Raw genomic sequence first — 115343 nt, forward strand, 5'->3', positions numbered from 1 at the left:
ATCGCGCCCATTCCCATTGCCACGCTGACGACCGGGCCGAGCAGCGCGAAGGCGACATAGAGCAGGGATTTACGGCGAATTGCTTCGGCCAGCAGCATGCCCGCCAGGAACATATTTAGCTTTATCAGAATCATGGAAGGCATTTCAAACGCCTCATAATAATCTGCCAGCACATACCGTCCGGCGCAGCAGAGCGCCATAATGCCTATCAGTGAGGCCGCATAACCAAAGCGCAGCGTCACCAGCATAATGAACGGAAACAGCACATAGAACTGCATCTCCAGCCCGATGCTCCAGTCAGGCAGCACGGTATTGAAACCATATTCGGGCAGCAGGCCGAACAGGAAGCTGAAGTGAGTGAGGATGTTTGCCAGCGACTGATCGGTGTAACGCGACGATTCAGTGGCGGTGCCGGAATAAAAATGGGCGATAGTGTCACGCATCTCGCCAAACCACGGGCCATAAATCAGCGCGATGATTAAAAGCAGATAGTAGAGCGGGGCGATACGGAAGAAGCGACGGATCCAGAACTTTTTAATGGTCTCCATGCTCTGCCACGGCTCTTTCTGCTGACGTTCAACATAGTTTTTCGCCATCAGATAACCCGATAACAGAATAAACAGATCGACCCCGATGCCAGGCGATGAAATCAGTGTGATGTGGCAATGTATCAGTAAGCTGATATGGCCAACCAGTACCCAGAGAGAGGCGATGCCGCGTAACCCCTCCAGCTCCGTGGACCAACCTCGTGTTGCAGACATAACTCTTCCTCGTTTTTATCCGACTTTTGGCGCTCACTAAGCCTTAAGACAACAGATATGTAAACGGGTCTTTACAAAAGTGAGAAGATTCCGACGCGGTCGGGAAGGGGAAATCAACTGAAACTGGAGAAGAGAGCACGGAAAGTTAAGGGTGTACGAAGGCACACCCATAACAAAAATAACTGAATCAAAATGCCTGTTATGCCAGCTTTAACAGGATCATGCCGGCCAGCAGCAGGGTCAGGCCAGCCCAGCCTTTACGATTCAGCCGTTGATCGAACAATACCCAGCCGGTCGTGACAGTCGCGATAATTCCAAAACCACCCCAGACCGCATAGGCAATCGACAGATCGATACCTTTTACCGCCTGAGCCAGTGCGCTGAACGCAAGCAGGACACAGCAGAGTGAAAGCAGACCGTGCAGCGGTCTCTTAAACCCGTCAGAATATTTAAGGAATATATTGGCGGCAATCTCCAGCACGATAGCCAGCGCCAGCCAGGCTGCGTGGACGAAATCAGCGATGACCATAATTAACCTCCGCTGATGAGTGCGTGCCGGTTTTGATCAACACAATTCCAGCGACCAGCGTCATCAGTCCGCAGACTTTCATCGCAGACAACACTTCATCAAACAGCTGTACGCTGAATAATGTAATCAGCAGGATGCCAGCGCCTTCCCACAGGGCGTAAGCCACGCCCAGAGCAATACGTTTTATGGCGAAGCTCAGCAGGATATAAGAACAGGCAATCATGCCCAGCATCATCAGGTAGCCTGAGTGGCTGCCATTGAGGCTGGACCATTTCATAAAAAGGGTGCCAATAATTTCAGTGAAAATCGCGAGTGACAATAAAACCCAGGCGCGCATGGGAACTCTCCAGCAACGAAAAATGACGACCTGCCATAACGCACAGTGTGCAGGCAGACTCAAAACAGTATCGATGTGGTGAGGAAACTACAGGGCGTTACGCCAGAGCTGATCGGCGGCACTCCAGCAAGAGGGGAGAGCGGGGAAGAGGCAGGACATGAACATTCTGCTCATAAAATTTACAACGTATCCACATTGTTGCTTCTCATCAGTCGACGGATAGTGCCTCCGGTAAAACAGATGCTGGGTTTACAGCATTCTGCAAATCATCAAATCAACAGCAGATACTGCCTGGTTTGATTGCGGTTAAGGTTCAGGGGTTTACCGGGGCGAGTTTAGAAAATGATGGCGTGTAATAATAAGTGCGATAAATCGGGCAAAAAAAGTGCCGGACAACAGTCTGCCCGGCACCTTATAAGTGACACTGTAACTAACTATTCAGCACGCTGGGGGACTGTACGAACCGGGGCGTCACCAGCAACATAGTATGAAGCGGTGCTGCGTGGCAGTGGGTCGCGTCCACGGATCTTATCGGCAATCTTCTCGCCAATCATGATGGTGGTCGCATTCAGGTTACCGGTGATGATCAACGGCATAATCGACGCATCCACCACGCGTAATCCTTCCAGCCCATGCACGCGACCTTCGCCATCAACGACAGACATTGGATCGTTACCCATCTTACAGGTACCGCACGGGTGATAAGCGGTTTCGCCGTGATTACGGACGAATTCGTCCAGCTGTTCATCCGTCTGGCAATCCAAGCCCGGACTGATTTCACGTCCACGATACTTATCCAGCGCTGGCTGATTGATGATCTGGCGCGTGATGCGGATAGCATCGCGGAACTCATGCCAGTCCTGCTCATGCGACATGTAGTTAAACAGAATGGCCGGATGACGACGCGGATCGCGTGACTTCAGGCGCACATGACCGCGGCTTGGCGAACGCATCGAGCCGACGTGACACTGGAAGCCATGCGCATCAACGGCGTTAGAACCGTTGTAATTAATCGCTACCGGCAGGAAGTGATACTGAATGTTCGGCCAGCTGAACTCTTCGCGGCTACGGATAAAACCACCCGCTTCAAACTGGTTACTGGCGCCGATACCGGTGCCATTAAACATCCACTCTGCACCGATTTTCGGCTGGTTCCACCACTTAAGGGCCGGATAGATTGAAACCGGCTCTTTACACTCATACTGAAGATACATCTCCAGATGGTCCTGCAGGTTTTCACCCACGCCCGGCAGATCGTGAACCAGTGGAATATCGAACTGCTTCAGCAGCTCCGGTGAGCCCACGCCAGAACGCTGCAGGATCTGCGGCGAGGCAATAGCACCGGCACATAGCAGCACTTCACGGCGAGCGGTCACTTTATTAATGGTGTTGCTGTCGCCCTGCAGATATTCCACGCCGACTGCGCGTTTGCCATCGAACACAATGCGATCGGTGGTGGCATGAGTAATGATCTTCAGGTTTGCACGGCCTTTGGCCATGTCGAGATAGCCACGTGCGGTGCTGGAACGGCGACCGTTTGGTGTTACGGTACGATCCATCGGACCAAAACCTTCCTGCTGATAGCCGTTGAGGTCATCAGTGCGCGGATAACCCGCCTGCACGCCTGCCTCAATCATGGCTTCAAACAGCACGTTATTGCCGGCTTTAGGCGTGGCGACGCATACCGGGCCATCTCCACCGTGGAAATCGTTCGGGCCGATATCACGGGTTTCCGCTTTACGGTAATAAGGCAGGCAGTCCAGATAGCTCCAGTTCTCCAGCCCTGGTTCACTGGCCCAGTTATCGAGGTCCATTGCGTTACCACGGATGTAACACATACCGTTAATCAGTGATGAACCGCCCAGGCCTTTTCCGCGACCACATTCCATGCGGCGATTGTTCATGTACGGCTCTGGCTCAGTCTCATACGCCCAGTTATAGCGTTTTCCCTGCAGCGGGAAGGCGAGGGCAGCAGGCATCTGAGTGCGAAAATCAAAACGGTAATCCGGGCCGCCCGCTTCGAGCAACAGAACGCTGACGTTGCTCTCTTCGGTCAGGCGGGTAGCCAGAACGTTTCCTGCGGATCCGGCGCCAATAACAATGTAATCATATTCCATTCGTCGTTCCTCAGGTTAAGTGATTAAAAGACTGACTGAAAACGCGTCAGCTCAACCTGCACGGACTTCACCTGGGTGTAGCTCTGCAGTGTCATCAGGCCATTCTCACGGCCAATGCCGGAGTGCTTATAGCCACCCACTGGCATCTCTGCGGCTGATTCGCCCCAGGTATTAATCCAGCAGATTCCTGCTTCGATCTGATGAATCACGCGGTGCGCTTTATTAAGATCCTGCGTCACCAGTCCGGCGGCCAGACCAAATTCGGTGTCGTTGGCACGGCGAATCACTTCTTCTTCGGTTTCATAGCTCAGGATCGACATGACCGGTCCGAAGATCTCTTCACGGACGATCTTCATCTCATCACGGCAGTCGGTAAACACAGTAGGTGCAACCCAGGCACCCTGGTCGAAATCACCACCGGTCAGACGTTTACCGCCGCACAGCAGGCGTGCGCCTTCAGCAATGCCCGATTCGATGTAGCGCATCACGTTATCGCGATGGCTGAAGCTGACCAGCGGGCCAAAGTTGGTGGCGGGATCACGCAGATCGCCGGCCTGAATACGGGCAACGCGTTCGCTGATTTTGGCTTCGAATGCCGCTTTCAGTTTTGCAGGAATAAAGACGCGGGTGCCGTTGGTGCAGACCTGTCCGGAGCTGTAGAAGTTCGCCATCATGGCGATGTCGGCGGCCAGATCGAGATCGGCATCATCAAAGATAATCAGCGGGGATTTACCGCCCAGTTCCATGGTGACTTCTTTCAGCGTTGAACCCGCTGCATTCGCCATTACTTTTTTGCCGCTGACAACGCCGCCGGTGAAGGAGACTTTGTCGATGCCAGGATGCTCAGTGAGCAACTGGCCGGTGACCGAACCGATGCCCGGCAGTACGTTAAACACGCCATCCGGCACACCTGCTTCGGTGTAGATTTCAGCCAGCTTCAGGGCAGTAAGCGGCGTCACTTCGCTGGGTTTGAAAATCATTGCGTTACCCGCAGCCAGCGCTGGGGCTGATTTCCACAGGGCGATCTGAATCGGGTAGTTCCAGGCACCGATACCGGCGACTACGCCCAGCGGTTCGCGGCGTGTATAGACGAAAGAGGTTTCACGCAGGGGGATCTGCTGACCTTCCAGCGCCGGAACGAGCCCTGCGTAATACTCCAGCACGTCTGCACCGGTGACGATATCGACCGCTGAGGTTTCGCTGTAAGGCTTACCGGTGTCGAGCATTTCCAGCTCAGCCAGCGCATCATTCCGCTCACGCAGAATATCAACAGCGCGACGCAGGATGCGCGAACGCTCCATGGCGGTCATCGCGGCCCAGACTTTCTGGCCTTTTCTGGCGGCAGCAACGGCGCGATTGACATCTTCCTGGCCGGCGGCATGAACCTCTGCCAGCACTTCGCCGTTGACCGGGTTAATCGTCTGGAACGTTTCGCCAGACGCTGCGGCAACATAAGCGCCATCAATGTAGAGTTTCTGCTCGGTAAATCGGGACATGTTTTCTCCTTCCGTTATTCGTGCTCGCCAGCCAGTTGCTGACGGATGAATTGGGTGGTCAGTGTACGGGCGATGACCGGGCTGAAAGGCTTTCCACTCAGCGCGGCGCGGAGCCAGAGACCATCTATCAGGGCGGCCAGACCATGTGCGGCCAGTCGTGCCTTTTCCAGTGGCAGTTCACGCCGGAACTCGACCACCAGCGTAGAGTAGAGTCGCCTGCTGCTGACCCGCTCCAGGCGGTTGAGCTGGGGTTGATGCATGCTGCTCGACCAGAAGTCGAGCCAGGCTTTCATCACTGCCGTATGCACCTGAGTTTCATCAAAATTCCCGTCAACGATGGCACGCAGGCGCTCTTCTGCCGGTGCATCGCGAAGCGGTTGTAACCGCGACAGTACTGCCTCACGGAGCTGGCGCGTGACATCACGCATTGTTGCTTCCAGCAAACCGTTCTTATCTTTGAAATAGTGACTGATGATGCCGGTGGACACACCCGCCCGACGGGCGATCTGGGCGATAGTGGCATCATTAATCCCTACTTCATTAATCGTGCTCAGGGTCGCATCAATCAGTTGCCGACGTCGTATCGGCTGCATCCCTACCTTTGGCATTGCTCCAGCTCCACCCTCAAATCGAGCCCCTATTTAAACTTTTTTTGATTGCACGTTCAATATAAAAAGAAACTTTGTTAGGATGCTGTTCTCAAAATGTAGCAAAAGCGAAACGGCAATGAGTGCTAAAATAGGCTGGCTTGCCTGAGCGATTAACAGGAAATGACAGAAAGAAACAGGGCCGCACGGCCGAAAACCGTGGACGGCAAGACTTATCCATTGCGTATTTTCAGGACATTAACCAGAGGTAATCGATGAATAATCCACCTGCCGGTGAAAAAGACAGACTCAATCCCGTTGTATTTTATACCTCTGCCGGATTGATTCTGACGTTTTCACTCGTGACGATTCTCTACAGTGAACTGGCCGCGAGCTGGATCCTCAAGACGGTAAACTGGGTTTCCGCCACCTTTGGCTGGTACTACATGTTGGCTGCCACCCTTTATATCGTCTTTGTGCTTTACATGGCATGCTCACGCTTTGGTTCAATCAAGCTGGGACCCGAGCACTCCAAACCCGAGTTCAGCGTGCTCAGCTGGTCTGCCATGCTGTTTGCTGCCGGGATCGGAATCGACCTGATGTTCTTCTCGGTCGCTGAACCGGTGACGCAGTACATGCAGCCACCGGAGGGCGCAGGGCAGACCCTTGAAGCGGCCCGTCAGGCGATGGTCTGGACGCTGTTCCACTACGGACTGACCGGCTGGTCGATGTATGCACTGATGGGCATCGCACTGGGCTACTTCAGCTATCGTTATAATCTGCCACTGACTATCCGTTCGGCGCTCTATCCTATTTTTGGTAAACGCATCTATGGCCCGATTGGTCACACGGTGGATATCGCAGCCGTGGTCGGCACCATTTTTGGTATCGCCACCACATTAGGGATAGGGGTCGTACAGCTGAACTACGGCCTGAAAGTGCTGTTTGATATTCCGGAAGGCCTGACCGCACAGGCTGCGCTGATAGTCCTTTCCGTCGTGATCGCTACAATCTCTGTCACATCAGGCGTCGATAAAGGAATTCGTTTTCTCTCTGAGCTCAACGTGATCATGGCTCTGGGGCTGATTCTGTTTGTGTTGTTCTTTGGCAACACCGAGTTCCTGCTGAATGCGCTGGTACTGAACGTCGGCGATTACATCAACCGCTTTATGGGCATGACGCTTAATACCTTTGCCTTTGATCGCCCGACCCAATGGATGAACAGCTGGACGCTCTTCTTCTGGGCGTGGTGGGTGGCCTGGTCGCCATTTGTCGGCCTGTTCCTGGCACGTATCTCACGCGGTCGTACCATCCGTGAATTCGTACTGGGCACGCTGATTATTCCGTTCACCTTTACGCTGCTGTGGCTCTCTGTGTTCGGTAATGCCGCGCTGTATCAGATCATTCATGGCAATACCGAGTTTGCGCAGGAAGTGATGAATCATGCAGAACGCGGCTTCTATAGCCTGCTGGCGCAATATCCGGCGTTTAAACTCAGCGCATCGATCGCCACCATCACCGGTATGCTGTTCTATGTGACCTCGGCGGATTCCGGTTCGCTGGTACTGGGTAACTTCACCTCACGCCTGAAAGACATCAATAGCGATGCACCGAACTGGCTGCGCATCTTCTGGTCTGTGGCGATTGGGGTACTGACCCTGAGCATGCTGATGACCAACGGTATCACTGCCTTGCAGAACACCACGGTGATCATGGGGCTGCCGTTCAGCTTTGTTATCTTCTTTGTGATGGCCGGGCTGTTTAAATCTCTGAAGATTGAAGACCACCGTCGGGCCAGCGCCACGCGCGACACTGCGCCTTATCTGGCGCATGCCACCGATCGTCTGACCTGGAAGAAACGCCTGTCGCGTCTGATGAACTATCCTGGCTCGCGCTACACCCAGCAGATGATGGAAAAGACCATTTATCCGGCGATGCAGGAGGTGGCGAAGGAGCTGGAGTTGCGTGATGGCCGCGTCACGCTGGAAAGCGTTGAGGCTGATGAGGCTAACCCGATTGGCTATCTGGATCTGCGCGTTCATCTGGGCGAAGAGCAGGACTTTGTCTATCAGGTCTGGCCGCAGCAATATTCGATCCCGGGCTTTACCTATCGCGCCCGGAGCGGTAAGTCGACCTACTACCGCCTGGAAACCTTCCTGATGGAGGGCAGTCAGGGCAACGACTTGATGGATTACAGCAAAGAGCAGGTGATCATCGACATACTGGATCAGTATGAGCGACACCTGAACTTCATCCATCTCAACCGTGAAGCACCGGGCAGCAACATCAGCTTCCCGAGCGTCTGAATCAGGGCCCGTCAGTGAGCAATTGCTGGCGGGCTTTTTTTTCGCTACCGTCGTCCTGAACTAACCGTGTTCACCTGACGAAATCGACTATCTTTAGGGCTTTCTGGCCTGATGCCAGAAAAGCACAGACAGGGAGTCATGATGGGAAAAATATTCAGTACGTTTCTGCCGCTTTACACGACCACGTTGCTGATGCTGCTCGGTTCCGGTTTGCTGACCACCTATGTCTCATTACGGCTGGCCAGCGAGCATGTCAACGGCGCGCTGATTGGCTCAATCATTGCGGCCAACTACATCGGACTGGTGATCGGCGGCAAAGTGGGGCACAACCTGATAGCCCGCGTCGGCCATATACGCGCCTACGTGGCCTGTGCCGGGATCATTACCGCGTCTGTGGTTGGTCACGGGCTCACCGACTTTATTCCGCTGTGGGTCTTTCTGCGTCTGATTATCGGGCTCTGCATGATGTGTCAGTACATGGTGCTGGAGAGCTGGCTTAACGATCAGGCGGAATCATCCCAGCGCGGCATGATTTTCGGCTTATACATGGTCGCCACCTATCTTGGACTCAGTGGCGGACAGGTGATACTGAGCCTGCAAACGGGCTTTGGCGTCAGCACCCTGCTGATTGTGGCACTCTGTTTCGCACTCTGTCTGGTACCAATTGCCCTGACGACCCGCACTCACGTCAGGCCGATGACACCTGCGCCAATGGAACTGGGCTACTTTATACGTGCGATCCCCAAACTTCTCGGCACCACACTGGTGACCGGTATGGCCATTGGCGCGTTCTACGGTCTGGCTCCGGTTTATGGCAGCAGTAAAGGCTTCACTACCAGCCAGACTGGCTATTTTATGAGTCTCACGATTTTTGCCGGGCTGGTGTCGCAGTTTCCGCTAAGCTGGCTTTCTGACCGCTACGATCGCCAGCGGCTGTTATTCATCATCGCCATGCTGTTTGCCGTAGCCTGCGTGCCACTGGTGGTGCTGCCGCATCTGACTTTCCATTGGATGATCGGCATTGCCTTTGCCGCCAGTATGATGCAGTTTGCGCTCTATCCGTTGCAGGTGGCGCTGGCCAACGATCAGGTTGCCGCCGAGCGCCGTGTCTCGTTAACCGCCTGTCTGCTGATGGCGTTTGGTATTGGCGCCAGTATTGGACCGCTGGTGGTGGGCGCGCTGATGGAGCCGCTCGGCAGTAATATGCTCTATCTCTTCTTTATGCTCTGTGCGCTGGTGATCGGCGGACTGAGCTTTGTCCGAGCGCCAGGTCCGCTTCCGACGACCGAAGTGCCGCTGCCGCACGTGGTGATGCCTGACAGTCTGGCGACCTCGCCACTGGGTGCTGCGCTGATCCCAACGCTGGAAGAGGAGGTGATTCATGCGTCAATGGGCGGTCAGGAGCCGGAAGATGAACGCGAAAGTGACGAAGACACGAGGGTCGAAGAAAATTTGACGGATGATATCCCTGAGAATCAGCAACATAAATAGCGCCCGCATGGCATTGCGACGCTCGCCGCTGTCTGTACGGTTTAAGCAGGATGTCCGGATCTGGCGCACACCTGTCCGTTTACTGGCTCGACATCCGGGCCAGTAAACGCGATGCTGACGGATACACTTCTTCAGGAGTCACTCTATGCTGGAACTTCGCCCCAACTGTGAACGCTGCGATGTTGATCTTCCGCCATCCTCTCTGGCGGCTCGCATCTGCTCGTTTGAATGCACATTCTGCGCTGACTGCGATGAGCATCTCGCGCATATTTGTCCCAACTGCAGCGGCGAACTGGTGCGCCGTCCGGTGCGTCCGGCAGAGAAGTTGCAAAAATACCCGGCTAAACTGCGCAGTTGATCTCAAATGACAACGAAAATGTTTCGGACAGAATAGCCTGTCGTCTCTGATGTCGTTATCATAAATTACGTCCCTTACAGAGCTACCACCTTAACTGAGTGCCGGAGATAAGCGCCGGAAGGGACGCACTTCTTGACCACCATTATTTCTCTTCCCCCAATAGCCTTACACTCTCTGCCTGCTTCCTTTGCACTCAGCTTTCCTTTTCCCCATGCCGGTTCAGGTTGAGCTCTGACTATACTTTGGGGATATTTTCAGCAGAGAGGCGGGGGCAGCGATGTGTTACCACGTCCTGAATGGCGCGAAGTGGCGGCGGATCTGGGTCGTTGGCGATCTGCATGGTTGCCGTCGCGAACTGGATCTATTGCTGGAGCAGCATAAGTTTGATCCGCAGCAGGACTTACTGATTTCGGTTGGCGACATTATCGATCGCGGGCCGGACAGTCTGGGTTGTCTGGCGCTGCTGCAGGAACCCTGGTTTCGCTGCGTACGGGGAAATCATGAGGAAATGGCGCTGTCGGCGTTGCAGGGCCAGGAGATGGCGCTCTGGCAGATGAACGGGGGAGACTGGTTTTTTCGTCTGCGTGGCGCGGCGCTGATCGCGGCACGTCACGCGCTGCGCCGCTGCCGCGAGCTGCCGCTGATCCTTCATCTGCAACTCGGCGAGCGCATTATTGTCATTGCTCATGCGGATTATCCTGCTCAGGAATACGCGCTCAATAAGCCACTCGACTGGCAACAGGTGGTCTGGAGCCGTCAGCGGCTGGAGGGTATTGAGTCAGGTGAACAGGCAGGCATCCGTGGCGCGGACGCCTTTTACTTTGGTCACACGCCACTAAAACAATCGCTGACGATTGCCAATCTGCACTATATCGATACCGGTGCAGTGTTTGGCAATCATCTGACCCTGCTGCGACTAAAATGAGTTACCGGAACAGGCGTCCGTCGCGAACCAGTTCACGTGGGTAGCTGTTCTTGATGCGGGTACCGACTTTCTTTGCCAGCCCCAGCGGCTGGTGCTGATACGTCACAATCATCTCGTTGTTTGCGGGTGCGGTTTCCGGATAGATATCCCGGCCGCGATACCACTCTTCCGCCTCTGCCGCCGTTAGCTCAAAGGTCTGCGTCGTATCGGGCTGCGCCAGTGCAATCACCGCTTCATGTTGCCAGCGATAGCCTTTGGCAAACGTTTCTGCCAGCTTCAGGCCAATGCGTGAAAACCGCACTTTGCCAAGCAGCGGGGTGACGGCTTTAGGGAATAGCCAGATCTCTTTATCACGCTGCCACAGCTCCAGTGAGTCATCCCATCTTATAGAGACGGCCGCGGCGGCCTGCGCGATCTCACTTTCCAGTTTGCGGCTAAGGTGAGAGAAGGGCAGCTTACCGACTTTATAACCTGGCACTGGAAGGGGCTCGACCGATGCGGTTTTACGCAGACGGGCCACGAAGAAACCTTCGCTGTCGAACATCTGCGGGAAGACATGCAGATAACCTTCTGGCGTCGCGGCCTTTTCGGCACCGCTAAACAGCCCCTCCAGCGGCACGACCTCAACTGCATCCGGGTAGCGCTGCAACAGCCAGTCAATCACCTGCTGATTCTCAATCTGGTTCAGGGTACAGGTCGAGTAAACCAGCGTGCCGCCCGCTTTGAGTGCGTGAAAGGCGCTGTCGAGCAGATCGCGCTGAGTATCGGCGATCGCTTCTGTGCTGGCCAGCGACCAGTTTTTCAGCGCGTCAGCATCTTTGCGAATCACCCCTTCGCCGGAGCAGGGCGCGTCGAGCAGGATGGCGTCGAACTGTTCCGGCAATGCTGGGCCAAATACCCGCGCGTCAAAGTGCGTTAAGGCACTGTTGCTGACGCCGCAGCGGCTGATGTTGGCGTGCAGCACTTTTACCCGGCTGGAGGAGAATTCGTTTGCCAGGATAACGCCCTGATTGCCCATCCGCGCAGCGATCTGGGTGGTTTTAGAACCCGGCGCCGCCGCCATATCCATCACCGCGCTGACCTCTGGCTGAGTGTCAAACAGGGCGGTTACCGGCAGCATGGAGCTGGCTTCCTGAATGTAGAACAGGCCGCTGAGGTGCTCAGCGACGCTGCCCAGCGGCAGGCTCTCATCTTCCCGGCTGATCCAGAATCCCTCTTCGCACCACGGCACGGGCGTCAGCTGCCAGCCATAACCTGCAGTCTGGCTCAGGAAATCGGCCACGCTTATCTTCAGGGTATTGACGCGAATACTGCGGCGCAGGGGTTGCTGACTGTACGCAATAAATTGCGCGAAGCTCCCCTCATCGGGCAGGCTCTGACGCATTAACGAGAGAAAATCGGCGGGGAAAAACGAAGAAGCTTCGGACACGGGCACATTCCAGTTAAGGCAAAGGCGGCAGTGTATCATGCGGAAAGGAAACGGGTAGCCTTGCTGCCCGTTTGAGGCTGCTGACAAACCCAAATCAGGGTGAATCTGGCCGCAACGGATAAACTCAACGCGCAGGGAACACGGGCAGAAGAGGAAAGCGTCCCGCGCCAGGGACGGCGAGGGCCGGGCATCCCTGGCATGCTCAGCGCGGCCCATCCCTGGGCCGCGATGCTTTGCTACAGGCGTATACTCCCATCGCTTTACGTTTCGAGCCGTCTGAAAGAAGCGGCCCGTTCAGACTCAATTAGCGCGGAGACGGAATCGCCGTTCCCCAGTTACGCCACTCTTTCGGCGCTTCATCCTGCAGCAGGAAGTGTTTATCCGGATTCGCCTGCGGTGCCAGCGGCACCGTCGGCGGCGTCGCAAACTGAATGCCACCCCGAATAAACTGCTGGAAGGTACCGGTTTTCACCACGCCGCCCACCAGGCCGAAGTCGAGGTTGTAACCGGACGCCTGCCAGAACACCGAGTTATTACGCACCAGATGCTGGTACTTCTTACTGATGCGCAGGGCGATCTGCACGCGATCTGCCATCGTACCCAGCGAGGTGCCGGTCACCGTACCCACTTCGACACCGCGGAACAGCACCGGCGTGCCCAGCGACAGCGAGCCTGCCTCCGTGGCATCAACATAAATGTTCAGGCCATTCAGGTAACGTGAATCGGTTATCGTGCTCTCCTGCAGCTCGAAGGTGCGCACCGCACCGCCTTTGCCTGGATCCACGTTAACGTAAGGCTGCAACAGGGTTTCCAGATGATTCACTCCGGTGGCGGAAATCTCTGGTGAAACCACGGAGAAACGGCTGCCGAGACGGGCGAAATCATTCACATACTCCGGATAGAGCACCGCTTTCGCTACGACCTGGTTGTTATCTTTGCTCAGCGACAGTGACTCCACCTGGCCGACATTAATTCCCAGATAACGAATCGGCATACCGGCCGAGAGCTTACTGGCGTCGTAGGTGTGCAGCGTAATCTGACTGCCCACCGCGCGTGCCGCCGTCTCAGACGGATAGAGCACGCGTTTTGCCCCTTTGGCCGACTGCGCACCACTCATATTGTCGAAGCTGATTGCGCCTTTCAGCGCACGGTTAAGCGGCGATGCCTGCACCGTCAGGCCGCTGCCGTTAAGGCTCACACGTGCGCCGCCCTCAGCCCAGAACACGCTCTCGCTGGTCAGTAGCTTGCGATATTCCGGCTGGATATGGACCGCAATATCAAAGGCATCCGCGCGCGGTGTGACTTTGACAATTTCACCCACCTGATACTTGCGATAAAGCACGACAGAACCGGCCTGCACGTCGGGCAGACTGTTGGCGGTCAGCGTCAGCGTTGTAGAAGGGCCATCACCCGTGATGCCTTCTTCCGCTTTTTCAGCATCAGCGAACAGCGGATAGGCACTTTTCGGCTCACCTTTTTTGCCCGGATCCAGCCGGATACCGCCATCCACCCACTCACGGGCGCTGGCGCCTAACACCTGCATGCCATCAAGGCCAAACTTCACATCAAGCCGGCTGTTAACGATAAATTTGCTGTCGCCATGCACCAGATCGCGATTTTCAGGATTAACCGCCACCACGAAATTAACGCCATTTTCATCCAGCGAACGTGATATCACCTGGCCAATCTGCATACCGTGCAGCATCAGCGGCTGGCCCTGGTCGATACCATAACTCTCCGGTGCACTGAGTTTGACCGTCAGCACGTTAGGTTTCTGCAGCAGGGTCTCGCTGGATGGCAGCACGGTGAAGTGCTGTTGCGGCTCGCCTTCGCCAGGCACCAGTTCCAGCGTGTTGCCGGTCAGCAGGGAGCTGAGGCTGGTATCCGTCAGGCTGATTTTCGGGCTGTGCATCTCAATGCGGGTGCCGCTGCGCATCAGACCCACCACGGAAGGATCGATGGTCAGCTCGCCGGTGACTTTGCCGCCATCCAGCAGGTTCAGTTTGGTCAGTGTGCCGACCTCCAGGCCCTGATACATCAGCGGAGTGCTGTCTGCCTTAAGATTTTTTCCGTCAGGCAGGTCCAGTGTGATCTGAACGCCACGCTGACTGTGTGCCAGATCGGGATAGAGCCGGTAATTCTGCTCCGCTTTGGCGGTTTCCGAACCCTGAGGGGAGTCAAACGCAATTGCACCATTCACCAGCGCTGCCAGGCTCTCCAGCTGGACTTTAGCGCCGCTCAGGCTGACGTCAGCATTGACGCCCGACACGTTCCAGAAGCGGCTGTTGGTCTTCACCAGATTGATAAAGCGACGGTCAATCAGTACATCAATTGCCACACCATCAGCCTTATTATCAATGCTGTAGTCATAAACACGGCCAACCGGAATTTTGCGGTAATAGACCAGCGAGCCGGTATTGAGCGAGCCAAGATCCGGCGCATGCAGATGAATCATCAGTTCGCCGGTATTCACGCGATATTTAGGCTGAGTATCCAGCGCGGTAAACGCCTCGCTGGGTTTACCTTTGCCTGGCATCATCCCGATATAGTTACCGCCGACCAGCGCATCCAGCCCCGACACACCTGCCAGTGAGGCTTTAGGCGTCACCAGCCAGAACTGCGTGTCTTCACGCAGCGCGTCGCGCATATCGCTTTTGATGCTGGCTTTAATCTGAATGCGGCGATAATCGTCGCTGAGATTAATGCCCTGCACGGTGCCCACTTCCACACCCTGATACCGGATCGGTGTGCGGCCCGGCACGATACCATCCGCCGTCTGGAAATTGATGGTGATGGTGGTGCCGCGCTCCTGATAGTTAGCCCAGAGCAGCCAGCCTGCGATGAGCATCGCAATGATAGGCAGCAGCCAGAAAGGCGAAATTTTACGCTTATTGCGCAGCGTGGCGTTAGTCGGTGTAGTCGGCGTTTCCTGTTGCATGTGCATCCCAGAGCAGGCGGCTGTCCAGCCACTCAACAGACATAATGGTCAGGATGACGGCCGCGCCAAAAAACAGCGCCGCCGGTCCCATGGTAAAAGCCAGCAGCTGATCACGGTTGACCAGCGACATGGTTAACGAAATGACAAACAGATCGAGCATTGACCAGCGGCCAACCCAGGTGACAAAGCGTAGCAACCGGATGCGGGTTCTCAGCCCCTGTTCACAGCGAAAATGAATACTGAGCAACAGCGTCAGCATCACCAGCACCTTGATAAAGGGCACTAAAATACTGGCGATAAAAACAATTGCTGCCACCGGAATGTTGCCTTCAGCCAGCCCCAGGATGCCGGAAAAGATCGTGTCTTCACGCCGTGAACCATTCAGATAAACCACGGAAATGGGCATCAGGTTCGCAGGAATCAGCAGCACAATCGAGGCGATCAGTGCGGCCCAGGATTTCTGAAGGCTGTGACGGCGCCGGAAGTCGAGCGGCGTATGGCAGCGCGGGCAGCGGCCCCGTTCATCGGCTACGCCCGTGTTGTGACAGTTCAGACAGACCTGCATCTCGTTGCGGGCCATATTGCCGGGACTTTGCGGGTAGAAATGCTCCCACAGCTGCTCAATATTCAGGTGGATCATCGTGAGCACGCTCAGTACCGTCAGGGCAATGTAAGCTGCCAGCCCGTAACCGATCTCCAGCGACGCATAGTCCTGCACTTTAATCGACGCCACGGCGATGCCGATCAGATAGATATCGAGCATGACCCACTCTTTCAGCTTCTCCAGCATCAGCAGCACCGGTCGCAGGTTCATACCAAGCTGATGACCAATGCCGAGATAACAGATGCCAGCCACCAGCGTCACCGGTGCGCCGATGGTGCAGAACGCCACCATTGAGGCGGTCAGTACATCACCCTGCTGGGTCATCTGGATCACGCCTTCCAGCACGCTGGCATTGATGCGCATGCCAAGCAGCCGGATATCCACCAGCGGCAATGAGAATGCAAAGGGCATCAATACCATCATGGTGGCGGCCATCGCCATAAGGCGAGTCATTGACCAGTCCCGACCACTGAGAATCTCGGCGTTACAGCGCGGGCAATAAGCCGACTGATGCGATTTCACATCCGGTAAGGAAAAAAGGGTATCGCATTGCGGGCAACGCTGATAACGTGCGTGAGGCAATGTCTGGCTGATAGCGTGAATTTTCATAGGGTGATGCAATCTTCGCTCTTCAGAAGTAACAGATATCGGTCATTAAGACATTGTCTGTGTGCCTGTCTCGGGCATCACGCTTCGATCCACAGAATGCTAAGGGTATAGCAACTAACGCTATGATTCACCTTGTGGCTCTGGATATTTAAAACTTATTTTTAACGAACGGTCTGTATCTCCTGTACAGATGTCATTGGTAACGGTTGGATAATGAACAAAACTGCCTTTTACGCCGATTTGAATCGCGATATGCGCGCCTTACTGGCGGGAGAAACGGCGTTCCTCGCCGCGATGGGAAACTTCAGCGCGCTGCTGTATGAACGTCTCGATGGCGTGAACTGGGCGGGTTTCTACCTGCTGACGGAAGCCGATACGCTGGTGCTGGGTCCTTTCCAGGGCAAAATTGCCTGTGTGCGGATTCCGGTCGGTAAAGGTGTGTGTGGCACGGCGCTGGCAGAAGAAAAAGTGCAACGCGTTGACGATGTGCATGCCTTCCCGGGCCACATTGCCTGTGACGCTGCCAGCAATGCTGAGATTGTGATTCCTCTGAAAGTGAATGGCACGGTGGTTGGCGTGCTGGACATCGACAGCGTGACATACAATCGCTTTGACAGCGAAGACGAATCGGGGCTGGTCACACTGACTGATGGGCTTTGTGAAGTGCTTGCGAACAGCGACTTAGAAAAATATCTGCAGCTGACGCGCAGCTAATCGACTGGATCACATGGCATTTAGCGATGTTGTCATTATAATGTCGCCTGTTCATGCCTGCGCTGGTCGGCAAACCCGTTGTAATCAGGAAATTTCATGGAAAATCAACCTAAGTTGAATAGCAGTAAAGAAGTCATCACTTTTCTGGCGGAGCGCTTTCCGCACTGCTTTAGCGCTGAAGGTGAAGCGCGTCCGCTCAAAATCGGTATCTTTCAGGATCTGGTCGAGCGTGTTCAGGGCGAAATGGGTCTGAGCAAAACACAGCTGCGTTCCGCGCTGCGTCTTTATACGTCAAGCTGGCGTTATCTGTACGGCATTAAAGCCGGTGCTATCCGTGTCGATCTCGACGGCAACGCCTGTGGCGTGCTGGATGAGCAACACGTAGAGCATGCACGCAAGCAGCTGGAAGAAGCGAAAGCCCGAGTCCAGGCGCAGCGTGACCAGCAGCGCGCTGCACGTCGTGAAGCCGGTGAAAGCGAAGAGGGCGCAGCACCGCGTCGTCCACGCAAGCCCGCGGCTCGTAAGCCTGCAGAAGGTGACGCTGCGCGTAAACCGCGTCCGCAGACCACTGCAGCACCGCGTGCGACTGCTTCACAGCATCGCAAGCCAGCCCCACGTCCGGAGCAGGAAGCCCGACCCATCACTGATACCTCAACTTTGCAACCCGGCCAGAGTATTAAAGTTAAAGCAGGCAAAAGTGCGATGGACGCTACCGTTCTTGAAGTATCAAAAGACGGCGTTCGGGTCCAGCTCGCTTCCGGCATGGCAATGATTGTGCGCGCAGAACACTTGCAGTTCTGAAACGGAGGCTAACCCCGGCATGAACACCCTTTTTAAAGTTGGACTTATTGCGGGCCTGCTATTAGCAGGCCCATCCTTCGGCGCAGAGAACATTACGCGCGCCGACCAGATTCCCCAGCTTCACGAAGACCCGCAGGATCCCACTGTCAGTGAGCGCGTCACGTCGCGCTTTACCCGTTCCCACTATCGCCAGTTCGATCTGGATCAGAACTTTTCAGCGAAAATTTTTGATCGCTATCTGAACATGCTCGACTACAGCCACAATGTGCTGCTGGCATCGGATGTGGCGCAGTTTGCCAGCAAAAAAACCACCGTGGGCGATGAGCTCCGCAGTGGCAAGCTGGATCTTTTTTACGATATTTATAATCTGGCGCAGAAGCGCCGTTTTGAGCGCTATCAGTATGCGCTGACGGTGCTGGCGCGTCCGATGAATTTCAGCGGCAATGACACTATCGACATTGACCGCGCCAAAGCGCCATGGCCGAAAAATGAGGCTGAACTAAACGCGCTCTGGGATGCCAAGGTTAAATATGACCAGCTGAGCCTGAAGCTGGCCGGTAAAGACGACAATGAGATTCGCGACGTTCTGACTAAGCGTTACAACTTCGCGATCCGCCGTCTGGCCCAGAGCAACGGTGAAGATGTTTTCCAGCTGGTGATGAACGCTTTCGCCCGCGAAATCGATCCCCACACCAGCTATCTGTCGCCGCGTAACACCGAGCAGTTCAACACGGAGATGAGCCTCTCTCTGGAAGGCATCGGTGCGGTTCTGCAGATGGATGACGACTACACCGTGATCAACTCAATGGTGGCAGGCGGTCCGGCAGCGAAAAGCAAAGCCATAACCGTTGGCGATCGCATTGTGGGTGTCGGGCAGCCAGGCAAGCCAATGGAAGATGTTATCGGCTGGCGTCTTGATGATGTTGTTGCAAAAATCAAAGGGCCTAAAGGCAGCAAAGTGCGCCTGGAAGTTCTGCCAGCCGGTAAGGGCACGAAAACCCGTACTGTCACGCTGACGCGTGAGAAAATCCGTCTGGAAGACCGTGCGGTGAAGTTGACCATTAAAAATGTCGGCAAGCAGAAAGTCGGCGTGCTCGATATTCCTGGCTTCTATGTCGGTCTGACCGACGACGTGAAGGTCCAGCTGCAGAAATTGCAGAAACAGAACGTCGACAGCGTGGTCATCGACCTGCGTACCAACGGCGGCGGCGCGCTGACCGAAGCGGTATCCCTTTCCGGCCTGTTTATTCCGAGTGGTCCGGTGGTGCAGGTTCGCGACAACAATGGTCGGGTGCGCGAAGACAGCGATAACGACGGCGTTGTTTACTATAAAGGTCCGCTGGTGGTGCTGGTCGATCGCTTCAGCGCCTCAGCCTCTGAGATCTTCGCTGCCGCGATGCAGGATTATGGTCGTGCAGTGATTGTTGGCGAGCCAACCTTTGGTAAAGGCACCGTTCAGCAGTATCGCTCTCTGAACCGCATCTATGATCAGATGCTGCGTCCGGAGTGGCCAGCGTTAGGCTCCGTTTCTTATACCATCCAGAAGTTCTATCGCATTAACGGCGGCAGTACACAGCGCAAAGGCGTCACGCCGGATCTGCTGATGCCAACCGGCGTAGAAGCGGCTGAAACCGGTGAGAAATTTGAGGATAACGCACTGCCGTGGGACAGCATCAAAGCGGCAACCTACACCAAAACCGGTGATGTTAAACCGCTAGTTGCGCAGCTGACGAAGCAGCATGCTGATCGCATCGCACAGGATCGCGAGTTCCAGTACATCATGAAGGACATTGCCCGTTACAATGCCCTGAAAGATAAGCGCAATATCGTGTCACTTAATCTTGCTCAGCGCGAGAAAGAGAACCACGAAGATGATGCCTCACGACTGGAGCGCATCAACGCGCGCTATCAGGCAGAAGGCAAAAAACCGCTGAAAAACCTGGATGAGCTGCCGAAAGATTATAAAGAGCCGGATCCGTATCTCGACGAGACGGTGAAGATCGCAAATGATCTTGCCCAGCTTGAGAAATCCCAGCCAGACGCACCCGCGGCGAAATAAGCCGCTGTTGCCAGAAAAAGCACCGCTAAGCGGTGCTTTTTTTTTGCGTCCGTAAAAGTTTCCATTAACCAATGATTAGCGCGCGAGAAGCCGCCTGCAGGCTGGGTTGCTCATCAGGCGTGTCAGAATGTAAAGTTATGTCTTTTTAGGCACTTAAACGTTAAGGTTGCTTGAAAAGCAGCCCAATGCCCATAGGATATGGATCCGCGTATAGGCGCGTGAACTACTGAGGAAGATTAACAAAAATGATGCGTATTGCTCTTTTCCTGATGACCAACCTGGCTGTGATGTTGGTATTCGGGCTGATTCTCAGCCTGACAGGGATCCAGTCAAGCAGTGTTCAGGGCCTGATGATCATGGCAGGCCTGTTTGGCTTCGGCGGTGCGTTTGTTTCACTGCTGATGTCGAAGTGGATGGCGCTGCGATCGGTTGGCGGTGAAGTGATTGAACAGCCACGCAACGAAACCGAGCACTGGCTGGTGGATACTATTGGCCGTCAGGCCCAGCAGGCGGGCATTGCGATGCCACAGGTCGCAATCTATCACGCACCTGACATCAACGCCTTTGCGACCGGCGCACGACGTAACGCCTCACTGGTTGCTGTCTCAACCGGTCTGCTGCAAAACATGAGCCGTGATGAAGCGGAAGCGGTACTGGCACACGAAGTGTCGCACATCGCTAATGGCGACATGATCACCATGACGCTAATCCAGGGCGTGGTGAACACCTTTGTGATTTTCGTTTCACGCATTCTGGCGCAGATCGCGGCAGGCTTTATGTCCGGCAACCGTGATGGTGAGGAGAGCAGCAACGGCAATCCGCTGGTCTACTTTGCGGTGTCGATGGTGCTGGAACTGGTGTTTGGTATTCTCGCCAGCATCATTACCATGTGGTTCTCCCGTCACCGTGAGTTCCATGCCGATGCCGGTTCAGCGAAGCTGGTTGGTCGTGAGAAGATGATTGCGGCGTTACAGCGTCTGAAAACCAGCTATGAACCGCAGGAGCCGAGCAGCATGATGGCGTTCTGCATCAACGGCAAAGGCAAATCATTCAGTGAGCTGTTTATGTCGCATCCGCCGTTAGATAAGCGTATTGAAGCACTGCGCAGCGGTCAGTATCTGAAGTAGCACTAAGCAGAGCAAATAAGGCGACCCGCGGGTCGCCTTTTCTGTTTTAGAAATCAGCATCAGATTGAATCTGACAGCAATATCTTAGCTCCAGTATCTTAGCTCAAAGAGCAGGGAACCCAGAGAGAGGAGGATAACGTCCCGACGCCTGTACAAAAACGCCGGGAGCGTTTTTAAACAACGCAAAGCGTTGGCCCGTTTATGGGCGCACATCAGGGATGAGGTGCGTAATCGTGCAGGACGACCGTCTTGGATGACAGTCGTCTTTTTGATTTGTCAGGGTTCCCTGTGCAGACCCGGCCTTGCAGCGAATCGGTTCACATGCTGTAAGGCGTTCGCTTTTTCGCTGCCATCAGGCGCGGGTCTGCGTCATGCGCGACACGCTCACCAGCGCCGCCACGGCGGCAAAGCTGCCCGCCAGCAGCAGCGAAACGTGCGTGCCACGCTCATCAAACAGATTAAACATCAGCGCAACCAGCGCAGCACCCATACTCTGACCCAGCAGGCGCGCGGTACCCAGCATGCCGCTGGCAGCGCCGCTGCGGTTACGTGGAGCAGAGGTGACAATTGTGTGGTTGTTAGGTGACTGGAACAGCCCAAAACCGGCACCGCACAGCATCATGCGCCAGATAATATCACCATCGCCAGGGTTTGCTGGCAGCCAGGCGAGCAGGAACAGCCCCAGGGCGAACATCGCCAGCCCGATTCCTCCCAGCAGCCCGGCATGCACCCGCTCAATCAGCCGGCCGGCTATTGGCGCAAACACCATGGTCGCCAGCGGCCAGGGCGTCAGAAGTAAACCGGTTGCCACCTCATCACGCTGCAGGACGTTTTGCAGGAAGAAGGGCAGTGAGACCATCGCCAGCATCTGCGCGCAGAAGGAGCAGACCGACGTGCCCATCGACAGGCTGAAAATGGGGATACGCAACAGATCAACCGGCAGCAGCGGCACCGCCATGTTTAACTGACGACGAATAAAGAACCAGCCTGTCACCAACAGAACAACGACCTCCGACAGCACCAGCAGATGACTCTGACCCTGCGCAAAACCGCTCAATGCGGAGATGATCAGACCAAAGAACAGGGCATTCATGATCGCGCTGGGCACATCAAATTTCTGTGCGGTGGCTTTTTGCGGATTATCGGGCAGTGTGCGCAGCGCCAGCCACAGTGCAATAGCACCCAGCGGGACGTTAATCAGAAACAGCCATTTCCAGCTCGCCACTGACAGAATCGCAGCCGCTACTGTCGGGCCTGCCGCGGTCGACACCGCCACCACCAGCGAGTTAATTGCCATGCCGCGTCCCAGATAGCGCTGGGGATAAATAATGCGTATCAACGCAGTGTTCACACTCATCAGCGCGGCGCCACCTAACCCCTGCAGCACGCGGGCAAAGGTCAGCATGGTTAGCGTGGTCGAGAAGGCGCAGAACAGCGAGGTGGCAATAAACAGCGCCAGGCCGGCCTGGTAGACGCGCCGATAGCCCAGCATATCGCCCAGAAACGAGAGCGACAGCAGCGAGACGATAATCGCAATCTGATAGGCATTCACTATCCAGATTGACTGCGCCGGGCTTGCATTGAGTTCACGCGAAATGGTCGGCAGGGCGACGTTGGCAATCGCGCCATCCAGCACCGCCATGGTCAGCCCGATAGCGATTGTGGCAATAGCCATATAGCGCTGACGGCCTGGTAATCCATCCTGCGGAGGAGAAAGAGTCATAAGTTAATTACTAAAGAGGGTGAATATCATCATGCTAATGAAATTAACGCTGAAATGCAGCGATCGAACGGATAAAAAACTGTCTTAAAATATGACGCATGGGTTAAAGCATTGCTGCCATGCTGCGCCTCACTCTATACTGACTATCCGTTCCATTTTTTTTGAAACAGGTTTAATAAGGTGCGCGATGTCCATTGGTGAAAATGATAAACAGCCTGATTCGGTCTCTTCTGTTCTTAAAGTGTTTGGCATTTTGCAGGCGCTGGGCGAAGAGCGCGATCATGGTATTACTGAGCTCGCGCAGCGCGTCATGATGTCAAAAAGCACCGTCTACCGTTTTCTGCAGACCATGAAGTCGCTGGGCTATGTCACGCAGGAAGGCGAGAGCGAGAAGTACTCACTGACGCTGAAGCTGTTTGAGCTGGGTGCAAAAGCATTACAGAACGTTGATTTAATCCGCAGCGCGGATGTGCAGATGCGTGAGTTGTCGCGTCTGACCAAAGAGACGATTCATCTGGGCGCGCTGGAAGAGGACAGTATTGTCTACATCCACAAAATCGACTCGCTCTATAACCTGCGTATGTATTCACGCATTGGTCGTCGTAATCCGCTGCATACCACTGCGATCGGTAAAGTGCTGCTGGCCTGGCGCGACCGAAGCGAAGTGGAGGAGATTCTACGGGATGTGGAGTTTAAACGTAGCACGGCCAATACGCTGTTAAGCGCGGAGGCGTTGATTACGACGCTGGATCAGGTCAGAGCGCAGGGTTATGGTGAGGATAATGAAGAACAGGAAGAGGGATTGCGCTGCCTCGCCGTGCCGGTATTCGACCGATTTGGCGTGGTGATTGCGGGACTCAGTATCTCTTTTCCCACCATTCGTTTTTCAGAAGATGCCCGTCAGGATTACGTGGCCATGCTGCATCGTGCGGCGCGCACGCTTTCATCAGAGATGGGCTATCACGACTACCCGTTCTGAAAACAGCGGGCCATCCGGCCCGCCATACTACTAGTTATCGATCACTTCTCCGCTTTTCTTCAGCAACGGGCAATCCGTTACGCCCACTACACCACTGTCAGTGTGCAGATACTGCGCGCTGATCACGCCGCGAGCGGTCAGATAACTGCATTGCAGGCCAAGTCCGGCTGCATTTTTAGTGCTGCCGGTTAATACGCCATAGCCGGTAAACAGCATCGCCAGCCAGATCACCGCTAGCAAGCCTATCGTGCGAATCAACAGTTTCATTATGTCTCCTTGTGAAAGATAACTCAGCGCACAACCTGGTGCTGCAGGTTATGATGATATCAGCATGCCTCGGTTTTCAGGCAGGATCGATCAGAGATAACTGAAACGGCAAAATCTGCATTGACGTGATCCCCATTATCTTTTGTGATGGCTAAAGGTAGAATAGGGGGTTGGCGTTTTCACTTTGTTTTATGAGGCAGTTATGAATGAGTTAGCCGCAAATCCGGGACCGCTGGTCAGTTATGGCCTGATGGTCATTATTTTAATTGTGGCGTTTATTGCCTGGTTCTTTGTTAACCGGGCCAGCGTTCGCGCCGGAGAGCAAATTCACTTACTGGCGTCGTTGCTGGAAGAGCAGAAGAAACAGAACCAGTTGCTGCGCCGTCTGATTGAGATGCAGCCCGTCTCCGAGGTCAAAAAAACCGATGAAGATGCGGAGAAACGGGACTTTATCCGGTTAATTCCGGAACGTTAATCACAGCAGAGAGGCAGGATGGCCTGGAAAAATCCGTGGTATGACAGCAGTAAAGCGCACCATACGCCCGAGGGGTTCTGTAGTCCAGAACCGGAGCAGCGCCAGCCAGGCGATCTGCAGCGCTGGCGCAGAGAGCGTAAGGCTCAGGGACTGCCGCATCCTCCACAGCAGGGCTATGCGGCGTTCACCGATCAATGGTGGCAGCCAGCCGACATCCGCGGCAGTGACGATCGCATCTGGTGGCTGGGGCATGCTGCCGTGCTGTTACGGCTGAACGAGCAATATATCCTGATCGATCCTGCACTCGGCTCACGCGCTTCGCCGTTCTCATTTGCCGGACCACAGCGAAAAACACCTGCGCCGCTCAGTATCGCTGATCTGCCGCGTCTGGATGTGGTGTTGATTTCTCATAACCATTACGATCATCTTGATCGGACGACCGTTAAAGCTATTGTCCGGCGTTTCCCTCAGGCAACCTTTATTGTGCCGCTGGGTCTGGCTAAGTGGTGCAGGGCGCGGGGCGTGAAACAGGTGCATCAGCTCGACTGGTGGCAGCAGACTGCGGTCAATGGCCTCTGTTTTGATGCCGTTCCGGCACGTCACTGGAGCATGAGAACGCTACGCGATCGAAATCGTTCGCTCTGGTGCGGCTGGGTTGTGCGGTCTGCCTCCGTACGTTTCTGGTTTTCGGGCGACAGCGGTTATAGCGACAGCCTGCTGGACATTCCGGGCAGACTGGGGCCGTTCAACCTGGCCGCTTTGCCGATTGGCGCCTATGCACCTGAATGGTTCATGGCAAGCCAGCATATGAATCCCGATCAGGCGGTGGCGCTGTGGCAGGCAGCCGGCAGGCCGTTAACGCTGCCGGTCCACTGGGGTGTGTACGAACTGGCCGATGAGTCACTGGATGCGCCACCAAAAGAACTGGCAGATGCGCTGCTGCGGGCAAACGAGCGAAACGACGGCTTCACGCCCTGGCGAATAGGTGAAAGCCGAAGGCTGAATAATGACGCCCAGGAATTATCCTAAACCCTGATGGATAAATAAAAGCCAGTACTTTTTTATCTGATATCAATTTTTCAAATCGAAAGTTAAATTATTAATAAGAAAAATTGTCTTCGATGCTTTTATTTGACGCAAGGCTAATGTGTTACTCATGGTTTTGGTGCAAAAAAATGTTGTTTGTACAAAAATAAACAGCGGTGTACAGGATTGACGTCAGATTTCTGATATCTTCAACCGTTACCGCTTCGCTTAATCATTCTGCAATTGCCATATTTGTGAAATATTAATTTCTTATGGTATCCATCGAATTCATACTGGCAGCCGCAACGTGGCACCGCGCTGGCCGGGCAGGGGCCTTATTCGTGCAGACATGCGTAAACCCACCTGACAGGCAATGTGAGCCTTTTGGCAATTATGTGCACAGGCTCTCTGAGCCCCTAAAAATGGCTTGCCATTATTTTTAGGATATGTGATAACAATTCCTGAGTTAAACGAGGTACAGTTCTGTTTATGCATGGCATCTTCAGTAAAGAAGTACGAGTAAAGACGTTGACGTTGAATACCGCTTCCTTGCCGAACCTTAATTAGTGCCTCATGCAGTAATGTCTCTGGTTTTTCTGTATGACAGCCTTCGGGCTAAATAAACATCTAAAGGAATTTGCAAAATGGCAAAGATTAAAGGTCAGGTTAAGTGGTTCAACGAGTCTAAAGGTTTTGGTTTTATCACCCCTGCTGACGGCAGCAAAGATGTGTTCGTACACTTCTCTGCTATCCAGGGCAATGGTTTCAAAACCCTGGCTGAAGGCCAGAGCGTTGAGTTCGAAATTCAGGACGGCCAGAAAGGCCCGGCAGCAGTTAACGTAACTGCTATCTGATTCGACTCCGCCTCGGTGCGTCGCACCCTGACACGGAATCTCAAAGCCCTGGCTTCTCAGCCGGGGCTTTCTTTATGCTTCCGATGCGTAAACGATAAGGTTACACTGCGCCGCGTTATCTGATGCCGGAGCACCTTATGTCCCTGATTTGCCCTCTTTGCCACTCACCTCTGACCTTCACAAACCGCAGCTGGTGCTGTGAAAATCGCCATCAGTTTGATCAGGCGAAAGAAGGCTACGTCAATTTGCTGCCCGTTCAGCACAAACGCTCACGGGAGCCAGGTGACAGTGCAGAGATGATGCAGGCACGGCGGACGTTTCTTGAGGCAGGCTACTACCAACCGCTTCGTGATCAGGTGGTCAGCCTGCTCAGCCCGGCACTGACCCAGCCGGCGTGCAAAATTCTTGATATAGGCTGTGGCGAAGGCTACTACACCGCCGCACTGGCTGAGGCGGCAGGCGGAGAGGCACAGATTTATGGGCTGGATGTTGCCCGAATGGCTATCCGTCTGGCGGCAAAGCGCTATCCTGCGGTGCGCTTCTGCGTCGCCTCCAGCCAGCGCTTACCCTTTGCCGATCAGGCCCTGGATGCGGTGGTACGCATCTACGCCCCCTGCAATGAAGCAGAACTGGCACGCGTGCTGAAGCCGGGTGGCCTGGTATTGACGGTCACACCTGGCCCGCATCATCTGCAACAGTTTAAAGCGCTGATTTACCGCGAAGTGCAGTTGCATGTGCCGGAGCAGAAAGCGTACCCCGGATTCACGCAGGTGACACAGCAGGCGCTGCGTTACCCGATGGCATTAACCAGTGCAGCCGCGACAACCCTGTTGCAGATGACGCCATTCGCCTGGCGGGCGCGGGAGGAGGTCTGGCAAACGCTGAAGCAGAGCGAGCAGTTCAGCTGCGATGCCGACTTTAGCCTGACGATGTGGCAGCGCGACTAACGCGCTTCTACCAGGGTGTTATAGATGCGCTCCAGATCGTCGAGTTGCTGCACCGCGATCAGCAGTCGACGCTGTTCAAGCTGAATCACCAGAATGCCATCCTCAGAGAGATTCATCCCCTGAATCCGCCGGTAATCGATCCAGACACCGGCGTAAAACAATCCATCATTCTTCATCAGTAGCGTAGGTTTTCGCAGCCAGAAGAGCCAGAACGCCAGAAAACTCAGCATCATCAGCAGAGAGGTGGTGAGCTGCGGGCCGTGATGACTGACGTTGTTCCACAGCAAAATCAGCAGCAGACCGATAAAAATCAGGCTGTCGAGTTTATGCTGCCTGCGCAGCGTGACCCTTAAGCGGGTGGGGCCATGCCGACGCGGCAGAATCGCCTCATGGTAAACGGCAAACCCCATCAGGGCGGCGATACAACACGCAATCAACGCGTCAGTTAAAGACATCACATCTACCTCAAACAGGGTGAGCTCAGCCGGTTGTGGCTCAGCTCACCACGCTTAAAAGCCGGGAGCGCAGGCTCCCGGCCGGGTGAAATTACAGACCGAGCAGGCCGATCCAGTAACCAAAGATACCGATGGCGAAGAAGCCGACGATAATCCACAGCGCGTTCACTTTACGACGCAACAGCCACATACAGCCAAAGGTCAGCAGCAGCGGCACCACGCCCGGCATCAGTTGATCAAGGATCGACTGAACCGTGGTGACGGTGGTTTTACCGGTGGAGTCGGTGATGCGCGAGACGACCAGCGGGATGTTAACGTGCGTCCACTTGTTGACCAGCGCCCCCATGACAAACAGGCCCAGAATCGAGGCGCCCTCCGTGAGCTTCTGCAGAAAACCGCCGCCCATGTCGCTGACAATGTCGATTCCTTTACGATAGCCATACGCCACGCCGTAGTAGCGGGTTAGCAGACGCGCCAGGTTAAACAGCACAAAGAACAGCAACGGCCCCAGCAGACTGCCGCTCATTGCGATACCGGCACCCAGCGCGGCAAACACCGGACGTACCGTGCCCCAGAAGATCGGGTCGCCGACACCGGCCAGCGGTCCCATCAGGCCGACTTTCAGGCCGTTAATCGCCGCATCGTCGATGGGTGCGCCGTTGGCACGCTGCTCTTCCATCGCCATGGTGACGCCCAGTACCGGCGCGGCCACATAAGGATGGGTGTTAAAGAACTCCAGATGACGCTTTATTGCCTGCTTACGCTCATCGTTGTTCTCCGGATAGAGACGGCGGATCACCGGCACCATAGAGAAGCAGAAGCCCAGCGCCTGCATACGTTCAAAGTTCCATGAGCCCTGGAACAGGTTCGAGCGCATAAAGACGGCGCGAACATCTCCGGCTGTCAGTTTCTTTTCGACTTTCGTAATATCAACCATGTGCTCACCTGTTCCTTAATCGAGTTCGTTATCAAGATCGTTTGCGGTTGCTGCACCATTGGGTGCGCCTGCTACACGGTTGTATTTCGGGCTGAGCTGGATGTAGAGCACGGCCATGACCACGCCAATCACGCCCAGCGCCACCAGGTTAAAGTTGGTAAACGCCGCGGTGACGAAGCCGAGATAGAAGAACGGCATCAGGTAGCCTGCGCGCATCATGTTGATGACCATCGCGTAACCGACGACCACAATCATGCCACCCGCGATATTCAGACCGTTAGTGACGACTTCAGGGATAGAACTGAGCAGGGCGTGAACCGCACTGGTGCCGACCGAAATCGCCACAATCAGCGCCGGAATAGCGATACGCATCGCCTGCAATAACAGGGCAGAGACATGGATCCAGGAGATGGCCGTGAGGTTACCTTTTTCGGCGGCTTTATCAGCTGCGTGCTGGAAGGCCACAGTCAGGGTACGCACGATAATGGTCAGCACCTGTCCGGCCGCCGCCAGCGGAATGGCCAGCGCGATACCGGCACCCACACTCTGACCGCCGGCGATCACCAGGATGGTCGAGATAATGGAGGCGAGGGCGGCATCAGGGGCCACGGCGGCACCGATGTTCATCCAGCCCAGTGCAATCATCTCCAGCGTACCACCGATGATAATGCCGGTTTTCATATCACCCAGCACGATACCAATCAGAGTACAGGCCACCAGCGGTCGGTGAAACTGAAACTCATCCAGAATCGACCCCATACCGGCAATGCAGGCGACAATAAAAATTAAAATAATTTGTAGCGAGGTTATTTCCATCATACTTCTTGTCCTCAGCAGGATAACGACGAGCCCGGAAACGCAGGCGCAGAAGTGCTTCTGTTACGCGTTAACTTTCGCAATCAGATCCATCATTTTCAGTTTCTGGTCACTGGAAACTTTACGCACTTCCAGTTCAATATTGCGTTCGTTGAGTTTTCGGAAGGCGGCAATATCTTTTTCATCAACCGAGATTGCATTATTCACCTGGGTTTTTCCCTGGCGGAATGCCATCCCGCCGATGTTCACCGTTTTAATATCCACACCCTGTTCCACGACGCGCAGAACATCGGTGGGATTGGTAAACAGCAGCATCACGCGATCCTGACCATACTTCGGGTTATTCCACACCCGCACCATTTTATCGACATCCACCACATGGGCTGTCACGCCGGGCGGGGCGACCTGCGTCAGCAGGGTTTTACGCACGTGGTCGTTGGCCACTTCATCACTGACCACGATAATGCGTTGAACGTTGGTCTCTTTCGTCCAGCGTGTCGCGACCTGTCCATGAATCAGACGGTCATCTATGCGCGTCAGTCCGATTTTCATGTGATCGCCAGGTGCCATCGGTTTAGCCGGTTGCGCTGCAGCGGCCGGTTTTACCGCAGCCGGTGCCGGTGCTTCTTCTTTGGCTTTCAGGGCTTTAACCCCTTCACGGCCAGTTTCGACCGCGACGGCGACCAGTTCGTCAAATCCGGGATCGTCATCGCGCGCCATCAGGGTTTCGACCAGCATCGGGATATTGACCCCGGCGATGACCTCATACTGGGGCTTATCGACGACGATACGGCTGGCCGCATTAAACGGGCTGCCACCCCAGGTATCGACTAAAAACAGGACCCCTTTGCTGGTATCCAGTTCTGCCAGTCGTGCATTATATTTTTCAATCAGCGTTTCTGCATTTTCACCAGGGACAAAATCTATCCAGCCGACATTGTCCTGCTCGCCCAACAGCATTTCTGCTGTTTTCAGCAGTTGTTCCGCTGCCCAGCCGTGTGTACCAATTACAATCGCAATGGTCACGTGCTACCTCCGTTCGCTAGAGATGCTCATCTGAGTCAATGAACTGTATTGAGTCATGCTTTGGTTATTGTTTTAACCGGGTGATTCGATTAATCGGTTTAGCGTCGAAAAAACATGGGTTAATGACGTTAAGGCGATAAAGTCGCGATTTATTTTAGTGATCGAAAAAATAAATTATGTGATGTCTGTCAGCTATTCACCCTGTGAAGAGGCGAGTCACCCTTTTTATGCGCCCGATCATCCGCTCTGCAGATTGTAAAAATAAGAAAATTTTTTGACGCAAATCACCGACCTGATACATTAACGTTCTGTTTAATACTCAGGAGTAACGGGCTTCAGCCCACCTTTATGGATCGTCACCGACGTCGCTTAACCTGTTCTTTGCGCCTGCTGGCGCGTCACCCTTCGCCTCGCGGCGTTTTCACCGCTTTCCCGACCACCCGGATGTCACGCTTTGCTGCGCTGATACGCACCGGCTCAATCTGTTCCCTGTTCTGGAGTCATAAATAATGGAATTTTTATTCGACCCCTCAATCTGGGCGGGTTTACTGACGCTCATCGTGCTGGAAATCGTACTCGGCATCGATAATCTGGTGTTTATTGCCATTCTGGCCGACAAACTGCCGCCAAAGCAGCGTGACAAGGCCCGTTTGATTGGCCTGTCGCTGGCACTGATTATGCGTCTGGGCCTGCTGTCACTGATTTCCTGGATGGTGACGCTGACAACACCTCTTTTCAGCGTAGGCGGTTTCAGCTTTGCGGGTCGTGATTTAATTCTGCTGGCGGGTGGTCTGTTCCTGTTATTTAAGGCGACGATGGAGTTGCACGAGAGGCTGGAGAACCGGCAGCTCGACGGATCAGGTAATCGGGGATATGCCAGTTTCTGGGCAGTCGTGACGCAGATTGTGGTGCTGGATGCGGTCTTCTCGCTGGATGCTGTGATTACGGCTGTAGGTATGGTCAACCACCTGCCGGTGATGATGACGGCTGTGGTGATTGCGATGGGTGTGATGCTGCTGGCGTCTAAGCCGTTAACTAACTTCGTTAACGCGCATCCGACCGTGGTGGTGCTCTGTCTGAGCTTCCTGTTAATGATCGGTCTGTCACTGGTGGCAGAAGGCTTTGGCTTCCATATTCCTAAAGGTTATCTCTATGCGGCAATCGGCTTCTCAATTCTGATTGAGATGTTTAACCAGATTGCGCGTCGAAACTTTATCCGCCATCAGTCCAACCGTCCGATGCGTGAACGTACCGCAGAGGCGATTCTGCGCCTGATGGGAGGCCGCAATCGTGCCCAGATGGCCAGTAACAGTAACACCAGCAGCAGCGAAGAGGCTGCGCTGGCGGAAGCGATGCCGCAGGAAGCGTTTAAAGATGAAGAACGTTACATGATTAATGGCGTACTGACCCTGGCGTCACGTTCAATTCGCAGCATCATGACGCCGCGCGGTGAAATCTCCTGGGTTGATGCGAATCGTCCGGTGGATGAGATTCGCGGTCAGCTGCTTGATACCCCCCACAGTCTGTTTCCGGTCTGCCGGGGTGAGCTGGACGAAATTGTCGGCGTAGTGCGCGCTAAAGAGCTGCTGGTGGCGCTGGAGCATGGCGTGGATGTGGCAACCTTTGCGGCCAATAGCCCGACCATTGTGGTGCCGGAGACGCTGGATCCGATTAACCTGCTTGGCGTGCTGCGCCGTGCCAAAGGTAGCTTCGTTATCGTCACCAACGAGTTTGGTGTGGTCCAGGGTTTGATCACGCCACTGGACGTGCTGGAAGCGATCGCGGGTGAATTCCCGGATGAAGATGAAACGCCTGATATTGTGGCGGACGGTGATGGCTGGTTAGTTAAGGGCGGGACCGATCTGCATTCGCTGCAGCAACTGCTCGATTTCCATGAGCTGGTCGATCCGACAGAGGACCACGCCTCGCTGGCCGGTCTGCTGATTGAGCAGAAAGGGCAGTTACCGCTGCCTGGCGATGTAATTGATATCACTCCGCTGCACTTCCAGATCATCGAAGCGACCGACTACCGCATCGATCTGGTGCGTGTCACCAAAGATAAACCGCATGACGAAGATGAAGAGGGTTAATTCTTCACGTTGTTGCTAAGGCGCGGCTGGCATAACCGGCCGCGGTAAATCTTCCCGACAGCCGCTGCTTCAACGTCGCGGCTGTTTTTTTATCTGTGGGTATCGGCCTGGTGCAGTAACAGCCACGCCGGAAAATCCTGCAGCGGCATCGGACGGGCAAAATAGTAACCCTGCAGATGATCCACGCCGCGTTCGCGCAGATAAGCCGCCTGCACAGCCGTTTCCACGCCCTCAGCAACCAGACTGATGTTCAGGCGCTGGGCCAGCGAAATCACCATATCCGTTACCGTCGCGTTGATGGCGTCAGTGCCGATAGCTGCTGTGAAAATTTTGTCTATTTTCAGCACGTCGGGCTGCAGGTCTTTCAGATAGGAGAGTGAACTATGACCGGTGCCGAAGTCATCAATCGCCAGCTGAACGCCGATATCGTGCAGCTGCGTAATGACCGATTGATCCACCACCGGGAGTGCATCCCGCTCGGTGAGCTCCACCATCAGTGTCGGCACTGGCGAGGCGGGCCACCACAGCTTTTGCAGATCTTCAATAATTGCGCCGTCCCGGAAATGACTGGCAGCCACGTTGATAGCGATATGGAAGCCGGGATCCGTGGGCAAGAGCGGTAGCTGACTCACCACTTCATTCAGCACAAAGCGCGTCAGCGGCTTGATCAGATTCTGGCGCTCAGCCAGCGGAATAAAAACATCCGGCGCAATCCAGCCCTGACGGGCATTATGCCAGCGCATCAGTATCTCAATACCGTCGCACTGACCACTTTTGCTATTGATCAGTGGCTGGCAATAAACCATAAACTCGCGGGCGGTAATGCCATAACTGATTTGCCAGCTCAGGCTCATGCGATTTGCAGTTGCCAGCCAGACGATATAGCCCATAAGCAGGCTCAGCAGCACTGCCAGCGGCAGCTGTGAGGGTAGCGTTGCCAGCGCCGATCGGGTAGGAGAGGGGCCATAGAGTGTAAGCGTGAATGGATAGCGCAGCGAGCCTTGTTCATAGCTCACCTCATCGTCTGCAGCGACTGTCGACTCGATCAACGGATTACCATACTCCAGGCTCTGTCCGTTAACGTTAAACACGGCGCGTTCAACCCAGGGTAACTGCGGCTCCAGCAGATAATTGCTCATCATTTCGATGTTAATTACCTGCAAAATGCCTGAGCGGTTATCCGGGCTTTTTGGCGTCCACAACATTAAAATCGGTGAGCCTTTGAGAAGATAATCATCGGTTGAGAGGGTCATACGCTCGCCATTATAGGCAAGGTCGGGCCAGGTCTGGCTAAAAGGAATCGCGCGGGGTCCATAAACACTGGAGCAGTAAAGTACATCGTTATCCACCAGCAGAATCGCCCGGAGCGTCTGCAGAGAAGAGATTTTTTCGATGAGTGGAAAACGAACATTGTTGCAGGGTACACCCACGAGGCCCAGCGTATTATTCGCGGAAACTTCCAGCGGCGAAAACATCCGGTCAAACCGCATAATCGCTTTATTGGCGAAATCCATTGCCTGACGTTCAATACGTGACTTTTCTTCAAAATAGCGAAAGGCCAGCGTCAATATCATGACCACGATGGCGATTGAGAATGCTATGAGCAAACGCTTGCGTCTGAATTGTCCAACAAATTGCTGGGCCATAAACATCAGTATCCACCTTCCCAAAAAGCCAGAATAAAGCAAAAAATTACGGGGTTAGTATCGGCACGGCCAGATCAATATTGAGGCCGAAATGCAGAAAAGCGGGTCTGGAAAGCGACGAAAGCCGGACGGTTGCGCGGAAAACACTCTACCGTTAAAACCTGCGCTGAGATAGCGCAGGATGCGGATTTTATTACAGTTGAACGTTATTTAAACATTTAAACGTTTCGTTCAATCACACTGCACTTTAATTGCCAGACCGCCGCGTGAGGTTTCGCGGTATTTAGCGTTCATATCTTTGCCCGTTTCATACATCGTCTCAATAACCTTATCCAGCGAGACGCGAGGTTCGCTGGTACGGCGCAGTGCCATTCGCGCCGCGTTAATGGCTTTAACTGAGGCGATAGCATTGCGCTCAATGCAGGGCACCTGAACCTGACCGGCAACCGGGTCACAGGTTAGTCCCAGGTTGTGCTCCATGCCAATTTCAGCGGCCACGCAGACTTGCTCAGGACTGCCGCCCAGCAACTCGGCCAGACCGGCCGCCGCCATGGAGCAGGCCACACCCACTTCACCCTGGCAACCCACTTCAGCACCGGAAATAGATGCGTTCATTTTGTACAGTACGCCAATGGCGCCGGAGGCAAGGAAATAGCGCAGAAAAATATCGGGGGTTACCGGCTCGATAAAGTGATCGTAATAAGCCAGCACCGCCGGCACGATGCCACAGGCACCGTTTGTTGGTGCGGTGACGACACGACCTCCTGCGGCGTTCTCTTCGTTGACGGCCAGTGCATACATATTAATCCAGTCGATAACAATCATCGGGTCACTGGAGTGCTTAGTGGAGGAGGTCAGGAGGCGACGCAGTGAGGCAGCACGACGTGGCACGCGCAGCGGTCCGGGCAACACACCTTCGGTATTCAGACCGCGATCGATACAGGCCCGCATCGTCTGCCAGATATCGGTGAAATAGGCATAGATCTCATCGCGGCTGTGCAGCGCCAGCTCATTTTTCATCACCAGGCCAGAGAGGGAGAGGCCGGTCTCATGGCAGTGCGCCAGCAGATCTTTAGCGGAATGAAACGGCCATGGCACTGACACTTCATCCAGTGCCGACTGCCCAAAGTGCTCTTCATCAACGATGAAACCGCCGCCAACGGAGTAATAGGTCTTCGACAGAATCAGCAGGTCACCTGCAAACGCCAGCAGACGCAGACCATTTTCATGCAGCGAGAGGTTCTCGCTGCGGAACACCATGCCGCCTTCGCGCGGAAAATCGACTTCATGCGCGCCTTTCGCCAGCAGCAGCCGCTCACGCTGTTCGACATCTTTAATAAACGCGGGTATCGCATCAATATCCACGGTATCGGGCGATTCACCCGCCAGACCCATGATGATCGCGATATCCGTATGATGGCCTTTGCCGGTCAGAGACAGAGAACCATAGACATCTACGGCGATTCGGGTCACCTCCTGAAGCTTTTCCTGTTCGCACAGCAAATCCACAAACTGCTTACCCGCTTTCATCGGGCCGACAGTATGCGAACTCGATGGGCCGATGCCCACTTTGAACATGTCGAAAACACTAATCACAGGTGACACTCCTCACAATTATTCTCAGTCTGCCGGGGCAGTTTATGGCGCCCATAGTAATAGTCATGCACCGGAAAAGAGCGCTTTTTCGCATGAAATAAACTTATCTAAAACGATAGAAAAAATTATAGCGCAGCCCGGCAGGTCGCTGGCGAGCATCTGTGAAAAAACAGGCAAAAAGGTTTCAGAAGGCGATCTGGGTGCTCAATGAACGGATGATTCCGGCGGTCATGCCCCACACCAGATAATCCTGGTAGCGCGAGAGCCAGACCGGATGGCGTACACCGGCCTGATGCACCTCCAGCGCGCTGTAGCGGCTTAGCTGCAGAGCTTCGGCCAGCGGCATCTCAAAAGCACTGCTGACCTCATCCGGGTTAAGAGTAAGTCGTAAATCGGCCGGAATAATGCCCAGCACGGGCGTGACCTGGAAGCCGGTGCTGCTGGTGACGGCAGGCAGCGCACCCAGTATCTCGACCTGCTGCGGATCGATGCCGACCTCTTCCTGCGCTTCACGGAGTGCTGTGTTGATCAGTGAGGCGTCGGTGTCATCCTGCATCCCGCCGGGAAAGGCGACCTGTCCGGCGTGCTTGCGCAGGGCCTGCGAACGCTGCGTCAGCAACAAACCCGGCTCAGGACGGGCCACAATAGGCACCAGCACCGCAGCATGACGTCCTGAGAGACGCTGGGTGCTGCGGGCGGGTTGCTGCAATAAAAAACGGCTGCGAAAAACATCAATCGTCAGTGCCAACTGAACCTCCTGCCTGCTCAAGTGTCGGTAAGATCCGGCTGACTTTATCGAGCGTTTCCTGATACTCCGCTTCCGGATCGCTGTCAGCCACCAATCCGCCACCGGCAGAGCAGTAGAGTTGCTGGCCTTCGGCGATTAGCGTGCGAATCGTGATGCTGGTATCCATCCGGCCACACAGGCTGATATAGCCGATGCTGCCGCACCAGGCATTGCGGCGCTGCGGTTCCAGCTCATCAATAATCTCCATTGCCCGAATCTTAGGTGCACCGGTTATCGAGCCGCCAGGAAAACAGGCGCGCAGTAAATCAGTGGCCTGCAGGCTGTCAGGTAGCTGCGCCCGCACCGTGCTCACCAGGTGATGCACGGCGGGGAAGGGTTCAACCACAAACAGCTCTGGCACCGTAACCGAACCGGGTCGCGCCACACGGCCAATATCGTTGCGCAGCAAATCAACAATCATCAGATTTTCAGCCCGATCTTTCTCCGCATGGCGCAACGACTCCGCCTGTTGTGCGTCGGCAATCGGGTCGTCACAGCGTGGTCGGGTCCCTTTAATGGGGCGAGTTTCAATCTGCTTGTTATTCAGCGACAGGAAGCGTTCCGGCGACAGGCTGAGAATTGCACTGTCAGGCAGCCGCAGAAACGCGCTGAAGGGTGCGCGGTTAGCCGCATTGAGGAGAGTGAATGCCTGCCACTCATCACCCTGATAACCCGCCTGAAAACGCTGTGCCAGGTTTACCTGATAACAGTCACCGGCCTGAATATAAGCCTGAACGGCGGCAAAGCGCGCGGCGTATTCGGCATAGCTCATATTAGAGCGCCAGCGGCTTGTCAGCGAAAAGGGTACAGTTTCGCGTACAGGCCACTGTGCCAGCCAGGCGGCACGTTCTTCAACATTGCTCAACGCCACGAGCGTCAGGGTTTGCTGATGATGGTCGGCAATCAATGCCCAGTCATAGATTCCTGCGGCCATGTCAGGCGTAGTGAGATCGGCTGCAGCCCGCTGCGGCAGGGACTCAAACCGGCGGCCCAGGTCATAACCAAACAGCCCCAGCGCACCGCCCTGAAACGGCAGCGTCTCGCTGGATGCAGGTGTGACGCCCAGCGCATCACACTGTTGCTGCACCAGCAACAGGGGATCGGCGGTTGATTCGGTTGTACCGGTTGGGTCGCTGAGCGTCGTGATTGCGCCGCGGGTCACCAGGGTGGCGCGGGGATCGGCGGTCAGAAGATCAAAACGGTTGTCACTGTGGCTGGCCTGCGCGGAGGAGAGCAGCATCGCCCAGGGCAGATGGGCAAGGGTGGCGAAACGCTGAGTCAGCGCATCGGGGGTATAATCAAGCGTGAGGGTTTCAACAATCATCGGGCAGACAAATCAGAAAGCTAAGAGGCGGTCAGACTGACATATTTTTTCCTCACTGGCACCTGTTAGTTCCACGTGGGATACTGTCTGACCCAACGCAGGAGTAAAAAATGTTTATTGGATTACCGGCTCTCTCTCATGAGCAACAACAACAGGCCGTCGAACGTATTCAGGCGCTGATGGCAGGCGGACTATCGAGCGGTGAAGCAATCGCCCAGGTGGCGCAGGAAATCCGCGAAAATCACAAGGGCGAACGTATTCGGGCGTTATTCGAAGACGAAGATGACGAAAACGAAGAGGAATAACGCCCGGCAGGTTTAACGTGCAGCGATGATTTTAATTTCGATCTTGTATTTTGGATTTAGCAGACCGGCCTGAACCGTACAGCGCACCGGCGCATTGCCCGGCGAAACCCAGGCATCCCAGGCGCGGTTCATGGCGGGGAAGTCGGCTTTATCTACCAGGAACAGCGTCGCATCCAGAATTTTGCTTTTATCGCTACCGAGCCGGGTCAGAATGGCGTCAATCACCGCCAGCGCATTGGCGGTCTGTGCTTCTGCGTCGGCATCCAGATTTTCGGGCACACTGGTGTAATAGATTGTGTCGTTATGAATGACGGCTTCGGACATACGATGTTCCGGGTCAATGCGGGTAATACTCATCGGTTTCTCCCTGGTTAATTGCGCATTAGCCTGGCACACTCCTGATATCGCTGTCACCTCTTACGCTTTACAGGCAGCGCTCAACAATCGCCTGTCTGTCTGCCATCACTTCCGGGGACATCCGGAAGGTGGTGAAATATTTCACATCAGCACCTTTTCGGCGGGGCGAAACATCCGCAAAAATAGAATCTTCCCAGGTAAAGACGCTGATCTCACTGCCGTTCGGCTGGGTGTGGGTGGTGTTATCCCGTGCAATGACGCTGGTGGTGGACCAGCCGCGATAAATACAGTCGCTGAGCTGAGGGACGGTGCGGGCGCTTTGGCCCTGGAAAACGGGTTGCTGCAGACGAGCCTGATCAGGGGTAGGTGCCTGGCAGCCGCAGAGCAGCAGTACGCCAGCCAGAGATCCGATGCGGACATAATTCATGATGTACCTCCGCCTGAAACAGGCAGTCGGGTTTAGCCATCTGCGAAACATCACCTGAAGGGCAATGTTAAGCCAGTCTCAGCACATCAGCCTACGGGTGCCACATCCCAACAGTAAGCTGATTTAATCATTATAATCCTGCCTTTTGATTACCTGATGTGTTCATTTGCATTTGATAACTGCATCACACTGTGGCGCTAACTGCGCTGACAATGAAGTGTCCTTAATCGCGCCTGCTGTTAGCGCTGACAGGGGATAAGAAACACGGAATTAGGGGAACTGGCGGCTTAAAAATGTTATAAATCAGTCATGAGATTGCGCCACAGGTTGAGGATTAAAGCATGGCGAATACGCAGTATCTTTTTTGGGTAATGGCTGGCGCTCTGACGCTGCTGTTTATTGTTATCGCGGCATTTGTGGGGTTATCCAAAGGCAGTAAGCAGGGATTTGTTACCTTTGCCGTGCTGTTCATCATCATGCTGGCGGGTGCACTGTACCTGCATCATTAGCAAGGTGCGGTTGGGCTGTTTTCAGTCCATTACAGTGAATTCACGTTTGGTTCACATTTCAGGTGGAAAGTGTGCGGCCTCCAGTGAGTGTTAACTATGATCAGTTGAAATAGCAGCCTTGCTATTTATCACCGGAGGTAATTATGTCTGAACGTCCTGATTACGATGAACCGCTGCCAGATGATGCTGAGATCTATCCGGAAGATGAAGAAGAGGATGAGGAAAACGATCCCTTAGAAAAGGATGTTTAGGCGTTTGAAACGGTTGTCTGACGACCTCTATTTCTTCTGAATTCTGACTCACGCCGCAAAACCGTCAGTCGCGCAGTTTTGCGGTTTCTACACCGGTCTCATTGACTCACTTCTCTCCGCGCCTTTTCAGCTTTACCCGGGTTGCTGGAATCTGGCTAAACAACACCCTGGTGATGACCTCTGACCGCTCGGGTTGTTCAGATAAACTGCCCGGATAAAATCCTTCAGTCATTAGTCTCACTGACATTCGCATCGATGAAAACCTTTAGCGATTCCTGCGCGGATGCACGGCGGTTTATCGCCTTACAGATTAAAAAGCGAATGGAATAATGTCCCTGTTATTAATTAGCTTATTCAGCAGGGTATTTAATGAAGCGGTAAAATTTCAGGTTTTCTTATCGTACTTTCGGGTCACGTACCGCCGCACCTGAAACGGCTAAAACCTCAACCTGTTGATATTTATCGATTTTGATTTGTTTATCCAATACTGACATAATTACAGTGTTTTTGCCGTTCTTAGAGAGGGTATGTGGCAGACGATTTTGCAGTGGATGGCGCACTGGCGTTGGCGATCGCAGGTTTTAAACCGCGTGAAGCACAACGTGAGATGGCGCAGGCGGTATCTGAAGCCGTAAAACAGCAGGGTGAACTGGTGGTTGAAGCCGGCACCGGCACCGGCAAAACCTATGCTTACCTGGCACCCGCCTTGCGGGCCGGAAAAAAAGTCATTGTCTCCACCGGCTCAAAAGCGCTGCAGGATCAGCTTTATGGCCGCGATCTGCCCACCATGATTAAGGCACTGAAGTTCAAAGGGAAAACGGCCTTGCTGAAAGGGCGATCTAACTATCTCTGCCTGGAACGCATGGAACAGCAGTCGATGGCCGGTGGTGAGCTCACCGTGCAGGCGCTAACCGATCTGGTGACGCTGCGCAGTTGGTCATCACAGACAAAAGATGGCGACATCAGCAGCTGTGCGGGTGTGACCGAAGATAGCCCGATCTGGCCGCTGGTGACCAGCACCAACGACAACTGCCTGGGCACGGATTGTCCGCGCTATAAAGAGTGTTTTGTGGTCATGGCACGTAAGCGCGCCATGGACGCTGATGTGGTGGTCGTTAACCACCATTTGTTTCTTGCCGACCTGGTGGTAAAAGAGGGGGGCTTTGGCGAATTGATTCCCGAGGCTGATGTGATGATCTTCGATGAAGCCCATCAGTTGCCCGATATCGCCAGCCAGTATTTTGGTCAGCAACTCTCCAGCCGCCAGTTACTCGATCTGGCTAAAGATATTATTACCGCCTACCGCACGGAAGTGCGTGATGCCCAGCAACTGCAGAAATCAGCTGATCGACTGGCGCAATGCGCACAGGATTTCCGCCTGTCATTAGGCGATCCGGGTTATCGCGGTAATTTGCGCGAACTGCTGAGCGATAACCAGATACTGCGCATGTTCACCCTGCTGGACGATGCGCTGGAGCTCTGTTACGACGTTATCAAACTCTCGCTGGGTCGTTCAGCTCTGCTGGATGCCGCCTTTGAGCGCGCCGCGCTTTACCGTACCCGCTTAAAACGGTTACGGGCGATTAACGAGCCGGGCTACAGCTACTGGTATGAATGTACGTCGCGTCATTTTATTCTGGCGCTGACGCCGCTCTCGGTCGCTGAACGCTTCCGGGAGGTGATGGACAACCGTAAAGCGGCGTGGATCTTCACCTCGGCCACCCTGGCGGTGGATGAAAAAATGGCCCATTTCGCCGAACGACTGGGTGTGAATGCGGCAAAGAGCCTGATTCTGAATAGCCCGTTTGACTTTGCGAAGCAGGCACTGCTCTGCGTGCCGCGCAATCTGCCTGAGCCTAACCGTCCCGGCGGCGCCCGCCAGCTGGCCGCGATGATGAAACCGCTGATCGATGCCAACAAAGGCCGCTGTTTCTTCCTCTGCACATCGCACCTGATGATGCGTGAACTGGCGGCAGAATTTCGCGCCTCAATGACCCTGCCTGTGCTGGTACAGGGTGAAACCAGCAAAGGTCAGTTACTGAAACAGTTCATCGACAAAGGCAACGCCCTGCTGGTGGCGACCAGCAGTTTCTGGGAAGGGGTTGATGTGAGGGGTGATGCGCTGTCGCTGGTCATTATTGATAAACTGCCGTTCACCTCGCCGGAAGATCCCCTGTTAAAAGCCAGAATGGAAGATTGCCGGATTCGTGGCGGCGATCCCTTCACGGATGTGCAGCTACCGGATGCCGTGATCACGCTGAAGCAGGGGGTGGGGCGGTTGATCCGTGATACGGATGATCGGGGTGTGCTGGTGATTTGCGATCAGCGGCTGGTATCGCGTCCTTATGGCGCGTTATTTCTCAACAGCCTGCCACCTACGCCGCGCACCCGGGACATTGACCGCGCCATCGCCTTTATCCGTCAGCAACCCGAACCAGACGCATAATTTTATGCTAATATGCGCGCCGTTTTCTTTCTTCTGAGGTGGTCATGTCAGCCCGAATTTTAGCGCTGGATACGGCGACAGAAGCCTGTTCAGCTGCCTTGCTGAATCAGCAACAGATTGATGCCCGATTCGAGATCGCCCCGCGTGATCATACCCAGCGTATTTTACCGCTGGTCGAAGAGCTCCTGCTGGCACAGCAGCTGGAACTGACCGAACTGGACGCGCTCGCCTTTGGTCGCGGCCCGGGCAGTTTTACTGGCGTACGCATTGGCATTGGCATTGCGCAGGGCCTTGCACTGGGCGCAGCACTGCCGATGATCGCGGTTTCTACCCTCGCGACGCTGGCGGAAGGCGCATGGCGCCTTCACGGGGCAACCCGGGTATTAACGGCGATTGACGCGCGGATGGGCGAAGTCTATTGGGCCGAATATCAGCGTGATGAGCACGGTGCCTGGCAGGGCGAAGCCAGCGAAAGTGTGTTGTCGCCGGAAGCGGCACTGGCACGCATGCAGTCGCTCTCTGGTGAATGGATGACCGCTGGCACCGGCTGGCAGGCTTATCCTGGCCTGCAGCAGGGACATGAACTGACGCTGATTGCCAGTGAGGTCACGCTGCCTGCCGCTCAGGATATGCTGCCGCTGGCGATACTTGCTCTGGCGCAGGGGAATACGCTGCTGCCGGAGACGGCGGAGCCCACTTATCTGCGTAATGAAGTCGCCTGGAAAAAATTACCTGGCCGGTAAAATGCACGCAACTTATTGTTATGCGTCCAGTCTAAGTCTTTACCTAACGGGAGAACGTCTATGTCGTCAATGTGTGGTAAAGGGCTTTCAGGTCTGCTGCTGACCTGTGTGCTGGCGTTAACCGGTTGTGTCTCGATTCCCGACACACTGCAGGGCAGCTCGCCTCAGCCGCAGCAGGATTTGTTGCGGGTCATGAGCGATCCTTCGATCTTCGTCGGGCAGGAATCTCGCTTTGGCGGCAAGGTCGTGAATGTCACTAATCTGAACGGCAAAACCCGGCTTGAGATTGCTGCACAGCCGCTGGACGATAGCGCCAGACCGCGTCTGGGGGCGGCGTCGGTGGGGCGGATTTATGCCGATATCCACGGCTTCGTTGATCCAGTGGATGTCAGAAACCAGTATGTCACTGTGCTGGGTACCCTGAAGGGAACGGAGCAGGGCAAAATTGGTGAGGCAGATTATAAATTTGCCGTTATCGATGTACGAGGTTACCAGCGCTGGCGTCTCGCGCAACAGGTAACAGCACCGCCTCAGCCAATGGATCCCTGGATCTGGTATGGTCCGACTCGTCATCGCGGCGGCTACTGGGGCCCAAATCCTTACTGGGGTATGGTTAACAGTGGGCCGACTGAGGTGCAAACCATACTGACCGAGTAACGGTGAAAAAGGTGATATCCAGCCCGGTTGCGGTGCTCGCTGCCGGGCTTTTTATTTGCCTGTTTTCGCTGCACGAAATTTAGTGATGCACTTCGCAACCTCAACATGCCAAACCAGGCAAACTGGTACAATCAGTTAAAATATTGTTAAAAAAACAGATTGGCTGAGGCAGCGATGGAAATACAACATAATTATCGGGGTGAATCCTTGAATAAGGTTTGGCTGAAACGCTACCCGGCAGATGTGCCTGCCGAAATAAGTGCAGATCGTTACACCTCGCTGGTGGATCTGTTTGAGCAGGCCGTAAAACGCTACACTGATCAACCCGCGTTTATAAACATGGGTCAGAAGATGAGTTACCGTCAGCTGGAGGAGAAGAGCCGCGCGTTTGCCGCCTATCTCCAGCAGCAACTGGGCCTGAAAGCGGGTGACCGCGTGGCCCTGATGATGCCTAACTTATTGCAGTATCCGGTGGCCCTGATTGGTGTGCTGCGCGCTGGCATGGTGGTGGTCAACGTTAACCCGCTCTATACGCCACGTGAACTCAGGCATCAGCTCAATGACAGCGGTGCCAGCGCCATCGTCATCGTCTCGAATTTTGCCCACACGCTGGAAAAAGTGGTGGCGGAAACCGCGGTGCGTCATGTCATTCTGACGCGGATGGGCGATCAGCTGGCACCCATAAAAGCGACGCTGGTTAACTTTATCGTCAAGTATGTGAAGAAGCTGGTGCCTAAATATCATCTGCCTGGCGCCATCTCCTTTCGTCATGTTCTGGACGTGGGTGCCACACTCAATTATCAGCGTCCGACCGTCTCAAATGACGATCTCGCTTTCCTGCAGTACACCGGCGGCACGACCGGCGTAGCCAAAGGGGCAATGCTGACCCATCGCAACATGCAGGCGAACCTGGAGCAGACCCGCGCGACTTACGGTAAAGTGCTGCGCGACGGTAAAGAGTTTGTCGTCACTGCGCTGCCGCTTTATCACATTTTCGCTTTAACAGTGAATGGCCTGCTTTTCCTGGAGCTGGGCGGTCAGAATCTGCTGATCACGAATCCGCGTGATATTTCTGGCTTCGTTAAGGAGCTGGGTAAATTTCCGTTTACCGCGATCACTGGCGTGAACACGCTGTTCAATGCGCTGCTCAACGATGAGCAGTTCAATAAGCTCGATTTCTCAACGCTGCGTCTTTCGGCCGGTGGCGGGATGGCTGTGCAGAAAGTGGTGGCGGAACGCTGGGAAAAGCTAACCGGACACTATCTGCTGGAAGGCTATGGCCTGACCGAATGTTCGCCGCTGGTGTCAGTCAATCCGTATGACATCAGCTGTCATACCGGCAGTATCGGCCTGCCGGTGCCCTCGACAGACGTGCGGATTCTGGATGACGATGGCAACGAAGTGCCGCCAGGTGAGCCGGGTGAGCTCTGCATCAAAGGTCCCCAGGTGATGCTGGGCTACTGGCAGCATCCGGAAGCGACAGCGGAAGTGCTGAAAAATGGCTGGCTCCACAGCGGTGATATTGTTACCGTTGATCAGGAAGGCTTTATCCGCATCGTTGACCGCAAAAAAGATATGATTCTGGTCTCCGGTTTTAATGTCTATCCGAATGAAATCGAAGATGTGCTGATGCAGCATCCTAAAGTGCGTGAAGCGGCGGCAATTGGTGTGCCGAGCGATCTTTCTGGCGAAGCCGTAAAAGTCTGTATCGTGAAAAAAGACGCGTCACTGACTAAAGAAGACGTGCTCGATCACTGCCGCCGTCAGTTGACAGGCTACAAGGTGCCGAAGATCATTGAGTTTCGTGATGATTTGCCCAAAACCAACGTCGGCAAGATTCTGCGGCGCGAGTTGCGTGACGAGGTAAAACCCGGCGCGAGCTGAATCCGGGCAAAATTGAGGTTGAACGCCGGCATGTCCGGCGTTTTTATTGTTTTTAACATGGAGCGCCGCGCGTTGTTAGCTGCGGTGGAAATCAGACGTGAACTATTCCCTTATCGACCAGGATGATCAACTGGCAGACGTGTGTCAGAAAGCGCGCCAGCAGGCGGCGGTGGCACTGGATACCGAATTTGTCCGTACCCGTACTTACTATCCTCAGCTTGGCCTGATCCAGCTGTTCGACGATCACCAATTGGTGCTGATTGACCCACTGAATATCCGTGACTGGTCACCCTTTATTGCGTTGCTTACCGACACCCGTGTCACCAAATTCCTCCATGCCGGAGGTGAAGATCTGGAAGTCTTCCTGCACCGTTTCGGCGTGCTGCCGACACCGATGATCGATACACAGATTCTGGCAGCCTTCTCCGGCCAGCCGCTCTCCTGGGGCTTTGCCTCAATGGTGGCGCATTTCACGCAGGTCGAACTCGATAAAAGTGAATCACGCACCGACTGGCTGGCACGCCCTCTGACCCAGCGTCAGTGCGAATATGCGGCGGCAGACGTTCACTATCTGCTGCCGATTGCGCGCCAGCTGATGATCAACACTGAAGAGGCCGGCAACATGGCGGCGGCGCTCAGTGAGTGCGACAATCTTTGTCAGCGCCGTCTGGATAGCCTTTCGCCGGATGAAGCCTGGCGGGATATCACCAATGCCTGGCAATTGCGTCCGCGTCAACTGGCCGCGTTGCAGCGACTGGCGGCCTGGCGTCTGAAACTGGCGCGTGAAAAGGATATGGCGGTTAACTTTGTTGTGCGCGAAGAGCACCTGTGGAAAGTCGCGCGCTTTATGCCAGGTTCACTGGGTGAGCTGGATCATCTGGGACTGTCAGGTCATGAAATCCGTTTCCACGGTAAAACGCTGGTGGCGCTGGTGGCCGAAGCAGAGGCGCTGGATGAAAGTGAACTGCCGGCTCCGCTGGGCAATCTGATCGACCATCCTGATTACAAGCAGGTGTTTAAAGCGATGAAAGCTCTGGTGCAGCAAGTCAGCGGGCAGAGTGGGTTCAGTCAGGAATTACTGGCGTCACGACGTCAGATTAATCAGGTATTAAGCCAGCACTGGGGGCTTAAGCCACAGGGACGTCAACCGGAGTTACTGACCGGATGGCGGGGCGAACTGCTGAAACCCGGCATTGAGGAGATTCTGGCGGGTTGTTAACGGTAAAAATTTCCCCTGCCAGAGCGCAGGGGAAATTCAGGAAACCGTCAGCGTCATTTAGTCACTTCATCCGTTTCCGGCAACGTTACGTTCAGCTCCAGAATCGAGATATCGTCACCTTTCTGATCGAGCTGCACAGTCACCATTTCGGGATCGATCTTCACATATCTGCAAATCACTTCCAGAATGTCGCGCTTAAGTTGCGGAAGATAATGGGGCTCACTGTCGCCCCTTCTCCGTTCTGCCACGATAATCTGCAGCCTTTCCTTGGCTATGTTGGCAGTGTTCTTCTTCCGGGATAAAAAGAAATCAAGTAATGCCATGGTTTATCCCCCGAACAGGCGTTTCAGGAAACCCTTCTTCTCTTCTTCGATAAAGCGGAAGGGGCGTACTTCACCGAGCAACCGTTCAACGGTATCGGCATAGGCTTTGCCAGCATCAGATTCGCCGTCAAGAATCACCGGTTCACCCTGGTTAGAGGCACGTAACACCGATTGATCTTCAGGAATCACGCCAACCAGAGGAATGCGCAGAATCTCCAGCACATCTTCCATGCTCAGCATATCGCCACGGTTAACCCGGCCAGGGTTATAGCGGGTCAGCAGCAGATGCTCCTTCACCGGATCCTGACTGTTTTCCGCACGACGCGATTTAGACGAAATAATACCGAGGATACGGTCGGAGTCACGTACAGATGAGACTTCCGGGTTCGTAGTGATAATGGCTTCATCAGCAAAATAGAGCGCCATCAGTGCACCGGTTTCAATCCCTGCCGGTGAATCGCAGACGATGAAATCGAACTCCATAGCGGCTAAGTCGTTCAGAACTTTTTCAACACCTTCGCGAGTCAGCGCATCTTTATCACGGGTCTGCGAGGCGGGCAGAATGTAGAGTTGCTCAGTGCGTTTGTCGCGAATCAGCGCCTGGTTCAGCGTGGCATCGCCCTGGATAACGTTGACGAAGTCATAAACCACGCGGCGTTCACAACCCATGATCAAATCCAGATTACGCAGACCGATATCAAAGTCGATAACGACCGTCTTTTTGCCTTTCTGCGCTAAACCGGTGGCGATGGCCGCGCTTGACGTGGTCTTACCAACGCCCCCTTTACCGGATGTAACTACAATAATGCGTGCCATAAATGTTGATTTCCTTAACAAAAGAAAAGGGGCCTAATTAAGTGTCTGGATAGTCAGCGCGCCATCCTGCAGGCACAGACGCGCGGCTTTACCAAAAAATTCTTGCGGGATCTGATCCATGATCCAGTACTCTCCGGCAATCGAGACCAGCTCGGCGGCCAGGTTGGTACAAAAAATCTGGCAATTGCGATCACCACTGGCACCCGCCAGTGCGCGACCGCGCATCATGCCGTAAATATGAATGTTGCCATCGGCGACCAGTTCGGCGCCGGCGCTGACGCTGCTGGTGATAATCAAATCAGCGTCACGCGCATAAATCTGCTGGCCTGAACGCACCGGCGTGTTCACGATGCGTGTTTTCGTTGCCACCGTTTCGGTGACCACCGGCAGCGGTTCAGGAACTGGCACGGGTGGTGGCGCTTCTGCACGCGGTCTGGACTCTTTGCCTTCTGCCAGAACCGGCAGGCCTGCCCGGGATATCATGCGTTTCAGTGCGTCATTTTTGCAGCCGCTTACGCCGACAATACGTAAACCGGTGGCGAGAATCGCCTGCTGCAACTGTTTCCAGTTAACCTCGGCACTCAATGTGGCGACGTTAAGTACAACCGGTGCGTTTTTCAGGAAATCCGGAGCCTGATCAATCTTGTCCTGAAGTGCCTTACGAATCACCGCAGGGTCATGGTGGTGCAAATGGACGACAGATAGGGTGAAACTGCTACCTTTGAATTCGATTGGCGTTTGCGACATCTGTCCCGACTCAGTCCTGTTTTCACTACCGTTAGCAAGGCGATGATAAAATCATCACTGAAGCGCTAACGGTGAATATTCGAAGTTCTGCAAGCATGTTATAGTTACAGCTATATTCAGACAAGCCTCAACGCCGGTTAATTCGAGTAAAAAATATGTTTTGTGTGATCTACAGAAGCCCGTTACGTGACCAGACTTATCTCTATGTAGAAAAAAAGGACGATTTCTCGCGCGTTCCTGAAGAATTGCTGAAAGGGTTTGGCAAGCCGCAGTTGGCGATGGTGCTAAAGCTGGCGGGCCGCGACAGGCTGGCAAATGCAGATATCAATAAAGTTAAGCAGGGATTGAGTGAGCAGGGCTATTATTTGCAACTTCCTCCGCCGATTGAAAGTCTGCTAAAAATTCATTTAGAGGCTGATAAAAAAGTTTAACTCAGATTCTTCTGTAAATATAAATCCTGTCGGCGTGATCCTGGCAGGATAATATTGCCCGACGCTGCGTAAAATTAACGGCGCAGCTTATCTGTTTCACCCGTTTCTAAATTTCCTGCCCATTTTTTTCGCCTGATTTGTACGATTATTCAGCACCTCAGCGCCGCCATTTACGCTTTTTGACAAATTCCATCCCCCGGACCGTTAAAAGGATCTTATTATCACGCCATGAGGTTGGCATTTCGATCAACACAAAAGCAAACATCAACCCGCCAGCAGCGCTGGCATCACACCTAACCTGAACAGGGGATGAGCATGTATCAGCATCGTAACTGGCAAGGCGCTCTGTTAGATTTTCCGGTCAGTAAAGTGGTTTGCGTGGGCAGTAATTACGCAAAACACATTAAAGAAATGGGCAGCGCAACGCCGACTGAGCCGGTGATCTTTATCAAGCCGGAAACAGCGCTGTGTGATTTACGCCAGCCGCTCTCTATTCCCGACGCATTTGGCGAAGTTCATCACGAGGTCGAACTGGCCGTGCTGATTGGCGGGACGCTGAAGCAGGCGACGGAGGCACATGTGGCTAAAGCGATTGCAGGTTATGGCGTGGCGCTGGACCTGACATTGCGTGATCTGCAGTCCGGGCTGAAAAAAGCAGGCCAGCCCTGGGAAAAATCCAAAGGTTTTGATAACGCCTGTCCGGTTTCCGGTTTTATCCCGGTGTCAGACTTCAGTGGCGATCCGCAGAATGTCGAACTGAAACTGGTGGTGAATGGTGAAGTGCGGCAGCACGGTAACACCGAAGATATGATTCATAAAATCCTGCCGCTGATTGCCCACATGAGCCACTACTTTACCCTGCGCGCCGGTGACGTAATTCTGACCGGTACGCCAGAAGGGGTGGGCCCGATGCGCTCGGGTGATCAGGTGGAAGTCTCCCTTGCGGGTCACGGCATCAGCACGCGCGTACTCTAAAAACTTGCATCACCGCAGCATAGGCTTTATAAGGTGCGGTTTAGGCACAACCCGGACAAATCATCATGACAGACACCCCTTTCTGGCAACAAAAACGCCTGGCACAAATGAGCGATGAGGAATGGGAATCCTTGTGTGATGGTTGTGGACAGTGTTGCCTGAACAAGTTACAGGACGCAGACACCGATGAGATCTACTTCACCAATGTCGCCTGTAATCAGCTCAATATTAAAACCTGCCAGTGCCGCAACTATGAGCGCCGCTTCGAACTTGAAGAGGATTGCATCAAGTTAACGCGCGAAAATCTGACCACGTTTAACTGGTTACCGCGTACCTGTGCATACCGGTTGCTGGGTGAAGGTAAAGATCTCCCCGCCTGGCATCCGCTGCGAGCCGGTTCTAAAACCGCCATGCACGCGAAGCGTATTTCTGTAAGGTATATTGCCGTGCGCGAGAGTGAAGTGCGGGATTGGGAAGATCACATTATCGATCGCCCCGATCGCAACGGCTAAACGCGTCGCGTGAGTCGGGATATGAAAAAAAGGCTGCCATTGGCAGCCTTTCCTGATCTCAGCGACTAAAGAGATCGCGACGTTTTGGTTTTAGCGGCTGGGCAATCAGTACCAGCGCCGCAACCAGCAGATAACCGGCGAATACCACAATCATCCACTGTGGCATGCTGAGCGTCAGGAACGTCCAGCTGCGATCAGCGCAATCACCGGTAGCCTGAAACACGGATGGCATCCACTTATCCAGCGGTAATCCGCTGGGGAAGCGTGCGGCGAAATCACAGGTGGTGAATGGGTTAGGGTGCAACTGAATCATCGTATGTTCATAGGAGAGACGCAGTCCTTCCCAGGCACTGTAGATCCACAAGGCCAGCGCGCCCAGACGCAACGGCGATTTAGGCGCAATTGCGCCCACCAGACCCGCACCCAGCACACCAAACAGGGCATTACGCTCATAAATACACATTACGCAGGGCTTCAGGCCCATCACATGCTGAAAAAAGAGTGCCGTCAATTCCAGTGCAAGCGCCGTCAGTGCCAGCAATAACCAGGCTCCACGGCCCCGTGAACATTGATTCAGATATCGCAACATATTGCATTCCCTGTAAACGTTAATGCCACGCAGTGTAAACCAAAAGCGTTTGCAAACCAGCCAGTCGCAAGGAAAAATCGTGTGCAAACATGACCTGATTCTGATCCAGAACAGGTTAAATGAGGATCTGCAGAGGCTATCGCCGCGGAGGTCGCATCAGCACGGCGATTGAAATCAGTCAGGCGGAGAGAGTGGGTCGCATAAGGCAGTCAGTGAAACGGCTGGCAGCAACTATCCTGCGCGAACATTCCACGCATTCAGAACGCCATTATGCTGTTCGGGGACACAGGTTGTTTCAGCCCATAAAACTGTTCTGATGACGGTTGTCTCTGCGCAGCAGATTAGATTGTCAGCCATTCTGAAATATGCGACTACGCCCGGTTTAATGAGTACGCAGGCTATATCCGCTATAGGGCGTCTGGTATGATGAGTCCCCATCATGATGAGAAAAGCAACGAGAACACATTGCTATGGTTATAAAGGCTCAGAGTCCAGCGGGATTTGCTGAAGAGTATATTATTGAAAGCATCTGGAACAGTCGCTTTCCGCCCGGATCGATTCTTCCTGCTGAGCGTGAGCTTTCTGAATTGATTGGGGTAACGCGCACTACCTTGCGTGAGGTGCTGCAGCGACTGGCACGCGATGGCTGGCTGACGATTCAGCATGGCAAACCGACACGGGTAAACGATTTCTGGGAGACCTCCGGCCTCAATATTCTGGAAACCCTGGCCCGTCTCGATCACGACAGCGTTCCCGTGTTAATCGACAACCTGCTGTCTGTCCGCAGCAACATTTCATCGATTTTTATCAGCCGAGCGCTGCGTCATCATCCGGATAAAGCGCGTGAAGTGCTGGAGACAGTCAGTGCCGCAGCCGATCAGGCTGATGCCTATACCGAACTTGATTATCGGGTGTTCCGTGGCCTGGCATTTGCGTCAGGTAACCCGATTTATGGTTTGATTCTGAATGGCCTGAAAGGCCTCTATACTCGCGTTGGTCGTCACTACTTCTCTAATCCGGAAGCTCGCCAGGTCGCGCGCGATTTCTATCTTAAGCTTCTGGCGCTGTGCGATAAAGAACCAGGACAGGATGAGATTGTGGATGTGGTGCGCAACTATGGTCGCCGTAGCGGTGAAATCTGGCACAGCATGCAGAAAAACTTGCCTGACGATCTCGGCAACAAACGTTAAAAAAAACCGGACATCGCGTCCGGTTTTTTGTTTCTAAGCCGTCACCTTCAACTGACCCCTCAAAGTGAAGAACCGCGTGGCGGATTGCGGTCCAGCAGCTCCACACTGCCATCCTCGTTCTGCTGTTCCAGAATCACATCGAACCCCCACAGGCGATGCACATGCTTCAGCACCTCGCGACGGCTCTTATCCAGCGGCGTGCGGCTCTGCGGCACATAGCGCAGTGTCAGCGAACGGTCACCGCGCACATCAACGTTGTAAACCTGAATGTTAGGCTCAAGATTACTCAGGTTGTACTGTGCGGAAAGTTGCTGACGAATCGCCCGGTAACCCGCTTCATCGTGGATCGCGGCGATTTCGAGATAGTTATTGCGGTCATCATCCAGCACAGTGAACAGCCGGAAATCGCGCATCACTTTCGGCGACAGGAACTGGCTGATAAAACTCTCATCCTTGAACTCACGCATCGCAAAATGCAGTGTTTCCAGCCAGTCGGAACCGGCGATATCCGGGAACCAGTAGCGGTCCTCTTCCGTTGGCGACTGACAGATGCGCTTGATGTCCTGCATCATCGCAAACCCTAAGGCGTAAGGGTTGATACCGTTGTACCACTGACTGTTATAAGGCGGCTGAAACACCACATTGGTGTGACTGTGCAGGAACTCCATCATAAAGCGTTCCGACACTTTGCCTTCGTCATACAGGTGATTCAGGATGGTGTAGTGCCAGAAGGTTGCCCAGCCCTCATTCATCACCTGGGTCTGTTTCTGTGGATAGAAATACTGGCTTACCTTGCGCACGATGCGCAGGATCTCACGCTGCCAGGACTCCAGCAGCGGGGCGTTTTTTTCCATAAAATAGAGCAGGTTTTCCTGCGGCTCAGAAGGGTAGCGTGCGGCTTCAAAAGCCACCGCCTCGGTCTCACGTCGTGGCAGCGTGCGCCACAATGTGTTTACCTGACTTTGCAGATACTCTTCACGACTTTTCTGGCGCGCCTTCTCCTCCTGCAGGGAGATCTTCTGCGGGCGTTTATAGCGATCGACGCCATAATTCATTAAGGCATGGCAGGAATCGAGTAGTCGCTCGACCTCTTCGACGCCATAGCGCTCTTCGCAGTCACTGATATAGTTTTTGGCAAACAGCAGATAATCGACAATTGAGCCGGCATCGGTCCAGCTGCGGAACAGATAATTATTTTTGAAGAATGAGTTGTGACCATAGCAGGCATGCGCCATCACCAGCGCCTGCATGGTCATGGTGTTCTCTTCCATCAGGTAGGCGATGCAGGGGTTCGAGTTGATGACAATCTCATAGGCCAGCCCCTGCTGACCGTGCTTATAACGCTGCTCGGTCTCGATAAACTTTTTACCGAATGACCAGTGTGAATAGTTGATGGGCATGCCGACGCTGGAATAGGCATCCATCATTTGTTCAGAGGTGATCACTTCGATTTGGTGCGGGTAGGTATCAAGCCGGTAGAGTTTAGCCACCCGGTCGATCTCTGCTAAATAGACATCAAGCAGTTCGAATGTCCAGTCTGGTCCGTCATTGAGTCGTTTGCTGTCTCTGATGGCTTCGTCAAAGATTGTCGTCATAGCGCACCTCTTTTTTGCAAACCGGCTGACCCGAAAGACAACCCGTTCTGGTTATTTAAGGCTTCGTCCTGAAAAAGGGAACCCGAAAAAAACTGAGCGAACACAACAATGATAGCCCACTGTCGCTTATCCGAAATGCGAACTCAAATGAATTCTTTGGCACAAAATCATTAAGAGTGTTGCAGCAGAGAATTTAACAGCCTTTGATGCGACTATTAATTTAAAATGCGGAATATAATCCTGTTTATAAGCGGAATGTATGGGGTTGAAGGATTCTCCTGCAATGCGCAGATTTAGCTGCCACTGTTGTCATTTATTTCTGTCTTTCGTGATTAAGGCGCATAAAGCGCTGAAATTAGCCGGGCAGCAAGATTTTAGTTACCTGAAAAGTGAAAAAGATGTGAAATGGATGCTGAATTTATGGGGTGATGTCCGCTGTGTAAATCCGCTGACTATCATCTTCTTAACAGTGAATTATGCTTTTACATGCCGGGTGGGGGAGCTATGCACGTTGTAATTCTTGGAAGTGGTGTGGTGGGAGTGGCAAGCGCCTGGTATCTGGCGCGCGCCGGACATCAGGTGACCGTCATCGATCGTCAACCCGCGGCGGCGATGGAGACCAGCGCGGGTAATGCCGGTCAGATCTCACCCGGTTATGCCGCACCCTGGGCCGCGCCAGGCGTGCCATTGAAAGCCGTGAAGTGGATGTTTCAGCGCCACGCGCCGCTGGCTATCCGGCTGGATGGCAGCAGTTTTCAGCTGGAGTGGATGTGGCGCATGCTGCGTAACTGCGACATCAACCACTATCAGCAGAACAAAAGCCGCATGGTACGGATTGCCGAGTACAGTCGCGACTGCATGAAAGCGCTGCGTTCTGAGACCGGCATCGCCTATGAAGGTCGTCAGGGTGGAACATTACAATTGTTCCGCACTCAACAGCAGTTTGACAGCGCCAGCAAAGATATTGCCGTGCTGCGCGACGCGGGCGTGCCCTATGAGCTGTTAGAGGCGCATGAACTGTCACGCGTTGAGCCAGCTCTGGCGGCAACGCAGCATAAACTCACTGGCGGATTACGGCTGCCCAACGATGAAACCGGTGACTGTCAGCTTTTCACTCAGCGTCTGGCAAAAATGGCCGAAGAGGCGGGCGTCGTTTTCCGCTTTAACACCCCGGTTGACCACCTGCTGCGCGATGGCAATCGTATTTATGGTGTGAAGTGTGGTGAGGAGATCATCAAGGCGGATAGTTATGTGGTGGCCTTTGGTTCTTACTCCACCGCGCTGTTAAAAAATGTCATTGATATCCCGGTCTATCCGCTAAAAGGCTACTCTCTGACCATTCCGATTAAAAACCCTGACGCTGCGCCGGTTTCGACCATTCTGGATGAGACTTACAAAGTGGCGGTGACCCGTTTTGACGATCGTATTCGTGTGGGTGGCATGGCAGAGATTGTTGGTTTTAACACCAGACTCACTGAAGCACGTCGGGAAACGCTGGAGATGGTCGTCAGTGATCTCTATCCTGAAGGCGGTCATGTCGCGCAGGCGAGTTTCTGGACCGGGCTGCGTCCGATGACGCCAGACGGTACGCCGATTGTGGGTGCCACGCCAATTTCTAATCTCTGGCTCAATACCGGTCACGGTACGCTGGGCTGGACGATGGCGTGTGGTTCTGGTCAGCTGCTGGCCGATCTCATCTCCGGTAAAAAGCCTGCCATTGCGGCGGATGACTTAGCGGTGTTCCGCTACTTACCCGGTTTCGCGGCGACGTCATCGCCGCTGCGTAACGCCAACGCAACTCGTTAAGTCTTCAGGGAGAGAGAGGATGTCACGTCCGATTATCGCTACCATCAATCAGCAGGCGTTACGTCAGAACCTGGCGGTCGTTCGCCAGGCGGCACCTGCATCCCGCGTCTGGTCAGTGGTGAAAGCGAATGCTTACGGCCATGGTATTGAACGCGTCCGCGAGGCGTTATCTGCCACTGACGGCTTCGCACTGCTTAATATGGAGGAGGCGATTCAGCTGCGTGAGCAGGGCTGGAAAAAACCGATTCTGTTACTGGAGGGATTTTTCCAGCCAGAAGATTTGCAGTTAATCGATCGCTATCGTCTGACTACCAGTGTGCACAGCAACTGGCAAATCAAAGCACTGGCCAGTGCCCAACTCTCTGCCCCGGTTGATATTTATCTCAAAATGAACAGCGGGATGAACCGTCTGGGCTTTCGCCCGGAGCAGGTCAACGGCGCGTGGCAGAAACTGCGGGCGCTGAGCAATGTCGGTGAGATGACGCTGATGGCGCATTTCGCCGATGCTGAAAATCCGCAGGGTTTAGTTGCACCGCTGCAGCGCATTGAGCAGGCGGCAGAAGGGTTGAGCTGCCCGCGATCGCTCTCTAACTCCGCCTGCACCTTATGGCATCCTGAAGCGCATTTTGACTGGGTTCGTCCTGGCATCATTCTGTATGGCGCATCGCCCAGCGGTAACTGGCAGGACATTGCAGGCAGTGGCCTGCAGCCGGTGATGACCTTAAGCAGTGAGATTATCGCGGTTCAGCAATTACAGGCTGGCGATGGCGTGGGTTACGGCTATCGCTATCATGCCAGCACGGCGCAGCGGATTGGCGTGGTGGCCTGCGGTTACGCTGATGGCTATCCGCGTCATGCCCCAACCGGCACGCCGGTCTGCGTCGATGGTGTAATGACGCAGGTGGTGGGAGCCGTCTCCATGGATATGATTACCGTGGACTTAACGCCTTGCCCTCAGGCTGGCATTGGCTCAGCCGTTGAGCTGTGGGGTGAGCAGGTGAAAATCGATCAGGTCGCAAAAGCAGCCGGAACGGTAGGGTATGAGCTGATGTGCGCCCTGGCACCCCGCGTTCCGGTCACCGTTATTTAAGCGCGGTCAGGCTGCCGCGCATCTTTCTGCTGCAGCGCCAGGCGATAAACGCCAGCGCTGCACCCAGCAGCATCATCAGGCTCAGCGAGAGCTTCTCCGCCACCGGCAGCGCAACGATTACCAGGCTGCCTGCTGCACCACCAGCCATCTGAATAAATCCCTGCAGGGCGGACGCCACGCCTGCCTGTTGCTGATACGGCTCCAGCGCATAGCTGGTGGCGGGTCCTACCGTAAAGGCCAGTCCGGCAACCGATAACGCCACCGGGAACATGTAGAGCGCCCAGTGTGTTTGCATTTCCGCCGGAAATATCTGCGTTCCCGCCATCAGTAGTACCGCCCCCAGCAGCATCGTTAAAAAACCCATTGCCAGACAGAAAGGGCGACCCGCTTTGCGAATCGCTTTATTCACAAACATGCTGACAAACATAATCCAGAAACCGTTGGCCCCGAAAGCAAACGAGAACTGGATCGGCGTCAGGCCGCCTTCGGTCATTAATACCTGTGGTGCCAGTGACACGTAGGTCAGCACCATGCCCAGCGCACCGGCATTGGCAAAAGCGAACGCCAGAAAACGCGGCTGACGCAGGATTTCAGCGTACTGCTTAACCGGTAATCCTTTCACCCGCAGGGTATCTGCCGGGCGCGTCTCGGGCAGCCAGATAATCACCAGCAGCGTAATCAGCAGACCATAGGCGCAGAGGAACCAGAAGGGCGCGCGCCAGTCAAAGGCGCTGGCCAGCAGGCCACCCAGTAACGGAGCGAGTGCCGGAACGATATTCAGTGCGCCGTTCAGGAATCCATAGGCGCGTGCGGCATCATCGCCACTCAGGCGGTCGCGCACGCCGCTAAAGGCGACAACGGCGCTACAACAGACGCCACAGCCCTGCACCAGACGAGCAACGACGAACAGCGGGAATGATGTCGCCGTGGCAGCGATAGCACTGCCGGCGATGTAAAGCGCAAGTCCCAGCAGGGCAATCGGCTTGCGGCCATAGTTGTCCACCAGCGGACCCGTGACCAGTTGTCCCAGCCCCATGACCAGCAGAAACAGCGGAATCGTGGTCTGAACCAGGTTAACCGGCGTATCCAGCCCTTCTGCGATTTGTGGCAGCGTGGGCAAATAGAGATCAATGCCTAAGGGTGCCAGCAGCACCAGGCTTAATAACAGCAGCGTAAATTTTTGCATAACAACCAGAGGGTAACGTTCTGTTGAAAAACGATCGAAGAGGGTAATGATTCAGAGGCAAAAAAGATAGAGGAAGTCGTGCGGAAAGTGCGATGCCTGCTGTAAACAGGCATCGCATTAAAGGCCTAGTAGGCGCCGTCGCGGCGTAATACCACCCCTGCGGTTTTAAACAGGATCGCGATATCGGTCCAGAGCGCCCAGTTTTTGACATACCAGGAGTCAAAGTAGACGCGAGTGTCATAGTCGATATCGTTACGTCCGCTGACCTGCCAAAGACCTGTCATGCCGGGTTTGGCCATCAGGTAATAGTCGACATCACCCGCGTAACGCTCCAGCTCCGCTTCGATAACCGGACGCGGACCCACCAGGCTCATCTCGCCGCGGATCACGTTCCATAACTGCGGTAACTCATCCAGACTGGTTTTTCGCAGGAAGCTACCAATACGGGTCACGCGCGGGTCGTTTTTCAGTTTGAAATCTTTGTCCCACTCAATCCGCGCCTCTTCACTGGTTGCCAGTAATTTCTCCAGCACCTCTTTTGAATTGGTCACCATGGAACGGAATTTCAGGCATTTGAATTTTTTGCCATTCTGGCCCACGCGTTCGTGACCATAAATTGCATTGCCGCCATCGCGTTTCACCATGTAGCAGAGCAGGGCGAAGATCGGGCCAAGGAACAGCAGCAGCATTGACGCCACCACGATGTCAAAGGCACGCTTCATGAAACGGGAGGAGTGTTTCGCCAGGTTGTTGCTGACGCGCAGGATCATCACTTCATGGCTAAAGATAAAGGACATGTCCGTACCATAAAGCGGTACACCGCGCAGCGTAGGGATCACTGAGACTGAACGGCAGTTCATCTTCGACAGGAATTTCAGCCAGCGATCGCGCATTGGCTGCTGCTCATACTCCATGGCAACAATAAACTGCACGTTATCGCGGTCAATGGTCTGCCAGTTAATGTCTTTCCAGGTGATAACGGGCACGCCATTCACGCTCTGCTGGGCAGGAACATCATCAACCGAGATAAAGGCCTGCACGTTGTAGCCCAGGATCTCTTCACTCTGCAGCGCCGCATAAGCTTCGGTGGCATTGCGGCCGGAACCGATAATGATGGTCTCTTTCTGCCACTGGCCCGCCTTGTTGATGGCGCGTTTCACCAGAGCACGCATCAGTGGGAGCAGTAGCAGGGCATATGTCCAGCTGAAGACCCACACCATGCGGGAGAAGTCCCATTTAGAAAAAGCGATCAGTGCGAGGTCGAGCAGTGAAAAAACAAATAATGTTTTAACGATCTCTTTAAGCTCAAACCAGAACGGTTTGCGATAAGTATAGTGACGCAGACGTACCCAGAACCAGCCGGTACACATTACTGACATAATAAACTGTGCCACGAAACGATATTCGATCTGGTGCGGTGGAATAAAGGTATCCAGCTCGCCCCAAATACCTTGTATCGTCGCGGCAGATAAAAACAGTGCCAGGTTAAGTGCAATCAGATCGGAAAAGCTCAGGGCGAATTTCACGATGATATTTTTACGCGTACCGCTCCATGAGCGGCTCGGGCTATTCATTATCAATGTACTTGCCATAAAACCTGCTCTCTTTCTCAAGTAAAAGATGGCCTGACCAGAATCAGGTGCGCGCTCAGGAGTGGGCCTCTGAAAAATTAAAAAATAATTTTCAGTCTGTTGCAGTCAGTAAAGCCAGTACAGCTGCAAAAAAGATAACGATTAAAGCGTGATGATAATCACGGAATGTTGCAGCATTGAGAATGAGTATGCAGGAGTTATTTGACAGAGTTAATACGGAAAAAATCTGAAAACATCAAAACTGATTAAAGTTTTAAATAGCTAACTTGTGGATTTAATTAGATAAAATAAGGAAGGGGTCAGTTATAACTAAACTGTTTAAGACGCTTTTTAGGAATTACCGCCGAATCTGACGACTGGCGGTAATGATCGCGCATCAGGCAGGTTTCTTCAAAATCCAGCGGTCCTGCTGTTTATCGTAATGGCCGATTTGCAGATTCACCGGTTCACCGTCAATCCAGGCCGGGACGCTGGTATCACGATCCCAGCCATCAAGTTGCGTAATTAAACCGGGATTAGTGTGACAGGGGATACTGACAGTGTCCGGATTCTCACCGCCAAGATCGGCATCAACAATCTCATAACGACCAATTTTAACCACGTGTCCCATTCATTTCTCCCGTTTTTACTGGCATAGAACGTTAAGCTTAGCGTATTGAGAGAAAATAACGTGGCTGAATCATTAGGATTATTCCTTCTCTTCCGCTGGCCGGACACCAATTTTCACAATACGGTTATCCTCTTTCTCAGCAACAGTCCATGTCAGTTGATTCCACTCCACCTGATCGCCGACCACCGGTGAACCGCCGAGCATAGCCAGAACCAGCTGTCCCAGTGACTGCTGATCATTCGTGCTCTCATCCAGTTCCAGTCCGTAAATCTGCGCAACATCGCGCAGGCGAGCTTCTGCATCCAGAATAAAGTCGCCGAAGAAGCGCTGGTCGAGCGAAACCGGCGGTGACTGACTGAACATTTTGCCCAGCGCGGGAAGATCGCGCTCGCGGCCAATGACGCAGATAACGTCGTTCTCTTTCAGACGCGTCCCGCCATTGGGATGCATCAGCACATTGTCACGAAACAGAGCAGCAATGCGCGTCTCGCGTGGCATCTGCAGGTCACGCAGTGCGGCACCGACACACCACTTGTCGGCGCTGAGCTGGTAGACGAACTGCTCCCAGGGATTTTCCGGATGAATATCCAGACCCACACGGCTGATAGGTGAAGCGGTTGGCGGCACCACCACTTTGGCTTTTTTGGCAGCAAAGCCCAGTGAGGTGCCCTGCAGCATCAGGGAGACCAGCACCACAAAGAAAGCGATATTAAAATAGAGCGAGGCGTTCTCTAAGCCTGCCATCATCGGGAAGACCGCAAGAATAATCGGTACCGCACCACGTAAGCCGACCCAGCTGATAAAGACCCGTTCACGGGTCGTGAAGTTGCGAAATGGCAGCAGGCCAATAAAGACCGACAGTGGACGTGCCACCAGAATCAGCCACAGCGAGAGGAGCATGGCTGGCACCGCGATGTGCCACAAATCAGAGGGTGTGACCAGCAGGCCCAGCACAATGAACATGCCAATCTGACTGAGCCAGGCCATACCGTCAAAGGTCTGCAGAATGCCGTGGCGGTTACGAATCGGGCGGTTGCCCAGTAAGAAGCCACAGAGATAGACCGCCAGAATACCGCTGCCCTCTAATACCGTGGTCAGCGCGAACACCAGAATGCCGCCACTCAACGCCAGCAACGGGTAAAGGCCAGGAGCCAGACTGATACGGTTTATCAGTTGCTGCAGCGCCCAGCCGCCGCCCAGGCCTAATACGATACCCAGACCGAACTGCTGTACCAGATGCACCAGGAACATCCAGTCAAGGCCGCTGCGGCCCTGTTCAATCATTTCAATCAGGGTAATGGTGAGAAACACGGCCATCGGGTCGTTGCTGCCCGATTCAATCTCCAGCGTGGAGCTGACGCGCTCATTGAGGCCTTTATCACCCAGCAGTGAGAAGACCGCAGCAGCATCCGTAGAGCCAATAATGGCACCAATCAGGAAGCCCTGCATCATGTCAAGGTTAAAGAGCCATGCGGCCACGACGCCCGTTAAACCTGCGGTGATCATCACGCCGACGGTGGCCAGCGACAGCGCAGGCCCGAGCGCGACTTTAAACGAGCTGGCTTTGGTTCGCATACCGCCATCCAGCAGGATGATCGCCAGCGCCAGGTTAGAAATTAAGTAAGCCGCGGGATAGTTATCGAAAGCGATGCCGCCGATACCATCAACACCGGTGAGCATACCCAGTGCGAGGAAGATAACCAGAATAGGAATGCCCAGTCGGGATGAGAAAGAGCTGAGCAGAATGCTCGATGCTACCAGCACGGAACCGATGATAAAAAGACTGTAGACAATAGTGTGGTTCAAACCCGGTCTCCTGAGATATGACAGTGCGCTGCAGCAACTGCTGACAAATATCCATGCTATCTCTGAAAGATAATGTTTTATCAAGGAGTTGTCATTGTGAAAATGATCATTATACCAATTGCTGAAGAGGGTATGGAATCAGATTAATGTGAAGAATGAGGGGGTTGGCAGGCAAGCGGGAGAAAACAGACTGTTTTAGCAGGTTATTCGGCAGATAAAAAAAGCCGGTGATTAACCGGCCTGGTGGGTCAGGCTTCCGTTGCCTGTTTATGAAACAGCGATCGGAACACCGGATAGATATCTTCCGGTTCGCGAATATGTTCAATGGCAAAGTTATCGAAGGTTGCCTGCAGATGCTCATACTCACGCCACAGCGTCTGATGCGCACGGCGGGTGATTTCGATATAGCTGTAATAACGCACGACCGGCAGAATATGCTTCGCCAGAATCTCATGACAGAGCGGTGAATCGTCAGCCCAGTTGTCACCGTCCGATGCCTGCGCCGCGTAGATATTCCACTGCGCCGGGTCATAGCGTTCTTTTACGACTTCATCCATCAGTTTCAGTGCACTGGACACGATGGTGCCGCCCGTCTCCTGAGAGTAGAAGAACTCCTGTTCGTCCACCTCTTTGGCCTGCGTGTGATGACGGATATAAACCACATCAACGTTCTTGTAGGTGCGGCTCAGGAACAGGTAAAGCAGGATATAGAAGCGTTTCGCCATATCCTTGGTGGCCTGATCCATCGAACCTGAGACATCCATCAGACAGAACATGACCGCCTGGCTGGAAGGCTCCGGGCGTTTCTCAAAGTTTTTGTAGCGCAGATCGAAGGTGTCGATAAAGGGCACCCGTTCGATGCGCGCCCGCAATTCAGCGATCTCTTTGCGTAGCCGCTCCTCCTCCAGCAACTGAGCAGGTTCAGTTTTCTCAATCTCCTGCAGCGTCTCTTCCAGTTCATGCAGCATACGGCGTTTCCCTGCCGTCATTGCGGTACGACGCGCCAGTGAGTTCTGTAGCGAACGCACGACGCTGATATTGGCTGGTACGCCGTTAGAGGTGAAACCGGCACGGTGAGTCTTATATTCATTAAGCTGACGATGCTGGTTGCGGCGCAGATTAGGCAGGGCAAGATCTTCAAACAGCAGGTCAAGGTACTCATCCTTCGAGATCTGAAAGACAAACTCATCCTGTCCTTCACCATCCTGACTGGCATTACCCTGTCCGCTGCCACCGCCGCCGCCGCCCTGTGGACGCTCAACACGGTCATTCTGCACAAAATGGTCGTTACCCGGATGGACCCGATGACGATTTCCGCCGCGTCCCTGATGGAAAATCGGCTCATTGATGTCGTCAATAGGTATAGAGACGGACTCGCCGCTGCTGACGTCGGTCACCGAGCGTTTATTGATGGCCTCGGAGATCGACTGCTTAATTTGCGACTTATAACGGCGAAGAAAGCGCTGGCGGTTAACCGCGCTCTTGTTCTTACCGTTAAGCCGGCGATCGATGAAATAGGCCATGGTATTCCCCCAAACTACATTGTAAGCAGGTCGGGCGCACCCGACCCTGTCAGACCGGTATCACTTACCGGCAAGCTTACCTCTATCAGGACGATTTACGCACACGCAGATACCATTCACACAGCAGGCGAACCTGTTTGCGGGTATAGCCTTTTTCCATCATGCGATCGACAAAATCATCATGTTTTTTCTGCTCATCGGTAGAGGTCTTGGTATTGAACGAAATCACCGGCAGTAACTCCTCGGTATTCGAGAACATTTTCTTCTCAATTACCGTGCGTAACTTCTCGTAACTGGTCCAGTTTGGATTGCGACCATTATTATGTGCTCTGGCGCGCAGCACAAAATTGACGATCTCATTACGGAAGTCTTTCGGGTTACTGATGCCAGCGGGTTTCTCAATTTTCTCCAGTTCCGCATTGAGCGATTCACGATCAAACAGCTGTCCGGTATCGGGATCGCGATACTCCTGATCCTGAATCCAGAAGTCAGCATAAGTGACATAGCGGTCAAAGATGTTCTGACCATACTCAGAGTAGGACTCCAGATAAGCAGTCTGAATCTCTTTGCCGATAAACTCAGCGTATTTAGGAATCAGATAGCCTTTAAGATGTTCAAGGTATTTCTCTGCCTGATCCTGTGGAAACTGCTCACGTTCAATCTGCTGCTCCAGCACATAGAACAGATGAACCGGGTTGGCGGCCACTTCAGCGTGGTCGAAGTTAAACACCCGTGACAGGATTTTAAAGGCAAAGCGGGTCGAGAGACCGTTCATCCCCTCATCCACACCGGCGTAGTCGTGATACTCCTGCCAGGACTTCGCTTTAGGGTCGGTATCTTTGAGGCTTTCACCATCGTACACCCGCATTTTGGAATAGATACTGGAGTTCTCAGGATCTTTCAGGCGCGACAGGATAGAGAAGCGTGCCAGCGTTTCCAGCGTGCCAGGTGCGCAGGGCGAGGTCGCCAGCTCACTGTGGTTAAGCAACTTGTCGTAGATTTTGATCTCTTCAGAGACCCGCAGGCAATAGGGCACCTTGACGATATAGACACGGTCAAGGAACGCCTCATTATTTTTGTTGTTACGGAACGTCACCCATTCAGATTCGTTGGAGTGCGCCAGAATAATGCCGTTGAACGGCAGGGCCGAAATGCCTTCGGTACCGTTATAGTTCCCTTCCTGCGTCGCCGTCAGTAACGGATGCAGCACTTTAATCGGCGCTTTAAACATCTCGACGAACTCCATGATGCCCTGGTTCGCGCGGCAGAGGGCACCGGAGTAGCCGTAGGCATCGGGATCGTTTTGCGCATGGTTTTCCAGTTTACGGATATCCACTTTACCCACCAGCGCAGAGATATCCTGGTTGTTCTCATCGCCGGGTTCAGTTTTAGCAATCGCCAGCTGTTCCAGAATCGACGGCCAGACTTTAACGACTTTGAAGCGTGAAATATCACCACCAAAATCGTGCAGACGTTTAGCGGCCCATGGCGACATAATCGTGCCGAGGTAGCGGCGCGGTACGCCATACTCTTTTTCAAGAATGTGCGCATCTTCCTGCGGATTGAACAGGCAAAGAGGGTGGTCATTTACCGGGCTGCGTTCGCCGTCAGCACTGAGCACATAAATAGGCACCCGCTGCATCAGCGACTTAAGCCGTTCCGCCAGTGAGGATTTACCGCCACCGACCGGCCCCAGCAAATAGAGGATCTGTTTTTTCTCTTCCAGTCCCTGAGCGGCATGTTTCAGGTAGGAGACGATCTGTTCAATCGCTTCCTCCATGCCGTAAAACTCCTCGAACGCTGGATAGCGTCCCATCACACGGTTGGAGAATATTCTGGAAAGGCGTGGCTCCTGAGCAGTGTCGACCATTACCGGCTCTCCGATAGCCATTAACAGTCGCTCTGCAGCGTTGGCGTATGCACTGCGGTCCTGCTTACAGATAGCAAGAAATTCCTGCAGTGTGAACTCTTCGTCCTTGGCAGCTTCATAACGCTGACGATAGTGATCGAATATATTCATAGCGATGCCCGTCCTTTCGTTTTTAGCACAGGTAAGGAGCACAATTAATGACTTGTAGCAGCTCCCGGAAGATATTCTCTGTTGAGTACAGCAACCCTTATGCCAACCTGATCTTTTTTATCGGGATACACAACGTTTGTGGTTACTCTGCTCGGTCAAATTCTATGCTGTTACTTCTAACTGTAGATGGCTTCTAGGAAATTTCCTCCACGGGTTTAGGTGAATGAGGGGGAGATCAAGAGTAATTCAGGTTTGTCGTGAGATGAGTTCATATGGGTGATGCTTTAACTTAACGTGTTTTTAACCTTAAATGCCACTTTGATTGGTGAGTAACTTAAAGGAATTCGATATAAGTTAATGCAGCCGTAAAAAAACGTTAGACTTCCTGTTTGATTGTTATATTTATGGAATGAATAAATTGTGAACCAATTCAAATTTAAGACGCTTGTTGCACTTCTGCCGTGTTATTTACTGAGCTCGCAGGCCTTTGCCGCACCGCTTTCTCTTGGTGCGTCGGTACTCTATGCCCAGTCACCTTATCGCGGCGGTCAGGATCGCTATATCCCCCTTCCGGTGATCAACTATGAGGGTGAAGACTTCTGGTTCCGCAGCCTGCAGGGTGGCTACTATCTGTGGAAAGATCCCCAGAACCAGCTGTCGCTGACGCTGCTGGGTTCACCGCAGGAGTACAAACCCAGTGAGAATGACCTGGGCGACATGAAAGGGCTGGATAAACGCCGTATGACGCTGATGGGTGGCGCAACGTATCGTCACGTTGCTGACTGGGGTATCGTCCGTACTTCATTACTGGGCGATGTGCTGAACAACAGCAACGGGATGATGTGGGATTTAACCTACCTATATCGCTTTGAGATGGGCGACTTCAGTCTTACTCCGGGCATTGGTGCTATCTGGAACAGCGCCAATCAAAACCGTTACTACTACGGTGTATCCGGCCATGAAAGCGCCCGGACCGGTATCAGTCGCTATACCCCTGATGACAGCTGGTCCCCTTACGTTGAGCTGAATGCCAGCTATCAGATTTCTCCGCAGTGGAATGCCAGCCTCACAGGACGCTACACGCGCTTTGACAGCGAAATCAAAGACAGCCCAATGATTGATAAAAGCGGGCAGGCGTTAATCTGGACGGGTATCAGCTACACCTTCTGATAACGCTTCATTCGCACCAAAAGAGGGCATCTATTGCCCTCTGTTCTTTTACAGGGCCCCGAAAGGGGGCGGGAGAGCAGAATGCGCAACACGATTAACTTTGCTGACTTCAACAATCTGCCGGTCATTGGCCAGGGCACCTGGTACATGGGCGAGAATCCGGCGCAGCGTTCCGCTGAAATCGCTGCACTGCAGGCAGGTATTGAATGTGGTTTGCAATTGATTGATACCGCCGAAATGTACGCCGACGGCGGAGCCGAAGAGGTGGTCGGGCAGGCCATGCTGGGGCGTCGCGACAAGGCGCTGCTGGTATCAAAAGTCTATCCGTGGAATGCAGGCGAAGTGGATGCTATTGAAGCCTGTGAGCGCAGCCTGCGCCGTCTGCAGACCGATTATCTTGACCTTTACCTGTTGCACTGGCGCGGTAATGTTCCACTGGAAGAGACCCTGCGGGCCATGGAACGCCTGCAGCAGCAGGGCAAGATCCGTCACTGGGGCGTCTCGAATTTTGACACAGAGGATATGGCAGAACTGTGGGATGAACCGGAAGGAAGTCAGTGTACGACCAATCAGGTGCTCTATCATCTGGCGTCACGCGGTATTGAATTTGATCTTTTGCCGGCATGTCAGCAGCGTGAGATGCCGATAATGGCCTACTGTCCGCTGGCACAGGCAGGAAGGCTGCGTGACTCACTCTTTACCGACCCGGTACTGACGCAGATTGCACAGCAGAAGGGCATCAGCGTCGCGCAGCTTCTGCTGGCCTGGGTCATTCGTCAGCCTGGGGTGATTGCCATTCCCAAAGCCAGCTCAGTCGTTCACGTTCAGGAAAATGCTGCGGCACTGGAGGTCGTCCTGACCGATGAAGAGTTGCAGCTCATCGATCGTGCCTGGCCAGCACCACAGCATAAGTTACCGCTGGATATCGTTTAGCCGCTGACCTTGTCGCCCGCTGCGGCTTTCTTCTTCAGGCGGAAAGTCGTGGCCAGGCGTGCTGGCTTCTCACCTGCGCTGCGTAACGGTTTACTGATGCGCGCCGTCTCCACGCAGACCATGGTTTTATAACCCTCATTCGCCATGTCCGACATGCTGCAGGAGAGTTCCACACCTGGATTCCACGTGACAACGTCACTGTGGTGATGGTGATAAACCTCAATCTGCCGTTGATCCGCCGTATCATTGATCACCGAGCAATCTTCTGCGGCGGTAAAGATACGGTCAATGCGTCCCGGATAACGTTGCTTACCGTCGCTGCTGCCAGCCTCGCCGTTATTCACCTTGTCGATAAAACTATTGCCCAGACCGGAAACCTCAACGCCGTTGATGTCGCTGACGGTGAAGTAGCTGTGCAGCGCTGCTGTCGCTTCGAAGTCACCGTAGGCTTCAAGTTCGATCTCACAATGCTGGCCCAGGCGGAAGCGGGCAATCAGGGTAAACTCATGCGGCCAGAGCTTCAGCGTCTGTGCATTGCTCTCCAGCACCAGCGTCAGCATCACGCCATCTTCATTCTCATCATGCGCAGTCAGCTTCCACGGCTGAATCCGGGCAAAACCGTGTGCCGGTTCGCCTGCCGGACCAAACCACGGCCAGCAGATGGGGACACCGCCACGAATTGCTTTGCCTGGTGAGAAGAGACTCTTATCGCTCAGCCAGAGCACCGGCTTCTCACCGCTTGGCTGCCAGGCGATCAGGTGCGCGCCCTGCAGGGTGATCGCAGCCCGAACCTTAGGGTGACTGATGACAATCGCCGGGAGTTCACCTACCTGACGCTGGGTGAGGTAAGGGGAAATCTGATTAACCACCGGCAGAGTAAACAGCTTATCTTGCATGTTCGCTTCCTTCCTGTACGGATAAAAAAAGGGCGACCGAAGTCGCCCTTATTCTCAATGCTGTCTGGCTGCCTTATTTAGCAGAAACCAGTGCAATCAGGTCGAGAACTTTGTTTGAGTAGCCAGTTTCGTTGTCGTACCAGGAAACCAGTTTCACAAAGTTGTCGTTCAGCGCGATACCGGCTTTAGCGTCAAACACTGAAGTCAGGATTTCGCCGTTGAAGTCGGTAGAAACCACGTCATCTTCAACATAGCCCAGAACGTCTTTCATTTCGCCTTCTGCAGCTGCTTTGATTGCAGCACAGATTTCTTTGTAAGACGCCGCTTTTTCCAGACGCACGGTCAGGTCAACAACGGAAACGTTAGGGGTAGGGACGCGGAATGCCATACCGGTCAGTTTGCCGTTCAGCTCTGGCAGAACTTTACCAACGGCTTTCGCTGCGCCAGTTGATGAAGGGATGATGTTCTGCGATGCGCCGCGGCCGCCGCGCCAGTCTTTGTGAGATGGACCATCAACGGTTTTCTGGGTTGCAGTGGTCGCGTGAACAGTGGTCATCAGACCTTCAACGATGCCGAACTTGTCGTTGATCACTTTGGCCAGTGGTGCCAGGCAGTTGGTGGTACAGGAAGCGTTAGAAACGATATCCTGGCCATCATATTTGTCGAAGTTTGCACCACGAACAAACATTGGGGTGTCATCTTTAGATGGACCGGTCAGAACGACTTTCTTAGCACCCGCGGTGATGTGTTTACGTGCGGTTTCGTCGGTCAGGAAGATACCGGTTGCTTCAGCAACAACGTCAACGCCCACTTCATCCCACTTCAGGTTCGCTGGATCACGTTCAGCAGTAACACGGATTTTTTTACCGTTAACCACCAGTGCGCCATCCTGAACTTCTACGGTGCCGTCGAAACGACCGTGAGTAGAGTCATACTTCAGCATGTACGCCATGTAATCCGCGTCCAGCAGGTCGTTGATAGCAACGATTTCGATGTCAGAACGCTTTTGAGCAGCACGGAAAACGATGCGACCGATACGGCCGAAACCATTGATACCTACTTTGATAGTCATATATTCCACCAGCTATTGGTTAGTGAATAAAAGTTGCCTGTAAAATTACAAAAACCTTACCAGGCGTCAAGCGGAATCGTGTCAATTGTTGCGACAGGTCAATTCGCCTGAAAGGAATTATTCGATGCGCAACCGCTTGCGCGCCGCTCATCATATAGCGCTTCGTCGATTCAATCGCCGAATATATAGGGATGCCCGAAACAAAAGGTGATCGAAGTCACAAATCCGCTTAGCAGCAGACGGGCTGAAAGGGTGAGCACAAAAAAAGACCCGGGTTATGTTGATCATTTGTTAGAATAATAGTCGAATTTTTCAGAATGGCACTTCCCCGGAATCCTAAAATGGCTAAAGACACCGCAACCGACGCAAAAATCGCCGAGCTGACAGAGATGCAGCGTTATGTGACACAGCAGCGCGGAACGGAACCGCCTTACAGCGGCGCACTGCTCCACAACAAGCAGGAAGGGATCTACCACTGCCTGGTCTGTGAGGCGCCACTCTTTCTCTCTGAGACCAAGTATGATTCTGGCTGTGGCTGGCCCAGTTTTTATCAGCCAGTAAGTGATGATGCGATTCGTTACATCGAAGATAATTCACATGGCATGCAGCGTGTTGAGATCCGCTGTGGCAGTTGTGATGCGCATCTGGGGCACGTCTTCCCCGATGGCCCGCAACCGACTGGCGAACGCTACTGTGTTAACTCCGCCTCATTGAATTTTACCGACGAGCAGGGTGAACAGACCAAAGGGTAACGGCAATGAAGGAACAACTTGAAGCAATGCTTGCGTCAATGACACCTGAAGTTTATCAGCGGCTGGCGACGGCGGTTGAGATTGGTAAGTGGCCGGATGGTGTGGCGCTGACTCAGGAGCAGCGTGACAACTGCCTGCAACTGGTAATGATGTGGCAGGCAAGGCACAACGACGCGCCACAGCATATGACCATCGGTAAAGGTGGCGAGATGGTGATGAAGTCGAAAAAAGAACTGAAAGAAGAGTTCGGCATCGACCCGGATGTAACACGGATTCATCTGCACTAATCTGCACGAAATAGAGCTGGCGTCGAGCCAGCTCTATCTTTAAATCAAAATAGCGCCCTGAGCGGTCATCTGTGCGAAGGCGATCTCACTGTCCTCTGGATTCAGATTCACTCCGCGGCAACCCTCTTTGACCACCTCAACGTGATACCCCAGCTCCAGCGCATCCAGTACGCTATATTTCACGCAGTAGTCCGTCGCCAGCCCCAGCATCACCAGATGGGTAATGCCACGCTCACGCAGCCAGCTGTCCAGTTCGGTTTTACGGCGATGACCGTTGTCAAAAAAGGCGCTGTAGCTGTCGACATCATGATCTTCGCCTTTGTGGAATGTCGCATCAAACAGCGAGCGATCCAGACCGGGATGAAAATCTGCGCCCGCTGAGCCCTGAATACCGTGATCGGGCCACCAGATCTGCGCCAGACCATTTAATTCGCCCAGGGTGTAAACCGGTTCGCCTGAGATCGAGGCAAAACTGCCGTGATCGGCCGGGTGCCAGTCCTGCAGGGCCAGAACGCACTCACCGTTTTCACGGAACATGCGTGCGTAACGATTTGCCACCTCGACAGTGTGATCACCCTCATGAACGGCCATTGGGCCGCCTGGGCAAAAATCGTTCTGGATATCAATAATGATGAGTGCCCGCTTCATTATTTGTCGCTCCGTTTCAGTCTTCAGTCAGTTCACCGCGCAGATTCTGCTGCATTCTTGCACGGATTTGATCGGCCGACAGATCCTGGCTGAGTAAAAAGTGTAATTTGGTCAATGCTGCTTCTACAGTGAGGTCGAATCCGCTGATTACGCCAGCATGTTCCAGTGCATTGCCGGTAGCGTATCCGCCCATATTCACTTTGCCAGAAATACACTGAGTGAGGTTCACCACCACGATGCCGCGCTCGCTGGCCTGCTGCAGTTCAGCAAGGAATTCTTTGTTTTGCGGTGCGTTACCCACGCCGTAAGAACGCAGGATCAACGCTTTCACCGGCTGACGCAGGAAGTTGCGCACAACGTCTGCTGAAATCCCAGGATAGATGGTGACCACACCAATAGGCTGAGGCGTAATCGTGTGGACCCTGAGCTCGCCCTGACCGGACGGGGCGGGTGGCGTATTGAGGCGGCGAATATGAATGCCCGCTTCCAGCAGCGCAGAAAGGTTTGGCGAAGCAAAGGCATTAAAGCCGTCAGCGTGGGCCTTGGTCGTACGGTTGCCGCGATAAAGGGTGTTATTAAAAAACAGTGATACTTCGCTGATCGGATAGTTAGCCGCGACATAAAGCGAATTTAACAGATTTTGCTGGCCATCTGAGCGCAGCTCAGCCAGTGGAATCTGCGACCCGGTCACAATTACCGGCTTAGCCAGATTTTCCAGCATAAAAGAGAGGGCTGAAGCGGTAAACGCCATGGTGTCCGTGCCATGCAAAATCACAAAACCATCGTAGCGATCGTAATTTTGGCGAATATCTTCGGCAATAGACTGCCAGTCTTCCGGTGTCATGTCGGAAGAGTCGATCAGCGGCTGATATTCGTGAATAGTGAAATCAGGCATCTCAGGGCGGTGGAACTCGGGCATGTTTGCCAGCTGCTGCTGCAGGTGTCCGGAGACCGGAATATAGCCCTGCGCCGAGCGTTGCATACCGATTGTCCCGCCAGTGTAGGCTACATAGATATTTTTCTTTTGCATCAGAGAACTCAGACTCGCCATAAAACGCGCAGTATAAGGGGAATAGCGGGGAAAAGCAGCCCGACCAGCGGCCGGGCTGAGAGGTTTATCGCACTTCGCCGCAGTTCAGGCAGAAGGCGTAACGGTTCTGAGGATCGTTTTGCTTATCAAACAGACCCGGCTGGGCTTTCATGGCACTCATCACATCCAGCATCGGCGCTGGCAGCCAGGCTTTCAGCGTATCCGGCAATACTGCCTGCACAGACGCGTTCATCTGGCTCAGCATCATATCCAGGAAGCTCGGGTCATCCTGATACCAGCTCAGCATAGGTTTATCGACTTTCGCCAGCTCGCCTGCTTTCTTCACGGCATCATCAAAGTCACCCAGCGCATCAACCAGACCATTGGCTTTTGCATCGCTGCCGGTCCAGACGTGGCCCTGGGCAATGGCATCAATCTGCTCTGGTGTTTTGTGACGCGACTTCGCCACCAGACCCACAAAGTTGCGGTAGCCATTTTCGATGGTCAGCTGCATCATCTGCTGAACTTCGGCTGGCAACGCTTTGGTGGTAGAGATATCCGCCAGCGGGGAGGTCGCGACACCATCTGTGTGCACGCCAATGCTGTCCAGGCTGTTCTCCAGCGTATTGATCACGCCAAAGATACCAATCGAGCCGGTTAGCGTGCTCGGGTTCGCCACGATGTAGCTGGCGGGTGTTGAGATCCAGTAACCACCGGATGCCGCCATACCGCCCATTGAAACCACGATCGGCTTGCCCGCGGCCTGAGCCGCTGCCAGCTCTTCACGAATGGCTTCAGAAGCCGTGACGCTGCCGCCCGGGCTGTTTACCCGCAGAATGATCGCTTTGATTTTCGGATCAAGACGCGCATCGCGAATCTGAGCTGCCGTGGTGTCGCCGCCGACGTTGCCCGGCGTCTCTTCGCCATCCATGATGGCTCCGCTGGCCATGACGACGGCGATGTTGCCCTCCTGCTGAGAGCCAGCCGGTTTCACGCTGTAGTCATAAATGCTGACGCTGCGATAATCATTGCTCTGCTTATCCAGACCAAAGGTCTTTATCAGTTCTTCATCCGCTGCTGCACGGGAACCCAGCGTATCAACCAGCTTATTGTCCAGTGCATATTGCGCGGTATCGCCTTTCACCGCGTTCAATCCGGCAATGATTGCCGCTGCGCCCGGGAAGAGTTGCTCAGGCGTAATCTGACGATTGGCCGCCACGGTGTTCAGGTAATTCTGCCACAGCTGACCGACCCAGCGGCTGTCAGCATCACGTGCAGCAGGGGACATATCGTCACGCAGGAACGGTTCTACCGCGGATTTATAAGTCCCGACACGGAAAACGTGTGAGGTGACTTTCAGCTTATCCAGCAGCGTTTTGTAGTAAAGCCCGTTGGTGGCGAAACCATGCAGATCCACGCCGCCCTGCGGCGACAGATAGATTTTAGTGGCGTAGCTGGCAAGGTAGTACTGCGCCTGGCTGTAGCTGTCGCCCAGTGCATAAATCGGCTTGCCGCTGTCACGGAATTCCCGTAATGCTTTTCCGACATATTGCAGCGAAGGCTGATCACCGCCGGCAAATTCGCGTAAATCCAGCACGATGCCTTTAATGTTGCTGTCGCCTTTTGCCTGGCGAATCGCGTCGACCACATCAAACAACGAATTTTCCTGTAGGCGGTCACTGCTGGCACCCAGCAGCTGGCGGCCGATTTTACTCAGACGATTGCTCACCGAGGGTTTATCCACCAGTACGCCGCTGAGATCGACTTTCAGTGCGCCTTGCTGAACCGGCGCTGAACTTCCGCCCGATCCGCTGACCTGCAGCCAGATCCCTGCACACACCACAATCAACAAAATCAGGAAAATATTCAGAATAAATTCCCTGATAAAATTCAATACCCGCCAGCTCCAGCGGAACAGACCTGCAATTATTCGCCACAATGTGCGCATCAGACTCTCCATAAATATGTAGCAGGAAGTGGCCGCCGCGCGGACCAGACTTCCCCGACGAGCTCATCCTAAAGAGCGGCGTGTTAAAAGTCAGCAGGAAATCACTGTGCACTGTTACAAAAAATCTGCCTGTGCCAGGATAACGGCCACATTACAGAGATCGGGAGAGAAACATGGACGCACTTGAATTACTGGTCAACCGACGTTCGGCCTCACGCCTGACCGAGCCGGCACCGGCAGGTGACGCGCTGGAAAACATTCTGCGGGCTGGCATGCGCGCACCGGATCATGGGACGCTGCAGCCCTGGCGTTTTATCATTGTAGAAAATGAGGGACGCGACCGGATGAGCCAGCTGCTGGAGAAAGCAGCACGCGATAATCAGCTGGATGAAAAGGCGATTAACAAAGCGAGCCAGGCACCGTTTCGCGCGCCGATGATCATCACGGTAGTGGCGCATTGCGAAGAGCACCATAAAGTGCCGCGCTGGGAACAGATCGCCTCAGCAAGCTGTGCCGTGATGGCGATGCAGATGGCGGCCGTGGCCCAGGGCTTCAACGGTATCTGGCGCAGTGGTGCCTGGACCGATGACGAGCAGGTACGCCATGCCTTTGGCTGCCGCGAGCAGGATGCTATCGTCGGCTTCCTCTATCTGGGCACCCCGCAACTGAAATCCAGCACTACTGTGCTCCCGCCAGACACTGCGCCTTTCGTCCGTTACTTCTGATTGTCTGCGGGTTCGGGCAGGGTGCTCTTCAGCCCTGCCTTTTGCACGGTTCCTGTGCGAACGATCGCTAACACCGCGTATCACGCTTACGCCAGAAGAGCAGCCAGGCTAACATAGCCCGCGAGATGCAAACCGACAGCGAATAACCGGTTATCAACGTGTTCCCCTGATGTTAAGGATTACCTGATTCAATGCGTTTGTTTATTGCGGAAAAACCGAGCCTTGGGCGTGCTATCGCGGATGTATTACCGAAACCGCATCGACGCGGTGATGGCTTCATTGCCTGCGGCAACGATCAGATCGTCACCTGGTGCGTAGGCCATCTTCTGGAGCAGGCACAACCCGACAGTTATGACAGCCGTTATGCGCGCTGGTCGCTGGCCGATCTGCCGATCATTCCGGAAAAGTGGCAGCTTAAACCTCGTCCCTCGGTCGCGAAGCAGCTGAAAGTGGTTGAGGGATTGCTGGCGCAGGCGAGCGAAGTGGTGCATGCCGGTGACCCGGATCGGGTACTGTTACGATGTTCTCATTGAATTGGATTGTTACGTCAATAATCTATGAACTTATGAAATAATCCAGCAGGTACACGTATGAGCATCGTACTTTGGGAACTTCCTGACTTAGTTGTTGATCAAGAAATCAGAAGGGAAACTGATACCGATACAGGCGAATTATCGGTACGCTTTGAAGGTACAGGCCAGCATTTAGGCAAGATCCCATTATTATTTATGGAAAATGGAAGCAGTATCAGAGTCGCCAATAATTGGTTAATTCATTTAAAAGCTAATTTGCGTAAAAAAGAGGTCAATACCCAGGCTCAGGCTTTACTGCATTATTTTACCTTTCTTAGTGATATTGGCATGTCATGGGATGAGATGCCGATATCTATCAGGCTACGTCCCACCTATGCATTCCGTAAGCATTTGCGAGAAATGTTCAAACAGGGTGAATTGGCACGTAGTACTGCTAACAGCTATATGGGATCAGTGATTAATTTTTATAAATTCTATCTGGCTCGCGATCACTTTTTTGCTTATCCTCCCTTTAAATATGAAGTGGTGCGGTTAAATAGAAATTCATCTCATGAATATATGAGAAGTCATTTTATTCATGTTGATACTACGGATTTAAGATTGAAACTACCTAGTGATACTCGCCATTTTGGGTTATCACGGAAACTTATTCCATTAAGCAGTAAAGAATGGCAGGTCGTCGAGTCAGTATACAAAATCCGTGGCATAGGCATTTCAAATAGTGCAGGTAAGGGGAGTGAGGTTCCCCTGTCTGAGGAATGCAAACTTGCCATCGAGCTGGGTCGATATTCTGGCCTGAGAAGGTCTGAAATTATAACGCTCAGAGCAAAAGAGATTTATAAGCCAGATGCTGAACAGCTCAAGAAAAAATATCTTATCAATACTGAGGGTTTACTGCTTGATCCCCGGCAAGGTACTGAAACCAAAAATGGGACAATACGTACTGCTGAGGTCCACGCTGAATTAATGCAGACCCTGTATGATTATATTAATTCATCCAGATATATTAAACGTAGAAATAGATATCAAGAACTTTATCCTGAACATAAAGATAACCCACCATTATTGCTAAATCAAAACGGTAAGCCCTATGCCGCTAAAACACTGGATGCCAGATGGTGTGAAATAAGAAATTCAGTTAGAAAAGAGTTACCCAATTTTAGTCATAAGTTTCATAATTTACGTTCAACCTATGCAGTCGAAAGGCTGAAAGAATTATTGAATGCTGGGCTAAAGGAGGGAAAAGCGCTTGATTACCTGCAATCAGTAATGGGACATAAAAGTAGAGCGACCTTACTGGGTTACCTAAAATTCTGTGAGGAAGAAACAACGACGGCTAATGAAGTGCATGAGGAAGCATTAAATATTATTCTTAAGAGTGGTAAATAATCATGGCATTTTTAAAAGAGAATAAACGCAAAACAGTAACGACATCGAACATTGATACTGATACAGTAATTAATATTAGCTTACGAGATAAATTTATCACAGATCAAGATCGCTCTGCAAATTTTGAGCGTTTACTCTACGAAAATTGCCCTGCTATTACTATTACTGATAACCCTATAAATATTAAAATAGATAAACCTAATTTTGTTTATGCTAATCGACAATCACTTGTAATACGTATTTGTAATGCAATACACAGTTTAGATGCAACAGATCGGACTAAAGTAAATGTTTTTAATGAAACTGTACGTTTCTTAAAAATGGTAGATGAACAAAAAATCAAGAATGCTTTCTGCATTGACACAATATCAATGTATATAAAAAATCTTGTTAGCTCACATAATCAAGGAAGTAAAGGGAAAACATTATCTGGTCGTCAAAATTCCATTAAAGCTTTATTGAAAGCTATGGACTATGAACTATTTAAAAAATGTGAAAGCGTGTTTATTTCTTTTCCGGCAGATACGCAGAGTGTTTCTCCTTATACTGATGATGAAGTTAAAGAGATTTTTTCTGCATTGCAAGCTATATATATTTGTTATGCTGCGCATCTCGAAAATGGTACTAAGCCTAAAGCTTTTCCTCTTTATGAACTAAAAGATCTAGCAGGTAATCATAAATATAAAAAAAAGACATCAACGGAGAGAACAGTCTCATATAAAAATAGTGATACTGTATGGTTATCTGACTTAGTTAGGGTAGCCTACTTCATGACATGTTTCTATACAGGTGCAAATGCATCATCGTTATTAAAGTTAAGATTGTCTGACTTCAGCGAAGGTCTATTTAAAGATCTTAATAGAAAAACGTATAAATTAAACACAAAAAAAGGAAGGCAGTCAGGTCGAACGAATGAAATTGATGTCGGCTTTACTAAGGATGCGAGATCTTTTTTTGAAAGTTGGATTAGTGTTTGCAAAAAAATAAATAATGATGAAACTAGTTTGTTATTTCCTAATCCGTCAGTTAATAATAAATCATATATGACTGATAGTGGCATGAGTGTCTTAAATAAAACTTTTGTTGATCTTGGGCTACCTGCCTTGAGTAGCCAACGTTTTAGAAAGACGAAAGCCTCACTAATTATGAGAGCAACAGAGAGTGTGTTCTTTGTTTCCCAGGGGCTCAATAATTCCGTTGAAACGGTTGCAAAACATTATGCAGATGGTAACCGTGTCACCACTGAATTCTCACTGGCTTCAGCACTATATATCAGAGAGCAGACTGCCTTGGGAAAACCGTTAGATAAGGCCATCACTGAGAGTGCATTCCTGTACCACGACCCGCTTAAAGAGAGCGAAGCCAGCAAGAAATTTAAAAAGTTGACCAATGGCTTAAGATGCGGTGGAGCATTCAATGATAAAGCGATAAAAGTTAAAGAGGCTCTGGTCAAAAATGGTCTGGCTGAAAATCATGATGTGGTAGCTTGTCATAAATTCCTTGAGTGTTTTGGATGCAGGCACCACGCTATTATTGCTGAGGCTGATGATATCTGGCTTTTACTCTCTTTTAATGATGTTATTCTGGAAACAGTGACAAGGCCTGCTATTAACTCCCAGCCATCAAACTTACTGAATAAGGTAAATAATACTATTCAGGTCATCATGGAAAGAATAAAAAATGAGCATGCTGCAGTGTATAAGGAAGCCTATGATAAGTACCTGGATGGAGTGCATCCCCTTTGGCAGGATGCGAATGACCTGGAATTAATGCTGGGTATTTACTGATGAGACAAGTTCTGAAATTTATCGATAGCAATAATATTTATGATGATCTGATCGTTTCTTTTGACACTGAAGGCAATCCATATAGCTACTATGGTTCTGATAAGTGGTACTTATGGTCATTAGGCTTTAACGTTTCTTTCTCCAGATTATCTGGTAAGTTCAAGTCTACAGTAAAATACCTGGTTCACAAGGTGATATCAAATCATAGCTTAAAGTCAAAAAAAAGTGCGATTAAAAATATCATTGAGGGTGCTGTTGTTTTTGAAAAATGCATCACTGGATGTAATGGAGTATCATATGGCTTTATTGATGATGATGAGGGTTTTAGGCGGTTATTAGTTGAAGCAAGAAGTAAAAATTTAAAATTTAAAACATGGAAGAATAATCTAGTTTTTTTATCTCATTTGCATAATGCAGAAGTAATTACCAGAGAGATAAAGAACTACGAAGAAATAGCATTATATTTATCTGTGAGTGGTGCATCAGTCTCACAAGCAGTATGCATTCCAGAGTCTATTGCGTCTAAATATTATGGTGAGGCACTGAGCGTTGTTGAAACTTATTATCCTTATAGAAATGAAATATCTTTATGCTATGATGATTATGTGTCTAAATATTTAGAATCATCAAAGCGCTATAAGTCTAATATTTCTGCAAGAAGATACGCACTTAAGAATGTTAGACAGCTACCAAAAAACATTGATATTCAATTTGACTATAGCGGATCATGGTTATCATGGCTCCGTGGAGCCTGTTATACCGTGATTGCAGCATTTACTGGCTGTCGGGATGGTGAGATAAAGTCTTTTGATATTGATTCCTATCAAGAGAAGAAATATGCAGGTATGACTGTTCCTGTTTTGCATGGTCTTGATACCAAACCTAATGCAGGAGGGGTAGTACGACACACCTCATGGGTGACTATACCGAGTGTTAAAAAAGCTATCTTACTGCTTTGGGATGCATTTAGCTTTGCGCGTGAAAAGTGGCGAGAAAAAGCGGATTCAATAGTACATCCTGATGAAAGAAATGCTTTTCTTGAAAAGGTAGATAGCTTATTTGTTACGCTTCCCTATATGCGAGGACATCGGCCTGAAGCTGGAAAACAATCATTAGCTCATTCTCTTAACACCTTCGTTAAATCCATTGGATATCGTGCTACAAAGGATGATGTTCAAGAATTCGACTTATTAAATCCCTCAAGAAAAGGTGAGCTTAAAATTGGACAAATGTTGAAGGTTCATCCCCATGCATTTCGTCGGACTTTTGCTGTTTATCTGGTGCGTAATAAGTTGGCCTCTCTGCTAGATATTAAGTATCAGTTTAAGCATATGAATATAGCCATGACGTCTTGGTATGCCAATCAGGCCAATATCGCTTCTTACGTTGATATGATGATTGATCAAGATCTCCAGGATGAAATTGCGGGTGAAAACCAGAACTATATGACAGATGTTTTTTATCATATTTATAACGATGCTGAAACATTAGCAGGCCATGAAGGGAAAAGAATTAAAAATCTGCGGGCTGAGGGCGATACTCGTATCTACTTAAATCGAGAAGAGATCCGTAAGCAAGTTCAGGACGGCCGGCTTTCAATAGTTGAGCATCCAGGTGGATACTGCACTAATCCTGATTGTGACCGAATTTGTGATATGACGACTTGCCAGTATAAAATCGTTACAAAAGGCAAGGCAAAAACACTCGTTAATATCAGAGAAAAATTAATCATAAAACATAATGATATTGAATCTCTTGGGCTGGATATGCCGAATGTTACCTCGAAATTATTTTACGAAATCAGGGCAATTGAACAGATTTTATCAGAGCATCATCTTGAGTATGTTGCTTTTAATAAAAAGGATACCTATTGATGATTGATGAAGAGACTCTCTCTGACCGAGGTAAACAGACCATAATCAGGCTTGAACGGGCGCTTGAACGTTTGTTGAACGGCGTCCCGGAGCGGACTCCTCACGATGGGCGAGTAAGTCTGAGCCGTATCAATCAGGAAGCGGGTCTGAGTTCGGGGGGGATCTACTATTACAATGAGTTTGTCCAGAAAGCTAAAAGAGCTATTCACGAAAGAAAGCTCGATAAAGCAGTGTCTACTATCGAGTCAGGTAAAATCTCGGTGGATAGAATGCGCGTACAAAGGGATAAGGAACGCGAGTTAAAAGAGCGTTATAAGGCGCAAAGAGACAATATCAAAGAATTCTGCGATAAGATTATTGCCCAAAATGCCCAGTTAGAATTCTCTTTGTTCGAAGCATTAGATAAGATCGACGCCTTGGAAAGGGAAGTATCAGCACTCAAGATTGTTGATATCAGTAGCAGGAGAAGTCAGTGATTTTGTACATAGCTGAAAAACCGAGCGTGGGTAGGGCAGTCGCTGATGTTCTGCCTAAACCGCATCAAAAGGGTGACGGGTTTATTAGAACCGCCAACGGTGATGTGGTTACTTGGTGTATTGGCCATTTACTCGAACAGGCTGAGCCTGATGCCTATAACCCTGAATACAAAAAATGGCGTAGGGAACACCTGCCTATTGTGCCAGTGGAGTGGAAACACTCGGTTAAGCCCGCTACGCAGAAGCAATTTAACGTAATAAAAAAATTAATTAGCGAAGCCGATGTTCTGGTCAATATGGGCGACCCCGATAGGGTCGGTCAAATCTTAGTTGATGAGATTATCAACTATTGTGGTGTCTCAAAAGAGAAACGTGAAGCAGCCAAACGCTGTTTAATCAACGACATGAACGCCGATGCTATCCAACGTGCGTTAAATGACCTGCGTAGAAATATCGACTTTATCCCGCTGGCTACCTCAGCATTAGCTCGTGCACGTGCTGACTGGCTCTATGGTATCAATATGACTCGTTTATGTACCTTACGGGGACAGTCATCGGGTTATAACGGAGTGCTTTCGGTAGGACGGGTACAGACTCCGGTATTAGGTTTAGTTGTTAATCGTGATTTAGAAATCGAGAATTTTGTCTCCAAACCCTTCTATGAAGTGTTTATAGATCTTAAAACCGATAACGACCAAATTTATACCGCAAAATGGAAGCCGAGTGCCGCCTGTGAGCCCTATATGGATGAAGAGGGGCGACTGGTCCTTAAAAAGTTGGCTGAAACCGTGTTGAAGAAGGTGACAGGCCAGCCAGGAACTGTGGTTGCGGTAACGGAAGAACGGGCTAAGCAAGCCCCACCATTACCCTATAACCTGTCCGCATTGCAAATCGATGCTTCCAGACGTTTTAATCTCAATGCCCAGAAGACGCTGGATGTTTGTCAGCAGCTTTATGAGAAGCATAAGCTGATTACCTATCCTCGTTCGGATTGTCGTTATCTGCCTTCTGGACATTTTGGTGACACTCAGAGGGTCACTCAAGCGATCGCTAAAACAATCCCTGGACTGGCAGCAGCAGTCGATATCGCTGATCTCTTCGTTAAATCCAAGGCATGGAATGATGATAAGGTAAGTGCGCACCATGCCATTGTACCGACAAGCCGGGGGTTTGATACTAATCGTCTGTCACTGGATGAGCAGAACATCTATGAACTGGTCGCGAGACAGTATCTAATGCAGTTCTATCCACCTTTTCAATATCAAGAAAAGCAGATTGATACCGAAGTCGGTGGCGGATTGTTTATCAGCAGGCAAAAAGAAGTGGTGGATAAAGGCTGGAAAGCATTATTACCAGAGCGGAAATCATCTTCCGATGATCCAGAGTTCTCAGCCGTAAGGTTACCTGAGGTTATCAAAGGAGAGGGAGTACTATGTGTTGATGGCAAACTCGATGAAAAACATACCTCGCCGCCAAGACACTTTACCGATGCTTCTTTGCTATCAGCTATGACGGGCATTGCCAGATACGTGACCGATCGGGCAATTAAGAAGGTACTAAGAGATACTGATGGTCTTGGGACGGAAGCTACCCGTGCAGGAATCATTGAGTTACTGTTTAGGCGTGACTATTTGACCAAAAAAGGCAAAGAAATACATGCCACAGATATTGGACGTAGACTGATACTTTCCCTGCCAGAAGCGATGACCAAACCTGATATGACGGCACATTGGGAGTCTCAGTTAGAAGCTATTTCTGAAAAAAAATTAAAATATGGTCAGTTTATGCAACCGATGGTAGAGGGACTGCATGTATTCATAAATCAGGTTGATAATATTCACTTTGGTGGCCTTAAAGGTTTGGGCAAAACTTCCTATAAAAAGCTAACAACAAAAATTCGGAAAAAAGATGTCATTAATAAAAAAAACTAATGTTATCAAGGCCAGAATCATTTAGAACCATCAAAAATATTTTTTTTTGCTGTCGTATAAGAACTCAGAAAAGGAAGCCATTCACTTGGCTTCCTTATTCGTTTCAATGGGATAACAGCTGATTAATTGCTCGAAGTTTGCCATTTAACTGATTAGTCTTTTCTAAGGTATCTTGCTGTAGCTTGATGATTTTCAGCTTCTTATGCGGAATTTTCTTTAGAAGTTCTTGATAAGCTTCAAGTTCGTAACTAATCATGGATAGCTCTTTTTCTAATGTTTCCTTTTCGGAAGAGAGTACAAGCTTTTCATCAATAATTAATTGAAATGCCTCATCATTTTTTATGCTCAACGAAAAAACATAGCTTATGTGTTTAGGGCGTCCACTTGAAAGCACTAAACCTTGCTTCTTTAACTCATGTATACCTCGATCTACAAGTCCAGCAGCCTGTTTAAAAGATAAATTTAGCTCATCAATAGCAATGTTTATCAATGATTTGCGTGATATTAAGTGACAATTAGCTTTGCCTAACACCTGCCGAAACTTTTTACTGCTCCGAAATGAAGTCACATGATTCATATCTGTAGAAACTCGAAAACCTTAAACTTAGGATTGCTAAGTATACAGGACTAAGAGAAACTTAGACAATCTATGCACTCGAGATGTCTGAAGATGAAAAAACTTTGCAGAATAACCCTCTACCCGAACGGCTCAGGCAGGCCAGGAAAAAAGCAGGTCTGTCTCAAAAGGAATTGGGGATTAGAGCTGGTATGGACGAAGCCTCGGCTAGCGGCCGTATGAACCATTACGAAAAAGGACGTCATCTCCCTGATATAGATATGCTCAAGAGGGTGGCTAATGAACTTGACGTTCCACTTAGTTACTTTTTTTGTGAAGATGAGTTGAGTGCAGAGCTCGTCTGTCTCTTTGACCATATGGATGAAAAGTCAAAGCTGAGTCTGATTACTAAGTTACGTGAAAATCATTGATTCATAAGGATAATTAACCATGAGCTACTACTCAGAGGATCACTTCTAGGTAATTAAAATAACTAGGAAGTGAAATGAAAAAAATCAAGTCACAGTATAAAATTGTATCTATCCAAAATTATGGGCCTAGAACTTGGTATCTCTATACGAATCTTCGTAGCCATTACCATAAGTATTTTAGTACATTTCAAGAGAAGAGTTTCTATAGTCTTCATAATGTTGAGTTTCGGGATTTCCCACTTAAGTTGAGAGCAGCACGAGGTTCATGTCTGGTGGATCCTTGGGATGACTTGCCCACTAATACAATTAAAGTAGCTAAGAGTTGGAAACACAACTCTCGTCGTAGAAACCAATATTTTCGTGAGTGATTCTTAGAGAAGGTTGTGGTTAGGCCATGCCCCTCTCTTTTGCAGATGATAAGACACTGAACAATAAAAGCTAAATTTATGGTTCAACTTGATTAATAGGTTGCCTATGTCAACATTTAATGAAAACCAACAAATAGCGATACATCATCATAAGGGGGCATTGCTAATCATTGCAGGTCCTGGGTCAGGTAAAACTTACACACTCGTTGAGCGCATTATTAATCTCATCACTGTTCATGTTGCGGCAGCAGACCAATTACTGGTTGTAACCTTTACGGAAAAGGCTGCACTAGAACTTAAAACACGCTTATCCAATAGAATTATTGAATTAGGCTTAGAATTTAATATAAACGAGATGTACTTGGGGACGTTTCACTCAATATGCCTGAGGGTATTGGAGGAATATCGTGAACATACTCGTTTGAAACGATCCTTTGTCTTAATGGATCAGTTCGATCAGCAGTATTTTATTTATCAAAGGTTGAGAGAATTCAAAGACATTGAAGGTATAGAGCAAATTCAGGGGGAGCATAAACTCCCAGCTTGGATTAAATCTGAAAACTTAATCGGTTGGATGAATAAGGTTTCAGAAGAGGTATTGGATGTTGAAGAGTTGTGTCATTCTTCAGATGTGGTGATCAATGCCTTGGGCAACAGCTATAAAGTATATCAAAGACTTTTAGCAAAACATAATTCTTTAGATTTTTCATGTATTCAGCTCGAAACCTACTATCTTCTTCGAGATAATCCACATCTATTAAAAGAGCTTCAAGCTAAGCTTGAATACCTTATGGTGGATGAATACCAAGATACTAATACTATACAAGAAAAATTACTTCAGCTCTTAATGGGAGAAAAACAAAACCTTTGTGTTGTTGGCGACGATGATCAAGCTTTATACCGTTTCCGTGGGGCGAGTGTACGTAACATACTTGAATTTTCGAAACAATTTCCTCTAGGACAATGTCAGCAGGTTAAATTATCTATCAACTATCGTTCACATCCTGAAATTGTTAGGTTTTACGATACTTATATGCAAGAGAAGCCATGGCTTAGAAACGGGATAAACTTTCGTTACCCTAAGAATATTGTTGCTCGAGATGGTACTTTTCCGGATGGTCCGACGGTAGTTAGCGCTATCACTCCTAGAGGAAATGATTGGCATGAAGATGTTTATCAGCTATTAATTCATCTAAGAGATAATGGTAAACTGAAAGACTGGAATCAAGTTGCTTTCTTATTTCGGTCAGTGAAAAACGATAAAGTAAGGCAGCTGGTTCAATTTCTTGAAGATAAAGGGATTCCGGTTTATTCACCGCGTGCGAATCTGTTCTTTGAGAGAGAGGAGATTCGTTTAATGCTCGGTGTGTTACATCTCGTTTTTCCAATGGTTCTACCTGATCGCAAAAAGCGTGTTCAGGAAGGCAAGGCTTTACCCGTTTGGACCTATTATGAGCAACAATGTCTATCCCCGCTTCTCTCTGAACTAAGTAAAACAGAACAATCAGAATTAGTCTTATGGTGTAAGAAGAAAGCACATGAACACATAAAATTAACTAAAAGTGCAGATAATTCCTTCTTAGGGATATTTTACGAGATATTGCAATTTCCGTTGTTTTCTAAATATTTAGATCAACATAACGGTAATGCTCGTGCGCAAAGAAACTTAGCACAATTTAGCCGAATGCTTGGCAAGTTTGAGTATTTACATCATATTAGCGTTCTAAATCCCAAGTATTTAGAACGTAATCTTCGAGATCTATTCGATAACTTCTTTAGATTTTTACATGATGGAGGGATTGATGAGTATGAAGACATGTCCGAATATGCCCCTTCAGGCTGTATCTCTTTCTTAACAATACACCAGTCGAAAGGATTAGAATTTCCTATTGTTTTTTTGGGTTCTCTCGAAGCAACTCCTCGTAAGCAATATACGGATCTTGATGAAATTATAGAAGCCCAATATATGGATAAAAAGCCATTTGAAGAATTAGACGATACTAAGTATTTTGACTTCTGGCGACTCTATTATACTGGGTTTTCTCGGCCGCAAAATTTACTCATACTCACAGGCCAAGAAAAATCTGGACATGGACGAACACCATCTAGACACTTCACCGATTGCACTGCAAGCTTAACGTATTGGCGAGAGGTTAAACTTCAACTCGCTGCGTTAGATTTTGAGTCAGTAAAGGATGTGAATATAAAAAACGAATATGCTTTTACATCTCATATTACATTATTTGAAACCTGCGCTGAGCAATACCGTTTATTTAAAGAGTTGGAGTTTCAGCCAGTTAAAGCAAGCCCTATGCTGTTTGGTACCTTAATTCATGAAACTCTTGAAGATATTCACAAGATGGCTATTCGAGGTGAGGTATTCAATATCACCGAAGATAATATAAAAGTATGGTTGATGGATAATTATCAAAATTTGGCAAATCGTGAACGTATGTATTTAGGGGAATCTACATTAGGTGCGGCGTTGAAACATGTAATGCGCTATGTCGGGCGTAAGAATGGCGATTGGTCGGATATTAAAGAAACGGAAGTCGATATTTCTTTGGTTAAAAGTCACTATGTGCTAACAGGTAATGTTGACTTAATTAAAGGTGCTGAGGGAACTGTCGAATTGGTGGACTTTAAGTCGGAACGGAAACCTGATATGGAGCGTGATAAAGAACGTATTGAGCATCATAAAAGACAACTTGAGATCTATGCTCATTTAATAGAAGAGCGTTATGGTTATCATGTAAGCAAAATGCACCTATATTTTACCGGTGAAATCAATGGCTTGCCTAACATTTCTTTCATTAAATCTAGCAGTACGATCGACAAAACGATAGCGGAATTTGATACAATCGTTGGCAGGATTGAGACCAAAGATTTTTCTATCAAGTCACGTCCAGATAAGACCTGTGTTGACTGTAGTGCAAGAGCATACTGTGACCGAAAGAATTGGAATTTTAGTGCTTGAGTGAATGTTTAAAAGAGAAGAGGTTAGAGATGAACATGACCAATGAAGAACAAATTAGCATCGAAAAATATGAATTCGAGCCGATTAAAGGCTATCCGATGCTGAACTGGAAAGGAAAGCGTCCTTTTCGTTCAACACAGTATTTTCCTGCTCAATTAAAGGAAGTTTATGGCCAAGAAGATGAAAATGGTTGGATAAATAAAATCTTTTGGGGTGATAACCTTCAAGTGATGAGTCATTTACTCAAAGAGTTCCGTGGAAAAGTGGATCTTATTTACATAGACCCTCCTTTTGATTCGAACGCTGACTATAAAAAAACAGTTAATCTTAAGAGTAAGCAGCTAAGCGGGAATGTTAATTCTTTCGAAGAAAAACAATATACAGACATCTGGTCAAATGATGAATACCTACAATTTGTATATGAGAGGATCATTTTAATAAAAGAACTTCTTTCAGAGAAAGGAGTGATATTTTTGCACTGCGATTGGCATAAGAGCCATTACTTAAGATGCATACTAGAAGAGGTTTTTGGACAAAATAATTTTGTTAATGAAATTATTTGGCAAAAATGTAACTCAAAAAACTTCACTTCATCCTCATTAAGTAATGTGCATGATACAATATTTTTATATTCAAAGAATAGAGAGTACTGTTTTAACGAGGTGTTTGAAGAACTGAGAGATGAATATATAGAATCTGCATATAGATATGTCGAGTCAGATGGAGAAAAGTATAGGCTACTTCCTCTCCATGCGCCCGGTACTCGTAATGGTAGCACAGGTGGTAAATGGAATGACATGATGCCTTTAGCTGGAAATCACTGGAGGTTTATGCCTGAAACAATGGATAAGATGGATCAGGAAGGACTTATTGTAAAAAGTGAAACTGGCGTTTGGTCTTACAAGAAGTATCTCAAAGATTCTAAAGGTGCGAGAATTGGTACTATTTGGTTAGATGCAAAACAGCTTCCATTATCAGAAAAAACAGGCTATCCGACTCAAAAACCATTTTCTATATTAGAGAAAATTATTCAGATTGGTAGTGATACTGGTGATTTAGTTATGGACTGCTTTATGGGGTCGGGAACCACTCAAGTAGTAGCGAATAGTTTGGGTAGAAAATTTATTGGTGCAGATATTAACCTAGGGGCAATTCAGACAACTACAAAAAGGTTAGCATGTGATGCGGCATATTTTGAAGTTTACAATGTGAATAATTATGACATCTTCAGAAATCCAGTGGAGGCAAGGGATCTCCTAATTGAAGCACTGGAAATTCAAAAGTTAGATTCAAATACAGTTTACGATGGTGAAAAAGATGGCTACAAAGTTAAGATCATGCCTGTTAACCGCATAGCAACTAAAGAAGATCTTAACGAGTTAATTGCAAACTTCCCATACAGAAAATTTGAAGAACGCAAATTAGCAAATCCAAATAAGCCTGTAGAAGAGATTATGCTGGTCTGCATGGGGCATGAGCCAGGATTAGGAGCGATACTTGAAAATGAATGCGGTTATAAACTAAAAGTCGAAGTTGTCGATATTCTACGTGATAAATCAGACTTAACTTTTAAATATGATTCAGAAGCAATAATTAAAGTTAAAGATGGTAACTTAGTTGTAGAGGCATTTTATCCCCGGAACTTGCTGCAAAAACTTAGCCAACAAAAAGAAAATATTAGCGAGTGGCGAGAGATGGTGGAATCTATCATGATCGACTGGAATTATGATGGTGCCGTTATGGAACCCGTCGTTATCGACATCCCGGATAAGAACGAATTTGTTGTAGGTGAATATGAAATTCCAGAGGGCGCAAGTAACATTAAAATTAAGATAACGGATTTGCTTTCGGAGTCTTACGAAGAGGTAATCGCACATGGCTAAAGGTGCTCAAGACAACTTCGAACTCAATAACTCGTTTTATATTCACCTACATGAGTTTTACAAGCAGAAACGTGGCCTTGTGCGTAAAAATTACACTCGCCTTAGTAAAGCTTTCCTCGATTATAACGATCCTTCACGACCAGGAAGTTTCCTCAGAACACCTCAGTTTGAAGCGCTTGAAATATATGTGTTTCTAAAGGAATTCTTAGATAACAAACCTGTTTATCAGTTGTTTGAAGATTGGTACACCAGCCAAGGTAAGTTTGAAGGACGTGTGACAGGCATTGATGCAGTTGAAGGTCAAATCGTACAAGGCGATATGTTTTGGGAGATGTCGCAGCAAGATTACAAAGGTATCTTTAAAAATATGAAAGCCAGCAATGCTGGTCGTTTGTATCCTAACTATATTTTTGCCCTGACAATGGGAACGGGTAAAACCATTCTGATGGCAACTTGTATCTTTTATGATTTTCTCTCGGGTAATAAAAAAAGTGACGATGAACGCTTTATTCAAAATGCACTTATTTTTGCTCCAGATAAAACTGTTTTGCAGTCACTAAGAGAAATTGAATCGTTCAGTCACGCCAAGGTTGTACCACCAGAATACATGCCCATAGTGGCAGAATTTAAGTTTCACTACCTTGAGGATGCTGGAGTATCTCTCAATACGCTGGATGGTTCTAAATTTAACATTATTGTATCGAATAGTCAGAAGATAATCCTAAAGCGCGATAGCAAAGGTAAATCAACCGTTGAGAGATTGTATAGCTCAGGTAATGACATCTACCAAGGCTTGGGTGATATTGGCGATGCAGTTGCCAGTATCCTGGATATTGATTCTAATTCACTTGTGGCAGCACCTGAAACCGAAGGTGATTTGGTCACAAATCAGCGTTTTGAAAAATTAAAGAGACTTCCACAGTTAGGTATCTTTGTTGACGAAGCACACCATGCATTTGGGGATCAATTAGCCAAAGACATGGGAGTAAAAAGTGCACCGAATTCCCTGCGTAAGACTATTGATGAGTTGGCTATTAACTTAAAGCATGCAGGTACTCGAGTTGTAGGTTGTTATAACTATACGGGAACACCATATGTTGGTAAAAGTGTTCTTCCTGAGGTGGTATACGCTTATGGTTTACGTAAAGCTATCGATAACAATTATCTGAAACAAGTCCGTCTGAATGGTTACAGTAATACAAGGCACGAAGATTTTCTCGAGATTACAATTAATAACTTTCTCGACGAGATGGAGCGTCTAAGTGATATATCATTAGACATCAATGGCCAAGAAATTACTAAACCTTTTAGACCGGAAAATATGCTACCAAAGATGGCTATTTTTGGTACTACAATAGAAGAGATTACGACAGAGATTCGTCCGGCTGTAGAGAATATCCTTGCAAAACGTGGAGTCTCATCAGATAGAATCCTAGTGAATGTAGGTGACGCTAAAGTTACAAGCGATGACGATATCCGTGAGTTTAACCGTCTTGATACGCCTCAATCAGAAAAACAATTTATCTTGTTGGTTAATAAAGGGCGCGAAGGTTGGAACTGTCGATCTCTATTCTCTGTGGCTCTTTACCGCGAGCCAAAATCAAAAATATTCGTGCTTCAGGCTACCATGCGCTGCTTACGTGCTATTGGAAACGCACAATATACGGGCCATGTTTATCTTACCCAGGACAATTTAAAACTTCTCGATAAAGAGTTAGAAGCTAACTTCCGAGTATCAGTGGATGATATTCTTGAGCCTGACCCAAACAAAGAAACTGTTCGTATTCGTGTTTTACAACCATCAGTTAAGATACCAATTAAGCGTGTCAGGCGTAGCTATAAATTGGTTGAAAGGGATGAAATTGAGCAAGGCTATAAGCTAGGCTTAGACACAATTGAACTCAATGATTATCGTTTAATTCATGAGGTTCGTGAAGGTATGAGAATGCCTGATGATCTTGGTGATATTAAAAAAGCAATAAGAGATGACCTTTCTTATGTGAAAGTTCAAAGAAAATTCTCACGCATTTCGCTGGTCGCAGATATTGCACGTTATCTTAATAAACCATGTATTGATATCGATAAAATTATCTCTCTAACTGAAGAAAACTTTGAGGGGATTTTAACCTTGGTCAATCAATTTAACGAAGTTCTTTACGACCAAGTAATCCCACGTCTTTTTAAAGCGATGTATGAAATTAATTCGGATAGTATCGAAGAAGAGTTTGAAGTTGAGTTGGTCAAAGAACCGCCGATTGATCCTGGTTATTATACTGTGACAGCCGCTAAAGATAAAATTATTAGAAAATTAGATTCTGAAATATCTAAAGTCTCAGAACGCAGTTTTCACTTAGATAATTACTGTTTTGATTCGACCCCTGAAAGACAATTTTTCTGGGATATGCTGCATAATGATAAGGTAGAAAAAATCTGGTTTACTGGCATGCTGACACATGGTCAAAGTGATTTTGTTATTCACTATGTAGATTCCGATACTCAACGAGTCCGTAGCTACTATCCTGATTTTTTGATTAAGAAACAGGATGGTTCATTTATGATGATTGAAGTTAAGGGAGAGCATATGATTGACTCTCAGAATGTCAAAGATAAACAGGAGGCTGCTGAAATTATGGGTGTCTCTGCTGGAATTGGTTATCAAATTATCAAAGGTAAAGATGCTGCTGCTGGTTCTTACGGTCGGGATTTCTTAAATTAAAAAAATCCAAAAAAGCCTCTTCTTTGAACTGCACCCATAATGTTGGACACTGTTTCATCGGAGGATCCCCTCGACCAACTTGATTTAGATTGGTCGGGGGGCTTCAACAGCACTTTATAATTCTGTGTTCTAACTACTTTGGGTGTTCAATTGTCAATGCCCCTAAGACTGAGATAACACTATTTTACTATGTCGATAAGGGCCGATAAGAGGTCGCTGAAGGTTTCGTACTCTTCAATAACGTAATCAGTTGAGGCTTTGTCACGAATCTGAAAACACTTATCTTTTAAGCTGTACACGAATACGGACATTCCATCTTCACCAATCAGCAGTTTGTCTGTCAGATTGGGATCAACGTAGATGTCATTATCGCGCGTTTCAATGTTCCTAATATAGATATTTGACCACGCCAACTCACCATTCTCTGCCTGCGTCAGGTTATACAGGGTGAGTCCGTTGTACTCCAGACCATCCATGACTTCGAGCATATCGGCGTAGTCCTGGCGATTCATCACTAGTTTCTGAATATCCGAGTAAACACCGCGTTTAGTTTCATCCCATTCCATTGGCGCAGGATTGCGCTTCAAGTCCGTAATAACATTACGTGCTATTGGGCTGGCTATCGGGTAACTATCGGAAATCATCAAATTCTTAAAGATACCCATTATCTGAATTGTGTTATTCATATCGTTTTCACTTCCCTACAGGGTAAATTACGCCGTTCGGCGAAGGCCATAAAACGTTAGTGCTGGCGTTGTATGGGAGGTCTTTAGTGATGATCGCCTGTGTCTTTGAAAGCGCGGAGTGATATGGCGAGTTTTGGATCAGTATCAGATTATTCAGGGCATTTGTTCCACTGTCATCGAGTGGGATCTTGTGGTGAACCTGCCAACCGGGCGGCACTTTACCATCGGCAAGGCGTAGAAGATTGTTAGAATCAAACGTTGATAGTGCATCAGGGTGCCCGGAAAGCGATTTGAGAAAGTTGGGACGAACAGAACTGTTGAACTCACCACGAAGCGCGGCATATTCAGCGCGGTCACGGCGAACATAGTTCAGCTCTGACACGTTGACATCATCCAGGAGAACGTGTGCCTTTTTGTATTTTCCCAGATAGCTGGTCAATTCTTCCGCAGCAACTGGGTTACGGACAACCAGCAGTGAAGCAGCTGCTACCATCATCCCGGAAGTGGTTTCGTTGAGAACGCTGTCGTATCCCTTCACCGCATCACCGCCTAACTGTTCGGCGGTCTTTCTGAATCCTTCCGGATTGCCATTATAAATCCCGCCAGCGGCCAGAAGCCTTCCCGCAGCTTTGCTGTTGATAGTATTACCTGTCTGTGGGCGCTGAGCCGGAATAACTCTGGTGGCTACGGGGCGGACAAGCTGTCGTCTTATCACATCTTCAAGGCGAGAACGCAGAAAAAGCGGCAGCGTACTGATAAGACTGCCGTCTGAGTTAGTAACACTGCCGTAAATTGTGCCACTTTCGCGCCGGAGTATGACGATATTTCCGCTTCTCACCTCATACAACGCGTCCCGGTAGGCCATATGTGGCTGCTGGAAATGCATGCTGAGATAGCGCCTTACAAGCAGCGAGTATCCATCAGGCAAATCCCACTCACGAATGATACGTGCGGGATTTGCCGTATCTGAAAGATACCTGTACGCGGTATCGGGGGGAACAATATGGGGAATATCGTTGAGGTAGATATCATCCAGAGTTCTGGCCTGGCAGTTATGTAGCATAGTATCCCTTTACGCTATATCGGTGACACTCCAATTATAGAGAATTAGCGGAGTTAATGGAAAAAATGAGCAGCGGAATACTTTTTGGTGGTACATCAGAAGTCTGCACCCAAATTCTGGTGCCTAAAATATGTGATGTGTTGCCTTCTACTGCTACGGGGCGGAAACAGTCATATGAAATACGCTCCCTGGTCATGCTGCTTTCAGATGAAGTAACCTGAATTCAACAGGGCTGAGGCCGTTCAGCCGAAGGCTGATTCGCTCATGGTTGTAGTAGTGGATATAAGCGTCAATGGCCCCTCTCAGCGCAGGAATGCTGTCAAATTCCTCCAGATAGAAGCATTCGGATTTGAGCGTGCCGAAAAAACTTTCAGCCATTGCGTTATCAAGGCAGTTGCCTTTTCTCGACATGCTCTGCACCACGCCTGCTGCCCGGAGCCTGTCCTGATAGGCGGCCATCTGGTACTGCCAGCCCTGGTCAGTGTGCAGCACGGGTGCATCCCCCGGCGTCAGCCGCGTAAATGCTTTATCCAGCATCGTATCGACCAGCGCCATCACGGGCCTTTCTGACAGGCTGTATGCGATAACCTCGCTATTGAAGGCGTCAATCACCGGGGAGAGATAAAGCTTTTCGCCGTTGACGGCGAATTTCGTCACGTCACTCACCCATTTCTCGTTGGCGCTGCTAGCCGTGAAGTCGCGTTGCAGCCGGTTAGGGGCAATTTTCCCCACCTGACCTTTCCATGAGCGGTATTTTCTGACGCGGATAACGGCGCGGAGCGACAGCTCGACCATCAGGCGCTGCACCGTCTTGTGATTAATGGGGCAACCGCCGCGCCGGAGCGCCAGCGTAATGCGGCGATAACCGTAACGCCCCTTATGGTGGTGATAAATATCCAGAATTCGTTCTTTCAGCGTCTGGTGCTTATCACCTTTCCTGAGAGCGCCGAGGTTATGGTAGAACGTGCTACGCGCCATGCCTGCTGCCCTCAGCAGGTCATTCAGCCTGTGCTCCCGGCGCAGTTCCTGAATGATAAGGACTTTACGGCGCTGAAACTTACCGCCATTCAGCCTTTCGGTTCTTTTGAGCCAGGCAACTTCAGCGCGAAGGTAGCGCAGTTCGGCCTGAGCATCAGGGGAATTATCGTGGAGTGCTGGCGGGGAGGTGATGTCCTTATGCATAGGTTCCGGCTTTTTCGGTCTTCCGCTTTTTATGCCGGAGAGCGCCCCGGCCCCTGACGTCTGAAAGCGTTTAACCCACTGGTAAACGGTACTTTCACCTGAAAGGTTAAATTTAGCGGTGGCATCGCGGAGCGAAAGTTTATCATCGATGACGGCGCGGACAACCTTCAGCCGGAATTCAGGCGTGTAATCAGCAGCTTTCCATGTCAGCCCGTCAATGCCGTGCTGCTGCCATGCGGAAATCCAGCGTCGAACTGCCGTGCGGCCCACACCAAAACGTTTAGCCGTCTCACGATAGCCATCGCTGGTGTTGAGATAATGCGTGACAACTGCGAGCCGTAATTCGAGGGAAAACTTAGGATTTCTCACTGAACTGCACCTTAATCAGTCGGGTGTCCAACTTTTGGGGTGCAGTTCATCTTGTAGGGGCTTTATTGGGTAACTAATCTGTTCTTCAACTTAGAAACATACATAACTTGGGGCACAGTATTTCTTTGAAAAGTTCAAAAGTATGAAATTGAACTTTTTTAATAAAAATCATGGCATTAAATTTTTTCACAAAAACAACTTGTAATAGTAACGATGAAGGGCAGTTGCTGGTGGATGAGGTACTCGATTACCTGAATCTGCCAGCCGAAAAACGTAAAAACGTGCAGCGCTGCCTGATCAACGATCTCAATCCTCAGGCGGTGGACCGGGCGGTAAACCGCCTGCGTGAGAATCGCGAGTTTATCCCGTTATGCGTTTCCGCGCTGGCCCGCGCGCGTGCTGACTGGCTCTACGGTATTAACATGACCCGTGCCTGGACACTTCTCGGGCGTAATGCGGGCTATGACGGTGTGCTGTCGGTTGGCCGCGTACAGACGCCGGTGCTGGGGCTGGTCGTCCGGCGCGATGAAGAGATCGAAAACTTCGTGCCGAAAGATTACTTCGAAGTGAAGGCCCATATTATCACGCCTGATGGCACTCAGTTTATCGCCAGCTGGATCCCCAGCGAAGCCTGTGAGCCGTGGCAGGATGAAGAGGGCCGTCTGCTCAAGCGTGCGCTGGCCGATCATGTGGTGGCGCGCATTACCGGCCAGCCTGCAACCGTCACCGCTTACAGTGATAAGCGTGAAAATGAGGTGGCTCCGCTGCCATTCTCCCTCTCCAGCCTGCAAATTGAAGCGGCTAAACGCTACGGGCTGAGTGCGCAGACGGTGCTGGATACCTGCCAGCGGCTCTATGAAACGCATAAACTGATTACCTATCCCCGCTCAGACAGCCGCTACCTGCCGGAAGAGCATTTTGCCGGTAGACATGCGGTATTAAAGGCGATACAAGCCCATCAGTCGCAGCTGATCCCGCCCGGAGACTTCGATGCCGATCGCAGAAACCGCTGCTGGGACGATAAAAAAGTGGATGCCCACCACGCCATTATCCCCACGGCGCGTTCCAGCGCGGTTAAGCTCAGTGAAAACGAGCAGAATATTTATGAGCTGGTGGCGCGCCAGTATCTGATGCAGTTCTGCCCCGATTCCGTGTTCCGCAAATGCGTCATCGACCTTGATATTGCGGGCGGAAAATTCGTGGCGAAAGCGCGTTTTCTTGCAGAAGCAGGCTGGCGCGCGCTGCTGGGCAGTAAAGAGCGGGATGAAGAGAATGATGGTATGCCGCTGCCGGTGGTGGCAAAAGGGGATGAGCTTCTGTGCGAGCGGGGCGAGGTGCTGGCGAAGCAGACACAACCGCCGCGCCCGTTTACCGATGCCACCATTCTTTCCGCGATGACCGGTATTGCCCGTTTTGTCCAGGATAAAGAATTAAAGAAAGTGCTGCGTGCGACCGATGGTTTAGGAACGGAAGCCACACGCGCCGGCATTATCGAATTACTGTTTCGTCGTGGCTTCCTGGTGAAGAAGGGCCGTTACATCAATTCGACTGATGCCGGACGCGCCCTGATTCACTCTCTGCCCGATCTGGCAGCGCGCCCGGATATGACGGCGCAGTGGGAATCGACACTGACGCGTATCAGCGAAAAGGCCTGCCGCTATGATGAGTTTATGCAGCCGCTGGTGCAGACCTTAACCGGCCTTATCCAGCAGGCGCGGCAGCAGCCTGCGGCGCATGCATTTCGGGGATTACCGTCCACCGGACAGAAACGTCCGGTGCGCAAAACCAGGCGTAAAGTGAAGGAGACGGAATGAGGCATTATTCGGTATTTCTGGTCGTGGCTCTGACGCTGGTGACCAGCGCAGTGCAGGCCAACAGTCGTTATCAGTCGATGCCACAACAGGGCAGCAACGGTGTGAACACAGATGTGGTGGTGGATATGCCGCCGGAAGCCTGGACGCAGTCAGAGAGACGCCAGCAGGACTGTCTCCGCTGCTGTATTTTTGAGAACCGCAACTACACAGAAGGCGCGGTAGTGAAATCTGAGGGTGTGCTGCTGCAGTGCGCGCGTGATGAACAGTCTCTTGGCACCAACAACCTGATCTGGAAGATCGTCAAATAGCCGTCGCGTGGCGCTCTGCCACGCGACCGTCAGTTAAAAGCGGAAGGTTGACCAGATGGGTGCATGGTCAGAAGGTTTCTCCATGCTCCGGATAGCATAATCAATGCCGGTCTCGACGCAGTGTGACGCCAGGTTTTTACTTGCCAGCACCAGATCAATACGTAACCCGCGATTATCATCAAACCCTTTCGAACGGTAATCGAACCATGAGAAACGGTCCGCAACTTCCGGATTGTGCTCACGCCAGGTATCAACCAGTCCCCAGCTCAGCAGGCGATCCATCCATTCGCGCTCTTCCGGCAGGAATGAGCATTTGCCGGTGCGCAGCCAGCGCTTACGGTTATCCTCACCAATACCAATATCCAAATCGGTGCTGCTGATATTCATGTCACCCATAATCAGAACCGGCTTATCAGCAGGCAGATCGTCGGTCAGCAGACGTTGCAGATCGCGGTAGAATTTCTCTTTAGCCGGAAATTTTGTAGGATGGTCACGACTTTCTCCCTGTGGAAAATAGCCATTAATCACGGTGATATCGCCAATCGGGCTGGGGATTTCCGCGACGATCAGACGGCGCTGGGATTCTTCGTCATCATCCGGAAATCCCCGACTGACCGACACGGGCTGAGCTTTGGTGAGCAATGCCACGCCATAATGGCCTTTCTGTCCATGATAGAAGACGTGATAACCGAGCTTTGACACCTCTTCCAGCGGGAACATGTCATCATGAACTTTGGTTTCCTGCAGACCGATCACATCCGGCTGATGCTGTTCGACAAGCGCCTGAAGCTGGTGCGGGCGGGCGCGCAACCCATTGATGTTAAATGAAACAAATTTCATGAGATCGACCATTGTTCAGCAAGTGATAGCCGGAGATGGTAACGATTTTTATGCATAAAGTCATGGCAGAACAGGGGAAGATTGGTCGAAAGCGGGTAAGGAATTATCGGGTAGCGCAGAAGCGCGATGCTGCACACGAACCTTAATCGAATGTTCTCATCCCTCTCCCCGCAGAACAGGAAGCTTGGGTAGTTTTTTGGGATTCGTGTGCGATTTGCAGAATGGTGGTGGGAGAAGGATTATTCGGCGCGTTGCGCCTCACCCTGCGGGCCGCGCTGAAGCGCGTTGTCTCGCAATGCTCGACACGAACCTTGATCGAAGGTTCTCATCCCTCTCCCCGCAGAACAGGAAGCTTGGGTAGTTTTTTGGGATTCGTGTGCGATATGCAGGATGGTGGTGGGAGAAGGATTCGAACCTTCGAAGTCTGTGACGGCAGATTTACAGTCTGCTCCCTTTGGCCGCTCGGGAATCCCACCAGGGATATATTGACGTGGCTTAAGATGTTTCAGATTCAGATGGTGGTGGGAGAAGGATTCGAACCTTCGAAGTCTGTGACGGCAGATTTACAGTCTGCTCCCTTTGGCCGCTCGGGAATCCCACCATGGCCTGAATCTTTCTCTCTTAAAGCGGGGCGCATCATACCAAATGCGATAAAGGTGTAAAGCGCCCACTGGCAAAACAACATCTGTTTGCCCACTTTTTACGCGTAGCGCTGAATCTGCAGACAATTCAGCACGCTGGCTGATTAAAGAATAATCGTGCGATTGCCATAAACGAAGACGCGCTGCCCCAGAACTTTGTAGAGTGCGTTGCTCAGAACATTCTTTTCTACGTCGCGACCGGCGCGCATCATCTCATCAGCGGTGTAGCTGTGATCGACGTTGATCACATCCTGCATGATGATGGGGCCTTCATCGAGATTGTCATTCACATAGTGCGCGGTGGCACCGATGATCTTCACGCCGCGCTCATAAGCCTGGTGATAAGGGCGGGCACCGATAAAGGCGGGCAGGAACGAGTGGTGAATATTGATGATCTGGTTCGGATAACGCTGCACAAAAGCAGGCGTCAGGACACGCATATATTTTGCCAGCACCACGTAGTCGGGCTGATAGCGATCAATCTCTTCCACCATGCGGTTATCGTGCTCTTCCCGCGTCAGACCCTCATGACTCACCAGTACAAAGGGAATATCGAAACGCTCAACCAGTGAACGCAGCGTGTCGTGATTACCGACTACTGCCGCGATCTCCATATCCAGGCCGCCAAAGGCGCTCTTCATTAACAGGTCGCCCAGGCAGTGCGCTTCTTTGGTGACCAGAATCACTACGCGACGACGACCGGCGCTGTGCAGTTCACGCACAGAACCCTGTGGCAGAGCGCTGTCGAGATCGGCGAGCAGGGTGTTGTCGTTGAAAATCCCTTCCAGCTCGGTGCGCATGAAAAAACGCCCGGTGCGATGATCAACAAACTCATTGTTCTGCACGATATTGAGTTCGTGCTTGTAACAAATATTGGTGATTTTGGCGATCAGACCTTTTGCATCGGGACAAATGGTTCGTAAAACTTTTCTTTGCATGGTTTGCGCTTGCATCTCAATCAGAGTCCTGTCAAAGCATTAGGGGTAAACCGCTGGGGCAGCCATCAGCTTAACCACAACATTTTTTGTATTTTTTGCCACTGCCACATGGGCAGGGATCGTTACGCCCCACGGGCGGTGCTGTACCGTCAACATAGTACCAGCGTTGATCCTCGCGAAGAAAGCGTGAACACTCATGAATGGCATGAATGTTGTCGTTCTCGCGGTATCGCGCAAAAAAGGTGACGAAAGCTTCGTTCTCATGGCTTCCATGATTACAACGGGTTACATTCAGGCTAAGCCAAACGGTACCCGGGAAACTTTCAGATAAAAGCCCTGACAGGCCGGGATGGCGTTTATCAGGATGCCAGGTCGCAACCAGATACTCCGCATTATGCTGAACATAAGCGCAATAACGGGATCGCATAAGTTGTTCAGCTGTAAAAGGAATTTGGTTGCCCTGCAGAAAGGGCTCGCAACATACGCTATACTGCTCTCCGCTACAACATGGGCAGGTTTCTGACACATTATCTCCAGAGAATGATGAGTCGATTTCACAGGCGCGCTATGTTAGCTGACCCCACGTTGTGACGCTACGTATTGACGGCAGGACCAGATACAAATGAGAAAAGTAAAAATTGGATTGGCTCTGGGGTCTGGAGCGGCCAAAGGATGGGCACACATTGGTGTGATCAACGCCCTGGAGCGCGCTGGCATTGAGATTGACGTTGTTGCAGGTTGCTCAGTCGGCGCACTGGTTGGGTCTGCCTATGTGAATAATCGTTTGCCGTTGATGCAGAAATGGGTCAGTGCATTCCGCTACTGGGATGTTATTCGTCTGATGGATGTCTCGTGGCAGCGTGGCGGACTTTTACGCGGCGAGCGGGTTTTCAACCATGTTCGTCAGCTTATCCCTAACGATGCGATTGAGCAGTGCCATAAACCTTTTGGCGTGGTGGCGACCAACCTAAGTACCGGTCGTGAACTCTGGCTCACTGAGGGCGATTTACATCAGGCCGTGCGTGCATCCTGTAGTATGCCAGGTTTATTACCACCAGTGGGCTACAATGGGTATTGGCTGGTAGATGGTGCCGTGGTCAATCCGGTGCCAGTCTCACTGACGCGTGCCCTGGGCGCAGACATTGTTATTGCCGTTGATTTACAGCATGACGCGCATTTAATGCAACAGGATCTCTTTTCCGTTACGCCTCAGAACAGCGAAGAAGAAGCCGCAGCAGCGGCATTGAGTTGGGGTGGGAAACTGCGACAGCGCCTGGTGAATTTCACCCAGCGCCGTGCATCTCAGTCGCCTGGCGCGATGGAGATTATGTCCACCTCAATCCAGGTGCTGGAGAATCGCCTGAAGATGAACCGTATGGCAGGCGATCCACCCGACGTTTTAATACAGCCGGTCTGTCCGCAAATTTCGACGCTGGACTTTCATCGTGCTGAAGAGGCTATCGAGGCAGGCAGGGCGGCCGTAGAGAAGAAAATGGATGAACTATTACCACTGGTCCGTGGCAGATAATGAAGTTGTTCATTCAAAGCGGTGACTTCGGGCAATTCTGAAAGGCGCAACTGCGTTTTATGAACCACTATTGAAATATCTGGTACGCAGGGGGAAAGAATGGAAAAACCACTACTCGGCAAAAAGATACTCATTGTCGAAGATGAGGCTGTTTTCCGTTCGTTGCTGGACCAATTTTTGTTATCGATGGGTGCTGTGACGTTACAAGCGGAAGACGGTCTGGAAGCAATTACACAACTACAACAGCATACTGTCGACCTGATTATCTGCGATCTGGAAATGCCTCGCATGAGCGGCATCCAGTTTGTTGAGCATATTCGCACCCGTGGCAATGTGGTGCCGATTTTAATCATTTCGGCCACTGAAAACATGTCTGATATCGCTCACGTACTGCGTCTTGGGGTGCAGGATGTGCTGCTGAAACCGCTGAAAAACTTTGAACGCTTCCGTGAAGCGGTCTATGAGTGTCTCTATCCCTCTATGTTCACCTCGAAAGTGGAAGAGGATGAGCAACTGTTCCAGGACTGGGATGCGCTGGTTCGCGATCCCAAAGCGGCTGCCAAGCTGCTTAAGCAACTCCAGCCTCCGGTACAACAGACGATTGCCAACTGTCGGGTTAACTACCGCCAGCTGACAATGGCTGAGCAGCCCGGACTGGTGCTTGATATCGCGGCGCTCTCCGATAAAGATCTGGCATTTTACTGTCTGGACGTCACGCGCGCCGGTGACAATGGCGTGCTGGCGGCGTTGCTGTTGCGGGCTCTGTTCAATGGTCTGTTACAGGAGCAGCTGACCGGACAAAAACAGCGCCTGCCAGAGCTTAATGGATTGCTCAGACAGGTTAATCTGTTACTCCGTCAGGCAAATCTCAGCGGTCAGTTCCCGTTGCTGGTTGGTTACTATCACCGCGGTTTAAAAAACTTGATCCTGGTTTCCGCCGGATTAAACGCCACACTTCATGTTCATACCCATCAGATTCAGCTCAGCAATGGCGTCCCTCTTGGCACTATGGGTAGCACCCATCTGAACCAAATCAGTCAGCGTGCTGATAACTGGCAATGCCATGTGTGGGGCGCGGGCGGGCGCATCCGGCTGATGCTGTCGACCGAAGAATAAGGGCTAAAAAACGAAAGATTCTGGTGCTGAGGACAGGGCCAGAGTTTAGCTTTACAGTTGGGTAATAGTCTTAATTTCGACGGTTTCATGCCTTCCAGGATAAATCCGTTCGATACTAGCTGATATACTCATTTCCGAATTTAAACCGACATATCAAGTATTAACTTGAACGGCCTATGAGAGAGGTATCTTAATGTCTGCCAATAATACCAAAGTAAAAAAAGCGGTAATCCCGGTAGCGGGTTTGGGCACGCGTATGCTCCCGGCTACCAAAGCGATTCCAAAAGAGATGTTACCGCTGGTTGATAAGCCGTTAATCCAGTATGTCGTTAACGAGTGTATCGCTGCTGGCATCAATGAAATTGTGCTGGTAACGCATTCATCAAAAAATGCCATCGAAAACCACTTTGATACCAGCTTCGAACTGGAATCCATGCTGGAAAAACGTGTTAAGCGTCAGCTGCTGGACGAAATCCAGTCAATCTGCCCGCCACACGTTACCATCATGCAGGTTCGTCAGGGCATTGCCAAAGGTCTGGGTCACGCAGTGATGTGTGCACACCCACTGATCGGTGATGAGCCATTTGCCGTTATCCTGCCAGACGTCATCATCGACGAATACGAATCCAACCCAACCAAAGATAACCTGGCAGAAATGCTGAGCCGTTATGAAGAGTCTGGCCGCAGCCAGATCATGGTTGAGCCGGTTGCCGATGTGACCGCTTATGGTGTTGTTGATTGCCAGGGCGCAGAACTGAACCCAGGCGACAGCGCGCCGATGGTCGGTGTGGTTGAGAAGCCTAAAGCGTCAGAATCACCTTCTAACCTGGCTGTAGTCGGTCGTTATGTTCTCTCTTCAGAGATCTGGCCACTGCTGGCGAAAACCCCTCCAGGTGCAGGCGGTGAAGTTCAGCTCACTGACTCCATTGCCATGCTGATGGAAAAAGAGACTGTCGAAGCTTACCACCTGAAAGGCGTGAGCCATGATTGCGGTAATAAGCTGGGCTACATGCAGGCTTTCGTTGAGTACGGTGTTCGTCATCCGGTATTGGGCAAAGATTTTTCTGAATGGCTCGATGGCGCAGTTGGCAACAAAAAGTAATTCATAAACACAGGATAACTCGATGAAAGTCACTGTATTTGGTATCGGCTATGTCGGTCTGGTTCAGGCTGCGGTGTTAGCCGAAGTCGGACATGACGTTCTCTGCATTGATGTCGACGAAAACAAAGTCGAAAATCTGAAAAAAGGCATCATTCCTATTTTCGAACCAGGTTTAACGCCGCTGGTAATGTCCAATTACGAAGCGGGTCGTCTGAAGTTCAGCACTGATGCTGAGCTGGGCGTAAACCATGGTGTTATGCAGTTTATTGCAGTCGGTACTCCACCGGATGAAGACGGCTCTGCCGATCTGAAATATGTGACCGCCGTAGCGCGCACCATTGCGCAGCATATGAACGATCACAAAGTGGTTATCGACAAATCAACCGTTCCGGTTGGCACAGCAGACAAAGTTCGTGCGGTAATGACGGAAGCGCTGAAAGCGCGTGATGCCAACATCACATTTGATGTGGTTTCAAACCCTGAATTCCTGAAAGAGGGTGCTGCAGTTAATGACTGCATGCGTCCGGAGCGTATCGTTGTCGGTACTGACAACGACGACGTGGTAGAGCTGTTACGTGAGCTTTATGAGCCGTTTAACCGTAACCACGATCGCATGATCATGATGGATATCCGCAGCGCAGAGCTGACTAAGTATGCCGCTAACTGCATGCTGGCAACCAAAATCAGCTTTATGAACGAGATGTCTAACCTGGCTGAACGTTTAGGTGCGGATATTGAAAAAGTACGCCAGGGCATCGGTTCAGATCCCCGCATTGGCTACCACTTTATCTACCCTGGCTGTGGCTACGGCGGCTCCTGCTTCCCGAAAGATGTGCAGGCGTTGATCCGTACCGCGGAGTCTATTGGCTATCAGCCACGTCTGTTACAGGCCGTGGAAGATGTGAATGACAACCAGAAAAATAAACTGCCTACCTTCATTAAGCGTCATTTTGGCGACGATCTGAAAGGTAAAACGTTTGCACTCTGGGGTCTGTCATTCAAGCCTAATACGGACGACATGCGTGAAGCCTCAAGCCGTGTGCTGATGGAAACGCTGTGGGAAGCGGGCGCTTCTGTTCAGGCGTTTGACCCTGAAGCAATGGACGAAGCGCAGCGTATCTATGGTCACCGCAGCGATCTGAAGCTGATGGGGACCAAAGAAGCAGCCCTGCAGGGTGCAGACGGTCTGGTCATCTGTACGGAGTGGCAAAACTTCCGTGCGCCTGACTTCGACATTATCAAAAATGCGCTGAAAGAAGCCGTGATTTTTGATGGTCGTAACCTGTATGATCCAGAGCGTATCAGCAAACGCGGTTTCGTTTATTATGCAATCGGCCGCGGAGCGTCTATTCAAACTGCATAATTAACGAGGGATTTATGAACTTTCTGGTCACCGGCGCCGCAGGCTTTATTGGTTTTCATGTTAGTCAGCGTCTGCTGGCCGCCGGTCACCAGGTTGTCGGTATCGACAACCTGAATGATTATTATGACGTAAATCTCAAGCATGCCCGTCTCAATTTAATTAAAGCCAACCCAGGTTTTACCTTTATTGAGATGGACCTGGCGGACCGTGATGCAATGGCATCACTGTTCGGCCAGAACAGGTTCCAGCGCGTTATTCACCTTGGCGCTCAGGCTGGTGTCAGGTATTCCATCGAAAACCCTCATGCTTACGCAGACGCTAATCTGATCGGTCACCTCAATATCCTTGAAGGCTGCCGTCATCATAAAATTGAACATCTGCTCTATGCTTCATCCAGTTCAGTTTATGGTCTGAACCGCAAGATGCCGTTCTCAACGGAAGACAGCGTTGATCATCCGGTATCATTATATGCGGCGACCAAAAAAGCCAATGAGCTCATGTCGCATACTTACTCGCATCTTTATCAGTTGCCGACAACCGGATTGCGCTTCTTTACCGTCTATGGGCCGTGGGGCCGCCCGGATATGGCATTATTCAAATTCACGCGCGCAATGATTGCCGGTGAAGCGATAGATGTTTATAACCAGGGCCAGATGAAACGCGACTTTACCTATATTGACGATATTGCTGAAGCGATTGTTCGTCTGCAGGATGTTATACCTCAGAAGGATGATCACTGGACCGTTGAAACCGGTTCACCCGCAACCAGTTCAGCCCCATATCGTGTTTATAACATTGGTAATAGTCAGCCTGTTACGTTGATGAGCTATATCGAAGCGATTGAGAAAGCACTGGGTATTACTGCGAATAAAAATCTGATGCCGATGCAACCCGGTGATGTACTGGAAACCAGTGCGGATACAAGCGCGTTGTTTGAGGCCATTGGTTTTAAACCGCAGACCGGTGTTGAAGAGGGCGTTAAAAAATTCGTTGACTGGTATCGGGATTTTTACAGCGTCTGATTTAAAGAAAAAAGGAAGCGTCTGCTTCCTTTTTTTTGCGCATCAGGCTGATACTAATGTCGCGGCACTGTTTACTGTTTCAGTAAAAAATCGTCCAGCGTTTTACCCTGTTCTTCCAGTGCTATTTTGATCACCGCAGGTGTACGTCCCTGACCGGTCCATGTTCTGGACTCACCTTTTTCATCGGTATAAGCATATTTAGCCGGGCGCACTGAGCGTTTAGCTTTTGCCGCAGTTCGGGGAGTCGCGGCCTGGGCGTTAATCAGTTCATTCGGGTCGATTCCATCGGCCAGCAACATTTCACGATACTGATTAAGTTTACGCGTGCGTTCTTCATTTTCTGCCTGAAAATGCGACTCTTCTTCGCGGCGTTCTTTTACCACCACGTCCAGTTTTTCCAGCATCTCTTCCAGTGTTTCTACGGAATACTCTCTGGCCTGGGCGCGCAGCGTACGGATATTATTAAGAACTTTTAGTGCTTCGCTCATTGTCCTGGTCTCTGAATAAGGGGAAAGTTGTGTTGCCCGCTAATAGTAGTGGTGACGTTAAATAACTTCAATCATAAAAAAAATGATCACGGCTAATAACGCTGGAAATTAAAATAACCTGAGGGGGAATAATTCATAATTATGCCGAATGAAAAATATTTTCGCTTAGTGTGATATGAAATAAATTTAATGTATTTAAGGCAGTAACAAAAATGTCATTGCTTGCATTGCAGTTAAAATAAGCAAAACTTATTCTCTTTCCTGACGCACCTGACGGTCGTCATAAACTGCCTGTTTAACGGTAAGCGGGCGGGCATTACGCTCTATTCCTCCATCGGCGTCAACGTATTCCCTGCGCTTTGTGTTAATATGCGCGCCATTCTGTTCAGTCCCGATGAAGATACGTTCCTATGGCCCAACTCTATTTCTATTACTCTGCCATGAATGCAGGGAAATCAACTGCACTGCTGCAATCTTCCTATAACTATCAGGAGCGCGGCATGCGTTCACTGGTCTACACCGCTGAGATCGATAATCGCTTTGGTGCCGGGCAGGTGAGTTCCCGCATCGGACTTTCGTCTCCCGCTGTGCTCTACAATGCAGAGACTGCACTTTACAGTGAAATTGCTGCTGAACATGCTGTGCAGCCTATTCACTGCGTGTTAGTTGATGAGAGTCAGTTCCTGACCCGGGAACAGGTCAAAGCGCTCTCTGATGTCGTGGACGATCTGGACATCCCTGTGCTCTGTTATGGCTTGCGAACTGATTTCCGGGGTGAACTGTTTGTGGGCAGTCAGTATCTGCTGGCATGGGCTGATAAGCTGGTTGAGCTTAAAACTATCTGTCACTGCGGCCGCAAGGCCAGCATGGTGCTGCGACTGGATAGTGAAGGTAAACCGTTCAGTGAAGGTGAGCAGGTCGTGATTGGCGGTAACGAAAGTTATATCTCCGTCTGTCGTAAGCACTATAAACAGGCGATAGAGCAGGGCTCGTTACAGGCGATTCATGGTGCACAGACTCCGCTGCCGTAACCCTCTTTTCAGGTAATAAAAAACCCGCCGTGGCGGGTTTTCTTATCACAGTGTCAGCGGGTCATTATCAGACCTTTTTCGCCTTCTTATCAGCCTTGATTCCTTTAACCGGCTGCTGAGCAACCGCCTGAGCGACGCTTGAGAACGGTTCAACAAATTCACGACCGTAGAAAGTGTCCAGCATAATCTGTTTCAGCTCAGCAATCAGCGGATAACGTGGGTTAGCACCGGTACACTGGTCATCAAAGGCATCATCGGCCAGTTTGTCGACTTTTGCCAGGAAGTCCGCTTCCTGCACACCCGCTTCACGGATGGAGGTCGGGATACCCAGTTCAGTTTTAATCTCATCCAGCCATGCCAGTAACTTCTCGATTTTTTGCGCAGTGCGGTCGCCCGGCGCGCTCAAACCTAAATGGTCCGCAATTTCAGCGTAGCGACGACGGGCCTGCGGACGATCATACTGGCTGAAAGCGGTCTGTTTAGTCGGGTTGTCATTGGCGTTGTAGCGAATAACGTTCGAGATTAACAGCGCATTAGCCAGGCCGTGAGGGATATGGAATTCTGAACCCAGTTTGTGCGCCATTGAGTGACAGACCCCAAGGAAGGCGTTGGCGAACGCAATGCCGGCGATAGTAGCAGCGTTGTGGACACGTTCACGCGCAACCGGATTTTTCGCGCCTTCAGCATAACTGGCTGGCAGATTCTCTTTTAACAGTTTCAGTGCCTGCAGTGCCTGCCCATCAGAGTACTCATTTGCCAGCACAGAAACGTAGGCTTCCAGCGCGTGGGTCACTGCATCCAGACCACCAAAGGCGCAGAGTGAACGCGGCATATCCATCACCAGGTTAGCATCGACAATCGCCATATCCGGGGTCAATGCATAGTCAGCGAGTGGATATTTCTGACCTGTCGCGTCATCGGTCACCACGGCGAACGGTGTGACTTCTGAACCGGTCCCGGAGGTCGTGGTGATGGCCACCATCCGTGCTTTTACGCCCATTTTCGGGAATTTGTAGATACGTTTACGGATATCCATGAAACGTAACGCCAGCTCTTCGAAGTGGGTTTCCGGATGTTCGTACATCACCCACATGATTTTCGCGGCATCCATCGGGGAACCACCACCCAGTGCGATGATGACATCAGGCTTGAAGCTGTTCATCTGCTCGGCACCTTTACGCACGATGCTCAGCGTCGGGTCAGCTTCAACTTCGAAGAAGACTTCGGTTTCGATGCCGTGTGATTTCAGCACGCGGGTGACCTGGTCGGCATAGCCGTTGTTGAACAGGAAACGGTCAGTGACAATAAAGGCACGTTTCGCGCCATCCGTTGCCACTTCTTCCAGCGCAATAGGCAGTGAACCCCGACGGAAGTAGATGGATTTAGGAAGTTTATGCCACAACATATTCTCAGCTCGCTTGGCGACAGTTTTGGTATTAATCAGGTGTTTTGGACCGACGTTTTCTGAAATAGAGTTACCGCCCCATGAACCACAACCCAGCGTCAGAGAGGGGGCCAGTTTAAAGTTGTAGAGGTCACCGATACCGCCCTGTGAAGCCGGCGTGTTGATCAGAATACGCGCAGTTTTCATTTTGTCGCCGAAGTAGTGCACGCGCTCAGTCTGGTTGTCCTGGTCGGTATAAAGGCAGGAGGTGTGACCGATACCGCCCATCGCGACCAGTTTCTCCGCTTTATTAACCGCATCCTGGAAATCTTTCGCCCGATACATCGCCAGCGTTGGGGAGAGTTTTTCATGGGCAAAAGGTTCAGATTCATCCACGAGTTTCACTTCACCAATCAAAATTTTCGTGTCTGCTGGTACGGTTAGCCCGGCCATCTCCGCAATTTTAAATGCCGGTTGACCCACGATGGCCGCATTGAGGCCGCCGTTTTTAAGGATGATATTCTGAACTGCACTCAGCTCGGCGCCCTGCAGCATGTAACCACCATGGCTGGCAAAACGTTCACGCACTGCGTCATAGACCGAATCAACCACGATTACCGATTGTTCTGAGGCGCAGATCACGCCGTTATCAAACGTTTTCGACATCAGAATTGACGCAACGGCACGTTTCACATCGGCGGTTTCATCAATCACCACCGGCGTATTACCGGCACCCACACCAATTGCCGGTTTGCCGGAGCTGTAAGCCGCTTTCACCATTCCCGGTCCACCAGTGGCGAGAATCAGGTTGATATCGGGGTGATGCATCAGCTGGTTTGACAGCTCAACAGATGGGGCGTCGATCCAGCCGATAATGTCTTTAGGCGCACCGGCGGCAATCGCGGCCTGCAGGACGATATCTGCCGCTTTATTCGTTGCGTCTTTGGCACGTGGATGTGGCGAGAAAATGATACCGTTGCGGGTTTTGAGGCTGATTAGCGCTTTGAAGATGGCGGTTGAGGTTGGATTGGTGGTCGGGACGATACCGCAAATCAGGCCAATCGGCTCGGCGATGGTGATGGTGCCGAAAGTATCGTCGGTGGCTAACACACCGCAGGTCTTTTCATCTTTATAGGCGTTGTAGATATATTCTGAAGCAAAATGGTTTTTAATGACTTTGTCTTCGACGATGCCCATACCGGATTCGGCAACAGCCATCTTAGCAAGGGGGATGCGGGCATCTGCGGCAGCGAGGGCGGCGGCACGAAATATGGCGTCGACCTGTTCCTGAGAAAAATTGGCATATTCACGCTGGGCTTTTTTTACACGTTCAACCAGTGCATTGAGTTCAGCGACATTGGTTACGGCCATGGTGTTCTCCTGAAGGAAGTTAAACTTTTTTAGTAAACAATCCTGCGCCCTGAGTATAGCTATGCTCAAAAAATGCGCTATATCAGGATGTAATGACAGGATTTTCAACTGCTTACTGAATAAGTCTTGCGTTGTCTGTGAAGACGTTTTCATTGATGCCGCTAATACTTCCGTTGTGAAAATATTACCTGGTTTGGGGTAGGTCAATTTTGATGCAGATCAATTTAACCGCAGGCTGACACCTTTCAGCACGGCGCTGATCCTTTATCAGCTCAAATGGACTTTCACATGCTGGCAGTCAGCCTGGTAGCGTCTAAATCCAGTCACTTTTTAATCTCTGGTGTAAAGCGCTAAAGGAGCGTTCATTCATCTATATAAATAGCTGGCTCAGCATCTGGTGTACGGGTCTGTTTTCACATACATTAGGCGCGTTTCCCCCCTGTGGTACGGAGTTAAAGTCGTGAACCCTGCGCTGTTAGATTTATCAGGCTATATAAAATTTTTTGTCGGGCTCTTTGCGCTGGTCAATCCAGTGGGCATTATTCCGGTGTTCATCAGCATGACCCGATATCAGGGCGTGGCTGAGCGTAATAAAACTAACCTTACCGCTAATCTTGCGGTGGCCATCATTCTCTGGACGTCACTTTTTCTGGGCGATGCGATTCTGCATGTGTTCGGTATTTCGATTGACTCTTTCCGCATTGCGGGTGGGATTCTGGTCGTCACCATTGCGATGTCGATGATCAGCGGCAAGCTGGGTGAGGATAAGCAGAACAAGCAGGAAAAGTCAGAAACGGCGATCCGTGAAAGCGTGGGCGTTGTGCCTCTGGCGCTGCCACTGATGGCGGGGCCAGGTGCTATTAGCTCGACAATCGTCTGGAGTACCCGTTATCACAGCTGGCTGAACCTGATGGGGTTTACCCTGGCAATTGCTATCTTTGCCTTCTGTTGCTGGTTACTGTTCAGGGCTGCACCATTAATGGTGCGTATTCTCGGCCAGACCGGCATCAACGTCATTACCCGTATCATGGGTTTGTTACTGATGGCACTGGGCATTGAATTTGTTGTAACCGGTATGAAGTCTATTTTTCCCGGTCTGCTGAATTAAACCCTCACTTATTTCAGGCAATGAAATGAAGTAATGATCCGTAATGGTGCAAAATGGCCTTTCATTGCACTATTACGATGCAATTATTCGCGATACTTAAAATAGAGGCACGATTATAAATTTCATTACTGCGTGTTTGCTCACAGACTTTTTCGTGGGAAATAATGTCACTATTTTCACACGATATTCTCCTCTGCACTTTTAACTCTGCCTCATAATCCGCCACAATATTACGGTAAGCCTGAATTTCATCATGCTGAAGCCGGATTTATCAGTATGAATGCCAAAACAGGCACAATTTGTCACCTGATCCTGCTCCGCAAAGAGCTTTCCGGCTAAAACGCCTATTTTTCATATTGATATGAAATTTTCAGAACGAAAATTAACACTTCCGCTTCGTGACATCTCATGATAAAAGAGAATTAGTTAACATTTTCGTTATTTTGCTTTGGCGCCCCTTAACGCCTTCTGATAATTTTTGGCTTAACGTGAATTTTTTCTCTGAAAGCCCAAAGTGAGAACGCTTTTTGCTTAAGCCTATCGGGATACTTAAATAAGGTTGGCGTTTCGGATGATTGGGATAAAGAACTTGCAGCAAAAGCGGTCCTCACTCGCAGGTGTTCTGTTACTGGCGTTTTCACCGGCCTATGCCGCCACCGTTCCGCCGGGAACGGCACTGGCTGCGCAACAGCAGATGGTGATTAATAACGGAAGCGAAGTCTCTTCACTGGATCCGCATAAAACTGAAGGCGTGCCGGAGTCCAATATTATTCAAAATCTGCTGGACGGACTGGTCAATACTGACAACAGCGGTCAGGTCGTGCCAGGCGTCGCCAAAAGCTGGGAGAATCCGCAACCTACCGTCTGGATTTTTAATCTGCGGGGTGATGCAAAGTGGAGCAATGGTGAGCCGGTGACCGCGAATGATTTCGTCTACAGCTGGCGTCGCCTGGTGGACCCGAAAACGGCGTCGCCTTATTCAAGCTATCCGCAGGCAGCCCATTTTGCCAATATCGATGCCATCCTTGCCGGTAAAGCGTCACCTGATCAACTGGGTGTGAAAGCGCTGGATGCCCATCGTCTGCAGATTACCCTGAGTGAACCAGTGCCTTACCTGGTCGCGATGCTGGCGCATACCGCGATGAAGCCGGTTTATGAACCGGCCATTAAGCAGTGGGGTGAAGCCTGGACGCGTCCGGGTCATTACATTGGTAACGGCGCTTATACGCTGGACGACTGGATCGTAAATGAAAAAATCGTCCTGAAACGCAATCCACAATACTGGGACAATGCCCATACGGTCATTGAGCAGGGGACATTTCTGCCTATCGCCTCTGAAAACAGTGATATCAATCGCTACCGCAGCGGCGGCACGGATATGACCAACAGTGCGGTGCCGCCGGAGATGTTTGGCAAACTGCGCAAAGAGCTGGGCGACGAAGTGAAAGTCAGTCCATTGCTCTGTACGTTCTACTACGAAATTAACAATAAAAAGGCGCCGTTCACCGATGCACGGGTTCGTGCCGCGCTGAAAATGACCCTCGATCGCGAAGTGATTGCCAATAAGATCATGGCCCAGGGACAAATTCCCGCCTATAGCCTGACACCGCCTTTCACCGCCGGTATCAAACTCACGCCGCCTGCCTGGTTCACCTGGACGCAGGCGCAGCGTAATGACGCCGCGAAGAAGCTGCTGGCCGAGGCAGGCTTCGATGCTGCCCATCCGCTGACCTTTACGCTGCTCTATAACACCTCAGATCAGAACAAACGGCAGGCGATTGCAGCTGCCTCGATGTGGCAGAAAAACCTTGGCGCGAAAGTGACACTGCAGAATCAGGAATGGAAAACCATGCTGGAGACCCGCCATCAGGCGCAGTATGACGTGGTCCGTGCTACCTGGTGTGCCGATTACAACGAACCCTCAACCTTCCTGAATATGCTAATCAGCAACGCCTCGATCAACACCGCGTTTTACAGCAGCGCGACCTTCGATCGTCTGATGAAGGAAACGCTGACGGCGGGCAGTGAGGCGCAGCGCGCCGACCTGTATCAGCAGGCTGAAACACAACTCGACAAAGACTCACCAATTGTGCCAGTTTACTACCGCGTAAGTGTGCGCCTGGTAAAGCCCTGGGTTGGCGGCTTTACGGGCAAAGACCCGCAGGACATGACAGACCTGAAGTACTATTTCATCAAACAACACTGATCTGATTGCCCGTACGGCGAGACAGTCGGGAACGCATCAACGTACAGACCATTTTGGGGTCAATCTCCCTGGTAACAGGCCAGGGAGCCCGGAGACGGGGGACGCCGGGGCAGCGCATCGCCACGGTGACGATAATAAAACTGGAGTGTAATAATGAACAACATCACGAAAAAAAGCCTGATAGCAGCGGGGGTTTTCGCCGCAGTGAGTGCTTTGGCAGGGAATGCGGCTTTCGCAGCAAATGTGCCCGCAGGGGTTGAGCTGGCCGCTAAACAGGAGCTGATTCGCGGCAATGGCGATGAAGTGCAGTCGCTCGATCCGCACAAAATCGAAGGCGTGCCGGAAGACAACGTGGCGCGCGATCTTTACGAAGGTCTGCTGGTCAATGACAGCAACGGTAAACCGATTCCGGCTGTAGCGGAAAGTTACGAAAATAAAGACTTCAAAGTGTGGACGTTCCACCTGCGTAAAAATGCTAAATGGTCCAACGGCGAGCCGGTGACCGCGCAGGACTTCGTTTACAGCTGGGAGCGTCTGGTCGATCCTAAAACCGCTTCACCGTACGCCAGTTATCCGCAATATGGTCATATCCTGAACGTCGATGACATCATTGCCGGTAAAAAACCGATTACCGATCTGGGCGTGAAAGCCCTGGACGATCACACGCTGGAAGTCACGCTGAGTGAGCCGGTTCCCTATTTTGATAAACTGCTGATCAACTCCGTAATGTCACCGGTTTATAAACCGGCGATTGAGAAGTTTGGCGATCAGTGGACTCAGCCACAGAACTGGGTCGGCAACGGTGCCTTTAAACTCGACGCGCACGTGATCAACGAGCGTATCACCCTGGTGCGTAACCCGAATTACTGGGACAACGAACACACCGTGCTGAACAAAGTCACCTTCCTGCCAATCAGTTCCGAAGTCAGCGACGTTAACCGTTACTTCTCTGAGAACGGCAGCGACATGACTTACAACAATCTGCCGATTGAGCTGTTTAAGAAACTGCAGCGTGACAACGGCAAAGAGCTGCACGTCGATCCTTATCTCTGCACCTATTACTACGAAATCAACAACCAGAAAGCGCCATTCACCGATCCACGCGTTCGCGCCGCCCTGAAGCTGGGTCTGGATCGTGACATCATGGTTAACAAAGTGCTGGCGCAGGGCCAGAAGCCGGCCTACAGCTACACGCCGCCATCAACCGACGGCATGGATATCCTGCCGCCAGACTGGTTCAAATGGTCACAGGACAAACGTAATGCCGAAGCGAAAAAGCTGCTGGCTGAAGCCGGCTATACCGCCGACAAACCGCTGACCTTTAACCTGCTGTACAACACCTCCGATCTGCACAAGAAACTGGCGATTGCCGCCTCGTCGATCTGGAAGAAAAACATCGGTGTGAACATCAAGCTGGAAAACCAGGAGTGGAAAACCTTCCTGGATACCCGTCATCAGGGTAACTTCGATGTATCGCGTGCGGCCTGGTGTGCGGACTATAACGAACCCACTTCATTCCTGAACACCATGCTGTCTAACAGCAGCAGTAACACCTCGCACTATAAGAGCGAGGCGTTTGACAAAGTGATCCGTGACGCGATTAAGGCACCGGATGCGAAAGCCCGCGCAGTGGATTATCAGAAAGCGGAGCAGATC

Annotated in this window: 98 protein-coding genes, 2 tRNA genes, 1 other RNA gene and 2 pseudogenes (2 of these 103 only partly in view); 54 read left to right on the forward strand and 49 right to left on the reverse strand. The window is 51.2% G+C overall.

All coding sequences use genetic code 11. The features are described 5' to 3' along the window. From NP77_RS10390 to betI, 6 genes are all read right to left on the reverse strand, one after another. Nucleotides 1-761, reverse strand: the 5' portion of a protein-coding gene (locus NP77_RS10390) for an acyltransferase (protein WP_039660067.1). 382 nt of this gene lie to the left of the window's left edge; only the first 761 of its 1143 coding nucleotides appear in the window; its start codon is at nt 759-761; its stop codon lies off the left edge, out of view. A gap of 199 nt (nt 762-960) precedes the next feature. Further along, entirely contained in the window at nt 961-1290 is a 330-nt protein-coding gene (gene mdtI / locus NP77_RS10395) for a multidrug/spermidine efflux SMR transporter subunit MdtI (RefSeq protein ID WP_039660068.1), read from the reverse strand. After that, nucleotides 1277-1627 (reverse strand): multidrug/spermidine efflux SMR transporter subunit MdtJ, encoded by a 351-nt coding sequence (gene mdtJ, locus NP77_RS10400; RefSeq protein ID WP_039660069.1) that lies wholly within the window; start codon nt 1625-1627, stop codon nt 1277-1279. Before mdtJ ends, mdtI begins: the two co-directional genes overlap by 14 nt. A 434-nt stretch (nt 1628-2061) precedes the next feature. After that, nucleotides 2062-3744 (reverse strand): choline dehydrogenase, encoded by a 1683-nt coding sequence (gene betA, locus NP77_RS10405; RefSeq protein WP_003852665.1) that lies wholly within the window; start codon nt 3742-3744, stop codon nt 2062-2064. Nucleotides 3745-3767: 23 nt separating this feature from the next. Beyond that, nucleotides 3768-5240 (reverse strand): betaine-aldehyde dehydrogenase, encoded by a 1473-nt coding sequence (betB, locus tag NP77_RS10410; protein ID WP_003852666.1) that lies wholly within the window; start codon nt 5238-5240, stop codon nt 3768-3770. A gap of 14 nt (nt 5241-5254) precedes the next feature. Continuing rightward, nucleotides 5255-5848 (reverse strand): transcriptional regulator BetI, encoded by a 594-nt coding sequence (gene betI, locus NP77_RS10415; RefSeq protein ID WP_008925333.1) that lies wholly within the window; start codon nt 5846-5848, stop codon nt 5255-5257. Between the two features lie 254 nt (nt 5849-6102). Here betI and NP77_RS10420 point away from each other — a divergent pair, with 254 nt between their 5' ends. The 4 genes from NP77_RS10420 (at nt 6103) to NP77_RS10435 (ending at nt 10907) form a co-directional block, all read left to right on the forward strand. Beyond that, entirely contained in the window at nt 6103-8133 is a 2031-nt protein-coding gene (locus NP77_RS10420) for a choline transporter (RefSeq protein WP_008925332.1), read from the forward strand. Between the two features lie 141 nt (nt 8134-8274). Beyond that, nucleotides 8275-9624: an MFS transporter gene (locus NP77_RS10425; protein WP_039660071.1), complete on the forward strand. Its 1350-nt coding sequence runs from the start codon at nt 8275-8277 to the stop codon at nt 9622-9624. A 145-nt stretch (nt 9625-9769) separates the two neighbouring features. Next, complete coding sequence (locus tag NP77_RS10430) at nt 9770-9982, forward strand: DUF1272 domain-containing protein (RefSeq protein WP_003852670.1); 213 nt, start codon at nt 9770-9772, stop codon at nt 9980-9982. A 277-nt stretch (nt 9983-10259) separates the two neighbouring features. Continuing rightward, nucleotides 10260-10907, forward strand: a complete 648-nt coding sequence (locus NP77_RS10435; RefSeq protein WP_003852671.1) for a metallophosphoesterase — start codon at nt 10260-10262, stop codon at nt 10905-10907. A gap of 1 nt (nt 10908) precedes the next feature. Here NP77_RS10435 and rsmF read toward each other — a convergent pair whose 3' ends face one another. The 3 genes from rsmF to yebS form a co-directional block, all read right to left on the reverse strand. After that, nucleotides 10909-12336: a 16S rRNA (cytosine(1407)-C(5))-methyltransferase RsmF gene (gene rsmF / locus NP77_RS10440; protein ID WP_197066365.1), complete on the reverse strand. Its 1428-nt coding sequence runs from the start codon at nt 12334-12336 to the stop codon at nt 10909-10911. Between the two features lie 304 nt (nt 12337-12640). Further along, the gene (locus NP77_RS10445; RefSeq protein WP_003852673.1) at nt 12641-15274 is read right to left on the reverse strand and encodes a PqiB family protein; all 2634 of its coding nucleotides are present in this window, start codon (nt 15272-15274) and stop codon (nt 12641-12643) included. Further along, complete coding sequence (gene yebS, locus NP77_RS10450) at nt 15243-16487, reverse strand: membrane integrity lipid transport subunit YebS (protein WP_033743075.1); 1245 nt, start codon at nt 16485-16487, stop codon at nt 15243-15245. Before yebS ends, NP77_RS10445 begins: the two co-directional genes overlap by 32 nt. 213 nt (nt 16488-16700) lie before the next feature. Between yebS and NP77_RS10455 the strand changes: the two genes are divergently transcribed. The 4 genes from NP77_RS10455 (at nt 16701) to htpX (ending at nt 21188) form a co-directional block, all read left to right on the forward strand. Then, complete coding sequence (locus NP77_RS10455) at nt 16701-17201, forward strand: GAF domain-containing protein (protein ID WP_003852675.1); 501 nt, start codon at nt 16701-16703, stop codon at nt 17199-17201. Nucleotides 17202-17297: 96 nt separating this feature from the next. Then, nucleotides 17298-18002: an RNA chaperone ProQ gene (gene proQ / locus NP77_RS10460; protein WP_003852676.1), complete on the forward strand. Its 705-nt coding sequence runs from the start codon at nt 17298-17300 to the stop codon at nt 18000-18002. Between the two features lie 19 nt (nt 18003-18021). Continuing rightward, entirely contained in the window at nt 18022-20061 is a 2040-nt protein-coding gene (gene prc, locus NP77_RS10465; RefSeq protein ID WP_003852677.1) for a carboxy terminal-processing peptidase, read from the forward strand. A gap of 245 nt (nt 20062-20306) precedes the next feature. Further along, a complete protein-coding gene (htpX, locus tag NP77_RS10470; RefSeq protein WP_008925328.1) occupies nt 20307-21188 on the forward strand; it encodes a protease HtpX in 882 nt (293 codons plus the stop codon). Between the two features lie 352 nt (nt 21189-21540). On the opposite strand, the gene NP77_RS10475 is transcribed toward htpX, so the two are convergent. Then, complete coding sequence (locus NP77_RS10475; RefSeq protein WP_008925327.1) at nt 21541-22911, reverse strand: MFS transporter; 1371 nt, start codon at nt 22909-22911, stop codon at nt 21541-21543. Between the two features lie 187 nt (nt 22912-23098). Here NP77_RS10475 and kdgR point away from each other — a divergent pair, with 187 nt between their 5' ends. Continuing rightward, entirely contained in the window at nt 23099-23890 is a 792-nt protein-coding gene (gene kdgR / locus NP77_RS10480; protein ID WP_003852680.1) for a DNA-binding transcriptional regulator KdgR, read from the forward strand. Between the two features lie 30 nt (nt 23891-23920). Here the strand turns inward: kdgR and NP77_RS10485 are convergent, their stop codons facing one another. Beyond that, the gene (locus NP77_RS10485; RefSeq protein WP_003852681.1) at nt 23921-24157 is read right to left on the reverse strand and encodes a YobH family protein; all 237 of its coding nucleotides are present in this window, start codon (nt 24155-24157) and stop codon (nt 23921-23923) included. 202 nt (nt 24158-24359) lie between these two features. Between NP77_RS10485 and NP77_RS10490 the strand changes: the two genes are divergently transcribed. The 4 genes from NP77_RS10490 to rlmA all read left to right on the forward strand — a co-directional run bounded on the left by NP77_RS10490 (nt 24360) and on the right by rlmA (nt 27459). Next, entirely contained in the window at nt 24360-24632 is a 273-nt protein-coding gene (locus NP77_RS10490) for a YebO family protein (RefSeq protein WP_008925326.1), read from the forward strand. Nucleotides 24633-24650: 18 nt separating this feature from the next. Further along, nucleotides 24651-25661 (forward strand): MBL fold metallo-hydrolase, encoded by a 1011-nt coding sequence (locus NP77_RS10495; RefSeq protein WP_039660074.1) that lies wholly within the window; start codon nt 24651-24653, stop codon nt 25659-25661. Between the two features lie 641 nt (nt 25662-26302). Continuing rightward, nucleotides 26303-26512 (forward strand): transcription antiterminator/RNA stability regulator CspE, encoded by a 210-nt coding sequence (cspE, locus tag NP77_RS10500; protein WP_003852684.1) that lies wholly within the window; start codon nt 26303-26305, stop codon nt 26510-26512. A 137-nt stretch (nt 26513-26649) separates the two neighbouring features. Then, nucleotides 26650-27459 carry a 23S rRNA (guanine(745)-N(1))-methyltransferase gene (gene rlmA / locus NP77_RS10505; RefSeq protein ID WP_008925324.1) on the forward strand — a complete coding sequence of 270 codons (810 nt, stop codon included), beginning with the start codon at nt 26650-26652 and terminating at the stop codon, nt 27457-27459. Here the strand turns inward: rlmA and NP77_RS10510 are convergent. From NP77_RS10510 to manX, 4 genes are all read right to left on the reverse strand, one after another. Then, on the reverse strand, nt 27456-27914 hold the full coding sequence (locus NP77_RS10510) for a DUF986 family protein (protein WP_003852686.1): 459 nt from the start codon (nt 27912-27914) through the stop codon (nt 27456-27458). The genes rlmA and NP77_RS10510 overlap by 4 nt on opposite strands. Before the next feature lie 91 nt (nt 27915-28005). Further along, entirely contained in the window at nt 28006-28851 is an 846-nt protein-coding gene (locus NP77_RS10515) for a PTS mannose transporter subunit IID (protein WP_003852687.1), read from the reverse strand. 15 nt (nt 28852-28866) lie between these two features. Then, complete coding sequence (locus NP77_RS10520; protein WP_033743088.1) at nt 28867-29667, reverse strand: PTS mannose/fructose/sorbose transporter subunit IIC; 801 nt, start codon at nt 29665-29667, stop codon at nt 28867-28869. 63 nt (nt 29668-29730) lie between these two features. Next, the gene (manX, locus tag NP77_RS10525; RefSeq protein ID WP_003852689.1) at nt 29731-30693 is read right to left on the reverse strand and encodes a PTS mannose transporter subunit IIAB; all 963 of its coding nucleotides are present in this window, start codon (nt 30691-30693) and stop codon (nt 29731-29733) included. Nucleotides 30694-31041: 348 nt separating this feature from the next. Here manX and NP77_RS23680 point away from each other — a divergent pair, with 348 nt between their 5' ends. Next, on the forward strand, nt 31042-31203 hold the full coding sequence (locus tag NP77_RS23680; RefSeq protein WP_003852690.1) for a hypothetical protein: 162 nt from the start codon (nt 31042-31044) through the stop codon (nt 31201-31203). After that, nucleotides 31203-32783 (forward strand): TerC family protein, encoded by a 1581-nt coding sequence (locus tag NP77_RS10530; protein ID WP_003852691.1) that lies wholly within the window; start codon nt 31203-31205, stop codon nt 32781-32783. The genes NP77_RS23680 and NP77_RS10530 overlap by 1 nt, the downstream gene beginning before the upstream one ends. A gap of 89 nt (nt 32784-32872) precedes the next feature. On the opposite strand, the gene NP77_RS10535 is transcribed toward NP77_RS10530, so the two are convergent. From NP77_RS10535 to pabB, 4 genes are all read right to left on the reverse strand, one after another. After that, nucleotides 32873-34435 carry an EAL domain-containing protein gene (locus NP77_RS10535; protein ID WP_003852692.1) on the reverse strand — a complete coding sequence of 521 codons (1563 nt, stop codon included), beginning with the start codon at nt 34433-34435 and terminating at the stop codon, nt 32873-32875. Nucleotides 34436-34660: 225 nt separating this feature from the next. Next, nucleotides 34661-36025: an L-serine ammonia-lyase gene (locus NP77_RS10540; protein WP_039660076.1), complete on the reverse strand. Its 1365-nt coding sequence runs from the start codon at nt 36023-36025 to the stop codon at nt 34661-34663. Nucleotides 36026-36209: 184 nt separating this feature from the next. Continuing rightward, nucleotides 36210-36773, reverse strand: coding sequence for a CoA pyrophosphatase (locus NP77_RS10545; RefSeq protein WP_008925321.1), 564 nt, complete (start codon nt 36771-36773; stop codon nt 36210-36212). After that, nucleotides 36757-38136 (reverse strand): aminodeoxychorismate synthase component 1, encoded by a 1380-nt coding sequence (gene pabB, locus NP77_RS10550; protein ID WP_003852696.1) that lies wholly within the window; start codon nt 38134-38136, stop codon nt 36757-36759. The genes NP77_RS10545 and pabB overlap by 17 nt, the downstream gene beginning before the upstream one ends. 110 nt (nt 38137-38246) lie before the next feature. Here pabB and NP77_RS10555 point away from each other — a divergent pair, with 110 nt between their 5' ends. Beyond that, nucleotides 38247-38441 (forward strand): YoaH family protein, encoded by a 195-nt coding sequence (locus NP77_RS10555; protein ID WP_003852697.1) that lies wholly within the window; start codon nt 38247-38249, stop codon nt 38439-38441. Between the two features lie 12 nt (nt 38442-38453). On the opposite strand, the gene NP77_RS10560 is transcribed toward NP77_RS10555, so the two are convergent. Further along, entirely contained in the window at nt 38454-38798 is a 345-nt protein-coding gene (locus tag NP77_RS10560; RefSeq protein ID WP_003852699.1) for a RidA family protein, read from the reverse strand. Nucleotides 38799-38865: 67 nt separating this feature from the next. Further along, complete coding sequence (locus tag NP77_RS10565; RefSeq protein ID WP_003852700.1) at nt 38866-39225, reverse strand: hypothetical protein; 360 nt, start codon at nt 39223-39225, stop codon at nt 38866-38868. A gap of 341 nt (nt 39226-39566) precedes the next feature. On the opposite strand from NP77_RS10565, the gene NP77_RS23685 reads away from it, so the two are divergent. From NP77_RS23685 to rnd, 6 genes are all read left to right on the forward strand, one after another. Continuing rightward, nucleotides 39567-39734: a hypothetical protein gene (locus NP77_RS23685; protein ID WP_003852701.1), complete on the forward strand. Its 168-nt coding sequence runs from the start codon at nt 39567-39569 to the stop codon at nt 39732-39734. Between the two features lie 780 nt (nt 39735-40514). Further along, the gene (locus tag NP77_RS10570; protein WP_008925318.1) at nt 40515-42431 is read left to right on the forward strand and encodes an ATP-dependent DNA helicase; all 1917 of its coding nucleotides are present in this window, start codon (nt 40515-40517) and stop codon (nt 42429-42431) included. A 44-nt stretch (nt 42432-42475) separates the two neighbouring features. Then, the gene (tsaB, locus tag NP77_RS10575; RefSeq protein WP_008925317.1) at nt 42476-43174 is read left to right on the forward strand and encodes a tRNA (adenosine(37)-N6)-threonylcarbamoyltransferase complex dimerization subunit type 1 TsaB; all 699 of its coding nucleotides are present in this window, start codon (nt 42476-42478) and stop codon (nt 43172-43174) included. A gap of 60 nt (nt 43175-43234) precedes the next feature. Beyond that, nucleotides 43235-43831: a Slp family lipoprotein gene (locus NP77_RS10580; protein WP_003852709.1), complete on the forward strand. Its 597-nt coding sequence runs from the start codon at nt 43235-43237 to the stop codon at nt 43829-43831. Between the two features lie 207 nt (nt 43832-44038). Beyond that, entirely contained in the window at nt 44039-45715 is a 1677-nt protein-coding gene (gene fadD / locus NP77_RS10585; RefSeq protein ID WP_156137296.1) for a long-chain-fatty-acid--CoA ligase FadD, read from the forward strand. Nucleotides 45716-45812: 97 nt separating this feature from the next. After that, entirely contained in the window at nt 45813-46934 is a 1122-nt protein-coding gene (gene rnd, locus NP77_RS10590; protein ID WP_003852713.1) for a ribonuclease D, read from the forward strand. Nucleotides 46935-46987: 53 nt separating this feature from the next. On the opposite strand, the gene minE is transcribed toward rnd, so the two are convergent. The 3 genes from minE to minC are packed head-to-tail and all read right to left on the reverse strand — an operon-like array spanning nt 46988 to nt 48820. Next, complete coding sequence (minE, locus tag NP77_RS10595; RefSeq protein ID WP_008925314.1) at nt 46988-47257, reverse strand: cell division topological specificity factor MinE; 270 nt, start codon at nt 47255-47257, stop codon at nt 46988-46990. A 3-nt stretch (nt 47258-47260) separates the two neighbouring features. After that, nucleotides 47261-48073 carry a septum site-determining protein MinD gene (gene minD / locus NP77_RS10600; protein WP_003852716.1) on the reverse strand — a complete coding sequence of 271 codons (813 nt, stop codon included), beginning with the start codon at nt 48071-48073 and terminating at the stop codon, nt 47261-47263. Between the two features lie 33 nt (nt 48074-48106). Then, nucleotides 48107-48820, reverse strand: a complete 714-nt coding sequence (gene minC / locus NP77_RS10605) for a septum site-determining protein MinC (RefSeq protein WP_008925313.1) — start codon at nt 48818-48820, stop codon at nt 48107-48109. Nucleotides 48821-48975: 155 nt separating this feature from the next. On the opposite strand from minC, the gene NP77_RS10610 reads away from it, so the two are divergent. The 3 genes from NP77_RS10610 to NP77_RS10620 all read left to right on the forward strand — a co-directional run bounded on the left by NP77_RS10610 (nt 48976) and on the right by NP77_RS10620 (nt 50738). Continuing rightward, nucleotides 48976-49251: a YcgL domain-containing protein gene (locus NP77_RS10610; RefSeq protein WP_003852719.1), complete on the forward strand. Its 276-nt coding sequence runs from the start codon at nt 48976-48978 to the stop codon at nt 49249-49251. A 315-nt stretch (nt 49252-49566) separates the two neighbouring features. Then, a complete protein-coding gene (locus tag NP77_RS10615; RefSeq protein ID WP_039660080.1) occupies nt 49567-50226 on the forward strand; it encodes a fumarylacetoacetate hydrolase family protein in 660 nt (219 codons plus the stop codon). Between the two features lie 65 nt (nt 50227-50291). After that, nucleotides 50292-50738: a YcgN family cysteine cluster protein gene (locus NP77_RS10620; protein ID WP_003852723.1), complete on the forward strand. Its 447-nt coding sequence runs from the start codon at nt 50292-50294 to the stop codon at nt 50736-50738. 58 nt (nt 50739-50796) lie between these two features. Here NP77_RS10620 and dsbB read toward each other — a convergent pair whose 3' ends face one another. Next, nucleotides 50797-51327 (reverse strand): disulfide bond formation protein DsbB, encoded by a 531-nt coding sequence (gene dsbB, locus NP77_RS10625; RefSeq protein WP_033762785.1) that lies wholly within the window; start codon nt 51325-51327, stop codon nt 50797-50799. Nucleotides 51328-51797: 470 nt separating this feature from the next. Between dsbB and fadR the strand changes: the two genes are divergently transcribed. Continuing rightward, nucleotides 51798-52517: a fatty acid metabolism transcriptional regulator FadR gene (fadR, locus tag NP77_RS10630; RefSeq protein WP_003852726.1), complete on the forward strand. Its 720-nt coding sequence runs from the start codon at nt 51798-51800 to the stop codon at nt 52515-52517. Nucleotides 52518-52576: 59 nt separating this feature from the next. Here the strand turns inward: fadR and NP77_RS10635 are convergent, their stop codons facing one another. Further along, nucleotides 52577-54112 (reverse strand): SpoVR family protein, encoded by a 1536-nt coding sequence (locus tag NP77_RS10635; RefSeq protein ID WP_003852729.1) that lies wholly within the window; start codon nt 54110-54112, stop codon nt 52577-52579. 504 nt (nt 54113-54616) lie between these two features. On the opposite strand from NP77_RS10635, the gene NP77_RS10645 reads away from it, so the two are divergent. Continuing rightward, entirely contained in the window at nt 54617-55918 is a 1302-nt protein-coding gene (locus NP77_RS10645; protein ID WP_033762787.1) for a D-amino acid dehydrogenase, read from the forward strand. Between the two features lie 19 nt (nt 55919-55937). Further along, nucleotides 55938-57008, forward strand: coding sequence for a catabolic alanine racemase DadX (gene dadX, locus NP77_RS10650; RefSeq protein ID WP_039660087.1), 1071 nt, complete (start codon nt 55938-55940; stop codon nt 57006-57008). On the opposite strand, the gene NP77_RS10655 is transcribed toward dadX, so the two are convergent. The 6 genes from NP77_RS10655 to yeaG all read right to left on the reverse strand — a co-directional run bounded on the left by NP77_RS10655 (nt 57001) and on the right by yeaG (nt 65745). After that, a complete protein-coding gene (locus tag NP77_RS10655; RefSeq protein WP_039660089.1) occupies nt 57001-58194 on the reverse strand; it encodes a multidrug effflux MFS transporter in 1194 nt (397 codons plus the stop codon). The genes dadX and NP77_RS10655 overlap by 8 nt on opposite strands. 125 nt (nt 58195-58319) lie before the next feature. Beyond that, nucleotides 58320-59786 (reverse strand): undecaprenyl-phosphate galactose phosphotransferase WbaP, encoded by a 1467-nt coding sequence (gene wbaP, locus NP77_RS10660; protein WP_008925307.1) that lies wholly within the window; start codon nt 59784-59786, stop codon nt 58320-58322. Nucleotides 59787-60162: 376 nt separating this feature from the next. Then, nucleotides 60163-60396, reverse strand: a complete 234-nt coding sequence (locus NP77_RS10665; protein ID WP_003852736.1) for a DUF1480 family protein — start codon at nt 60394-60396, stop codon at nt 60163-60165. A gap of 78 nt (nt 60397-60474) precedes the next feature. After that, nucleotides 60475-62202 carry a potassium/proton antiporter gene (locus NP77_RS10670; RefSeq protein WP_003852737.1) on the reverse strand — a complete coding sequence of 576 codons (1728 nt, stop codon included), beginning with the start codon at nt 62200-62202 and terminating at the stop codon, nt 60475-60477. A gap of 248 nt (nt 62203-62450) precedes the next feature. Beyond that, on the reverse strand, nt 62451-63725 hold the full coding sequence (locus tag NP77_RS10675; RefSeq protein ID WP_003852738.1) for a YeaH/YhbH family protein: 1275 nt from the start codon (nt 63723-63725) through the stop codon (nt 62451-62453). A gap of 85 nt (nt 63726-63810) precedes the next feature. Then, nucleotides 63811-65745 (reverse strand): protein kinase YeaG, encoded by a 1935-nt coding sequence (yeaG, locus tag NP77_RS10680; RefSeq protein WP_003852739.1) that lies wholly within the window; start codon nt 65743-65745, stop codon nt 63811-63813. Nucleotides 65746-66165: 420 nt separating this feature from the next. Here yeaG and NP77_RS10685 point away from each other — a divergent pair, with 420 nt between their 5' ends. Further along, nucleotides 66166-66915 carry a MipA/OmpV family protein gene (locus tag NP77_RS10685; protein ID WP_003852740.1) on the forward strand — a complete coding sequence of 250 codons (750 nt, stop codon included), beginning with the start codon at nt 66166-66168 and terminating at the stop codon, nt 66913-66915. 81 nt (nt 66916-66996) lie between these two features. Then, nucleotides 66997-67848, forward strand: a complete 852-nt coding sequence (locus NP77_RS10690) for an aldo/keto reductase (protein WP_003852742.1) — start codon at nt 66997-66999, stop codon at nt 67846-67848. On the opposite strand, the gene NP77_RS10695 is transcribed toward NP77_RS10690, so the two are convergent. Next, nucleotides 67845-68744 (reverse strand): D-hexose-6-phosphate mutarotase, encoded by a 900-nt coding sequence (locus tag NP77_RS10695; RefSeq protein WP_003852745.1) that lies wholly within the window; start codon nt 68742-68744, stop codon nt 67845-67847. The two genes, NP77_RS10690 and NP77_RS10695, sit on opposite strands and share 4 nt — an antisense overlap. 73 nt (nt 68745-68817) lie before the next feature. After that, nucleotides 68818-69816: a glyceraldehyde-3-phosphate dehydrogenase gene (gapA, locus tag NP77_RS10700; RefSeq protein WP_003852747.1), complete on the reverse strand. Its 999-nt coding sequence runs from the start codon at nt 69814-69816 to the stop codon at nt 68818-68820. A gap of 341 nt (nt 69817-70157) precedes the next feature. Here gapA and msrB point away from each other — a divergent pair, with 341 nt between their 5' ends. Both msrB and NP77_RS10710 read left to right on the forward strand, forming a co-directional pair. Further along, complete coding sequence (msrB, locus tag NP77_RS10705; protein WP_003852748.1) at nt 70158-70568, forward strand: peptide-methionine (R)-S-oxide reductase MsrB; 411 nt, start codon at nt 70158-70160, stop codon at nt 70566-70568. A 5-nt stretch (nt 70569-70573) separates the two neighbouring features. Next, complete coding sequence (locus tag NP77_RS10710) at nt 70574-70855, forward strand: YeaC family protein (protein WP_003852750.1); 282 nt, start codon at nt 70574-70576, stop codon at nt 70853-70855. A 39-nt stretch (nt 70856-70894) separates the two neighbouring features. Here NP77_RS10710 and pncA read toward each other — a convergent pair whose 3' ends face one another. The 3 genes from pncA to sppA form a co-directional block, all read right to left on the reverse strand. Beyond that, nucleotides 70895-71503, reverse strand: a complete 609-nt coding sequence (gene pncA / locus NP77_RS10715) for a bifunctional nicotinamidase/pyrazinamidase (RefSeq protein ID WP_003852752.1) — start codon at nt 71501-71503, stop codon at nt 70895-70897. Nucleotides 71504-71519: 16 nt separating this feature from the next. Then, on the reverse strand, nt 71520-72533 hold the full coding sequence (ansA, locus tag NP77_RS10720; protein WP_008925303.1) for an asparaginase: 1014 nt from the start codon (nt 72531-72533) through the stop codon (nt 71520-71522). Nucleotides 72534-72618: 85 nt separating this feature from the next. Further along, entirely contained in the window at nt 72619-74481 is a 1863-nt protein-coding gene (sppA, locus tag NP77_RS10725) for a signal peptide peptidase SppA (RefSeq protein WP_039660093.1), read from the reverse strand. A gap of 173 nt (nt 74482-74654) precedes the next feature. Here sppA and NP77_RS10730 point away from each other — a divergent pair, with 173 nt between their 5' ends. The 7 genes and pseudogenes from NP77_RS10730 (at nt 74655) to NP77_RS10760 (ending at nt 83196) form a co-directional block, all read left to right on the forward strand. Next, nucleotides 74655-75206, forward strand: coding sequence for an NAD(P)H nitroreductase (locus tag NP77_RS10730; RefSeq protein WP_039660095.1), 552 nt, complete (start codon nt 74655-74657; stop codon nt 75204-75206). A gap of 191 nt (nt 75207-75397) precedes the next feature. Beyond that, nucleotides 75398-75715 (forward strand): annotated as a pseudogene (locus NP77_RS10735) (toprim domain-containing protein); the annotation flags it as partial. 81 nt (nt 75716-75796) lie between these two features. Beyond that, entirely contained in the window at nt 75797-77128 is a 1332-nt protein-coding gene (locus tag NP77_RS10740; protein ID WP_039660099.1) for a site-specific integrase, read from the forward strand. A 2-nt stretch (nt 77129-77130) separates the two neighbouring features. Next, nucleotides 77131-78915: a hypothetical protein gene (locus NP77_RS10745; protein ID WP_039660101.1), complete on the forward strand. Its 1785-nt coding sequence runs from the start codon at nt 77131-77133 to the stop codon at nt 78913-78915. Further along, nucleotides 78915-80789 (forward strand): site-specific integrase, encoded by a 1875-nt coding sequence (locus NP77_RS10750; protein WP_039660103.1) that lies wholly within the window; start codon nt 78915-78917, stop codon nt 80787-80789. Before NP77_RS10745 ends, NP77_RS10750 begins: the two co-directional genes overlap by 1 nt. Next, nucleotides 80789-81265 carry a hypothetical protein gene (locus NP77_RS10755; protein WP_039660105.1) on the forward strand — a complete coding sequence of 159 codons (477 nt, stop codon included), beginning with the start codon at nt 80789-80791 and terminating at the stop codon, nt 81263-81265. The genes NP77_RS10750 and NP77_RS10755 overlap by 1 nt, the downstream gene beginning before the upstream one ends. Continuing rightward, nucleotides 81262-83196, forward strand: coding sequence for a DNA topoisomerase III (locus NP77_RS10760; protein ID WP_039660108.1), 1935 nt, complete (start codon nt 81262-81264; stop codon nt 83194-83196). The genes NP77_RS10755 and NP77_RS10760 overlap by 4 nt, the downstream gene beginning before the upstream one ends. Before the next feature lie 103 nt (nt 83197-83299). Here the strand turns inward: NP77_RS10760 and NP77_RS10765 are convergent, their stop codons facing one another. Then, nucleotides 83300-83728 (reverse strand): hypothetical protein, encoded by a 429-nt coding sequence (locus tag NP77_RS10765; RefSeq protein WP_156137297.1) that lies wholly within the window; start codon nt 83726-83728, stop codon nt 83300-83302. A 128-nt stretch (nt 83729-83856) separates the two neighbouring features. Between NP77_RS10765 and NP77_RS10770 the strand changes: the two genes are divergently transcribed. The 4 genes from NP77_RS10770 to NP77_RS10785 all read left to right on the forward strand — a co-directional run bounded on the left by NP77_RS10770 (nt 83857) and on the right by NP77_RS10785 (nt 92127). Beyond that, the gene (locus NP77_RS10770; protein ID WP_039660112.1) at nt 83857-84183 is read left to right on the forward strand and encodes a helix-turn-helix domain-containing protein; all 327 of its coding nucleotides are present in this window, start codon (nt 83857-83859) and stop codon (nt 84181-84183) included. A gap of 474 nt (nt 84184-84657) precedes the next feature. Beyond that, complete coding sequence (locus tag NP77_RS10775) at nt 84658-87528, forward strand: ATP-dependent DNA helicase (RefSeq protein ID WP_039660113.1); 2871 nt, start codon at nt 84658-84660, stop codon at nt 87526-87528. Nucleotides 87529-87557: 29 nt separating this feature from the next. After that, on the forward strand, nt 87558-89411 hold the full coding sequence (locus NP77_RS10780; RefSeq protein WP_197066366.1) for a site-specific DNA-methyltransferase: 1854 nt from the start codon (nt 87558-87560) through the stop codon (nt 89409-89411). Continuing rightward, entirely contained in the window at nt 89404-92127 is a 2724-nt protein-coding gene (locus NP77_RS10785) for a DEAD/DEAH box helicase family protein (RefSeq protein WP_039660114.1), read from the forward strand. The genes NP77_RS10780 and NP77_RS10785 overlap by 8 nt, the downstream gene beginning before the upstream one ends. Before the next feature lie 179 nt (nt 92128-92306). Here NP77_RS10785 and NP77_RS10790 read toward each other — a convergent pair whose 3' ends face one another. The 3 genes from NP77_RS10790 to NP77_RS23305 all read right to left on the reverse strand — a co-directional run bounded on the left by NP77_RS10790 (nt 92307) and on the right by NP77_RS23305 (nt 95427). Further along, the gene (locus NP77_RS10790) at nt 92307-92813 is read right to left on the reverse strand and encodes a YrhA family protein (protein ID WP_039660115.1); all 507 of its coding nucleotides are present in this window, start codon (nt 92811-92813) and stop codon (nt 92307-92309) included. 7 nt (nt 92814-92820) lie between these two features. Next, a complete protein-coding gene (locus NP77_RS10795; RefSeq protein ID WP_039660117.1) occupies nt 92821-93876 on the reverse strand; it encodes an HNH endonuclease signature motif containing protein in 1056 nt (351 codons plus the stop codon). 192 nt (nt 93877-94068) lie between these two features. Further along, a complete protein-coding gene (locus tag NP77_RS23305) occupies nt 94069-95427 on the reverse strand; it encodes an IS3 family transposase (protein WP_082040842.1) in 1359 nt (452 codons plus the stop codon). 215 nt (nt 95428-95642) lie between these two features. Between NP77_RS23305 and NP77_RS10810 the strand changes: the two are divergent. Continuing rightward, nucleotides 95643-97241: pseudogene (locus tag NP77_RS10810) on the forward strand (DNA topoisomerase III); the annotation flags it as partial. Further along, entirely contained in the window at nt 97238-97549 is a 312-nt protein-coding gene (locus NP77_RS10815) for a YnjH family protein (protein ID WP_003852760.1), read from the forward strand. The pseudogene NP77_RS10810 and the gene NP77_RS10815, both read left to right, overlap by 4 nt. Before the next feature lie 33 nt (nt 97550-97582). Here NP77_RS10815 and xthA read toward each other — a convergent pair whose 3' ends face one another. The 6 genes from xthA to NP77_RS22950 form a co-directional block, all read right to left on the reverse strand. Next, nucleotides 97583-98389 carry an exodeoxyribonuclease III gene (xthA, locus tag NP77_RS10820; protein ID WP_033762790.1) on the reverse strand — a complete coding sequence of 269 codons (807 nt, stop codon included), beginning with the start codon at nt 98387-98389 and terminating at the stop codon, nt 97583-97585. A 222-nt stretch (nt 98390-98611) separates the two neighbouring features. Beyond that, nucleotides 98612-98739, reverse strand: a non-coding RNA gene (locus tag NP77_RS22945) — RtT sRNA. 41 nt (nt 98740-98780) lie between these two features. Then, nucleotides 98781-98865, reverse strand: a tRNA-Tyr gene (locus NP77_RS10825). Between the two features lie 40 nt (nt 98866-98905). After that, nucleotides 98906-98990, reverse strand: a tRNA-Tyr gene (locus NP77_RS10830). A 144-nt stretch (nt 98991-99134) separates the two neighbouring features. Beyond that, nucleotides 99135-99983 carry a formyltetrahydrofolate deformylase gene (gene purU, locus NP77_RS10835; protein WP_003852258.1) on the reverse strand — a complete coding sequence of 283 codons (849 nt, stop codon included), beginning with the start codon at nt 99981-99983 and terminating at the stop codon, nt 99135-99137. A gap of 55 nt (nt 99984-100038) precedes the next feature. Then, complete coding sequence (locus NP77_RS22950) at nt 100039-100494, reverse strand: YchJ family protein (RefSeq protein WP_071591703.1); 456 nt, start codon at nt 100492-100494, stop codon at nt 100039-100041. A 96-nt stretch (nt 100495-100590) separates the two neighbouring features. Here NP77_RS22950 and rssA point away from each other — a divergent pair, with 96 nt between their 5' ends. The 5 genes from rssA to NP77_RS10870 all read left to right on the forward strand — a co-directional run bounded on the left by rssA (nt 100591) and on the right by NP77_RS10870 (nt 106099). Next, complete coding sequence (rssA, locus tag NP77_RS10850; RefSeq protein WP_003852252.1) at nt 100591-101496, forward strand: patatin-like phospholipase RssA; 906 nt, start codon at nt 100591-100593, stop codon at nt 101494-101496. A 99-nt stretch (nt 101497-101595) separates the two neighbouring features. Next, the gene (gene rssB / locus NP77_RS10855; protein ID WP_003852251.1) at nt 101596-102612 is read left to right on the forward strand and encodes a two-component system response regulator RssB; all 1017 of its coding nucleotides are present in this window, start codon (nt 101596-101598) and stop codon (nt 102610-102612) included. A gap of 193 nt (nt 102613-102805) precedes the next feature. After that, the gene (gene galU / locus NP77_RS10860) at nt 102806-103714 is read left to right on the forward strand and encodes a UTP--glucose-1-phosphate uridylyltransferase GalU (RefSeq protein WP_008925296.1); all 909 of its coding nucleotides are present in this window, start codon (nt 102806-102808) and stop codon (nt 103712-103714) included. Nucleotides 103715-103736: 22 nt separating this feature from the next. Then, nucleotides 103737-105077, forward strand: a complete 1341-nt coding sequence (locus tag NP77_RS10865; protein WP_003852248.1) for a UDP-glucose/GDP-mannose dehydrogenase family protein — start codon at nt 103737-103739, stop codon at nt 105075-105077. A gap of 14 nt (nt 105078-105091) precedes the next feature. After that, nucleotides 105092-106099 (forward strand): NAD-dependent epimerase, encoded by a 1008-nt coding sequence (locus NP77_RS10870; RefSeq protein ID WP_003852243.1) that lies wholly within the window; start codon nt 105092-105094, stop codon nt 106097-106099. Between the two features lie 71 nt (nt 106100-106170). On the opposite strand, the gene hns is transcribed toward NP77_RS10870, so the two are convergent. Next, nucleotides 106171-106587, reverse strand: a complete 417-nt coding sequence (gene hns / locus NP77_RS10875; RefSeq protein ID WP_003852241.1) for a histone-like nucleoid-structuring protein H-NS — start codon at nt 106585-106587, stop codon at nt 106171-106173. Nucleotides 106588-106997: 410 nt separating this feature from the next. Here hns and tdk point away from each other — a divergent pair, with 410 nt between their 5' ends. Then, nucleotides 106998-107618, forward strand: coding sequence for a thymidine kinase (gene tdk, locus NP77_RS10880; RefSeq protein WP_003852240.1), 621 nt, complete (start codon nt 106998-107000; stop codon nt 107616-107618). 67 nt (nt 107619-107685) lie between these two features. Here the strand turns inward: tdk and adhE are convergent, their stop codons facing one another. Continuing rightward, nucleotides 107686-110373, reverse strand: a complete 2688-nt coding sequence (gene adhE, locus NP77_RS10885; protein WP_039660120.1) for a bifunctional acetaldehyde-CoA/alcohol dehydrogenase — start codon at nt 110371-110373, stop codon at nt 107686-107688. A gap of 460 nt (nt 110374-110833) precedes the next feature. Here adhE and NP77_RS10890 point away from each other — a divergent pair, with 460 nt between their 5' ends. The 3 genes from NP77_RS10890 to oppA all read left to right on the forward strand — a co-directional run. Beyond that, nucleotides 110834-111481: a YchE family NAAT transporter gene (locus NP77_RS10890; protein ID WP_003853931.1), complete on the forward strand. Its 648-nt coding sequence runs from the start codon at nt 110834-110836 to the stop codon at nt 111479-111481. 571 nt (nt 111482-112052) lie between these two features. Beyond that, nucleotides 112053-113687 carry an ABC transporter substrate-binding protein gene (locus NP77_RS10895; RefSeq protein WP_039660122.1) on the forward strand — a complete coding sequence of 545 codons (1635 nt, stop codon included), beginning with the start codon at nt 112053-112055 and terminating at the stop codon, nt 113685-113687. Nucleotides 113688-113840: 153 nt separating this feature from the next. Beyond that, nucleotides 113841-115343, forward strand: the 5' portion of a protein-coding gene (oppA, locus tag NP77_RS10900; RefSeq protein ID WP_008925291.1) for an oligopeptide ABC transporter substrate-binding protein OppA. It continues 138 nt past the right edge of the window; the window shows 1503 of its 1641 coding nt (coding positions 1-1503); its start codon is at nt 113841-113843; its stop codon lies off the right edge, out of view.

The sequence above is a fragment of the Pantoea sp. MBLJ3 genome (genome assembly GCF_000816655.1).
GTDB classification, from domain to species: domain Bacteria; phylum Pseudomonadota; class Gammaproteobacteria; order Enterobacterales; family Enterobacteriaceae; genus Pantoea; species Pantoea eucalypti.

Excerpts from the sequence above, each read along its gene's own strand:
- NP77_RS10560 (WP_003852699.1), bottom strand. The coding sequence starts at position 38,798 with ATGAGTATTACCCGCATTGACCCGGAACATCGTATGTCCGAAGCCGTC.
- NP77_RS10665 (WP_003852736.1), bottom strand. The coding sequence starts at position 60,396 with ATGGGACACGTGGTTAAAATTGGTCGTTATGAGATTGTTGATGCCGAT.
- NP77_RS10425 (WP_039660071.1), top strand. The coding sequence starts at position 8,275 with ATGGGAAAAATATTCAGTACGTTTCTGCCGCTTTACACGACCACGTTG.
- gapA (WP_003852747.1), bottom strand. The coding sequence starts at position 69,816 with ATGACTATCAAAGTAGGTATCAATGGTTTCGGCCGTATCGGTCGCATC.
- ansA (WP_008925303.1), bottom strand. The coding sequence starts at position 72,533 with ATGCAAAAGAAAAATATCTATGTAGCCTACACTGGCGGGACAATCGGT.
- NP77_RS10455 (WP_003852675.1), top strand. The coding sequence starts at position 16,701 with ATGAACAAAACTGCCTTTTACGCCGATTTGAATCGCGATATGCGCGCC.
- mdtJ (WP_039660069.1), bottom strand. The coding sequence starts at position 1,627 with ATGCGCGCCTGGGTTTTATTGTCACTCGCGATTTTCACTGAAATTATT.
- NP77_RS10615 (WP_039660080.1), top strand. The coding sequence starts at position 49,567 with ATGTATCAGCATCGTAACTGGCAAGGCGCTCTGTTAGATTTTCCGGTC.
- adhE (WP_039660120.1), bottom strand. The coding sequence starts at position 110,373 with ATGGCCGTAACCAATGTCGCTGAACTCAATGCACTGGTTGAACGTGTA.
- proQ (WP_003852676.1), top strand. The coding sequence starts at position 17,298 with ATGGAAAATCAACCTAAGTTGAATAGCAGTAAAGAAGTCATCACTTTT.
- NP77_RS23680 (WP_003852690.1), top strand. The coding sequence starts at position 31,042 with ATGGATCGTCACCGACGTCGCTTAACCTGTTCTTTGCGCCTGCTGGCG.
- rssA (WP_003852252.1), top strand. The coding sequence starts at position 100,591 with ATGAGAAAAGTAAAAATTGGATTGGCTCTGGGGTCTGGAGCGGCCAAA.
- yeaG (WP_003852739.1), bottom strand. The coding sequence starts at position 65,745 with ATGAATATATTCGATCACTATCGTCAGCGTTATGAAGCTGCCAAGGAC.
- NP77_RS10815 (WP_003852760.1), top strand. The coding sequence starts at position 97,238 with ATGAGGCATTATTCGGTATTTCTGGTCGTGGCTCTGACGCTGGTGACC.
- NP77_RS10515 (WP_003852687.1), bottom strand. The coding sequence starts at position 28,851 with ATGGTTGATATTACGAAAGTCGAAAAGAAACTGACAGCCGGAGATGTT.
- NP77_RS10770 (WP_039660112.1), top strand. The coding sequence starts at position 83,857 with ATGTCTGAAGATGAAAAAACTTTGCAGAATAACCCTCTACCCGAACGG.
- kdgR (WP_003852680.1), top strand. The coding sequence starts at position 23,099 with ATGTCCATTGGTGAAAATGATAAACAGCCTGATTCGGTCTCTTCTGTT.
- NP77_RS10620 (WP_003852723.1), top strand. The coding sequence starts at position 50,292 with ATGACAGACACCCCTTTCTGGCAACAAAAACGCCTGGCACAAATGAGC.
- tdk (WP_003852240.1), top strand. The coding sequence starts at position 106,998 with ATGGCCCAACTCTATTTCTATTACTCTGCCATGAATGCAGGGAAATCA.
- minC (WP_008925313.1), bottom strand. The coding sequence starts at position 48,820 with ATGTCGCAAACGCCAATCGAATTCAAAGGTAGCAGTTTCACCCTATCT.
- NP77_RS10565 (WP_003852700.1), bottom strand. The coding sequence starts at position 39,225 with ATGAATTATGTCCGCATCGGATCTCTGGCTGGCGTACTGCTGCTCTGC.
- NP77_RS10750 (WP_039660103.1), top strand. The coding sequence starts at position 78,915 with ATGAGACAAGTTCTGAAATTTATCGATAGCAATAATATTTATGATGAT.
- pncA (WP_003852752.1), bottom strand. The coding sequence starts at position 71,503 with ATGAAGCGGGCACTCATCATTATTGATATCCAGAACGATTTTTGCCCA.
- rssB (WP_003852251.1), top strand. The coding sequence starts at position 101,596 with ATGGAAAAACCACTACTCGGCAAAAAGATACTCATTGTCGAAGATGAG.
- NP77_RS10475 (WP_008925327.1), bottom strand. The coding sequence starts at position 22,911 with ATGACTCTTTCTCCTCCGCAGGATGGATTACCAGGCCGTCAGCGCTAT.
- htpX (WP_008925328.1), top strand. The coding sequence starts at position 20,307 with ATGATGCGTATTGCTCTTTTCCTGATGACCAACCTGGCTGTGATGTTG.
- tsaB (WP_008925317.1), top strand. The coding sequence starts at position 42,476 with ATGTCAGCCCGAATTTTAGCGCTGGATACGGCGACAGAAGCCTGTTCA.
- galU (WP_008925296.1), top strand. The coding sequence starts at position 102,806 with ATGTCTGCCAATAATACCAAAGTAAAAAAAGCGGTAATCCCGGTAGCG.
- betB (WP_003852666.1), bottom strand. The coding sequence starts at position 5,240 with ATGTCCCGATTTACCGAGCAGAAACTCTACATTGATGGCGCTTATGTT.
- purU (WP_003852258.1), bottom strand. The coding sequence starts at position 99,983 with ATGCAAGCGCAAACCATGCAAAGAAAAGTTTTACGAACCATTTGTCCC.
- NP77_RS10695 (WP_003852745.1), bottom strand. The coding sequence starts at position 68,744 with ATGCAAGATAAGCTGTTTACTCTGCCGGTGGTTAATCAGATTTCCCCT.
- NP77_RS10490 (WP_008925326.1), top strand. The coding sequence starts at position 24,360 with ATGAATGAGTTAGCCGCAAATCCGGGACCGCTGGTCAGTTATGGCCTG.
- NP77_RS10435 (WP_003852671.1), top strand. The coding sequence starts at position 10,260 with ATGTGTTACCACGTCCTGAATGGCGCGAAGTGGCGGCGGATCTGGGTC.
- NP77_RS10865 (WP_003852248.1), top strand. The coding sequence starts at position 103,737 with ATGAAAGTCACTGTATTTGGTATCGGCTATGTCGGTCTGGTTCAGGCT.
- NP77_RS10780 (WP_197066366.1), top strand. The coding sequence starts at position 87,558 with ATGAACATGACCAATGAAGAACAAATTAGCATCGAAAAATATGAATTC.
- betA (WP_003852665.1), bottom strand. The coding sequence starts at position 3,744 with ATGGAATATGATTACATTGTTATTGGCGCCGGATCCGCAGGAAACGTT.
- cspE (WP_003852684.1), top strand. The coding sequence starts at position 26,303 with ATGGCAAAGATTAAAGGTCAGGTTAAGTGGTTCAACGAGTCTAAAGGT.
- NP77_RS10485 (WP_003852681.1), bottom strand. The coding sequence starts at position 24,157 with ATGAAACTGTTGATTCGCACGATAGGCTTGCTAGCGGTGATCTGGCTG.
- hns (WP_003852241.1), bottom strand. The coding sequence starts at position 106,587 with ATGAGCGAAGCACTAAAAGTTCTTAATAATATCCGTACGCTGCGCGCC.
- wbaP (WP_008925307.1), bottom strand. The coding sequence starts at position 59,786 with ATGGCAAGTACATTGATAATGAATAGCCCGAGCCGCTCATGGAGCGGT.
- NP77_RS10430 (WP_003852670.1), top strand. The coding sequence starts at position 9,770 with ATGCTGGAACTTCGCCCCAACTGTGAACGCTGCGATGTTGATCTTCCG.
- prc (WP_003852677.1), top strand. The coding sequence starts at position 18,022 with ATGAACACCCTTTTTAAAGTTGGACTTATTGCGGGCCTGCTATTAGCA.
- yebS (WP_033743075.1), bottom strand. The coding sequence starts at position 16,487 with ATGAAAATTCACGCTATCAGCCAGACATTGCCTCACGCACGTTATCAG.
- dadX (WP_039660087.1), top strand. The coding sequence starts at position 55,938 with ATGTCACGTCCGATTATCGCTACCATCAATCAGCAGGCGTTACGTCAG.
- NP77_RS10740 (WP_039660099.1), top strand. The coding sequence starts at position 75,797 with ATGAGCATCGTACTTTGGGAACTTCCTGACTTAGTTGTTGATCAAGAA.
- NP77_RS10655 (WP_039660089.1), bottom strand. The coding sequence starts at position 58,194 with ATGCAAAAATTTACGCTGCTGTTATTAAGCCTGGTGCTGCTGGCACCC.
- NP77_RS10775 (WP_039660113.1), top strand. The coding sequence starts at position 84,658 with ATGTCAACATTTAATGAAAACCAACAAATAGCGATACATCATCATAAG.
- NP77_RS10745 (WP_039660101.1), top strand. The coding sequence starts at position 77,131 with ATGGCATTTTTAAAAGAGAATAAACGCAAAACAGTAACGACATCGAAC.
- NP77_RS10755 (WP_039660105.1), top strand. The coding sequence starts at position 80,789 with ATGATTGATGAAGAGACTCTCTCTGACCGAGGTAAACAGACCATAATC.
- NP77_RS10495 (WP_039660074.1), top strand. The coding sequence starts at position 24,651 with ATGGCCTGGAAAAATCCGTGGTATGACAGCAGTAAAGCGCACCATACG.
- NP77_RS10555 (WP_003852697.1), top strand. The coding sequence starts at position 38,247 with ATGTTTATTGGATTACCGGCTCTCTCTCATGAGCAACAACAACAGGCC.
- rlmA (WP_008925324.1), top strand. The coding sequence starts at position 26,650 with ATGTCCCTGATTTGCCCTCTTTGCCACTCACCTCTGACCTTCACAAAC.
- NP77_RS23685 (WP_003852701.1), top strand. The coding sequence starts at position 39,567 with ATGGCGAATACGCAGTATCTTTTTTGGGTAATGGCTGGCGCTCTGACG.
- xthA (WP_033762790.1), bottom strand. The coding sequence starts at position 98,389 with ATGAAATTTGTTTCATTTAACATCAATGGGTTGCGCGCCCGCCCGCAC.
- betI (WP_008925333.1), bottom strand. The coding sequence starts at position 5,848 with ATGCCAAAGGTAGGGATGCAGCCGATACGACGTCGGCAACTGATTGAT.
- NP77_RS10445 (WP_003852673.1), bottom strand. The coding sequence starts at position 15,274 with ATGCAACAGGAAACGCCGACTACACCGACTAACGCCACGCTGCGCAAT.
- minD (WP_003852716.1), bottom strand. The coding sequence starts at position 48,073 with ATGGCACGCATTATTGTAGTTACATCCGGTAAAGGGGGCGTTGGTAAG.
- msrB (WP_003852748.1), top strand. The coding sequence starts at position 70,158 with ATGGCTAAAGACACCGCAACCGACGCAAAAATCGCCGAGCTGACAGAG.
- dsbB (WP_033762785.1), bottom strand. The coding sequence starts at position 51,327 with ATGTTGCGATATCTGAATCAATGTTCACGGGGCCGTGGAGCCTGGTTA.
- NP77_RS10420 (WP_008925332.1), top strand. The coding sequence starts at position 6,103 with ATGAATAATCCACCTGCCGGTGAAAAAGACAGACTCAATCCCGTTGTA.
- NP77_RS10710 (WP_003852750.1), top strand. The coding sequence starts at position 70,574 with ATGAAGGAACAACTTGAAGCAATGCTTGCGTCAATGACACCTGAAGTT.
- sppA (WP_039660093.1), bottom strand. The coding sequence starts at position 74,481 with ATGCGCACATTGTGGCGAATAATTGCAGGTCTGTTCCGCTGGAGCTGG.
- NP77_RS10895 (WP_039660122.1), top strand. The coding sequence starts at position 112,053 with ATGATTGGGATAAAGAACTTGCAGCAAAAGCGGTCCTCACTCGCAGGT.
- NP77_RS10610 (WP_003852719.1), top strand. The coding sequence starts at position 48,976 with ATGTTTTGTGTGATCTACAGAAGCCCGTTACGTGACCAGACTTATCTC.
- NP77_RS10790 (WP_039660115.1), bottom strand. The coding sequence starts at position 92,813 with ATGAATAACACAATTCAGATAATGGGTATCTTTAAGAATTTGATGATT.
- NP77_RS10675 (WP_003852738.1), bottom strand. The coding sequence starts at position 63,725 with ATGGCCTATTTCATCGATCGCCGGCTTAACGGTAAGAACAAGAGCGCG.
- NP77_RS10635 (WP_003852729.1), bottom strand. The coding sequence starts at position 54,112 with ATGACGACAATCTTTGACGAAGCCATCAGAGACAGCAAACGACTCAAT.
- NP77_RS10510 (WP_003852686.1), bottom strand. The coding sequence starts at position 27,914 with ATGTCTTTAACTGACGCGTTGATTGCGTGTTGTATCGCCGCCCTGATG.
- NP77_RS10690 (WP_003852742.1), top strand. The coding sequence starts at position 66,997 with ATGCGCAACACGATTAACTTTGCTGACTTCAACAATCTGCCGGTCATT.
- NP77_RS10580 (WP_003852709.1), top strand. The coding sequence starts at position 43,235 with ATGTCGTCAATGTGTGGTAAAGGGCTTTCAGGTCTGCTGCTGACCTGT.
- mdtI (WP_039660068.1), bottom strand. The coding sequence starts at position 1,290 with ATGGTCATCGCTGATTTCGTCCACGCAGCCTGGCTGGCGCTGGCTATC.
- pabB (WP_003852696.1), bottom strand. The coding sequence starts at position 38,136 with ATGATTGTTGAAACCCTCACGCTTGATTATACCCCCGATGCGCTGACT.
- NP77_RS10645 (WP_033762787.1), top strand. The coding sequence starts at position 54,617 with ATGCACGTTGTAATTCTTGGAAGTGGTGTGGTGGGAGTGGCAAGCGCC.
- NP77_RS10530 (WP_003852691.1), top strand. The coding sequence starts at position 31,203 with ATGGAATTTTTATTCGACCCCTCAATCTGGGCGGGTTTACTGACGCTC.
- fadR (WP_003852726.1), top strand. The coding sequence starts at position 51,798 with ATGGTTATAAAGGCTCAGAGTCCAGCGGGATTTGCTGAAGAGTATATT.
- NP77_RS10785 (WP_039660114.1), top strand. The coding sequence starts at position 89,404 with ATGGCTAAAGGTGCTCAAGACAACTTCGAACTCAATAACTCGTTTTAT.
- minE (WP_008925314.1), bottom strand. The coding sequence starts at position 47,257 with ATGGCATTACTTGATTTCTTTTTATCCCGGAAGAAGAACACTGCCAAC.
- NP77_RS10535 (WP_003852692.1), bottom strand. The coding sequence starts at position 34,435 with ATGTTTATGGCCCAGCAATTTGTTGGACAATTCAGACGCAAGCGTTTG.
- NP77_RS10730 (WP_039660095.1), top strand. The coding sequence starts at position 74,655 with ATGGACGCACTTGAATTACTGGTCAACCGACGTTCGGCCTCACGCCTG.
- NP77_RS10795 (WP_039660117.1), bottom strand. The coding sequence starts at position 93,876 with ATGCTACATAACTGCCAGGCCAGAACTCTGGATGATATCTACCTCAAC.
- NP77_RS10870 (WP_003852243.1), top strand. The coding sequence starts at position 105,092 with ATGAACTTTCTGGTCACCGGCGCCGCAGGCTTTATTGGTTTTCATGTT.
- NP77_RS10520 (WP_033743088.1), bottom strand. The coding sequence starts at position 29,667 with ATGGAAATAACCTCGCTACAAATTATTTTAATTTTTATTGTCGCCTGC.